The sequence below is a fragment of the Cupriavidus sp. FW306-1B-F12B genome, assembly GCF_058781795.1.
In genome coordinates this window covers 55,872-170,262 of the sequence record NZ_JBYSXC010000013.1, presented here as the reverse complement: position 1 = coordinate 170,262, position 114,391 = coordinate 55,872, and the positions used below count along the sequence as shown (strand labels likewise).

Sequence of the window (114,391 nt, the reverse complement as noted above, 5' to 3'; positions counted from 1 at the left end):
GTCGCGGCGCACGTGGCGCTTGTCGGTCACGCGGGTCAGGCCGCCGGTGCCGGGCAGCACGCCCAGCAGCGGCACCTCGGGCAGGCTTACCGCGGACGAGCGGTCGTCGACCAGCACGATCTCGTCGCACGCCAGCGCCAGTTCATAGCCGCCGCCGGCGGTGGTGCCGTTGCAGGCGGCAATGAACTTCAGCCCCGAGTGCCGGCTGGCATCCTCGATGGCATTGCGGGTCTCGTTGGTGAACTTGCAGAAGTTGACCTTCCACGCATGCGACGACAGCCCCAGCATGAAGATATTGGCGCCCGAGCAGAAGATGCGGTCGCGCGCGCTGGTCAGCACCACGGTGCGCACTTCGGGATGCTCGAAGCGGATGCGCTGCAGCGCGTCGTGCAGTTCGATATCGACGCCGAGGTCGTAGGAATTGAGCTTCAGCGCGTAGCCGGGGCGCAACCCTCCTTCCTCGTCGACGTCCATCGCCAGGGTGGCGACGGGGCCGTCGAAACTCAGTTTCCAGTGGCGGTACTGGTCGGGATGACGCTCGAAGGTGATGGGTGCGTCTGACGGGGCTGACTGGTCAGGGCGCAGTGGGGCGGTTGCCGGCGCGGACATGGCTGTCTCCTGAATGCACTATAGTGCCTTGCGGCTTTTGATGAAATATAGTGCATGGAGGCGGCCGGCGCAATGTCTTTGTCACCCGCGCGGCCGGCGGCGTAGTCAGGCGCCGGCCGCCTGGAGCTGGGCGCGCAACTGCTGCAGCGAGGCGGCGGCGTCCTGGCCACTGGTGTCGATCGAGATATCGGCGCGGTCATAGAGCGGCGCGCGAGCCTGCAGGATGCGGCGCAGGTCGGCCATAGCCTCGCGGTTGCCTTCCATCGGCCGCATGTCGCCCTGGGCTACCACGCGCGCCATGTGCTCCTCCGGCGAGGTGCGCACCCAGATGGTATAGCACTGCGACAGCAGCAGGTTGAAGGTGGCCGGTTCAGAGACCAGGCTGCCCGGCGTGGCCAGCACCAGGCGGTCGTGCTCGCGCAGGGTGCGCTCCAGTGCGCGCATTTCGTAGCGGCGGTAGGCCGCCTGGCCGTAGAGCGAATGGATTTCCGACAGGCTGGCGCCGGCTTCCTGCTCGATCACGGTGTTCAGTTCGACAAAGGGCACGTCCCTGGCCGCTGCCAGCGCGCGGCCCAGGGTCGATTTGCCGGCGCCGCGCAGGCCGATCAGCGCGATGCGGCGGTGTCGCGCATCGCCGGACTCTGCCGGGGCCAGTGCATGGCGGCAGGCTTCACGCACGCGCGCCAGCTCGCCCGCGGGCAACTGCGCCAGCCATTGCACCATCTGCGCAAATTCGGTGGCCTGCTCGCCGTTCAGGCCGTCCACTTCGGCCAGCACCACCGGCAGCGGCACGTCGAGCGCGCGCGCCACCTGGCGCAGCAGCAGCACCGACGCATTGCCGGTGCCGGTTTCCAGGTTGGCCAGGTAGCGCTCGGACACGCCGGCGCCGCGCGCCAGGTCCTTGCGCGACATGCCGCGCGAGGCCCGCAGCGAACGGATGCGCTCGCCCAGCAGCGTCAGGTAGGGGTCGCGCTCGGCGTTGGCGGCTGCGGCGGGCGCATCCCCGGCGGGGCGCGTGTCGGCTTCGGTCTCGTTGGCGGGCAGCGGGGCGGGATCGCGGCGCATGGTGGTGGTTTCGGGTTGGCCGGCAGAAAAAGCAAGGGCGCATTATACGAGCAGCCTTGGTGCGCCAAGTGGCGCGGCAGGCAGTCGCTTCGATAAAGTCTGTCCTATAGTGCATCCCCTCGCTTGCATAATAGTTGATATGAAATAAAATGCATCAACAAGCGGATGCCGGCATGCACGTTGGCGGACATCGGCAAGCAGAACAGCGACTGGACTGACGCTGGCGCGGCGCCCATGGCCCGCGGCGCGACACCAAGGAGTGGAGACAATGACGCCCCCCAATACCGCCGCCGGCATGCCAGCGGCAGCATCGCCCGTGCCGCCGGCTGTTCCACCCGCTACCGATGCCGTGGCGGCACTGCCCACCTGCTACAACGCCGCCGAGGACCTGCTGTCGCGCAATCTCGAGGCCGGGCGCGGGGCCAGGACAGCCTACATCGACGACACCGCCTCGCTGACTTATGCCGAGCTCGATGCCCGTGCCCGCCGCTTTGCCGGCGCGCTGCGCGACGCGGGCTTGCGCCAGGAAGAGCGGCTGCTGCTGTGCGCGCTCGATACCATTGATTTCCCCACGGTATTTCTCGGCTGCCTGCTGGCGGGTGTGGTGCCGGTGGCGGTCAATACCCTGCTGACCGCGGACGATTACGCCTACATGCTTGGCCACAGCGGCGCGCGCGCCGTGGTGGTGTCGGAGCCGCTGCTGCCGGTGATGAAGGCCGCCATCGACAAGAGCGGGCTGGCGCCGATGGTGATCCAGGCGGCGCCGCATGCCGACGGCGCGCCGGCATGCAGCGTGGGCGCGATGCTGGCGCGCACGCGTTCTCCCGCGCAGGCCGTGCGCAGCGGCCCGGACGACATGGCGTTCTGGCTGTATTCGTCGGGCTCGACCGGACGGCCCAAGGGCACCGTGCACACACATGGCAACCTGTTCCATACGGCTGACCTGTATGCGCGCCAGGTGCTGGGCATCCGGGAGGACGACGTGGTGTTCTCGGCCGCCAAGCTGTTCTTTGCCTATGGGCTGGGCAATGCGCTGACTTTTCCGATGTCGGTCGGGGCCACTACCGTGCTGATGTCCGAGCGGCCCACGCCGGCAGCCGTGTTCAGGCGGCTGCGCGAGCAGCGGCCCACAGTGTTCTGCGGCGTGCCCACGCTGTTTGCGGGCATGCTGGCGGCGCCTGAGCTGCCGCCGCGCGCCGAGGTGGCGTTGCGTGTATGCACCTCCGCCGGCGAGGCCCTGCCGCGCGATATCGGCGAACGCTTCCTAGCGCATTTTGGCTGCGACATCCTGGATGGCATCGGCTCCACCGAGATGCTGCATATCTTCCTGTCGAACCGGCCGGGCGAGGTGCGCTACGGCACCACCGGCAAGCCCGTGCCTGGCTACGCGCTGAAGCTGCTGGACGAGCGCGGCGAGCCGTGCGCGCCCGGCGAGATCGGCGACCTCTATATCAAGGGCCCCAGTGCCGCGCTGATGTACTGGTGCAACCGCGACAAGAGCCGCGATACCTTCGTCGGGGAATGGACGCGCAGCGGCGACAAGTACCTGTGCGATGCCGATGGCTACTACACCTATGCCGGCCGCAGCGACGACATGCTCAAGGTCGGCGGCATCTACGTGTCGCCGTTCGAGGTCGAGGCCGCGCTGGCGCAGCACCCGGCCGTGCTGGAGGCGGCGGTGATCGGCGTCACCGATGCCGACGAACTGGTCAAGCCCAAGGCCTTTGTCGTGCTGCGGCCCGGCCAGCAATGGCATGACGGCATGGCGGCGGAACTGCAGGCCTTTATCAAGTCGCGCCTCGCGCCATACAAGTACCCGCGCCAGATCGAATGCGTGCCCGAACTGCCCAAGACCGCGACCGGCAAGATCCAGCGCTTCCGCCTGCGCCAGCGCGAGCAGGCTGCGCGGGAGGCGGCGCAATGAAGCGCCCGCAGCTTCTGGACATTCCTTCTGAACCGATGCAAGACAACAACGTGCCCATGCAAAGCAGCCTGGTGGAAATCCCCTTCGACAAGCGCCGTATCCGGATCGAGTACCAGTGGCTGCGGCCTGAACGCGCGCAGCGCCCGCTGGTGGTGTTCCTGCATGAGGGGCTGGGCTCGGTCAGCATGTGGCGCGATTTCCCGCGCGATTTTTGCGAGGCCGGCGACTATCGCGGCCTGGTGTTCTCGCGCTACGGCTACGGAGGTTCGACGCCGCGGCCGCACGACGAAAAATGGCGTCCCGACTTCATGCATCGCCAGGCACGCGAGGCGCTGCCCGCTTTGTTCGACGCACTCGACATCGGTCCCGGCCGCACGCACGGCATGCCCTGGCTGCTGGGCCACAGCGACGGCGGCTCGATCGCGCTGATCCACGCCGCCAGCTTTCCGCAGGCGGTTGCCGGCATCACCGTGCTGGCGCCGCATATCGTGGTGGAAGACCTGTCGGTGCGCAGCATCGCGGGCACGCGCCAGGCTTACCTGGAAACCGACCTGCGCCAGCGGCTGGCGCGCCATCATGACGACGTCGATTCGGCCTTCTGGGGCTGGAACGATATCTGGCTCGACCCCGGATTCCGCCAGTGGGACCTGCGTCCGCTCCTGTCCGGGCTGCGCTGCCCCGTGCTGGCGGTGCAGGGCGAGGACGACGAATACGGCACCATGGCGCAGATCGAGGGTATCCATCGATATGCCCCCCAGACCACCTTGCTTAAACTCGCGCGATGTGGACATTCGCCACATCGCGACCAAAAAGATCCGTTGACGCTGGCCGCGGTTCGGCATATAAACGCATATACTTCAAACCTAAAATAATTCGGCTTCCCGCCTGTTGCGAAGGGTCCTCACGGTGCATGCGCCGGCGCGGGACACGGCAAGGGCAGGGGTGACCGGCAACGGTTCAGCGAGCCACCGGCTTGACCACCAGGAGACACCATGCGTCGCTTCACCTCGCGCAGGCTTGCGCCTGCCTGCCTTGCCGTCGCCACCGTCTTTGCCATGGCCGGCGCGTCCGCGCAGCCGGCGGCCCCCGCACCCGCTGCGCCGGGGGGCAAGATCAAGGTCGGCTTCATGCTGCCGTACACCGGCACCTACGCGGCCCTGGGTACGGCCATCGAAAACGGCTTCCGCATGTACGTGCAGCAGCAGGGCGGCAAGCTCGGCGGACGCGACATCGAGTATTTCAAGGTCGACGATGAATCCGATCCGGCCAAGGCGCCGGAGAACGCCACCAAGCTGGTCAAGCGCGACCAGGTCGACGTGGTGGTCGGCACGGTGCATTCGGGCGTGCAGATGGGCATCGTCAAGGTGGCCAAGGAGAACAACACGCTGCTGATCATCCCCAATGCCGGCGTGGACGAGGCCACCGGTCCGCTGTGCGGCCCCAATATCTTCCGCACCTCGTTCTCGAACTGGCAGCCGGGCTACGCCATGGGCCAGGTGCTGGGCGAGCGCGGCCTGAAGAAGGTGGTGACGCTGACCTGGAAATACGCCGCCGGCGAACAGTCGGTGAAGGGCTTCAAGGAGGCGTTCGAGGCCAAGGGCGGCAAGGTGGTGAAGGAACTGAACCTGCCGTTCCCCAATGTCGAGTTCCAGGCGCTGATCACCGAAGTGGCGTCGCTCAAGCCTGACGCCGTGTTCGTGTTCTTTGCCGGCGGCGGCGCGGTCAAGTTCGTCAAGGACTGGGCTGCGGCGGGGCTCAAGGACAAGATCCCGCTGTACGGCTCGGGCTTCCTGACCGACGGCACGCTCGAGGCACAGGGCAACGCCGCGCAGGGGCTGGAAACCACGCTGCACTACGCCGATGGCCTGACCAACCCGCGCGACAAGAATTTCCGCCTGGACTACGCCAAGACCTACAAGCTGCAGCCCGACGTGTACGCAGTGCAGGGCTACGATGCCGCCCAGCTGCTGGCGGCCGGCGCCACGGCGGTGAAGGGCGACATGACGCGCAAGGCCGACCTGTACAAAGCCATGGGCGCGGCCAGGATCGACAGCCCGCGCGGCGCCTTCACGCTGTCCAAGGCGCATAACCCGGTGCAGGACTTCTACCTGCGCAAGGTCGACGGGCGCGAGAACAAGGTCAGCTCGGTGGCGGTGAAGGCGCTGGCTGATCCAGCGCGCGGTTGCCGGCTGTAAGGCCATCCCGGCCTGTCGGTTTGCGCCCCTCTCCCGCTTGCCGGAGAGGGGCGGGGGAGAGGGCAGAAGCCCCCACGAAGTGAAGGCCTTCGCATCCCGCAAGCGCCGGACCTCTCCCCAACCCCTCTCCCGCGCGCGGGAGAGGGGAGCCTGCCACCGGCATGTGTGGCGCTGTAGGTAATTTGGTGCATTACCCCGCATGGATATCGTTTCCTTCCTGATCCAGTGCCTGAACAGCGTGCAGTACGGCCTGCTGCTGTTCCTGGTGGCCAGCGGCCTGACGCTGATCTTCGGCATCATGGGCGTGATCAATCTCGCCCACGGCAGCTTCTACATGCTGGGCGCCTACCTGGCCTTCACGCTCGCCGGCCTGACCGGCAACCTGTTCATCGCCATCCCGCTCGGCATCGTGCTGGCGGTGGCATTCGGCTACGTGCTGGAATGGGCCTTCTTCAGCTACCTGTATGAGCGCGACCACCTGCAGCAGGTGCTGATGACCTACGGCCTGATCCTGGTGTTCGAGGAGTTGCGCAGCATCCTGGTCGGCGATGACGTGCACGGCGTGCAGGTGCCTGCGCTGCTGGACGGCGCGTTGGCGATCGGCAACGACATGACCTATCCGGTGTACCGCCTCTTTATCTCCGCGATATGCCTGGTGGTGGCCCTGGCGATGTACTACGTGATCCGGCGCACCCGGCTGGGCATGATGATCCGCGCCGGCGCCACCAACCGCGAGATGGTGCAGTCGCTGGGCATCAACATCACGGTGCTGTACCGCTTCGTGTTCGCGCTGGGCGTGGCGCTGGCGGTGCTGGCCGGCATGATCGCCGCGCCGGTGTCGTCGGTCTATCCGGGCATGGGCGCGCAGGTGCTGATCGTCTGCTTCGTGGTGGTGGTGATCGGCGGCATCGGCTCGGTCAAGGGCGCGCTGGTGGCGTCGCTGCTGCTGGGTTTCGTCGATACCTTCGGCAAGGTGTTCTGGCAGGAGGCGGCCGGCGTGCTGATCTACCTGCTGATGGCGGTGATCCTGCTGTGGAAGCCGCAGGGGCTGTTCAAGGCAGGATGACATGAATCCGACGACATTGCCGGCGCGCCGGCACTCCTCGCGCAACACCACGCTGGCCACCGGGCTGGGTTGGCTGGTGGCGTTCGCGGTGCTGGCGGCACTGCCGCTGCTGCTGACCGCGGACAGCAACAAGTTCTACATCGAGCTGCTCAGCAAGGTGATGATCATGGCGATCTTCGCGCTGTCGCTGCAGCTGCTGATCGGCTACACCGGGCTGGTCAGCCTGGGCCATGCCGCGTACTTCGCCATGGCGGCGTATGCCACCGCAGTACTGGCGCCGCAGGCCGGGCCGGGCAACGGCTGGCTGCTGCTGGCGGGGGCGCTGGCCGCATCCGCGTTGTTGGCGCTGGTGGTTGGGGCGCTGGTGCTGCGCACCCGCGGTGTGTATTTCATCATGGTGACGCTGGCGTTCGCGCAGATGGTGTATTTCGTCTTCCACGACACCAAGATCGCGGGCGGCAGCGATGGCACCTATATCTACTTCCGGCCGGAATTCCCGGTGCCCGGCGAGCACCTGCTGACGGTCAACGACCCCACGCATTTCTACTGGCTGGTCTGGCTCGGGCTGGTGCTGACGGTGGCGGTGCTGGCGCTGGTGCTGCGCTCGCGCTTCGGGCACGCGCTGGTCGGCATCCGCCACAACGAGCAGCGCATGCGCGCGGCCGGCTATGCCACTTACCGCTACCAGCTTGGCGCCTTTGTCGCGGGCGGGATGCTGGCGGGACTGGCTGGGTTTCTGTATGCGATCCAGTTTGGCTTCGTCAATCCGGAGATCGCGTCGTGGCACCAGTCCGGCAACGCCATGCTGATGGTGATCCTGGGCGGCGTGGGCAGCCTGGCCGGCGCGGTGCTGGGCGCGTTCTCGTTCGTGCTGCTGGCCGAGTGGTTCAGTACGCTGACCAAGCACTGGCAGCTGCTGATGGGCGGCTTCATCATCGTCGCGGTGGCGCTGCTGCCGCGCGGGCTGGTCAGCCTGCCGTCGGTGTTGCGGCACGGCCGCCGCGGGCGCCGCAATGGCGATGCCGGCACCGGCACGGATGAGCCCGCGGGCACTGCGGACAGCCGCAGCGAAGGACGCCGCAATACGGAGGCCGCATGACATCGCAAGGAATCCCGATCCTGCAGGCGCAGCAACTGACCCGGCGCTTTGGCGGCCTGACCGCCGTGGCGGGCGTCGACCTGTCGCTGTCTCTGCATGAGATCCATGCCGTGATCGGCACCAACGGCGCGGGCAAGTCCACGCTGATCAATATGCTGTCCGGCGAACTGCCGCCGTCGTCCGGCCGCCTGCGCCTGAAGGGCGAGGACGTCACCGGCTGGTCGCAGCCGCGGCTGGCGCGCCATGGGGTGGGGCGCAGCTACCAGCGCAACAATATCTTCCTGCCGCTGACGGTGCGCGAAAACTGCCGGCTGGCCGCGCAATCGCGCGCGCAGCGTGCGTGGCGGCTGTGGGAAAGCGCCCAGGGCTGCCGCACCAGCGCCACGCTGGCCGACGAGGCGCTGGAGCGGGCCGGCCTGGCGCCGCTGGCGGACCGGCTTGCCAGCGACCTGGCCCATGGCCAGAAGCGGCAGCTGGAGGTGGCAATGTGCCTGGCCACGCAGCCGGTCGCATTGCTGCTGGACGAGCCGCTGGCCGGCATGGGCGCGGAAGAGTCGGCGCGGATGCTGGCGCTGCTGCGCGGCCTGCGCGAGGGCCACGCCATCCTGCTGGTCGAGCATGACATGGACGCGGTGTTCTCGGTTGCCGACCGCATCACCGTGATGGTCAACGGCGCCGTGATTGCCACGGGCAGCCCCGAGGCGATCCGGACCAACCACGAGGTCCAGGTCGCCTACCTGGGCGAGGAAGAGAGCGAGCCCGCATGAACGCACCGATCAATTCGCCGATGATCGAGGCCACCGGCATCAATGCCTGGTATGGCTCAAGCCACGTGCTGCGCGACGTCGACTTCACCGTGGGCGTGGGCGAAACGGTCGGGCTGCTGGGCCGCAACGGCATGGGCAAGAGCACGCTGCTGCGCACGCTGCTGGGCCATGTGCGCCAGCGCCAGGGGCAGATCCGCGTGGCCGGCCGCGACGTCTCGCGCGCGCAGCCGTTCGAGGTGGCGCGCCTGGGCGTGGCCTACGTGCCGGAGGGCCGCGGCATCTTCCCCAGCCTGTCGGTGCGCGAAAACCTGCTGATGGCCGCGCGCAAGGGCTGTAACGGCCGCAACGACTGGGACGAGGCGCGCGTGCTCGACCTGTTCCCGCGCCTGAAGGAACGCCTGTCCCATGGCGGCCAGCAGTTGTCCGGCGGCGAGCAGCAGATGCTGTCCATCGGCCGCGCGCTGATGACCAATCCCGACTGCCTGGTGCTGGACGAGGCCACCGAAGGGCTGGCCCCGCGCATCGTGCGCGAGATCTGGGAGGTCATCGCCACCGTGCGCGGCACCGGCATCGCCTCGGTCGTGGTCGACCGCAATTTCCGCTCGGTGCTGGCGCATGCCGACCGTGCCGTGGTGCTGGAGAAGGGCCGGGTGGTGATGGCCGGCCCCGCGTCGGACCTTGCCGGCAAGCCCGAAGCCCTGGACCGCTACCTGGGTGTTTGAGATGGAAAGCGCCGCATAAGGCGCTTATGTTGTCATGCCGCAACGCCGCTTGCAGGCGCAAGGACACGCTGTTTTGCTCTCCCAGGGCTTGACCATCCGCCGCTTCCCTCCCATCCTTGCGAAGTCACGAAAGCGGCATCCCTGTTTGCCGCAGTGGTCGATAGTCGACAGTTCATCTAGAATTGCGCGCGTTTGTGCAATGCAATAAGAACCGCAAGCAGAACCGGAAACGGGCGCAGCAAGCTGTTGCGCTGGATGGGACCGGGCCGCGGCAGAGCCAACAAACCTGCCGGCGACCTGGTCGAGCAGACCCAATTTCATGACCCAATCCACAACCAGCCATTATTTTGTCGAGAGCCCGAGCACGCGCGCCCTGGTGCTCGGCGCGGTAGGCGTCGTCTTCGGCGACATCGGCACCAGCCCGCTGTATGCCCTCAAGGAGTGCTTCAGCAAGGAGCACGGCATCATGTTCAGCCCGGAGGCCGTGCTGGGCATTATCTCGATGCTGTTCTGGGCCATGATCATCGTGGTCTCGATCAAGTACGTGGTCTTCGTGATGCGGGCCGACAACGACGGCGAAGGCGGCGTGCTGGCGCTGATGGCACTGGTGCTGCGCACCGTGGCACCACGCTCCGGCAAGGCCAGGATGCTGATGATGCTGGGCATCTTCGGCGCCTGCATGTTCTACGGTGACGCGGTCATCACGCCGGCGATCTCGGTACTGTCGGCGGTGGAAGGGCTGGAGATCGCCGCGCCGCAGCTGTCGCAGTTCGTGATACCGATCACACTGGTGATCCTGGCGGCGCTGTTTCTGATCCAGCGCCACGGCACCGCCACCATGGGCAAGCTGTTCGGGCCGATCATGACCGCCTGGTTCCTGGCGCTGGGTGCGCTGGGGATCTACCAGCTGGTGCAGGCGCCTGAAATCCTGAAGGCGGTCAACCCGTACTACGCGGTCACCTTCCTGGTGGAGCATGCGCTGCAGGCCTTTATCGTGCTGGGCTCCGTATTCCTGGTGCTGACCGGGGCGGAGGCGCTGTACGTCGATATGGGCCACTTCGGCGCGCGCCCGATCCGCATCGGCTGGTTCGCGCTGGTGATGCCCTGCCTGATGCTGAACTACTTTGGCCAGGGCGCGATGCTGCTGCACAACCCGGCCGGCGCCGAGAACCCGTTCTACCTGATGGTGCCTGAGCTGCTGCAGATCCCGATGGTGCTGCTGGCCACCTGCGCCACCGTGATCGCCTCGCAGGCGGTGATCTCCGGTGCATTCTCGCTGACCAGCCAGGCGATCCAGCTGGGCTTCCTGCCGCGCATGCGCGTGCGCTACACCTCGGCTGCCGAGATCGGCCAGATCTACCTGCCGGTGATCAACTGGCTGCTGCTGGTGCTGGTGATCGGCGTGGTGATCTCGTTCAAGAAGTCAGAGAACCTGGCCGCCGCCTACGGCATCGCCGTGACCACCACCATGGTCATCACCACCGTCCTGGCCGCGGTGTGCATGCGCAACGTCTGGAAGTGGAACCCCGCGCTGGTCGCGGTGGTCGGGCTGGGCTTCATCCTGGTGGACCTTGCGTTCTTTGCCGCCAACCTGCTCAAGGTTGCCGAAGGCGGCTGGTTCCCGCTGCTGCTGGGCAGCGCCACGTTCTTCCTGCTGATGACCTGGTACAGCGGCCGCAAGCTGCTGCGCGCGCGCAGCCTGGAAGACGGCATCCCGCTCGAACCCTTTATCGCCGGGCTGCTGGCGCACCCGCCGCACCGGGTCGAGGGCACCGCGGTGTTCCTGACCGGCAATACCGAGGCCGTGCCGGTATCGCTGCTGCACAACCTGAAGCACAACCGCGTGCTGCATGAGCGCGTGGTGTTCCTGACCTTCGTCACGCGCGACATCCCCTACGTTGACGACGACCAGCGCCTGAGCTGCAAGGACCTGGGCGGCGGCGTCTTTATCCTGAAGTCCGAATACGGCTTCAAGGAAACGCCCGATGTGCAGAGGGTGCTGGACCTGGCCGACCGCAAGCTTGGCATGCACTTCGAGCTGATGGAGACCTCATTCTTCATCGCGCGCGAATCGGTGATTCCGTCCAAGCTGCCGGGCATGCCGATGTGGCGCGAGAGCCTGTTCGCCTGGATGCACCAGAACGGCGCCAAGCCGTCGGACTTCTTCCAGATTCCGGCCAACCGGGTGGTGGAGCTGGGCACCAAGGTCGAGATCTGAACGCGCGGGCCCCGGCGCCCGCTTCCGTCGAGCCTCAGCAACCCCCGGACGCGCCGCCAGGCGATCCGGGGGTTTTGCTTTTTGCCCGGCTTGCGCCGCCTGCCTGCCATGCGCCACCCGTACCTGCCAGCGTCCGATTTTCCCGCTATCCGCCCCCCTTGAAATCCGCGCGGGACAGCACTAATTATGGATTGCCCAGTCGTCGCGGCAACGCGGCACTGCGTGTTTTCCGTTGGTTTGCAGCGGCCTGGCAGGAGACCAGGTGCACTACATCAGGGTCCTGCGCCTCCCCGCTGCATAGAAGGAGGATCTAACCATGAGTGACTTCTTTTTCGGGACCAACCCGTTCAGTGAATTCGACCGGATGCAACGGCAGATGGCGAATCTCTTCGGCGGGTTTCCAACCAGCCTGCGCTCCGGGCGTTTCGGGGGTTTCCCTCCGCTGAATATCGGCACGACCGATGACTCGATCGAGATCGTGGTGTTCGCACCCGGCATCAAGACGGACCAGCTCGAGGTATCGATCGACAAGGGCCTGCTGACCATCAGCGGCGAGCGAGCCCAGGTGCAGCCGGAAGGCGCAGCCGAGGTGCGGCCCTATGCGCAGGAGCGCTTCTTCGGCAGTTTCCGCCGCGTGATCGAATTGCCGCAGTCGGCCGATCCCGACAAGGTGCAGGCACGCTATGCCAACGGCTGCCTGTCGATCAGCGTAGGCAAGCGCGAAGCGTCGCGTCCGCGCGCGATCACCGTCAGCTAACGTGAGGAGGAAGCCATGAGCGATTCGAACCAGGTCGTCCAGCGCGACCAGAACGCAAGCGGCCAGGGTGACCAGGGCGCTGTCGCGCAACGTCGCGCGGAAACCCAGGCCATGACGCTGGTGCCCGCGGTCGATATCTACGAGACTCCCGCCGGGGTCACGCTGTGGGCGGATCTGCCCGGCGTGCCGCGCGAGAACCTCGAGGTCAACGTGCACGACAGCAGCCTGCGCATCGAAGGCGAAGCCGTCGTGCCGACGCCCGCGAGCCTGCGCGTGCAGCTTGCCGAGATTCGGCAGCCGCGCTATGCGCGCACGTTTACGCTCAGCCCGGATCTCGACGCTTCGCGCATCGAGGCCAACCTGCAGGACGGCGTGCTGAAGCTGACGATCCCGCGCAGGGAAGAGGCGAGGCCGCGGCGGATCGAGGTGTCGGCCGGCTGAGGCTGCGCGCGTGCCTGGTGCTTGGGCACGCTGCGTGAGTGCTCCCTCTCCCGCTTGCGGGAGAGGGAGCACTCACGGTCAGGCAAGTACCTCGGGCTGCGCCACATGTCGAAACTCATCCCTGGCTCACCAACGTCCTTGCCTCCGTCACGTGCGTGCGATACGCCTCGAAGATCCGCCGCAGCGCCGCTTCCATGCTGATCCCGGGCTTCCAGCCCAGTTCTTCGATGGTGTTGCCGATCTTCGGCACGCGGTGCTGCACATCCTGGTAGCCCTTGCCGTAGAAGTCGCCCGAGGAGGTCTCGATGATCTGCGTCTTGCGCGCTTTCTCCGCGTATTCCGGGTAGTCGGCTGCCATCTTCAGCATCATCTCGGCCAGTTCGCGCACCGAGTGGATATTGCCCGGGTTGCCGATGTTGTAGATCTTGCCGCTGGCCACGCCGTTAGGATTCTCGATGATGCGCATCAGCGCGTCGATGCCGTCGGCGATATCGGCAAAGGCGCGCTGCTGGGCGCCGCCGTCGACCAGCTTGATCGGCTCGCCGCGCACGATATGGCCGAGGAACTGCGTCACCACGCGCGACGAGCCTTCCTTCGATTCGAAGATCGAATCCAGCCCCGCGCCGATCCAGTTGAACGGACGGAACAGGGTGTAGTTCAGGCCTTGCTCCATGCCGTAGGCGTGGATCACGCGGTCCATCAGCTGCTTGGAGCAGGCATAGATCCAGCGCGGCTTGTTGATCGGGCCGTAGACCAGCGGCGAGGCCTCGGGGTCGAACTCTTCATCGCTGCACATGCCGTAGACCTCGGAGGTCGACGGGAACACCAGGTGCTTGCCGTACTTGACCGCGGCGCGCACGATCGGCAGGTTGGCCTCGAAGTCCAGCTCGAACACGCGCAGCGGCTGGCGCACGTAGGTGGCCGGGGTGGCGATGGCCACCAGCGGCAGCACCACGTCGCACTTGCGGATGTTGTACTCGATCCACTCCTTGTTGATGGTGATGTCACCCTCGAAGAAGTGCATGCGCGGGTGGTCGACGAGGTCGCCGATGCGGTCGGACGACATGTCCATGCCGTAGACCTCCCAGGGCGTGGTTTCCAGGATGCGGCGCGTCAGGTGATGGCCGATGAAGCCGTTGACGCCGAGGATCAGTACTTTCTTGCCTTGCATTGGATTTGACGAATGGCAGGGGAAATCGGGAGGCGCCGGCGCGGCTAGCGCGCGCCGGCGAGGGGGAAGTTGGCGACGGCCACGCGGCGCCAGTCGCGCGCAACGACATGCATCGGCACGCGCGCGCTCAGTTCAGAGAATGACTGCGGCGAGAGCAGCGCGATGGCACGGGGGCCATGCTGCCAGGCATCGACGAAGGCATCGAGGGTCGGCAGCCACTTCTGCGGCTCTTGTCCGGCGCCGAAAGCGAGCTCGTCGGCCTGCGCCACCATGGTGAGCGGATGGCGCAGGTAGAAGGGCAGCGTATGGTCGAGCATGCCGACGCCGTAGAGCGGCATGCCGGGGCGCAGCACGCGTTCGATCGGCGCCACCATGTCGATGCCCGAGGCGGAGCGGCCGATCGCTTCATGGCCCAGCAAGGCGGTGGAGAACGCCAGCAGCATGCCGAATGCATAGGCCGTGATGCTGGCCAGGCGTCCATGCCGCCGCAGCAGCCACAGCCCGATGGCGGCGCTGCCGAGCACCAGCGCGAATGCCAGCGCCACCCATGCGGCATACGCGCGGTACAGCACGTTGGGGGTGTTGTTGGAATCCAGCGTGGCCACGACCGGGCTTGCCAGCAGGCCGATCGCTCCCACCGCCAGCATGGCGCACAGCTGCCTGCGCCAGGGTTGGTCGCCGGTCCGCGCCAGCGCTGCGCCCGCCAGGATCGCCAGTGCGGGAAACAGCGGCAGGATGTAGCCGGGCAGCTTCGAACCCGACAGGCTGAAGAACACGAAGATCGACACCGCCCACAGCCCTGCCATCAGCGCAGGCTGGAACGGCCTGGACCCACCCGCGCCAACCACGACGGCACGCTGCCCGACCGCGCGGACCATGCCGGGAACCAGCCCGAGCCACGGCAGGAAGCCGCCCACCAGCAGCGGCATGAAGTACCACAGCGCGCCCTTGCGCGCATGCACGGTCGAGGTGTAGCGCTGCCAGTGCTCGTGGATAAAGAAAAAGCGCAGGAATTCCGGATTGCGCCGTGCCACCAGCCAGTACCAAGGCATCGCCACCAGCAGCATCAGGGCGATGCCGGCCGGCGCATGCAGGCGGCGCCACAGCGCGAGGTCGCGCGTCACGAAGGTGTACGCCACCAGCACCAGTCCCGGCAGCGCCAGCCCGACCAGCCCCTTGGTCAGCACCGCCACGCCCATGGCCGCCCAGCACGCCAGCATCCAGCGGCGGCGAGCCGGCGCCGTGGCGTGCGGATGCTGGGCCAGCAGCATGCACGCGAGCACGCAGGCCATGCTGCCGGACAGCGTCATGTCCAGCGTATTGAAGTGCGCGGCGAGGTTCCACATGGGCGCGCTTGCCAGCACCAGTCCGGCCAGCAAGCCCGCACGCGCGCCGAACCAGCGCGCGGCGGCCAGCATCGATATTCCCAGCCCGGCGATGCCGGCCAGCGCCACGCACAGCCGCGCCTGCCAGTCGCCGATGCCGAACAGCGCGTACGACACCGCCGTGGCCCACATATGGAACGGCGGCTTCTCGAAGTACTTCAGCCCGTTGTAGCGGATCGTGACCCAGTCGCCCGTGCTCAGCATTTCGCGGGCGATCTCGGCATAGCGGCCCTCGTCGGGCCCGAGCAGGTGGCGCATGCCCAGCGTGCCGAACCAAAGCAGCGCGAACGCCAGCACCACCAGCCCGAGCGTCACCGCGGGCACGCCCGCCAGCCGCGTGGCATGCCACGGCGCGGCGGGCCGGGCGCTGATGAGCCCGGGCTCGGCGGCGAGGCGGTCGGAACGGTGCATGATGCGCAAACGGCTCGGCGTGAAAGGGGGAGGGTGAGTGATGGTGCGCGTGGCGGCGTGCAGGCGCTTGCCGGCGAGGCCATGTCCACGCTGGCGGCCCGCGCCGCGTTGAACAGCGGGGCGCCTGCAAAGTGAGCGCAGGATAATTCGCGAACCTTAATGGCACATTAAGACGGGGCGCGCACAATACCGTGATACGTCCGGGCCACCCGAGAATATGAGAATCCTTATCGTTGAAGACGACCCGATGCTGGGCGACGGGCTGCGGCGCGGCCTGCAGCTGCTCGACTATGCGGTCGACTGGTTCAGCACCGGTGCCGAAGCCGACCATGCGCTCGGCGTGGTCCACTACGATGCCGTGGTGCTGGACCTGGGCCTGCCTGGGGAAGACGGCATGTCGCTGCTCGCGCGCTGGCGTGCGCGCGGCTGCCGCATCCCGGTGATCGTGCTGACCGCGCGCGATGCGATCGACAGCCGCATCGGCGGCCTTGACGCCGGTGCCGACGACTACCTGGTCAAGCCGGTCGCGCTCGATGAGCTGGCGGCCCGGCTGCGTGCCGTGACCCGCCGCGCCGCGGGCCTGTCGTCGCCAGTGTGGAAGCACGGCGCGCTGGAATTCCACCCGGCCGCGCGCCAGGCGTACTGGCAGGGCAAGCCCCTGGAGCTGACCAGCCGCGAAGCCATGCTGCTGGAGCTGCTGCTGGCGCACCCCAACCGGCTGCTGACGCGCGACTTCCTGCGCGACAAGCTCTATGACTGGCAGGGCGGCATTGAAAGCAACGCGCTGGAAGTCCATATCCACCACCTGCGCCGCAAGATCCATCCCAAGATCGTGCGCACCTTCCGCGGCGCCGGCTACACGCTGGGCGCGGCCGAGGACTGCACATGACGTTGCAGCGCCGGCTCATCCTTGCGGTGCTGATCGCCGCGCCGGTGGTGTGGCTGCTGACCATCGGCATGACCTACGTGCGCGCCCGGCACGAGATCAATGAACTCTATGACACCGACATGGTGCGCATGGCGCTGCAGATGCATTCGGTGGTGCCGCTGGTGGACGTCGCCGCGGCGCCGTCGCGCACCCGGCTGCCAGGGCTGGTCGAGGGTGACCAGGGCGATGCCGGCCTGGGCGATCTTGCCATCGCCGCCTGGCTGCCGGACGGCAAGCCCTTGCATATCGATCCCGAGGGCGACCTGCTGCCGCGTGCGCCCGGTGTGAAGGGCTTTACCGACGTCACCATCGACAGGCAGCCCTGGCGGCTTTACTACCTCGATGATCCCGACACGGGCTGGCGCGTCTGCGTGGGCCAGCAACTGGCCGAGCGCGACGAGCTGATCCTGTCCTATATCGCCGCGCAGGTGCTGCCGTGGGCAGCGGGCCTGCCGGTGCTGATCGGCCTGCTGATCTGGTTCATGCGGCGCGCGCTGGCGCCGGTGCGCGCGTTGTCGACCGATATCGAAGGCCGTGCCCCCGAAGACCGCCGGCCGCTCAGCCTGCAGGCCGTGCCGGGCGAACTGGTGCCGCTAGTGCACGCGATGAACCGCCTGCTGGCGCGCGTGTCGGATTCGATCGAGCATGAACGGCGCCTCACCGCCGATGCGGCCCATGAGATGCGCACGCCGCTGGCCGCGCTGAAGGCGCAGTGGGAAATCGCCGAGCGCTCGGCCGATGACGCCGAGCGCGCGCAGGCACGCGCCAACGTGGCTACCGGCATCGACCGCATCAGCCGGCTGGTGTCGCAGCTGCTGACGCTGAGCCGGCTGGAAGATGCTGCCGGCCTGCCGTCGCGCCAGGCGGTCAACTGGGTTCCGGTAGCGCAGCAGGCGCTGTCCGACTGCCTGGCGCTGGCGCAGCAGAAGCAGGTCGACGTCGAGCTGGAGTGGCCCCCGGAAGGGCAGGCGCCATTGCCGGTGGCGGGGGACACCAACCTGCTGTCGCTGCTGCTGCGCAACCTGCTTGACAACGCCATCCGCTACAGCCCGCCGGGCGCGCTGGTGACCATCGATTTCCGGCCCGACAGCGTCACCGTGCGCGACCAGGGCCCGGGCGTCGCGCCTGACGTGCTGGCGCGGCTGGGCGACCGCTTCTTCCGGAGCGGATCGGGGCAGCGTGAGCAGGGCCACGGCCTCGGCATTTCGATCGCGCAGCGCGTGGCGCGGCTGCATGGGCTGGAGATTGTGTTCGCCAACCGTACCGATGGCGCCGGCAAGGGCCTGGCCGTGCGCATCGCGCACGGCGGCTGAAAACGACGACGCCCCGCACGGTGGCCCGAGCGGGGCGTCCTGCCAATCGGCTTGCGGCTTAACGCTTGAGCCTGGCGAAGGCCGCGGCCATGGCGCCGGCCGGTTCCGCCTCGCGGCGGCCGCCGTTGAAGCCCTTGCCGCCGCCGTTGCGTTGGCCGCCGCGGTCACCACGGTCGCCGCCGGCACGCGCCGCGGCCTGGCCGGGCTCGTCGTCCAGGCGCATCGACAGGCCGATGCGGTTGCGCTTGACGTCGACCTCCATCACCTTGACCTTGACGATCTGGCCGGCCTTGACCACCTCGTGCGCGTCCTTGACGAACTTGCTGGACAGCGCCGAGATGTGGACCAGGCCGTCCTGGTGCACGCCGATATCGACAAACGCGCCGAAGGCCGCCACGTTGGTGACCACGCCTTCCAGCACCATGCCGGGCTGCAGGTCCTTCACGTCTTCCACGCCTTCCTGGAAGGTTGCGGTCTTGAACTCGGGGCGCGGATCGCGGCCCGGCTTTTCCAGCTCGGACAGGATGTCGCGCACGGTCGGCAGGCCGAAGGAGTCGTCGGTGAACTGCGTCGGCGACAGGCCGCGCAGCGCGTCGCGGTTGCCCATCACGTCGCGCAGGCCCTTCTTCACGTGTTCCAGGATGCGCTGCACCACCGGATACGCTTCCGGGTGCACCGAGGAGCGGTCCAGCGGATTGTCGCCGTCGTTGATGCGCAGGAAGCCGGCCGCCTGCTCGAAGGTCTTGTCGCCCAGGCGCGGCACCTTTTTCAGCGCGTCGCGGTTGGGGAAGGCGCCATTGGCGTCGCGGAACTCGACGATATTGCGCGCCAGCACCGTGTTCAGGCCCGACACGCGCGCCAGCAGCGGCGCCGAGGCGGTGTTGACGTCCACGCCCACGGCGTTGACGCAGTCTTCGACCACGGCGTCCAGCGCCCGCGCCAGCTCGCGCTGGTTGACGTCATGCTGGTACTGGCCCACGCCGATCGACTTGGGATCGATCTTGACCAGTTCGGCCAGCGGATCCTGCAGCCGGCGGGCAATCGATACCGCGCCGCGCAGCGACACGTCCAGGTCCGGGAATTCCTTGGCGGCCAGCTCCGACGCCGAATACACCGAAGCGCCGGCCTCGCTGACCACGATCTTGGTCAGCTTCAGCTCGGGCATCTGCTTCATCAGGTCCTGCACCAGCTTGTCGGTTTCGCGGCTGGCGGTGCCGTTGCCGATCGACACCAGCGCCACATTGTGCTGCTTTGCCAGGCGCGCCAGCGTGGCGAGCGAGCCGTTCCAGTCGCGGCGCGGCTCGTGCGGGTAGATGGTGGCGGTGTCCAGCAGCTTGCCGGTGCTGTCTACCACGGCGATCTTGCAGCCGGTGCGGATGCCCGGGTCGACGCCCATCACCGACTTGGGCCCGGCCGGCGCGGCCAGCAGCAGCTCATGCAGGTTGCGGCCGAACACCTTGATGGCTTCGTTCTCTGCGGTTTCGCGCAGCTGTGTCAGCAGTTCGGTTTCCAGGTGGGGCTGCACCTTGACGCGCCAGCACCAGCGGCATACATCGCCCAGCCACTTGTCGGCCGGGCGGCCCAACTGCTGGATGCCGACATGGCGCGCGATCATGCCTTCGCACGGGTGCGGCACCATCGCGTCCTGTTCTTCGCCCAGGCCCAGCTTGACCATCAGCACGCCCGCGTTGCGGCCGCGGAACAGCGCCAGCGCGCGGTGCGACGGCACCGTGCGGATGGTCTCGCTGTAGGCGTAGTAGTCGCGGAACTTCTCTTCCTCGGCGGTTTCCTTGCCTTCCATCACGGTGGAGGACACCACGCCGTTGATCCACAGGTGCTCGCGCAGCTTGCCCAGCAGTTCCGCGGTCTCGCCGAACTGCTCGGACAGGATGTCGCGCGCGCCGTCCAGCGCGGCCTTGACGTCGGGCACGCCGCCGTCGGCGGTGGGGTTGCCGTTGACGTACTTGGCGGCCTCGGCTTGCGGGTCCAGCGTGGGATCGGCCAGCAGCGCCAGCGCCAGCGGCTCCAGCCCGCATTCGCGTGCGATCTGGGCGCGGGTGCGGCGCTTGGGCTTGTAGGGCAGGTAGAGGTCTTCCAGCGTCTGCTTGGTTTCGGCGGCCTCGATGGCGGCTTGCAGCTCGGGCGTCAGCTTGCCTTGTTCCTGGATCGAGGCGAGGATGGCAGCGCGGCGGTCTTCCATGTCGCGCAGGTACAGCAGGCGCTCTTCCAGGTTGCGCAGTTGCGTGTCATCCAGGTTGCCGGTCACTTCCTTGCGGTAGCGGGCGATGAAGGGCACGGTGGCGCCTTCGTCGAGCAGCGCCACGGCCGCGGCCACCTGGCGGGGCTGCACGGACAGTTCAGCCGCGATGAGCGAGACGATCTTTTGCGAGACGGATGCGGGCAGGTTGGACATCGGAGAGCGCGGCGAAAAACGCAGTCAGTCGAAAGCGGGGCATTTTGCCACAAGCGCGCGAGGGATCAGCCAGGGCGCGCAGCGGGTGCGGGGCGGGCGGCGTCCCGCGCACGTCCGTACCGGCCCGGCAGGGCAGGCCGGTGCCCGGCCCGGATGCTAGAATCCGGTCATGATCGTCAAGTCCCGCCCGGCCGCCGCCAAGGCCACCATCCTGGCCATGCCAACCTTCGCCAACGTGCCTGAAACTTCCCTGTTCCGCTTCGGCCGCCTGGCTGCACTGGCCGTGGCTGCATGCGCCGTGCTGATGCCGCTGCGCGAGGCGCGCGCCCAGGCTTCCGCGCCCGCGGCGCCACCCGCCGCCAGCGGCCAGCGCGACTTTGCCGCCGAACGCAAGGCCGTCGAGGATTCGCGCGCCTGGACCAACTACCGCTTTGCCGCCGCCGAGCGCGAGTGCTACGGCAAGTTCTTTGTCAACCACTGCATCAACAGCGCCAAGGAAGTCCAGCGCGAGGAGCTGCAGGTGCTGCGCAAGCGCGAACTGGAGGTAGGCGAGGCCGAACGCGCCTACCGCGCCGCCGAGCGCGACCGCGAACAGGCGCTGCGCAACGCCGAGTTCGAGGCCAGCCAGCCGAAGCGCTCGGCCAGCGAGCAGTCCAGCCGCGAGGCCTTCCAGAAGAAGCAGCAGGAACAGCAGCTGCGCGAGGCGCAGCGCCAGGGCGAGGCGCCGCAGCGTGCCGCCAATGCGCAGGCGTACGAAAAGAAGCAGTCTGACTTCGATGCCCGCATGCAGGAGGCCCAGCAGAAGGGCGCCGAGCAGGCCCGCCAGCGGCAGGAGAATGCCAAGGCATACGAGGCCAAGCAGCGCGACCTCGAACGGCGCCAGAAGGAGCTGGAAGAGCGCCGCGCCAAGGCGAAGGAGCAACAGGGGCAGGCATCGGCGCCGCGCCCGTTCGGCTTTTGAGGTCCGGCACCGTGACTGCGCAGCGGAGGCATAGATGGACAGCAACCTGAATACCCTGGAGCGGCGCATCATGGAGTTGCAGATCGAGCACCGCGACCTGGATTTCCTGATCGACCGGCTTGCCAACGATGCCGTCCATGACGAACTGCAGCTGCGCCGGCTGAAGAAGCGCCGCCTCAAGCTGAAGGACGCCATCACGCTGCTGCAGCTGCAGCTCGAACCCGACGTGCCGGCCTGAGCGCATCCGCGCCAGGCTTGCCGATCGCCGCCGGCGCTGTCCGGCGGCCCATACAAAATTCTCCCCCTGCCTTGTCCGATCTTCCAGATTCTCCTGAGCCGTCCGAAGCCGTCAGCCTGACCGACGCCGGGTCGCCCGCGCCTGCCGCGCCCGCCGACGACGTCGCCAGCCGCGGCGCGGAACTGGCCACCATCTTTGCCGATACCGGCACGCTGGCCCAGGCGATTCCCGGCTACCGGCCGCGCGCCTCGCAGCACAAGATGGCCGAGGCCGTCGCCGACGCGATCGTGCAGAACGATTCCGTCATCGTCGAAGCGGGCACCGGCACCGGCAAGACCTACGCCTACCTGGTGCCGGCGATGCTGTGGGGCGGCAAGGTGATCCTGTCGACCGGCACCAAGAACCTGCAGGACCAGCTCTTCCTGCGCGACATCCCCACCGTGCGCCATGCGCTGAACGTGCCGGTCTCGGTGGCGCTGCTCAAGGGCCGCGCCAACTACGTCTGCCACTACCACCTGGAACGCGCGCAGGCCAACGGCCGCCTGGCGTCGCGCCAGGATGCGGCGTGGCTGCGCGACATCGGCCGCTTCATCAAGGAAACCTCCACCGGCGACAAGGCCGAGCTGGCGTCCGTTCCCGAGAACGCGCCGGTATGGCAGCTGGTGACCTCCACGCGCGACAACTGCCTGGGATCGGAATGCCCGCATTACAAGGAATGCTTTGTGATGCGCGCGCGCAAGGAAGCGCAGCAGGCCGACGTGGTGGTGGTCAACCATCACCTGTTCTTTGCCGACGTGGTGCTGCGCGACACCGGCATGGCGGAACTGCTGCCGGCCGCCAACACCGTGATCTTCGACGAAGCCCACCAGCTGCCCGAGACCGCCACGCTGTTCTTCGGCGAGACGCTGTCCACCAGCCAGCTGCTGGAAATCGCCCGCGATACCGTGGCCGAAGGCCTGTCGCACGCGCGCGATGCGGTGGACTGGGTTGCGCTGGCCGCGCCGCTGGAGCGCGCCGCGCGCGACCTGCGCCTGGCCTTCAGCAAGGACAATGCGCGGCTGGCGCTGGGCCAGATCGAGGCCGACCGCCGTATCGCCGAGCCTTTCAACGAAACGCTCGATGCGCTGGACGAGGCCCTGTCAGACTTCGTCGAGATGCTCGAAAGCCAGGCCGAGCGTGCCGAATCGCTGCAGCAATGCCACCGCCGCGCGCTGGAGCTGGCCAACAAGCTGGCCGCGTGGCGCGCCGATGCCGCGCCCGCGCCGGCACCGCAGCCGACCGAGGGCGAAGGCGAAGCCGCGCCGGCGCTGCCCGCCGGCCCTGAAACCGTGCGCTGGGTCGAGGTGTTCTCGCATACTGTGCAGCTGCACCGCACGCCGCTGTCGATCGCGCCGATCTTCACGCGCCAGCGCGACGGCCAGCCGCGCGCCTGGGTTTTCACCTCGGCGACGCTGTCGGTGAAGGGGAATTTCACCCACTACGCGGCGCAGCTGGGGCTCGACAAGGACCGCTCGCTGACGCTGCCCAGCCCGTTCGATTACGCGAAGCAGGGGCTGCTCTATGTGCCGCGCGATATGCCGCAGCCGCAGTCGCCGCAGTTCACCGACGCGGTGGTGCAGGCGGCATTGCCGCTGATCGAGGCCGCCGGCGGACGCACCTTCCTGCTGTGCACCACGCTGCGCGCGGTGCAGCGTGCCTCGGACCTGCTCTATGACGCGTTTGCCGAGCGCGGCCTGAACCTGCCGCTGCTGGTGCAGGGCCAGGCCAGCCGCACCGAATTGCTGGACCGCTTCCGCGAGCTGGGCAACGCGGTGCTGGTCGGAAGCCAGAGCTTCTGGGAGGGCGTGGATGTGCGCGGCGAGGCGCTGTCGCTGGTGATCATCGACAAGCTGCCGTTCGCGCCGCCCGACGACCCGGTGCTGGCCGCGCGCATGGAAGTGCTGCAGAAGAAGGGCCTGAGCCCGTTTGCCGTGCACCAGCTGCCGCATGCGGTGATCACGCTCAAGCAGGGGGCGGGGCGGTTGATCCGTTCGGAATCGGATCGCGGCGTGCTGGCGATCTTCGATACGCGGCTGGTCGAGAAGCCCTATGGCCGGCAGATCTGGCAAAGCCTGCCGCCGTTCACGCGCACGCGTGAGGCAGCGACGGTGGTGCGGTTCCTGGAGTCGCTGCGCGGTCCCGGCAAGGAGGCCGCGGCAGCGGACTGATCGCTACAGGTGCCGGAAAAAGAAAAACGGGACGTATCCTCCGATACGTCCCGTTTTTTTATGGCCGCTGGCCAGCCGGCGTCAGAACACTTCCCACCAGGACTTGTCCTTGCGGCGCGCGCCGTACTTGATGAAATCGCTGTCCGGGAAATTGCGCTCCATCACGCGTGCGGTGTCGTCGCGCAGGTCCTTCATTCCCATCGCGTCATATGAACGGACCATGATGTACAGCGCTTCTTCGTTGGCCGGGGCGCCGTCGTAGTCCTTCAGCGCCTGCTGGGCGCGGTTGACGGCGGCGAGGTACGCGCCGCGCCGGTAGTAGTAGCGCGCAGCGTGCACTTCGTGCTGGGCCAGCGAGTTGACGATGTACTGCATGCGCAGCGTGGCGTCGGGGGTGTACTTGCTTTCCGGGTAGCGCGTGATCAGCGTATTGAACGCGTCATAGGCGGCGCGCGCGGCCTTGGGGTCGCGCTCGCTCAGGTCCTGGCCCGAGAAGCGGCCCAGCCAGCCCAGGTTGTCGTTGAAGTTGATCAGGCCCTTGAGGTAGTAGGCGTAATCGATATTGGGATGGTTCGGGTGCAGCTGGATGAAGCGGTCCACCGCAGCCAGGGCTGCTGCCGTTTCACCATCCTTGTAGTTGGCGTAGGCGGTATCGATCTGGGCCTGCTGTGCATAGCGCCCAAACGGATAGCGGCCTTCGAGCTTTTCATACAGCTTGACGGCACGCGTGTAGTCGCCGCCATCCAGCGCATCCTTGGCTTCCGAATATAATTTGTTGGCCGACCAGCCTGCGGTCTCGTCGGGTTGGTCCGCCAGCAGGCCGCATGCAGACAGCATGACGCAGCCGCCTGCGAGCAGAACCGCTCCAATTGTCGTGCGCCAGCGCGCGCGTTTCATGCTCTGCAATTGCATGGGCAATCGTATCCCGGATGAAGAAAAATAGCGTCAAGCATTATAGCCCAAGCCCCCAGCCCAACCCCGAAGCAGGAGCTGGCGTGGGAGGACTTCCACCAGAACGGGTGCGCGCAGCCGCGTCCGTGGCCGATTTCGAGGCCCATCCAGAGGAATTTGAAGACCTTGCCGAGGCGCCGCCCGGCGGCGCGCCGGCTGCCGAGCCGGCCGTGACCCTGTCGCTGGAGGTGGACAGCGCCTCGCATGGCGAGCGGCTCGATAAATTGCTCGCGCGTCACTTCAGCGAGTTTTCACGCAGCCGCCTGCAGCAGTGGATCGAAAGCGGCGCGGTGCGCGTCGACGGCCACGTGCGCCGGCCGCGCGACGCGGTGCAGATGGGCAACCGCATCGAGATCCAGCCGCAGGCCGCGCCGGAATCGTCCGCTTTCTCGCCCGAGGACGTGCCGCTGGACGTGGTCTATGAAGACGACACCCTGCTGGTGATCAACAAGCCCGCCGGGCTGGTGGTGCATCCGGCAGCCGGCAACTGGAGCGGCACCGTGCTTAACGGGTTGCTGCACCGCGATCCCGCCGCAGCGTCGCTGCCGCGCGCGGGCATCGTGCACCGGCTCGACAAGGAAACCTCCGGCCTGATGGTGGTGGCGCGCTCGCTCACCGCGCAGACCGACCTGGTGCGCCAGCTGCAGGCGCGCACGGTCAAGCGCACCTATATCGCGCTGGTGTGGGGCCGCACCTATGACGAGGGCACCATCGACGCGCCCATCGGCCGCGACCCGCGCGAGCGCACGCGCATGGCGGTCGTGCATACCGCCAGCGGCAAGCCGTCGCGCACGCATTTCCGCACGCTGGCCACGGTGCCGCTGGGGCGGGGCTTCGTGTCGATGGTGATGTGCAAGCTGGAGACCGGCCGCACACACCAGATCCGCGTGCATTTCGAGTCGATCGGCCACCCGCTAGTGGGCGACCCGGTCTACTTCCGCGCCACGCAGCGCGGGCAGCGCCCGGCAGTCCGCGCACCGCTGCCGGTGCCGTATGAGCGCCAGGCGCTGCATGCGTACCAGCTCGGCCTGGTGCATCCGGCCACCGGCAAGCGCATGTCCTGGACCGCGCAGCCGCCGCAAGACCTGCAGGCGCTGATCGATGCGCTGGATTTTGACAGCGCGCAGGCCGACGAGGAAGAAGAAGGCTGGGACGAAGTCTGGGAAGGCGGCGAGGCCCACTGGGAATACGCCGGTGATGACGAAGACGGTGACGACGATGACGATGAGCGCAGCGCCTGATCGCGCCTGGCTGGTCCCTGACTGGCCCGCGCCGGCGCGTGTGCGCGCGTTGTCATCCACGCGCCAGGGCGGTGTCAGCAAGGGCCCGTACGGGCTTGCCGGCGGTGCCCCGGGCGGCCTGAACCTGGGCACCCACGTTGGCGACGACCCCGCCGACGTGGCGCGCAACCGCGCGCGGCTGGCCGCCTGCCTGCCGTCGATGCCGCAATGGCTGGAGCAGGTGCATGGCTGCGCGGTGGCCACGGTCGACCATGTTGCGGCCCCGGGCGCGCCCGGGGCCCAGGCCGACGCGAGCCTGGCGCTGGCACCCGGCCACGTCTGCGCCGTGATGACGGCGGATTGCCTGCCGGTGCTGCTGTGCGATGCGCAGGGTATGGTGGTGGGCGCGGCGCATGCGGGCTGGCGCGGCCTGTGCAGCGGCGTGATCGAAGCCACGCTGTCACGGATGCAGGCCGCTGCCGGCGCCGCGCGCTGGCTGGCATGGCTGGGGCCGGCCATCGGCCCCGATGCGTTCGAGGTGGGTGCCGAAGTGCGCGATGCCTTCCTGGCCCAGGCACGCGCCGATGAGCAGGCCGCGGTTGCCGCAGCGTTCCGCCCTGGTGCCCCGGGCAAGTACCTTGCCGACATCTATGCGCTGGCGCGCACGCGGCTGGCGCGCGCCGGCTGCACCGAGGTCTACGGTGGCGATGCCTGCACCGTGGCCGACGCCGGTCGCTTCTACTCCTATCGGCGCGACGGCGTGACCGGCCGCATGGCCAGCCTGGTCTGGCTGGCGGACTGAGCCCGCCGCTGCCTCACTCGTCCTGGCCCCTGGCCGCCTGCGCGCGCTCGGCTTCGGCCTTGCGCCGGCGCCGGCCGGGCGTGCCCATGATGTAGAGCACCAGCGCCACCGGTGCCACGCCATATATCAGGAAGGTGGCAACCCCTGCCACCACGTTGTGCTCGGTGATCGCCATCATCAGCGCCACGTAGAGCCAGCCAATGGCCACGATGTACATCAAAAATTCATCCTTCTCGCCTATGCTCTGTGGCCTCGGCAGATGCGAGCGCTGCATACCGTCCGGTAGGTCGGGAAGCGCGCAGCGCCGAGGCGGATTCCCGCATTGACAGCGCGTGCGTTGCAAGGCAACAATGGGCTCAAATGTCTCGGAATCGCTGACGATTCCCAGGTTTCTCCGGCAAGCATAGCGCATGGCGTTGCCATGCGAGGATGTCGCGCTTGCCGGATAAAAGGGGAGCCGCTATCGGAATGGACGCAAGCCACGGCCGCAGCAGGTGCGGTCGAGGGCTTCCCGCCAGTTCCAGGGCAGATGTGCCGGCAGACCCTCCCGCTTTGGGGGAGGCGCAAGCCGGGTCCATTCGGATAGCATCTCCCCATGCAAAGTGCCGGCCAGGGCAATGCCCGGAGCCGGTTCGAATAGTGACGGCAGAGAGACAATCAAATCATGGCGACCGGCAAAGGCGCGGCAGCTTCCACTCAGGAAGGCAAGTCCCAACCATTCAAGTTCACGCCGGGGCCATTCGATCCAGCCACATGGCTGGAATGGTCCCACCAGTGGCAGGGCACTGAAGGCAACGGCCACGCGGCCGCGTCCGGCATTCCGGGCCTGGATGCGCTGGCAGGCGTCAAGATCGCGCCGGCGCAGCTCGGTGATATCCAGCAGCGCTACATGAAGGACTTCTCAGCCCTGTGGCAGGCCATGGCCGAGGGCAAGGCCGAGGCCACCGGTCCGCTGCACGACCGGCGCTTCGCCGGCGACGCATGGCGCACCAACCTCCCATATCGCTTCGCTGCCGCGTTCTATCTGCTCAATGCGCGCGCCTTGACCGAGCTGGCCGATGCCGTCGAGGCCGATGCCAAGACGCGCCAGCGCATCCGCTTCGCGATCTCGCAATGGGTCGATGCGATGTCGCCCGCCAACTTCCTTGCCACCAATCCCGAGGCGCAGCGCCTGCTGATCGAGTCGGGCGGCGAATCGCTGCGTGCCGGCGTGCGCAACATGATGGAAGACCTGACGCGCGGCAAGATCTCGCAGACCGACGAGAGCGCGTTTGAGGTCGGCCGCAATGTCGCGGTGACCGAAGGCGCCGTGGTTTTCGAGAACGAGTACTTCCAGCTGTTGCAGTACAAGCCGCTGACCGACAAGGTGCACGTGCGCCCGCTGCTGATGGTGCCGCCGTGCATCAACAAGTACTACATCCTGGACTTGCAGCCGGAGAGCTCGCTGGTGCGCCATGTGGTGGAGCAGGGACATACGGTGTTCCTGGTGTCGTGGCGCAATCCGGACGCCAGCATGGCCGGCAGCACCTGGGACGACTACATCGAGCACGCGGCCATCCGCGCCATCGAAGTCGCGCGCGACATCAGCGGCCAGGACAAGATCAACGTGCTCGGCTTCTGCGTGGGCGGCACCATTGTCTCGACCGCGCTGGCGGTGCTGGCCGCGCGCGGCGAGCACCCGGCCGCAAGCGTCACGCTGCTGACCACGCTGCTGGACTTTGCCGACACCGGCATCCTCGACGTCTTTGTCGACGAGGGCCATGTGCAGCTGCGCGAGGCCACGCTGGGCGGCGCCGCCGGCGCGCCGTGCGCGCTGCTGCGTGGCCTTGAGCTGGCCAACACCTTCTCGTTCCTGCGCCCGAACGACCTGGTGTGGAACTACGTGGTCGACAACTACCTGAAGGGCAACACGCCGGTGCCGTTCGACCTGCTGTTCTGGAACGGCGACGCCACCAACCTGCCGGGGCCGTGGTACTGCTGGTACCTGCGCCACACCTACCTGCAGAACGAGCTCAAGGTGCCGGGCAAGCTGACTGTGTGCGGCGTGCCGGTGGACCTGGCCAGCATCGACGTGCCGACCTACATCTACGGCTCGCGCGAAGACCATATCGTGCCGTGGACCGCGGCCTATGCCTCGACCGCGCTGCTGGCGAACAAGCTGCGCTTCGTGCTGGGTGCGTCGGGCCATATCGCCGGTGTGATCAACCCGCCGGCCAAGAACAAGCGCAGCCACTGGACCAACGATGCGTTGCCGGAGTCGCCGCAGCAATGGCTGGCCGGCGCCACCGAGCATCACGGCAGCTGGTGGCCGGACTGGACCGCATGGCTGGCCGGGCAGGCCGGCGCGAAACGCGCCGCGCCCGCCAACTATGGCAATGCGCGCTATCGCGCGATCGAACCCGCGCCTGGGCGATACGTCAAAGCCAAGGCATGACGCTTGCATGAGTGCCGGCGTGCGTCATGCACGGCGCCGGCAGGCCTGCAGGTTCCCTCCCGTTTCCATTGAAAGGACTACACAATGACTGACGTTGTCATCGTATCCGCCGCCCGCACCGCGGTCGGCAAGTTTGGCGGCTCGCTGGCCAAGATCCCGGCACCGGAACTGGGTGCCGTGGTCATCAAGGCCGCGCTGGAGCGCGCCGGCGTCAAGCCGGAGCAGGTGAGTGAAGTCATCATGGGCCAGGTGCTGACCGCCGGTTCGGGCCAGAACCCCGCACGCCAGGCCGCGATCAAGGCCGGCCTGCCGGCGATGGTGCCGGCCATGACCATCAACAAGGTGTGCGGCTCGGGCCTGAAGGCCGTGATGCTGGCCGCCAATGCGATCATGGCGGGCGACGCCGAGATCGTGGTGGCCGGCGGCCAGGAAAACATGAGCGCCGCCCCGCACGTGCTGCCGGGCTCGCGCGACGGTTTCCGCATGGGCGATGCCAAGCTGATCGACACCATGATCGTCGACGGCCTGTGGGACGTGTACAACCAGTACCACATGGGCATCACCGCCGAGAACGTGGCCAAGGAATACGGCATCACGCGCGAGGCGCAGGATGAGTTCGCCGTCGGCTCGCAGAACAAGGCCGAAGCCGCGCAGAAGGCCGGCAAGTTTGACGAAGAGATCGTCCCGGTGCTGATCCCGCAGCGCAAGGGCGACCCGGTGGCCTTCAAGACCGACGAGTTCGTGCGCCAGGGCGCCACGCTGGACAGCATGTCCGGCCTCAAGCCCGCCTTCGACAAGGCCGGCACGGTGACCGCGGCCAACGCCTCGGGCCTGAACGACGGCGCCGCCGCGGTGGTGGTGATGTCGGCGGCCAAGGCCAAGGAACTGGGCCTGACCCCGCTGGCCACGATCAAGAGCTATGCCAACGCCGGTGTCGATCCCAAGGTGATGGGCATGGGCCCGGTGCCGGCCTCCAAGCGCGCCCTGTCGCGCGCCGAGTGGACCCCGCAGGACCTGGACCTGATGGAGATCAACGAGGCCTTCGCCGCGCAGGCGCTGGCGGTGCACCAGCAGATGGGCTGGGACACCTCCAAGGTCAACGTGAACGGCGGCGCCATCGCCATCGGCCACCCGATCGGCGCGTCGGGCTGCCGTATCCTGGTGACGCTGCTGCACGAGATGAAGCGCCGTGACGCGAAGAAGGGCCTGGCCTCGCTGTGCATCGGCGGCGGCATGGGCGTGGCGCTGGCAGTCGAGCGCAAATAAGGAAGGGGTTTTCCGGGGCCGCGCGCGGTTGGCGCGGACCCGGCGACGATAACGAAGAGCCAATCAAGGAGTGGACATGACTCAGCGCATTGCGTATGTGACCGGCGGCATGGGTGGTATCGGAACCGCCATTTGCCAGCGACTGGCCAAGGATGGCTTTCGTGTGGTGGCCGGTTGCGGCCCCAACTCGCCGCGCCGCGAAAAGTGGCTGGAGCAGCAGAAGGCCCTGGGCTTCGATTTCATTGCCTCGGAAGGCAATGTGGCTGACTGGGACTCGACCAAGACCGCATTCGACAAGGTCAAGTCCGAGGTCGGCGAGGTCGATGTGCTGATCAACAACGCCGGTATCACCCGCGACGTAGTGTTCCGCAAGATGACCCGCGCCGACTGGGATGCGGTGATCGACACCAACCTGACCTCGCTGTTCAACGTCACCAAGCAGGTGATCGACGGCATGGCCGACCGTGGCTGGGGCCGCATCGTCAACATCTCGTCGGTGAACGGGCAGAAGGGCCAGTTCGGCCAGACCAACTACTCCACCGCCAAGGCCGGCCTGCATGGCTTCACCATGGCGCTGGCGCAGGAAGTGGCGACCAAGGGCGTGACCGTCAACACGGTTTCTCCGGGCTATATCGCCACCGACATGGTCAAGGCGATCCGCCAGGACGTGCTCGACAAGATCGTCGCGACCATTCCGGTCAAGCGCCTGGGCCTGCCGGAAGAGATCGCCTCGATCTGCGCCTGGTTGTCGTCGGAGGAGTCCGGTTTCTCGACCGGCGCCGACTTCTCGCTCAACGGCGGCCTGCATATGGGCTGACCTGCCGGCCTCTGGTTCAACCAGTCGGCAGCCGGCGCTGGCGCCCGCGTATTGCGGTGCAGCCAGCGCGGCGCACAAGGCGGCGGGCGCTTCGTTTCGCCGCCCGTTTCGCGGGCCGTCAAGGCCCGCGAATCGTTTCTGCCAGCGCGGCATTCCTCCCTTTTTGCGCCAATTCACCGGGTTTTCCTTAAGCCCGGTCGCTTTTCTTAGTGCCTTGTTGGGCATAGAATCAGGGCAGCGGCGCAGCCAGCACCATGTTCGTGCAGCGCGGCCCTCGCGGGGGCGAGGTTGCAGGCCGCCACGCGCAGCCATGCGCGAACGGGCCACCAGATGGCCGGCACGACAACAAGCAGATGGCGCGGGCGATACCGATTTGCGCACTGCACCCCATGCGGTGCAGCAGCGCGCAAACAGCGAAGACACAAGGACAGAGCACCGATGGCCACGACCAAAAAAGGCGCAGAGCGACTGATCAAAAAGTATCCGAACCGCAGGCTCTACGACACCCAGACCAGCACCTACATCACCCTGGCCGACGTCAAGCAGCTGGTCATGGATTCAGAGGAATTCAAGGTCGTCGACGCCAAGTCTGGTGACGAACTGACCCGCAGCATCTTGCTGCAGATCATCCTGGAAGAAGAAACGGGCGGCGTGCCGATGTTCTCCAGCGCGATGCTGTCGCAGATCATCCGCTTCTACGGCCATGCCATGCAGGGCATGATGGGCACCTACCTGGAAAAGAACATCCAGGCCTTCATCGACATCCAGAACAAGCTGGCCGAGAACTCCAAGGGCCTGTATTCCGGCGAAACCTTCAGCCCCGACATGTGGTCGCAGTTCATGAACATGCAGGGCCCGATGATGCAGGGCATGATGAGCAACTACATCGAGCAGAGCAAGAACCTGTTCGTGCAGATGCAGGAGCAGATGCAAAGCCAGGCCAAGAATATGTTCGGGACGTTCCCGTTCAACCAGCCGGACAAGAAGTAAGACACCGGCAGCGGCGGGCCCCGGTCCGCCGCATATCCCGCGCGCTGGCTGGCACTCAGCCAGCGCCCGCATCACCTTCCAGATCGTCCCGAACTCCGGATTGCCTTCGCCTGACAGCGAGCGGTAGAGGCTTTCGCGCGAAAGCCCCGTCTCGTGCGCCAGTCGCGTCATGGCGCGCGCGCGTGCCACCACGCCGAGCGCGTAGGCAATGAATCGATCGTCGTCGCCGGCCTCGGCCAGGCAGGCATCCAGGTAGGCGGCGATCTCCTGCTCGTTCCTCAGATGCTCAGTGGAGTCCCAGGGGCGGGTTGGTTCTTTCATGGCTCACTCCAGATCAAGATTGGCCGCCAGATTGTGTGCTCTTTCCAAATCAGCGTGCTGGGTCGACTTGGTCCACGCGCATTTCGCTGATCCCACCGCCAAGGGCTTTAACGTCGCCGGGGTTCCCATTCAGCAAGCGGTCTTGTACCTCGCCGCGTTGCTGAAATTAGATGCGGTAGCCCGGGCCGTGGGCAGACGCAAAGCAGGTAGAATGCGCGGTCTGCGTCCCCCAGGCGCACGCAATCACGCAACTTTCTTCCAGCGGCGGCTCAGTGTGGACTCGCCTTTTGTGCGCGAAACCCCATGCCCTCCGTTATCCAATTTGCTCGTCCGGCCTTTAAGGCCCGGCTCTCCGCTTCGGTGAAGGCTTCGCCATGAGCCGGCTGTTCCTGGCCCCCATGGAAGGGCTTGCCGACTACGTCTTGCGCGACGTGCTGACCGACACCGGCGGCTACGACGGCTGTGTGTCCGAGTTCGTCCGAGTGACGGGTTCGTTGCTTCCAGCCCGCGTCTACGAGCGCGATACGCCCGAAATCCTCGCCGGCGGCTATACCCGCAGCGGCACGCCGATGGTGATCCAGTTGCTCGGCAGCGATCCGGAATGGCTGGCGCGCAATGCGGCCTATGCCGCGACCTTGTCGCCGCATGGCATCGACCTGAACTTCGGCTGTCCCGCCAAGGTCGTCAACCGGCATGGCGGCGGCGCCATGCTGCTGACGAACCCTGAGTTGTTGAACCGGATCGTTGCGTCCGTGCGCGCGGCGGTGCCGGCCCATATCGCCGTGACGGCAAAAATGCGGCTGGGCGTGTCCGATACCTCGCTGGCCATTGATTGCGCCACGGCGCTGGCCGAAGGCGGCGCGGCTTCGCTCGTCGTGCATGCCCGGACGCGGGACCATGGCTACCGGCCGCCGGCCCACTGGGACTGGATCGCGCGCATTGCGGCGGCGGTGGACGTGCCGGTGATTGCCAACGGAGATGTCTGGACCGTCGCCGACTGGGAGCGTTGCCGGGCCGTCAGCGGTTGCGCCGACGTGATGATCGGGCGCGGCGCCGTGTCTGATCCTTTCCTGGCCTTGCGCATTCGCGGGCTGATGGACAGTTCGCCGTCAGACCAGGAGTGGCCGCTGGTGCTGCGCCAGATCGCCACCTACCTGAAAAAGCTGCATGCCCGTATCGCCTCGTGCCATGAGCATGGGCGCGTGAAACTGTGGCTCAGCTATCTCAAGCGGACCTGGCCACAGGCCGCCGAACTGCATGCGGCCATCCGGCGCATGCAGGACTCGCTGGAGATAGAGCGGGTCCTGGAAGGCCTGCCGGGAGCCGCGACCGCGCCGGAATGACGCAGCCTGGGCCACATGTGTGGAGTCAGGCGCCGAGAATTCATGGCAAACGGTTAAAATGCGCGATTGGCTCACCGGCTGCCGGCCTTGTCCCCGCATATTCCGCCGCGCCTGCCCCCACATTCGGATTGCACTGTGAAAAACCCTTCAGAATCAACGACCCAGAAAGACCATAGTCCGCGTGTGGGATTCGTTTCCCTGGGCTGCCCCAAGGCCCTGGTCGACTCCGAGCAGATCATCACCCAGCTGCGCGCCGAGGGCTATGCCATCAGCGGCACCTATGACGGCGCCGACCTGGTCGTGGTCAATACCTGCGGCTTTATCGACGAGGCCGTGCAGGAGAGCCTGGACGCCATCGGCGAGGCCCTGACCGAGAACGGCAAGGTCATCGTCACCGGCTGCCTGGGTGCGAAGAAGGATGCGGCGGGCCACGACATCGTGTCGTCGGTGCACCCCAAGGTGCTGGCCGTGACCGGCCCGCATGCGCTGGGCGAGGTGATGCAGGCGGTGCACACGCACCTGCCCAAGCCGCATGACCCGTTCACCGACCTGGTGCCGGCCGCCGGCATCAAGCTGACGCCCAAGCATTACGCCTACCTGAAGATCTCCGAGGGCTGCAACCACCGTTGCTCGTTCTGCATCATCCCGTCGATGCGCGGCGACCTGGTGTCGCGCCCGGTGGCCGAGGTCATGCTGGAGGCCGAGAACCTGTTCAAGGCCGGCGTCAAGGAATTGCTGGTGATCTCGCAGGACACCAGTGCCTACGGCGTCGACGTCAAGTACCGCACCGGCTTCTGGAACGGCCGCCCGCTCAAGACCCGCATGACCGAACTGGTGGCGGCGCTCGGCGAGCTGGCCGCGCAGTACGGTGCGTGGGTGCGCCTGCACTACGTCTACCCGTACCCGCACGTGGACGAGATCATCCCGCTGATGTCCCAAGGCCATGTGCTGCCGTACCTCGATGTGCCGCTGCAGCACGCGCACCCGGACGTGCTCAAGCGCATGAAGCGCCCGGCCAATGCCGAGAAGACCATGGACCGGATTCGCGCCTGGCGCGAGATCTGCCCTGAGCTGACCATCCGCAGCACCTTTATCGCCGGCTTCCCGGGCGAGACCGAGGCGGAGTTCCAGACCTTGCTCGACTTTATCGCCGAAGCCGAGCTGGACCGCGTCGGCTGCTTCGCCTACTCGCCGGTGGAGGGCGCCACCGCCAACGACCTGCCGGGCGCGCTGCCCGACGAGGTGCGCGAGGAACGCCGCGCCCGCTTCATGGAAGTGGCCGAAGAGGTCTCGGCACGCCGCCTGCAGCGCAAGGTCGGCCAGACCCTGCGCGTGCTGGTGGACGAGGTCAACCAGGATGGCGGCATCGGCCGTTCGTCCGCGGATGCGCCGGAAATCGACGGCCTGGTCTATATCGCGCCGCCGGAACGCCACTCCCAGCGCTATCGCGCCGGCGAGTTCGTCGAGGTGAAGATCACCGGCGCCGATGGCCACGACCTGTGGGGCGAGGTCTGAAACGGGTTGATTAGGTAAAAGTACGCCCGTTCGATTTCGTCCGCGTCCCGCTATACTGTGCGGTGCAACATAACCTCATGGAGACAAAGTCATGACGCGTGAAGTGGTAGTGGTAGGCGGTGTCCGTACCGCGATCGGGACCTTTGGCGGCAGCCTGAAGGATGTGGCGCCGGCGGAGCTGGGTGCACTGGTGGTGCGCGAGGCGCTGGCGCGCGCGCAGGTGTCGGGCGACGATGTCGGCCACGTGGTGTTCGGCAACGTGATCCAGACCGAGCCGCGCGACATGTATCTGGGCCGCGTCGCGGCCGTCAACGGCGGGGTGACGATCAACGCCCCCGCGCTGACCGTGAACCGCCTGTGCGGCTCGGGCCTGCAGGCCATCGTCAGCGCCGCGCAGACCATCCTGCTGGGCGATACCGACGTCGCCATCGGCGGCGGCGCGGAAAGCATGAGCCGCGCCCCGTACCTGGCGCCGGCGGCGCGCTGGGGCGCACGCATGGGCGACGCCGGCCTGGTCGACATGATGCTGGGTGCGCTGCACGATCCCTTCCATCGCATCCACATGGGCGTGACCGCCGAGAATGTCGCCAAGGAATACGACATCTCGCGCGCGCAGCAGGACGAGGCCGCGCTGGAATCGCATCGCCGCGCTTCGGCAGCGATCAAGGCCGGCTACTTCAAGGACCAGATCGTCCCGGTGGTGAGCAAGGGCCGCAAGGGCGACGTTACCTTCGACACCGACGAGCACGTGCGCCATGACGCCACCATCGACGACATGACCAAGCTCAGGCCGGTCTTCGTCAAGGAAAACGGCACGGTCACGGCAGGCAATGCTTCGGGCCTGAACGACGCCGCCGCCGCGGTAGTGATGATGGAGCGCGCCGAAGCCGAGCGCCGCGGCCTGAAGCCGCTGGCCCGCCTGGTGTCGTACGGCCATGCCGGCGTGGACCCGAAGACCATGGGCATTGGCCCGGTGCCGGCGACGAAGATCGCGCTGGAGCGCGCCGGCCTGCAGGTGTCGGACCTGGACGTGATCGAAGCCAACGAAGCTTTTGCCGCACAGGCGTGCGCGGTGACCAAGGCGCTCGGCCTGGATCCGGCCAAGGTCAACCCGAACGGCTCGGGCATCTCGCTGGGCCACCCGATCGGCGCCACCGGTGCCCTGATCACGGTGAAGGCGCTGCATGAACTGAACCGCGTGCAGGGCCGCTACGCGCTGGTGACGATGTGCATCGGCGGCGGGCAGGGCATTGCCGCCATCTTCGAGCGTATCTGAGGTTAGCCTTGCGCCTGGCTTCGCTGACGAAGAACCTCTGGACGCTCGGCCTGACCGCCGTGCTCGCGCTGGCGGGCACGGTGCAGGCAGCGCCGGGCACCGAGCTGTCGACTGGCCCGGTGATCGGCGGGGAAGGCCTGGGCATCAACCAGGCCATTCGCGACGGCGAAGCCCGGCGCGGCGGCACCTCGCTTTCCACTGGTGCGCCAAGACCTCTGGCGCCGCGGCCGGAGTATGCGTCGCTGCCGGTCTATGTCGGCAAGGTCGGCGACCAGCCGGTGCGGTTGCGCCTGGGCCCCAAGCCTGACGAGCGCGACAGCGTGCGCGGAGAATACGCCGGCCGTGGCGCCGGTGTGCGCCTGCTGGCCGGCGAGTGGGAGGACGGCGCTTTCCTGATGGAGGAGTCCGACGACGGCACCCGCGTATCGGGCAACTGGGAAGGCAGCATCGACGCCAGCGGCGCCGTGCGCGGCACCTGGACCGACGCGTTCAACCCGGCCATCGTGCTGCCGTTCTTTATCCGCCCTCTGGGCGTGCTCGTGATCCCCCCGTTCGACATGACACCCAACAGCGGCGTCACCTACGCGCCGCCGCCGCCGAAGTCCTCGATTTCCGGCTGGTAAGCCACTTCCTGGTGCCCGCCGTTGCCATCGCCGGTGGCGCGGCCGGCATTTGCTGGTAAGCTCGGAGGCTCATCGAGTCTCATTCCTGACCGTGCCGCGCTTCTGCCTGGGCGATACCGCCACGGCAGCGCGCCGTGGCCCGCCAGCAGCCAGCAAGGAAACCGCCGTGTCCGATTCGCCATCCGGCAAGCCCGCGTCGCCCGCCCATTACCTGCAAACCGTTGCGGTCCAGCCCGAGCTGGAGATCGCGCCCGGCTTTGCCTCGTTTTCTCCCGCCACGCACCGCGGCTCCACCGTGGTGTTCCGCAACCTGGCCGAACTGCGCGCCCATGGCGACGGTGCCACCACCTACTGGCGCTATGGCCTGCACGCCACGCCGACCAGCGAGGCGCTGTGCCAGCACCTGGCGCTGCTGGAGGGCGCGCGCCACACGCTGCTGCAGCCGTCGGGGCTGGCGGCGATCTCGCTGGTCTACTTCGCGCTGCTCAAGAGCGGCGACGACGTGCTGGTGCCGCACAACGTCTACGGCCCCAACCGCGACCACGGCGAGTGGCTGGCACGCGAATTCGGCGTGGCCGTGCGCTACTACGACCCGATGGACGCTGCTGCGATGGCGGCGATGATCCGGCCGAATACGCGCCTGATCTGGATGGAGTCGCCCGGTTCGGTGACCATGGAAGTGCCCGACAGCGACGCCATCGTCGCCGCGGCCAGGGCGCGAGGCGTGCTGACCGCGATCGACAATACCTGGTCGGCCGGCATCTACTTCCGTCCGTTCGACAAGGGCATCGACATCTCGGTGCAGGCGCTGACCAAGTACCAGTCCGGCGGCAGCGACGTGCTGATGGGCGCGGTGCTGACCTGCGACGATGCGCTGCATGAGCGCCTGAAGCGCACCCGCATGCTGATGGGCTGGGGGGTTTCCGCCGATGACTGCCACCTGGTGCTGCGCGGGCTGCCGAGCCTGCCGGTGCGCCTGGCCGCGCATGACCGTGCGGCCCGCGAAGTGGCGGAGTGGCTGCGCCAGCGGCCCGAGGTTGCGCGCGTGCTGCATCCGGCGCTGCCGGACTGCCCGGGCCACGCCAACTGGCGGCGCGATTTCACCGGTGCCAGCGGGCTCTTTGCCATCATCCTGCGGGCAAGCTATACGCGCCAGCAGGTGGATGCCTTGGTCGAGGCGCTGCAACTGTTTGCGATCGGCTGGTCCTGGGGCGGCGCCCACAGCCTGGCCGTGCCGTACCACGTGCAGGGCATGCGGCCGGCGGGCACATGGCCGCCGGCCGGCTGGCAGGATAGCGGCGAACTGGTGCGGCTTTATATCGGCCTGGAAGACACGCGCGACCTGATCGCCGACCTGCGCCAGGCGCTGGAGGCTACGCTGGCCGCGTAAGCGGCCTCAGGCCGGCTGTCTCAGGGCGAGATTGAGCTGGTCGACGACCTCGGCCCAGTCGGCGTCGTCCAGCAGCTCGTCGCGCAGCAGCGTGGCCTGGGCGGGGGTCCAGAACGGTGCCTCGGCCAGTTCGACATCGTCGGGCAGTGGGGCGTGCGTGCCGATAAAGCTGCGGATGCTGGCTTCGTCGGAGGCCAGGCCGAGTTGGGCGAACAGTTCGGAAAACTGGTGGAAGGTCGATTCCATGGTGGTCGGCTCGATGTTGTTGGCCTGAGATAGTGTAGGGCAGCGGCCGGGCCGGCGCTGCCCGGGAAACAAAAACGGACGCTGCTGCGTCCGTTTTTGCGTGCGGGCGCCATGCGCTCAGGGCGTATCCGTGCTGGGCATGGTCTTGGCGCTCGCGGTGGGCCTGGCGGCCCGGGCTGCCCGGGCTGCCTGCGGCATCGCCCAGACCGACTCCGCCGGCCCGCTGCGCGCGCGGCGCTGCGTGGCGCGGGCCAGGGCGACAAAGCCCGCGGCCAGCGCGATCGCGCCGATATCGAAGCCCGCGATGATCCAGTGCCCGCTGGGGATGCTGTGCAGCAGGTGGTCGCCGGTCAGGAGCGCGTTCGCCAGCGGCACCGTCAGCGAGGCCAGCGCGGCGGCGTAGAGCAATTCCACCGCGGCGCGCACCGGCGGGCGCAGCAGCGCCCAGGCACAGGCCAGGCCAAACACCGTGAAATAGGTGTAGCTCACCGCGCGCTCCGGCCACAGCAGTGCGGCCGGGAAGCACAGCGCCACGCCGATGCAGCAGCCGATGCACACGCCGACCGTGCCCTGCGCCAGCAGCCGGTGCACGCGCGGCTGCTCGGCCTGGCGCAGCTTGCGCCGCGACTCGATCCACAGCAGGTTGCCCGAATAGAACAGGAAGGCGCCGGCCAGCCCGGCCAGCAGGTAGACCAGCCGCACCGGCAACTCGCCGAAGGTGCCGAAATGCAGCGCGTACAGCGCGCTGTAGAGCCCGTGGTTGCTGTCGCGCGTGCCGGCGGTCTGGTTGGCGGTCAGCTGGCCCGCGTTGGGCTCGCCGCTGGCGGCGTGGATGCCGACCGAGCCCAGGTTGCCGAGGGCCTGCGTGCTGGTGCCGCGCACCTCCACCACGGCGTTGGCGTCGCCATGGCGCTGGAAGCGGAACGACTCGGGCGTGAAACGCTCGCCGCCGTGCTCGCGCGCGATCTGCATCAGCGTTGCCGTGGGCATGGTCGGCACCGCGCGGTTGGCCGCGGCCACTTCCGGCACGGCGGTGGTGGCGCGGGGTACCGCCTCGAACAGGCGGCCGTCGAAGGTCAGCGTGTTGAACACCATCATCAGCACCAGCGACAGGCAGAACAGTGCGCCGGTGATGGCAAAGACCAGGTGGAAGGGCAGGCTGAACAGGCCCAGCACGTTGTGGGTGTCCATCCAGAAACGCTTCAGGTTGCGACCGGGGCGCACCGCGAACAGGTCCTTCTTCAGCCGCGGCAGGTGCAGCAGCACGCCCGACACCAGCGCCAGCCCGTACAGCACCGAGATCGCGCCCATGAAATAGATGCCGCCGACCGGGATCCCCAGCGAGTAGTGCAGGCTATTCAGGAACGCCGACAGCTCGCCGATCACGTGGTCGCGCGAGGTGTCGCGCTGCATCGCGGCGTCGCCTGCCAGGCGGGCGTCAGTGGTCATCTGCCACTCGCCGGCCTTGTCCTGCCAGTAGGCCGAGATATTGGGCTCGCCCTCCGAAGGCATGATCACGTATGAGCTGGCCGCGGCCTCGGGGTGGATCGCGACCAGCTTCTGCATGAAGCGGTCGACTGCGGCCGGGTCGGCCTTGGCCTCGACCGGCGCGCTGCCCTTGAGCCGCGACGGCGACTGCCATACATGCAGTTCGTGGTGGAACACGGTGACCGCCCCGGCAAAGAAGGCGATAAACAAGGCCCAGCCGGCCATCAGGCCGACCCAGGTATGCAGCGTCTGGTACAGGCGCAGGGTTGCGGTTTTCATGATGGGCTTTCTCAGGAGGCGGGCAGGACGGCCAGTGCAGCCGGCGCCAGGCCGGCCAGGCGCAACACCCACAGCGCGCCGAAGCAGAGCAGGTTGGCGCCACCCAGCCAGATCCAGGCGGTGCGGCTGGAACGGAACAGCAGGCTGGCGCTGATGATGGCCACCCACACCGGCAGGCAGGCCACCACGGCCGCGACGATGCCGGTCTCCCAGCCGCCCGGCAGCCACAGGATCAACAGCGTGCACAGCGACACCGCCAGCGGCAGCCCGAGCAGCGCGCCGGCCAGCCATTTGGTGCCCATCGCGGATTGGTCTGCGCTCATGCCCGTTGCTCCCGCGCTGCCCGGCGCTTGCGCGCGGCATGGGTGCCGATGAAGGGCCATACCGACAGCGCGCAGGGCACGGTCACCAGGCTGGCGGCAATGGCCACGGGCCAGCCGTCGGTGGTGCTCCACAGCCAGGTGCTGACGATGACCAGGGCCAGGCCCAGCCAGCCCAGCATACGCGGTTGCGTGACCCTGCCGGGCGGCAGCAGGACCTGGTTGGGCGCGGCCAGGTACAGGCACGCAGCCGCAGCCAGGCCAAGAAGGGCAGCCAGAACTTGCATGGGGAAATGTCAGATAAACGAAACATTAATGGTAATGATTCGCATTTGAAGAGGCAAGCGCTAAGTAGACGTTGCGTCTCAGTAGGGATTTATCTGCACTTGGTGGAAGGATTTGCGCTGGCTGTTGCGATTAGTCGCTGGCGCCCCGGCGGACGGGGCCGGCCGGGCGCTTGCCGCCCGGCGCGCATTGCCGCGTTTGCCGCGGCCCGGGATCAGTGCGGGAACAGCGCCAGCAGGCCGTCCAGCCCGACGTGGTTGAACGCGACGCTGGCTTGCGTGCGCACCACCGGCTTGGCCCGGAAGGCCACCGACAGGCCGGCCACGGCCATCATCTTCAGGTCGTTGGAGCCATCACCCATGACAATGGCCTGGTCCGCCGTGGCGCCGATCCGGGCGCAGACTTCCTGCACGGTGCGGGCCTTGACGTCGGCGTTGACGATCTCGCCGACGACATTGCCGGTCAGCTTGCCGTCGATGATCTCCAGCGTATTGGCGCGGGTCACGTCGAGCTGGAGCCGTGCCTTGAGCTTCTCGGTGAAATGCACGAAGCCGCCCGACACCAGCAGCGTGCGCAGGCCCAGCGCCTGCACGGTCTGCAGCATGCGCTCGGCGCCCGGCGACAGCCGCAGGCGCTCTTCATAGACGCGGTCCAGCACGCTGGCGTCCAGCCCCTTGAGCAGGGCCACGCGGCGGCGCAGGCTTTCGTTGAAATCGGTGATCTCGCCGCGCATGGCGGCTTCGGTGATGGCCGAGACCTCGGCCTTGAGGCCGCAGAAGTCCGCGATCTCGTCGATGCACTCGATCGTGATCAGGGTCGAGTCCATGTCCATCGCCACCAGGCGGAAGTCGGACAGCTTGCGCCCCGCGGGCACCACTGCCCAGTCGATCGCGCGCGGGCCGCAGAAATCGTCCAGCGCATCGCGCAGCGCCGGCGTCAGCGGCGCGCATTCCTCGGCGGCGGCCACGGTGTCGCTGCGCAGCACCAGTTCAGAGGCGCGGGCCAGGGTGCGGGCGGTGTCGAGGTCGGCTGGGGAAAGCGGGGCGGTGCTCTGGAGGATCAGGGGCATGGCGGATGAAGATCGGGCGCTTGCCGCGCGGGGCTGCAACGCGGCAAAACCGCTATTGTAGCCCCGCCGCAGCGCCCCGGGCGAGCCGCTCAGCGCTGCGCCATCACCATGTAGTCCACGGTCAGGCTGGACAGGGCGCGCACGCCGTTGATCAGCGCCGGCTCGTCCACATAGAACTCAGGGGAGTGGTTGGAAGGCGCCTTGGTCACATCCTGGCCCTTGGGCGTCACCCCGAGGTTGAAGAACAGCCCCGGGACCTTCTCCTGGTAGAACGAGAAGTCCTCCGACGCGGTCGCCTTGGGCGTGATCATCCAGTTGCCTTCGCCGGCCACGCGCTGCAGCGTGGGCGCCATCTTCTCGGTCAGGGCCGGCTGGTTGATGGTGGCGTTATACAGCTCCACCACGCGGAAGCTGGCCTCGGCGCCGGCGCTGGTGGCGATGGCCTCGGTGGTGCGCTTCATGCGGGCATGGATGTCCTTCTTCATGCCTTCGTCATAGGTGCGCACGGTGCCCATCATCTCGACCTTCTCCGGCACGATGTTCATGCGGTTGCCGCCGTGGATGGTGCCCACGGTGATCACCGACGGCTCCAGCATGGCGTTGACCTGGCGGCTCTGGATGGTCTGCAGGCCCATTACGATCTGCGACGCCACCACGATCGGGTCGATCCCGCCCCACGGCCGCGCGCCGTGGGTCTGGCGGCCCTTGACGTCGATCCAGAACTGGTCGGCCGCCGCCATCGAGGGGCCGCTGCGCCAGCCCAGCTTGCCCGATTCGATGCCGCTGCTCACGTGCAGGCCGAAGATCGCGTCGACCTTGGGATTGTCCAGCACGCCCTCGGACACCATCTGCTTGGCGCCCCAGGTGTTGGAGCCATTGGGTTCGAAGTCGGCCGGGCTTTCCTCGGCCGGCTGGAAGATGAACTTGACCGTGCCGGGCAGCTGGTCCTTCATGCCGGCCAGCACTTCGGCGGTGGCCATCAGGATCGCCACGTGGGTGTCATGGCCGCAGGCGTGCATCACGTCCACTTCCTTGCCCAGGTACTGGCCCTTGGCCTTCGACGCGAACGGCACGTCCACGCGTTCCTTGACCGGCAGCGCATCCATGTCGGCGCGCAGCGCCACCACCGGACCGGGCTTGCCGCCCTTGAGCACGCCGACCACGCCGGTCTTGGCCACGCCCGTCTTCACTTCCATGCCGAGCTTGCGCAGGTGGTCGGCCACCAGCTTGGCGGTGCGCGTCTCGTAGTTGCCCAGTTCCGGATGCTGGTGGATATCGCGGCGCCACGCGATGAGTTGTTTCTCGACGGCCTTGGCGCGGGTTTCGATCTGGGCGTGCAGGGTTTCGGCGCCTTGCGTCTGGGCCTGCGCGGTGTTGCAGAGCAGGCCGGTGGCGAGCGCCAGGGTGGCGAGGGCAAAGCGGGTGGTGGAACGGTATGCGGTTTGACGTGCAGCCATGCAGGATCTCCTTCGTTGTTGTTGGTTTGATGCTGGCAGGACGTTGGCTTCTTGGTGAATGCGGACGTATCGACGAAGTGCAAGCGACAAAGCCGCGCCGACCTTGTCAGTCCGCCACGCGCAGGCTGTCGACTACCTTGTGCAGGAACGCCTCGCAAGCAGCCAGCTGCTCCAGCGCAACAAACTCATCCGGCTTGTGCGCCTGCTGGATATCGCCAGGCCCGCACACCACGGCCGGAATGCCGGCGCGCTGGAACAGGCCGGCCTCGGTGCCATACGCCACCTTGTTGGTGTCGCGGTCGGCAGTCAGCGCGCGCACCAGCTGCGTGATGGCTTCCTGCTCGGCCACGTCCAGCGACGGAGCTGCGGCGATCTTGCTCAGCGTCAGGCCGGCGTCGGCATGCTCGGCGCGCATCTTCGGCAGCAGCACGTCGTTGGCGTAGGCCTGGATGCGGGAGTAGATGGCTTCGGGATCCACGCCGGGCAGGTTGCGGAACTCGAACACGAACTCGCATAGTGCCGGGATGGTGTTCAGCGCGATGCCGCCCTGGATGGTGCCGGTCTGCGCGGTGGTGTAGGGCACGTCGAAGGCCTGGTCGTAGGGGCCGTTGGCCTTGAACTCATCGGCGATGTCGCGGATGAAACAAATCAGGCGCGCGGCGTATTCGATCGCATTGACGCCGCGCGGCGTCAGCGACGAGTGCGCGGCCTGGCCCCTGACGCAGCAACGGTAGGCGTTGATGCCCTTGTGCGCGACGATCACGCGCATGCTGGTGGGTTCGCCGACGATGCAGCCGCCGGGCGTCACGCCGCGGTCGCGCAGTTCGGCCAGCAGGTAGGGTGCGCCCATGCAGCCGATCTCTTCGTCGAAGGACAGCGCGTAGTGTACCGGCTCGCGCAGGCTGGCCTGCAGGATGGCCGGCAGCAGCGACAGGCTGGTGCCGATAAAGCCTTTCATGTCGCAGGTGCCGCGGCCGTAGAGTTTGTCGTCGCGCACCACCGGCTTGAACGGGTCGGTGGTCCAGTCCTGGCCGTCCACCGGCACCACGTCGGTATGGCCAGAGAGCACGATGCCGCCGTTGGTGTTGCCGTCGGCGGCGGGCACGGTGACGAACAGGTTGGCCTTGTCCTGCTGCGGGTTGTAGCTCAGATGCGGCTTCAGCCCCTTGGCCAGGAAATGGTCGCGCACCGACTCGATCAGGCCCAGGTTGGAGTTGCGGCTGGTGGTGTCGTACGCGACCAGCCGCTGGGTCCATTCAAGCGCGCTGCCGCGCGCGGCGGTTTCGGTGACGGGCTGGCGGGAGGAAGCGGCTTGGGCGGGCATGGGGGCGTTATCGCTAACTTGTTAAGGAATCGATGCTACACCCGGCCGCGCGCCGCGTCCATGCAGGACGCTAGGCCAGTTGCCGCAACGTGTGCTTGATGGTCTGCGCGCGGATCGCCACGTCCGGCATCTTGGCCTCGATGCGCAGCTTGTCCTGCCCGGCCAGCTTGATATGGCGGTTCTTCTGCACCAGGTCGATGATGCGCATCGCGTCGATCGGCGGGTTGGGCACGAACTGCACGCTGATGGTGACCTCGCCCGCATCGATCTTGCGCACGCCCAGCGGCGCCGCTGCGATGCGCAGCCGGTGGGTCTCGACCAGCGCCTGCGCCTGCGCCGGCAGCCGGCCGAAGCGGTCGATCAGCTCTTCCTGGATATCGTCCACGCGCTCGGCGGTCTCGCAGTTGGCCAGCCGCTTGTACAGCGACAGCCGCTCGTGCACGTCGGCGCAGTAGTCGTTGGGCAGCAGCGCCGGCGTGCCCAGGTTGATCTCGGTGGTGGCGGCCAGCGGCGCCATCAGGTCGGGCTCCTTGCCCGCCTTGAGCGCCTTGACCGCGGCGTTGAGCATGTCGGTGTAGAGCTGGAAGCCGATCTCGTGGATCTCGCCCGACTGCTTGTCGCCCAGCACCTCGCCCGCGCCGCGGATTTCCAGGTCGTGCATGGCCAGGTAGAAGCCCGAGCCCAGTTCCTCCATCTGCTGGATCGCTTCGAGCCGGCGCTGCGCCTGCTTGGTCAGGCCTTCGACGTCATGCACCAGCAGGTAGGCATAGGCCTGGTGGTGCGAGCGCCCGACCCGGCCACGCAGCTGGTGCAGCTGCGCCAGGCCGAACTTGTCCGAGCGGTGGATCAGGATGGTGTTGGCGGTCGGCACGTCGATGCCGGTCTCGATGATGGTGGTGCACAGCAGGATGTTGTCGCGGCGCGCGACGAAGTCGCGCATCACGCGCTCCAGCTCGCGCTCATGCATCTGGCCGTGCGCGACGGCAATGCGCGCTTCCGGCACCAGCTCGGCCAGCCGCGCGCGCTTGTTCTCGATGGTCTCGACCTCGTTGTGCAGGAAGTAGACCTGGCCGCCGCGCTTGAGCTCGCGCAGGATAGCCTCGCGGATCACGCCGTCTTCCTCGCGCCGCACGAAGGTCTTGATCGCCAGCCGCTTCTGCGGCGCGGTCGCGATCACCGAAAAGTCGCGCAGCCCTTCCAGCGCCATGCCCAGCGTGCGCGGGATCGGCGTGGCGGTCAGGGTCAGCACGTCGACCTCGGCGCGCAGGGTCTTCAGCGCCTCCTTCTGGCGCACGCCGAAGCGGTGTTCTTCGTCGATGATGACCAGCCCCAGGCGCTCGAACCTGACCTGGTCGGACAGGATCTTGTGGGTGCCGATGACGATGTCGACGGTGCCTTCGTTGATCTGCTTGATGGCCGCGTCGATCTCTTTCTTGGTCTTGAAGCGCGACAGCTCGACGATGCGCACCGGCCATTCGGCAAAGCGGTCTGACAGCGTCTGGAAATGCTGCTCGGCCAGCAGCGTGGTCGGTGCCAGCATCGCCACCTGCTTGCCGCCCAGCACCGCGACAAAGGCCGCGCGCAGCGCCACCTCGGTCTTGCCGAAGCCCACGTCGCCGCACACCAGCCGGTCCATCGGCTTGCCCGAGGTCATGTCGGCGATCACCGCGGCAATGGCGGCGGCCTGGTCCGGCGTTTCCTCGAAGCCGAAGCTTTCGGCGAAGGTCTCGTAGTCCTTGGGCGAGAGCGGGAAGGCAAAGCCCTCGCGCGCGGCGCGGCGCGCGTACAGGTTGAGCAGCTCGGCGGCGGTGTCGCGGATCTGCTGGGCTGCCTTGCGCTTGGCCTTGTCCCACTGGCCCGAGCCCAGGTGGTGCAGCGGCGCGGTATCGGGATCGGCGCCGGAATAGCGCGAAATCACATGCAGCTGGTGCACCGGCACGTACAGCTTGCTGCCCTTGTCGTAGTCCAGGTGCAGGAATTCCTCGTCGCCCTGGCCCATGTCGAGCGTGACCAGGCCCTGGTAGCGGCCGATGCCGTGCTCGCTGTGCACCACCGGGTCGCCGATCTTCAGCTCGGCCAGGTCGCGCACCATCGAGTCGACGGCCGAGGCCTGCTCCTGCTTGCGGCGGCCGGTGCGGCGCGCGGTGCCGGCGTACAGCTCGGCCTCGGTGACAAAGGCGATCCGCCCCTGCGGCAGCGCAAAGCCGCTCTGCAGCGGCGCCACCGCGATCGAGAAATGCGCTTCGCCGGCCAGGAACGCGGCAAAGTCGTCCACTGGCTGCGGGCGCAGGCCGCTTTCGGCAAAGAGCTGCAGCAGGGTCTCGCGCCGCCCGGCCGAGTCGGCGCACATCAGCACGCGGGTCTGCTTGTCGAGCAGCAGTGCTTCCAGGTTGACCAGCGGATCATCGGCGCGGCGGTTCACCGCGACGTCGGGCAGGATAGCCGAGAACGCCGCCTGGTCCGCATTGGCTTCGGCCTGCAGCACCAGGCGCGCCATCGGCTTGGCGGCGACGAAGAACTGCTCCTCGGACAGGAACAGGTCCGCGGGCGGCAGCAGCGGGCGCTCGCGGTCGTGGCGCATGAAGTTGTAGCGCTGCGTGGTATCGGCCCAGAAGCGGCGGATGGCCTCGTCGACATTGCCGGCGAATGCGAGCTGCGTATCGGCGGGCAGGTAGTCGAACACGGTCGCGCTGTGCTCGAAGAACAGCGGCAGGTAGTACTCGATGCCGGCCGACGGCACGCCGTTGCCGATGTCCTTGTAGATCGGCGACTTGGTCGGGTCGCCTTCGAACACCTCGCGCCAGCGGCCGCGGAAGGCGGTGCGCGCGGCTTCGTCGAGCGGGAACTCGCGCCCGGGCAGCAGCCGCACTTCGTTGACCGGGTACAGGCTGCGCTGGGTGTCGGGGTCGAAGGCGCGGATGGTCTCGATCTCGTCGCCGAACAGGTCGATCCGGTACGGCAGCGCCGAGCCCATCGGGTACAGGTCGATCAGGCCGCCGCGCACGCTGTATTCGCCGGGGCGCATCACCGCGCTGACGTGCTCGTAGCCGGCCAGCGTGAACTGGGCCTTGAGCGCCGCTTCATCCAGCCGCTCGCCCTGCTTGAAGAAGAAGGTGTAGGCGGCCAGGAACGCGGGCGGCGCCAGCCGGTACAGCGCGGTGGTGGCCGGCACCAGCATCACGTCGCATTGCCCGGTCTGGATGTCGTGCAGCGTGGCCAGGCGCTCTGACACCAGGTCCTGGTGCGGCGAGAAGCTGTCGTAGGGCAGTGTTTCCCAGTCGGGCAGCAGGCGCACGCGCAGTTCGGGCGCGAACCAGGGGATTTCCTCGGCCAGGCGCTGGGCATCGACGGCGTGGGAGCAGACCACGGCCAGCATCGGCGCGCGCTCGCGGTGCTGCCGAGCGTACGCGGCCACAGCCAGCGCATCGGCCGAGCCGCGCAGCCCGGCCACGCTGTGGCGCAGCCCCGGCTTGACCAGCGGCAGGTTGACAAAGGGGAAGGCGGGCTTGGCGTCAGGCATGTGGGCAGCGGGGCGTTCAAAACGACGACACCCCGCCGGCATTGCGGGCGGGGGTCGGAGCAGGGGACCTCAACGGCCCGTGGCGCCTGCCGGGCACGCGTCAATGCGGAATGGCGCGGCATGGCGACGGGCAAGGGCCGTATTATAGAATGCGCACCGGTTGTCCCGCTGGCCATGCTGGCCAGCAGGCGCCCGCGCCTCTTTCACTCAACGCCGATCCTGTGCCCGCTCGCCGCTTTGCCCTGATTCCCTGTGCCGGTACCGGCAGCCGCGCCGGCGGCGCCGTTCCCAAGCAATACCAGACCGTGGCCGGCCGGCCGATGATCTGGTACGCGCTGGCGGCGTTCTCGGCGTGCGACGCCATCAACGCCACCGCGCTGGTGCTGGCGCCCGACGACATGCCGCTGGAATCGCGCTTCGGCGCGGCCGCCTTTGCCGGGCTGCGCTTCGATACCGCCTTTGTCGGCGGCGAGACCCGCCATGCCTCGGTGCTGGCCGGGCTGCACCACCTGGCGCAGCTGGGCGCGACCGACAGCGACTGGGTGCTGGTGCACGATGCCGCGCGCCCGGGCCTGACCCCCGCGATGATCCACGCGCTGGTGCGCGCGGTGGAAAGCGATGGCGACGACGACCCGGACGCCGCCATCGGCGGCATCCTGGCGGTGCCGGTGCCCGACACGCTCAAGCGCGCCCAGGACGACGCCCGCATCGGCGCCACGGTGCCGCGCGAGGGCCTGTGGCAGGCGCAGACGCCGCAGATGTTCCGCCTGGGCGTGCTGCGCCAGGCGCTGCAGGACGCCATGGCGGCCGGCGCGGTGGTGACCGACGAGGCCAGCGCGATCGAGCGTCTGGGGCTGCATCCGCGGCTGGTCAACGGCTCGCTGCGCAATTTCAAGGTGACCTACCCGGAGGACTTCGCACTGGCCGAAGTGCTGCTGGGCAACGATGGCAAAGGAGACTGACCGCATGATGCCTTTCGATATCCGGGTGGGACAGGGCTATGACGTCCACGCGCTGGTGCCCGGCCGCAAGCTGATCCTGGGCGGGGTCGAGATTCCGCACGACCGCGGCCTGCTTGGCCATTCCGATGCGGATGCGCTGCTGCACGCGGTCACCGACGCGCTCTTCGGCGCGGCCGCGCTGGGCGATATCGGCCGCCATTTCCCCGACACCGACGCGCAGTTCGCCGGCGCCGACAGCCGCGTGCTGCTGCGCGAGGCCGCGCGCCGCGTGCGCGAGGCGGGCTATGAAATCGGCAATGTCGATGCCACCGTGATCGCGCAGGCGCCCAAGCTGGCGCCGCATATCGGGGCGATGGTGGCGAACCTGGCGGAGGACCTGGGGATTGCGCGCGGGCGTTGCAACGTCAAGGCCAAGACCAACGAGAAGCTGGGCTTCGAAGGGCGCCAGGAAGGCATCGTGGCGCAGGCCGCAGTGCTGCTCTGGCGCGCCTCGGTGGGCGACGCGCAGGACTGATCAGGGCCGCGCCGCGTCTGGCGCCGTGGCGTTTTCCGGCGGGATCGCGTAGGTATAGTCGATCAGGCGGGCCATTGCGCCGGTGCGCGCACCGGCTTCGGTGCGCTTGGTGAAGCCCATCTGCTGGCACAGCCGGATGGCCGATGCCATTTCCGGCATGGTGCGCACCACCAGCGTTGACGCGCCGATATCGCGCGCGCGCTGGATGCAGATCTGCATCAGCGTGCGGCCCAGGCCCAGGCCGCGCGCCTGCGGGCTGACCGACAGCAGCCGCGCTTCCGGCTGGGTCAGGGTGATGGTGCTGCCGTCCAGTGCCGGCAGCGTGGCGCCCGGATGGCAGAACAGGACGGCCCCCATGATGCCGTGATCGGTTTCCGCCACCCACCACTCCATATCCGGATGGCTGGTCGCCAGCACTGCCTGCATGCCGCGCTGGAACGACGCGCGGCAGTCTTCCATGATGGCCAGCTCATATTGCCCGTAGGCTTGTTGCGTGACGGCGGCGATGTCGCCCCAGTCATGCACCGCCGCGAGGCGGTAGTGGAAGCGGGGGGAAGTCGGCGAAGGCAGGGTCATGGCAGCCTGAAAGTGCGTGTCCTGCCTGGATTGTAGGCCGATCGCCGCACCTGTGCAGCCATGGCGCGGGGCGGTTGCAGGATGGGAACAGCCGGCAACTCCTGATGGGAAGCTGCCGGCTGCTGTGCTACGGCGCCCGTGGCAGGGCACCGCGGAGGGCGCGGGGGCGCGCTGTGGCGGGGCTTATTGCGCGGCGATCACGTTGGCGGCGGCCACGATCACGGCGGCAATGCGGCCGACATCGCGCAGCTGCTGCGCGGTCATGCCCTGTTCATTCTTCAGCAGCTGGTAGTGCGACTTCACGCAGAAGTGGCACTTGCCCACGATCGAGGCGGCCAGCGCGTACATCTCGAAACGGCGCTTGTCCACGCCGCCATGGGTGGCATAGGCGTTCATGCGCAGGCCGGCCGGCTGGGTGGCCAGGTCCGGATCGTCGGCCATTTCGACATACGGGTACCAGGTGTTGTTCATGCCCATCAGCGCGGCAGCGGTCAGCGCGCCGTTGGTTTCCTCGGGCGACAGCACGCCGGCATTGCGGATGGCATCCACCAGCACCTTGCTCTGCGCCGCGAATGCCGCCGCCAGCGCCACGCCGACCGCATCATTGCCTTCCAGCGAGGAGCGCGCGATGGTGCCGTCCACGTTCAGGCGGATGTCCTTGGCGTAATCGGGGATGAGATTCTTAATCGTGCTGAGGAATTCCATTTATTTCTCCTATCGATAGGGGCCCAAAAAACCCGCGCAAGCGGGTTTTGGTGCGGAGGGCAGCGCCCTCCGCGAATCGCCACGGTGTCTGGCGACTGACAGCAAATTACAGCGTGGCGCCACCAACGGCACGGTTGCACGGGCACAGCTCGTCCGTTTGCAGACCGTCCAGGATACGCAGGACTTCTTCCGGGTTGCGGCCCACGTTCAGGTTGTTCACCGACACGTGCTGGATCACGTTGTCCGGGTCGACGATGAAGGTCGCGCGCAGGGCAACGCCGGCAGCGTGGTCACGCACGCCCAGTTGGTCGATCAGCGAACCGGTCACGTCGGCGAATTGCCACTGGTTCAGCTTGTTCAGGTCCTTGTGTTCGCGGCGCCATGCCAGCTTGACGAATTCGTTGTCGGTCGAGCCGCCCAGCACGATCGCGTCGCGGTCGGCGAAGTCGCCGTTCAGCTTGGCGAAGGCAACGATTTCGGTCGGGCAGACGAAGGTGAAGTCCTTCGGGTAGAAGTAGATGATCTTCCACTTGCCTTCGAACGACTTTTCGGTGATGTCTTCGAAAGCCGACTGGCCGTTCTCTTCGTGATTGTTGAAACCCGGCTTGACACCGACGACGTGGAAGGCTTCGAGCTTGTCACCAACGGTCTTCATAGACTATCTCCTGATACGGTTGCAATGAGAGCGGTGCTGCTGCCGCGCGGCTGGCGTGGGCCGGCTACGCGGCTTACCGCGACAAAACGTGATTATGCGTCATCACCAGGTGCCGGGCTAATTGATATTCTCAAAGAGCCCGATAGGCAAGGCATGTGACGCCTGGAGCGAATCCCGGCATGGGAAGCCGCGGCATCGGCCAGGCGGCTTCGATGCGGAAGGGCAAGTATGCCATGCGCGCTGGGCCCGCTTATGGCAAGTTGGTGACGATGGCGGCGAGTTCAACCCGCCGTGTTCAGGCCGGATGCATGACGGGCTCCACTCGTTGCGCCCGGAAGATCACCAGCGTGGCAACCAGTCCGCACAGCGCGGCGAACATCAGCCACAGCCCCGGCGCCGCCTTGTTGCCGGTGGCGTGGATCAGCCAGGTCGAGATTGCCGGGGTGAAGCCGCCGAACAGCGCCGTGGCCAGGCTGTAGGCCAGCGAGAAGCCGGTGGTGCGCACCGCGGGCGGCATGATCTCGGTCAGCGCCACCACCATGGCGCCGTTATAGCTGCCGTACAGGAACGACAGCCACAGCCCCACCATCAGCAGCCGCGAGAACGACGGCTCGGCCACCAGCCATGACACGGCGGGGTACGCGGTCAGCAGCGTCGCCACGGTGAAGAACACCAGCAGTGGCTTGCGTCCGATGCGGTCCGACAGCGCGCCCATCAGCGGCAGCCAGATGAAGTTGGACAGGCCCACGCACATGGTGACGATCAGGTTGTCGGTGTCGTCCAGCTTCAGCACGGTCTTGCCGAAGGTCGGCGTGTATGCGGTGATCATGTAAAACGACACCGTGGTCATCACCACCATCATGCAGCCGGCCAGGATGATGCGCCAGTTGTCCAGCATCGAGCGGTAGATCTCGTCGATGGCGGGGCGGTGCTTGCGCGCCTTGAAGGCCTCGGTCTCTTCCAGCGAACGGCGGATCAGGAACAGGAACGGCACGATCAGGCAGCCCACCAGGAAGGGAATGCGCCAGCCCCATTCATCCATTTGCGCCGGCGCCAGCGTGGCGTGCAGGATCACGCCCAGCAGGCCGGCGAAGATCACCGCCACCTGCTGGCTGCCCGATTGCCACGCGACATAGAAGCCCTTGCGGCCAGGCCTGGCGATTTCCGACAGGTAGACCGAGACGCCGCCCAGCTCAACGCCCGCGGAGAAGCCCTGCAGCAGGCGCCCGGCCAATACCAGCAGCGGCGCGGCCACGCCAATGGTGGCGTAGCCCGGCACGCAGGCAATCAGCAGCGTGCCCATGGCCATCAGCGCCAGCGTCATGATCAGGCCCTTGCGGCGGCCATGGCGGTCGATGTAGGCGCCCAGCACGATCGCACCCAGCGGCCGCATCAGGAAGCCCGCGCCAAAGGTGGCGAGCGAAAGCATCAGCGAGGCGAACTCGTTGCCGCTGGGGAAGAAGGTCCTGGCGATGGCGGCCGCGTAGAAGCCGTACACCATGAAGTCATACATTTCCAGGAAGTTGCCGCTGACGACGCGGAACACGGTGCGGAACCCGTGCTGCCCGGCGGGGGTAGCTGCGGAGGTCTCTGACATGGCTGTCTCTCAGGCACCGCCGGCGGTCCCGGCGGCATGATGGTTCGGAGAAGTCAGCCAGGCGTGCGCGGGTCACGCCGTGTGGGAAGGATTTCGCCGCGCGCCTGATGACGGGCGCCAGTGTGCGCCGCGACCCTGTCATTGCCCTGACGAATGCCTTTCAGAAGGCTATCAAATGCTGTCGAAAACCTGTCAATGCGCCGCGGATGGCGCTCAGGCCGCGCTCAGCTGACGCTCAGGCGCGCCGGAAGCAGGCGCTGACCACCAGCCCCGTGGCCGGGGCGGGGCGGTTGGCCAGCAGCAGCCGGCCACCGTTGCGCTGCATGATGCGGTTGACGATGGACATGCCCAGCCCGGCGCCCTTGGCCTCGCTGCGCGCGGCATCGAGCCGGTAGAAGGGCCGCGTCAGCAGCGACAGCTGGCCGTCGGGCACGCCGTTGCCGTGGTCGGCCACGGTCAGCACGGCTTCCTTGTCGTCCACGCGCGTCGAGATCTCGACCACGGCCATGCCGCTTTGCTCGTCCTTGGCATAGCGGCGCGCGTTCTCGACCAGGTTGTCCAGGATGCGCTGCACTTCCATGCGGTTGGCCACGGCCATCACCGGCTCGTTGGCGCGCACGTGCACGCGCACGTCGTCATGCGCGGCGTAGACGCCCACGGCATCGTGCACCAGCGCCGACAGGTCAACCGGTTCCACGGTTTCCAGCGGCGGGCGCGCGTAGTTGAGGAACTGTCCGATGATGGCGTCCATCTGCTCGATGTCGGCGATCATGGCGTCGCGCGTGGGGGTGTCCATCGGCGACATCTCGGTTTCCAGGCGCAGGCGCGTCAGCGGCGTGCGCAGGTCGTGCGAGATGCCGGCCAGCATCACCACGCGGTCGTCGTCGAGTTGGCGCAGGTCGCGCACCATCTGGTTGAAGCTGTGGTTGGCCAGCGCCACCTCACTGGCGCCGTGCTCGGGCAGCGGCGGCGGGTCGCCGCCGGCACCGATGGCGCGCGCGGCGTTGGCCAGCCGCTTGAGCGGGTAGTTGACACGCGCGGTGATAAAGGCGGCGCCGATGATCGACAGCAGCAGCGCGGCAATACTCCACCACAGCCACTGGATGCCGGGCACGCGCTCGAAGCGCTCGGGGCTGATCGCCACCCAGTAGTCGTCGCCCTCGATCTCGAAGCTGACCCACACGCCGGGTATGTCGTTGACGGTGGTGGCCAGCACCGTGTCCTCGCCCAGGCGGCTGCGGATCTCCTGCTGCACCAGGGCGGTCAGGAACGGGTTGGCGGTGGGCGCGGCGAAGTCGTCGTCCTTCTCGCGCGGATAGACCTTGATGCCTTCGTTCTGCACCAGGTCGAGCAGCAGGAAGCGCCGCCGCGCGGGGTCGGAATAGAGCAGCGCGGCGCGCGTGAGCTTGACCACGCTGACCACCTGCATGGCGATCTGCTGCGCGCGCGGGGCGCGTTCGAACAGCCGGTAGCTCTGGAACCAGATGCCCAGCGAAATCGCCAGCAGCAGGGCGATAAGCATGAAGGTTCGCCAGAACAGCGAACCAAAGAACCGCGTTGCGGTTCTACCGATAACGGTCGCCACGATGGGAACAGCGGCCGTAATCGGTTATTTCACGCCATCGGGGATGAAGACGTAGCCCAGGCCCCACACCGTCTGGATAAAACGGGGGTTGCTGGGGTCCGGCTCGATCAGCTTGCGCAGGCGCGAGATCTGCACGTCCAGGCTGCGGTCGAAGACTTCATATTCACGGCCGCGTGCCATTTCCATCAGCTTCTCGCGCGACAGCGGCTGGCGCGGATGGCGGGCGAACACCTTGAGGACCGAGAACTCGCCGGTGGTCAGCGTGATTTCCTCGTCGTTCTTGGTCAGCGTGCGCGTGGCCAGGTTCAGCACGAAGTCGCCGAAGGCGAAGGTCTCGGGCGTTTCCGACGGGGCGCCGGGCACTTCGGCCGGGCCCTTGCGGCGCAGCACCGCGTGGATGCGCGCAATCAGCTCGCGCGGGTTGAAGGGCTTGGGCAGGTAGTCGTCGGCGCCCATCTCCAGGCCGACGATGCGGTCCACGTCCTCGCCCTTGGCGGTGAGCATGATGATCGGGGTCTGGTCGTTGGCCCCGCGCAGCCGGCGGCAGATCGACAGGCCGTCTTCGCCCGGCATCATCAGGTCCAGCACCAGCAGGTCGAAACGCTCGCGCAGCCAGAGCTTGTTCATCGCGGTGGCGTTTTCCGCCACCAGCACGGTGAAACCCTGTTCGCCCAGATAGCGGCGCAGCAAATCGCGCAGACGCGGGTCATCGTCGACGACAAGAATCTTGTGGCTGGTATTTTCCATGGCGGTATCTTAGCGACTATCGCTTTCGCTCAAAATGGCTTAACAAAACGTTACATACTTTACCCCGGCGTATGGCAGTGTGCACCAATCGTGCGATTACACTGCGCAATCCGTCTTTTTGGGCGCCGTGCGCGGCAGATTTCCACGCATTTGCAACCGACGAACCACTGTCTCGACCAGCCTGCCTTGCTCGCGCTGGCGCGATGCTTGCAGAGGGCGCGGCGCCGGACGGGGTACCGGAATTCCCGGCTTCAGGGCAGTCCATCCAGTCTGTCCAAAGGCTGTTTTTCCCGAAGCCAAGATCGCCATTATCAATGAAAGTGAACCGAACCCGGCACGGGCATCCGCAGCATGGTGTCGCCGGCGCCTGCCTTGCGCTGGCGCTGGCCGTGCTGGCACTGTGCATTCCGGCCGGGACGGTGCAGGCGCAATCGGCCGGCATGGCCAACCTGCTCAAGCGCCACCCGTCGACCCAGGCCAGCGATCCAGGCAACAGCCAGCGCGAGGCGCGGGCCCGTGCCGAGCGCCATCGCGCCGAGCAGCGCGACGCCGAGCGCCGGCGCGGTGACGAACGCGGCGGCTCGCGCCTGTCGCCGGACGAGCGCCGCAAGCTGCGCAAGAACCTCTACGACTTCGGGCGCGATATCTACCAGGGCGGCTGATCCGTTCTTATCGTGCCCCGCCCCCATGGTACGCCAGTGTGGCGCTCAGGCGCGCGGCTGGAAGTGCCGCAGGAAATCCACGAAGACCTCCGCCGCCAGCTGGGCATCCTCCGCCGTGATGGTTTCCAGCGGGTTGTGGCTGATGCCGCCGTTGCCGCAGCGCACGAACAGCATGGCCACGTCGGTGATGCGCTGCATCATCATGGCGTCGTGGCCGGCGCCGGAGGGCAGCTCGAAGGCCTGCAGCCCGCGCTTCTTCAGCACCGCCCCGAACTGGTCCATCAGCCAGCGCGCGCACGGCGCGTTGTTGACCGGCGGCACGCGCTCCACCTGGGCGGCCAGCCCGCGCCGTTCCGCGATCTGGCCGATGCCGGCCACGATGTCGGCGATGGCGGCCTCGCGGATGCCATCCTCGCCGGCGCGAATATCCATCGAGAAGGTGCAGGCCGCCGGGATGACATTGCTCGACCCGTTGGGCACCTGCAGCTGGCCCACCGTTCCGACCAGCGTCGGCGCCGCCGCGCAGCGCTGCTCCACCAGCAGGATCATCTCGGCAGCGCCCGCGGCGGCGTCGCGGCGCATGCCCATCGGCGTGGTGCCGGCATGGCTGGCCAGGCCTTCGACCCGCACCGCAAAGCGGCTGCTGCCCGCGATCTGCGTGACCACGCCCAGCGGCAGGTCGTGGTGCAGCAGCACCGGGCCCTGCTCGATATGCACCTCGACAAAGCCCAGCAGCGACGCCGGATCGACCGCCGCGGCGCGCAGGGCCTGCAAATCGCCCGCGCCGGGCAGGTCCGATGCCGCCAGTGCCTCGCGCAGTGTGATGCCGTCCGCGTCCTGGCGCTCCAGCAGGGCGGGGTCGAAGCGGCCCGCCAGCACACTGCTGGCCAGGAAGCTGGTCTTGAAGCGCAGGCCCTCCTCTTCGGCGAACCCCACCACTTCAAAGTGATAGGGCAGGCGGATGCCGGCCTGGTTGAGCGCGCCGACCACGGCGATCGGCAGCAGGATGCCAAGCCGTCCGTCATAGCGCCCGCCATTGCGCACGGTGTCGAAGTGCGAGCCGGTCATCAGCACGCGCGCGTCGGGCACGGCCGGGTCGGCTGCATAGCGGCCGATGACGTTGCCGATGGCGTCGATCCGCACCTGCATGCCGGCCGCCTCCATCCACTGCGCAAGCCGGGTCTGCGCGGCGCGGTGGGCCGGGGTCAGGTAGGCGCAGGTAAGGCCGCCTTCCATGTCGGAGAAACTGGCGAGCTGGTTGGCGTGGGCAAGGATGGTGTCGCCGAGGGAGGCGGATGTCTGCGTCATGGCGGTACGGCTTGGCGGGTCGGAGAGGAAAGAGAGCAGGACGCTAGCTGTTGCGCACCCAGGTCTTCCAGGCAATCCACAGCTTGCGCAGCGGGGTCAGCGCAATGCGCTGGTTCAGCACCTGGAACTGGCTCGCTTCCAGTTCGTCGAGCAGCGCGTGGTAGATCGCGCCCATCAGCAGGCCGGCGCGCTGGGCGCGGCGGTCCTGCCTGGGCAGCAGCGCCAGTGCCTCATGGTACAGCGCGCGGGCCCGGCCGGCGTGGTACTGCATCAGCGCGACAAAGCGATCGGAATGCTGGCCCTTCAGGATCTCGGATGCAGGCACCTGGAACTGCTGCAGGGTATTGACCGGCAGGTAGATGCGCCCGCGCCGCGCGTCCTCGCCGACGTCGCGCAGGATATTGACCAGTTGCAGCGACTGGCCAAGCTTCTCGGCAAACACCAGGGTCTGCGGGTCGGTATAGCCGAACAGCCGCGCGCTGAGCGTGCCGACCACGCCGGCCACGCAATGGCAGTAGCGGGCCAGGCCGGGCTCGTCCAGGTAGCGGGTCTGGGTCAGGTCCATTTCCATGCCTTCCAGCACTTCGGACATCTCGCCCTGGGGCAGGCCGGCGCTGCGCACATGCGGCTGCAGGGCCTTGGTGGTCGGATGGGTCGGCTCGCCCTCGAACAGGCGGCGCAGCTCGGCGCGCCACCAGTCCAGCTGCTGGTGGGCCAGGCCAGCATCATGGCTGTCGTCGACCACGTCGTCGACTTCGCGGCACCAGGCGTACAGCGCGGTGATGGCGCGGCGGCGCTCGGCCGGCAGGAACAGGAAGCTGTAATAGAAGCTCGAGCCGCTCTGGGCGACTTTCTCTTGGCAATACTGATCGGGCGTCACGCCGGTCTCGGGTCGAAGATGTGGGGGGAAGCGCCAGCGGCGCGGCGGATTGTAGCATCGCGCCGGGCAGGGTATGGTCGCGCATGCCGAAGCCTGTCGGCGCAGTTCACCGGCCCGGAACGGCAACTGAGTCTTCATTCCAGCGGTTTCGTCGCCTGCCGTTTGACGCACCCGGGGTGCGTCGCTATATTACTGACCGGAAAGTTATTTATTGCCGATGCCGGCTGCGCGCGGCCATCCCCGCGCCTCGACGACTTCCCGGGCGCAGGGGATTGCGCTCACCGGCCAGTCTTGTCAGTGGTTCCATCCGACTTGTTGCCTACCGATGCCAGTGCTTTGCCAAGTGCCGGAAGTTGCGGCTGCAGATTCTCCTGTTGTTACGATGCCGCCGCGCCACCTCCGCCGAGGCGTGGCCGTGGCCACACTTTTGACGGCCAGCCTGCTGGCCCTGGCCGGCTGCGGCAAGAAGGCCGAGCCGGCGCCGGAGGTGCGCCCGGTGCGCCTGATGCAGCTGAGCCCGCACAATGGCAAGACCGCCTTCGAGTTCTCCGGCGACGTGCGCCCGCGCGTGGAGTCGCGGCTGGGCTTCCGCGTCGGGGGCAAGATCGCCGCCAGGCTGGTGGATGTGGGCGCGGTGGTCAGCAAGGGCCAGCCGCTGGCGCGCCTGGACCCCACCGACCTGTCGCTGGCCGAGGCCGGCTCGCGCGCCCAGTTCGAGGCCGCGAAGACTGACCGCGACCTGGCCGCCGCCGACCTGAAGCGCTACAACGACCTGTTCGCCAAGGGCTTTATCAGCGCTGCCGAGCAGCACCGGCGCCAGGCCAACTATGACGCCGCCGAATCGCGGCTGCGCCAGGCCCAGGCCGGGCTGCGCAGCCAGTCCAACCAGACCGGCTACGCGGTCCTGCATGCCGATGCCGACGGCGTGGTCACGGCGATCGATGCCGAGGTGGGCCAGGTGGTGACGCCGGGCCAGCCGGTGGTGCGCGTGGCGCAGACGGCAGAGAAGGAAGTCGCGATCGGCCTGCCCGAAGACCAGGTCGACCTGCTGCGCGGCATTACCGACGTGACCATCCATACCTGGGCCGAGCCGCAGCGCACGCTGCCTGGCCGCGTGCGCGAGATTGCCGCGGCGGCCGACCCGGTCACCCGCACCTATGCCACCCGCGTGACGGTGCCGAACCCGCCCGCCGACCTCAAGCTCGGCATGACCGCGGTGGTGACCTTCATGCGCACCGGCGCCACCCCGGCCATCCGGGTGCCGCTGACCGCGCTGCTGCAGGAGCAGGGCCGCAACCAGGTCTGGATCTATGACGCCGCCGCCGGCACGGTCAAGCCGGTGCCGGTGACGCTGGGCGAGGCCATCGGCAACGAGGTGGAGGTGCGCCAGGGCCTGGCCCCGGGCCAGACCATCGTCACCGCCGGGGTGCACCTTTTGCGCGCAGGCCAGAAGGTGCGACCGCTGCAGACGGTCGCGCCTGCGGCAGGGCCTGCATCGGCCCCGGCATCGGCACCGGCCGCCACCCCGAAGCAGGGGTGAGCGGATGGATCATTCCCGCTTCAACCTGTCGCGCTGGGCACTCGAGCACCAGCCGCTGACCCGCTACCTGCTGGTGGTGCTGCTGCTTGGCGGCATGCTGGCGTTCTTCCAGCTGGGCCAGGACGAGGATCCGCCCTTTACCTTCCGCGTGATGGTGGTGCAGGCCTTCTGGCCCGGCGCCACCGCCGAGCAGATCGCCGTCCAGGTGACGGACAAGATCGAGCGCCAGCTGCAGGAAGTGCCCTATGCGGACAAGATCCGCAGCTTCTCCAAGCCGGGCGAGACCACGGTGATCTTCCAGCTCAAGGACACCTCGCCGGCGAAGGAGACCGCGCAGGTCTGGTACACCGTGCGCAAGAAGATCGGCGATATCCAGCAGACGCTGCCCGCGGGCGTGCGCGGGCCGTTCTTCAATGATGAGTTTGGCGACGTGTACGGCACCATCTACGCGCTCTCCGCCGATGGCTTCAACTACAAGGAGCTGCGCGAGTACGCCGACCTGGTGCGCCAGGAACTGCTGCGCGTGCCGTCGGTGGCCAAGGTGTCGCTGATCGGCCTGCAGGACGAGAAGGTTTTCATCGAGTTCAACCAGGCGCGCTTTGCCCAGCTGGGGCTGGATATCAACGCCATCGCCGACCAGATCTCGCAGCAGAACAACCTGACCGGCAGCGGCGTGCTGGTCACCCCGACCGACAACCTGCAGGTGCGCCTGTCGGGCCAGTTCGCCAGCGTGGAAGACCTGGAGAACCTGGTGCTGCGCGGGCCCAACGGCATCGCCAACATCCGCCTGGGCGACATCGCGCACGTCTACCGGGGCTATGTCGACCCGACCCAGACGCGCATGCGCTTCAACGGCAAGGACGTGATCGGGCTGGGCATTTCGATGCAGAAGGGCGGCGACATCATCGAGCTGGGCAAGAACCTGCGCACGGCCTTTGACCAGCTGCGCGGCCAGCTGCCGGTAGGCATCGAGATGGACCAGGTGCAGGACCAGCCGCAAGCCGTCAAGCGCTCGGTCGGCGAGTTCGTGCGCGTGCTGATCGAGGCGGTGGTGATCGTGCTGGCGGTCAGTTTCATTGCGCTGGGCCTGCATACGCGGCCCTTGCGGCTGGACGTGCGTCCCGGGCTGGTGGTGGCGCTGACGATCCCGCTGGTGCTGGCCGTGACCTTCCTGTTCATGCATATCTTCGGCATCGGCCTGCACAAGATCTCGCTCGGGGCCTTGATCGTGGCGCTGGGACTGCTGGTGGACGACGCCATCATCGCGGTCGAGATGATGGTGCGCAAGCTGGAAGAGGGTTTCTCCAAGATGGAGGCGGCCACCTTCGCCTATACCTCCACCGCGATGCCGATGCTGACCGGCACGCTGATCACCGCGGCCGGCTTCCTGCCGGTGGGCCTGGCGCGCTCGACGGTGGGCGAATACACCTTCGCGATCTTTGCGGTGACGGCGCTGGCGCTGGTGCTGTCGTGGCTGGCGGCGGTCTATTTCACGCCCTACCTGGGCTACCTGCTGCTCAAGACCCGCGGCCCCGGCGCGGGCGAGGCCCACGAGGTCTTCGACACGCCGTTCTATGCGCGCTTTCGCCGGCTGGTGGACTGGTGCGTGAGCTGGCGCAAGGTGGTGATCGCGATCACGCTGGTGGCCTTTGCGCTGGGGATCTACGCCTTCAAGTTTGTCGAGAAGCAGTTCTTCCCCGATTCCAGCCGCCCCGAGCTGATGGTGGAACTGTGGATGCCCGAGGGCACCAGCTTTGCCCAGATGGAAACCGAGGCCAAGCGCTTCGAGCAGCTGGTCGGCAAGGACCGCGAGGTCGAGAGCCTGACCACCTTCGTCGGCACCGGCGCGCCGCGTTTCTACCTGCCGCTGGACCAGATCTTCCCGCAGACCAATGTGGCGCAGGTGATCGTGATGCCGGTCAGCACCGAGGTGCGCGATGCGCTGCGCCGCCGCATCATCAAGCTGATGGATGCCGAATTCCCGTACCTGCGGGGCCGCGTCAAGCTGTTGCCCAACGGGCCTCCGGTGGCCTATCCGGTGCAGTTCCGCGTGATCGGGCCGGACGCCGCCGGGGTGCGCCAGCTGGCCGACCAGGTCAAGGCCGAGATGCGCGCCAACCCCAACACCGTCGGGGTCAACGACAACTGGAATGAGAACGTCAAGATGCTGCGCCTGGAGATCGACCAGGACAAGGCGCGCGCACTGGGCGTGACCACCAATGCCATCGCCCGCGTCACGCAGACCGTGCTGAGCGGCGTGCCGGTGGGCCAGTACCGCGACGGCGACAAGCTGATCGACATCCTGATGCGCACCCCGCGCAGTGAGCGCGACGCGATCTCGGACCTGAACAACATGCTGGTGCCGACCAACACCGGGCGCATGGTGCCGCTGACGCAGGTGGCGCGCGTGACGCTGCGCTCGGAACCGGGCGTGGTGTGGCGCGAGAACCGCGACTTCGGCGTGACCGTGCAGTCCGACGTGGTCGACGGCATCCAGGGCCCGACGGTGACCGCGCAGATCAACCCGAAGCTGGACAAGCTGCGCGCGCAGTTGCCGCCAGGCTACCGCATCACCGTGGCCGGCGCGGAAGAAGAGAGCGGCAAGGCTGGCGCTTCGATCGCGGCGCAGCTGCCGCTGTGCATCTTCATCATCTTCACGCTGCTGATGCTTCAGCTGCACAGCTTCTCGCGCGCGGCCATGGTGTTCCTGACCGGCCCGCTGGGCCTGATCGGCGCCGCCGCCACGCTGTTGCTGCTGCGCGCGCCGATGGGGTTTGTGGCGCAGCTGGGCATCACCGCACTGCTGGGCATGATCATCCGCAACTCGGTGATCCTGGTCGACCAGATCGAGCAGGACGTCAGCGCCGGCGTGCCGCAGTGGACCGCCATCGTCGAAGCCGCGGTGCGCCGCTTCCGGCCGATCATCCTGACCGCCGCCGCGGCGGTGCTGGCGATGATCCCGCTGTCGCGCTCGATGTTCTGGGGGCCGATGGCGGTGGCGATCATGGGCGGGCTGATCATTGCCACGGTGCTGACGCTGCTGTTCCTGCCGGCGCTGTATGCGGCGTGGTTCCGCGTCAAGCGGCCGGAGGGCGGGGTGTCGGCGCTGGCGAGTTGAGGCGCGGCGCGGTTCAGGCTGCGGCTTCGCGGAAGCCGCGGGCCGGTCCTGGCGAGACGATGCCGGCATCGACCTCGCCGTCGGCATGCCGCGTGCCCTTTGCGTTACTGGTTCAAGCCTGGTGCGCCATGATCCGCTCCGCCAGAGCGACCAGGCTGCGGTCACTGCCCGCCGGCCCCAGCAGCGAGATGCCGAGCGGTGCGCCGTCGCGGCCGGCCAGCGGCAGGTTCAGCTGCGGGAAGCCGCTCAGCGGCGTCAGGCACAGCGTCTGGGCGGCGAGGTTGCGGTAGGTCTCCAGGGACTCGATCGGTTCGGCGCGCAGCGGCGCGATATCGGGCATGGTCGGCAGCACCAGCACGCCGTCCGGCCCCAGCAGGCGGCCCAGGTGCGCGGTGAAGTCGCGGCGCACGGCACTGGCTTCGTCGAACTGGCTGCGGGTGACGGCCTTCGCGAAGGCGAAGCGTGCCGCGACATCGGCACCCAGCTCCAGTCCGTGTTGCTCGATCAGTTCGCCGTCGCTGTGCCATGCCTCCCAGCCCTGCACGTAGCGGAACGCCCACCACAGCTCGGACAGCGGCCGGTCGGCTACGGTGACTGGCGCGGCGTGGCCCAGCGCGGCTTCGATCCGGGCGGCAGCCGGCGCCAGCGCGTCGCGGGCCTCCGGGGTCGGCTGGCCGAACAGGTCGGTGGCAAACAGCAGCCGCGGCGCGGCCGGCAGCGGCGCCGGGTCCGCCCCGAACAGCACCTCGGCCACGCGCGCGAAGGTGCCGATGTCGCGCGCAAAGAAGCCGCAGGTGTCCAGGCTTTCGGACAGCGGCAGGCAGCGTTCCAGTGAAATGCGCCCGTGCGTGGGCCGGATGCCGAACAGGCCGCAATGGCTGGCCGGCGCGCGCACCGAGCCGCCGGTGTCGGAGCCCAGCGCAAAGTCGCACAAGCCGTTCGATACCGCCGAGGCCGAGCCCGACGACGAGCCGCCGGTGATGCGCTCCGGCGCCGCGCCGTTGACCGGGCGCCCGTAGTGGGCGTTCTGGCCGTTCATGGAGAAGGCCAGCTCGTCGGTGTGGGTCTTGCCGACGAAGGCGGCGCCGGCATCCAGCAGCCGCTGCACCGCCGGCGCGGTCGCGGCCTTGATGCCCGAGCGCGCCAGCACGTGCGGATTGCCGCCGCCGGTCGGATAGCCAGCTACGTCGAACAGGTCCTTCACGGCGAAGCTCAGGCCCCGCAGCGGGCCGCCGGCGGCGTGCGGGACGGTGATCTGTGGGTACGGCATGAAGGCACGGGCAGGATGGGTGGCAAGCGTCATGGGTGGCCTGGAATACGTTGGGGTTCTGGGATGGGGGTCATGCCGCGGTGGCGACCGCGGGCTCGGCGGCCAGCACGCAGCTGACGCGGTGGCCGGTGCCGACGGTGAGCGCCTGCGGCACCTCGGCCAGGCATTGCGGGCGCGCATGCGGGCAGCGTGGCGCGAAGGTGCAGCCCGGCGGCAGCGCGGCCAGGTCGGGCGGGGCGCCGCCGATGGCCTGCAGCCGCTGGCCGCGGTCCATGCCATGCTGGCGGCTTTGCAGCAGGGCGATGGTGTAGGGGTGGCGCGCCGCGCGCAGCAGGGTGCGGATCGGGCCTTCCTCGACAATGCGCCCGCCGTACATCACCGCGACGCGGTCGGCGATCTCCACCGCGGCGCCGATATCGTGGGTGACGAAAACAATGGACAGCCCCAGTTCGCGCTGCAGCTCGCGCAGCAGGATCAGCACCTGGATCTGCACGGTGGCGTCCAGCGCGGTGGTGGGCTCGTCGGCCAGCAGGATCCTGGGCCGCGCCGACAGTGCCAGTGCGATCATGGCGCGCTGGCGCATGCCGCCCGACAGCTCGTGCGGATACGCTGCCAGCCGCCGCTCCGGGCTGGGAATGCGCACGGACTCGAGCGCCTGCAGCGCGCGCGCGCGCGCCTCGGCGGCCGAGACCGTGTCGTGGGTGCGGATGCATTCGACGATCTGCTGGCCCACGGTGTAGACCGGGTCCAGCGCCAGCAGCGGCTCCTGGAACACCATCGCCATGGTGCCGCCGCGCAGCCGGGCCAGCGCGCGCTGGTCGAGCGCCATCACGTCGGCGCCGTCGACGCGGATCTGGCCTGCCATGCGGGTGCGGCGCGGCGGGTGCAGGCGCATCAGCGCGCGCAGCGTGACACTCTTGCCGGAGCCGGATTCGCCGATCAGGGCCACGGCCTCGCCGGCGCCCACGTCGAGCGAGACGCCGTTGACGGCGCGGATGGTCTTGCCGCCGCCGGAGAAGGTGACGTGCAGGTCCCGCACCGAGATCATCGGCGCGCCGGGTGTGCTTTGTGGGGTGGTGGACATGGTGGGCTCCTCAGGGCGCGGCGGCCAGCAGGCAGGCGACCGGATGCCCGGCCACCAGGTCGGTCAGCTGCGGCTCGCGCCGCCCGCACACGTCCTGCGCCATGGCGCAGCGCGGATGGAAACTGCAGCCGGACGGCGGGTTGATCGGGTTGGGCGGGTCGCCCGTCAGCGGCGCGACCGCGGTGCGGCGGTCCGGGTCCATCGACGGCATCGACGCCAGCAGCGCGCGCGTGTATGGGTGCGCCGGGTGCTGATAAAGGGTCTCGGTATCCGCGATCTCCACCACCTTGCCCAGGTACATCACCATCACGCGGTCGCACAGGTAGCGGATCACGTTGAGGTCGTGGCTGATGAAGACGTAGGTCAGGTCGAACTCGGCCTTCAGGTCCAGCAGCAGGTTCAGCACCTGCGCCTCCACCGACTTGTCCAGTGCCGAGACCGCCTCGTCCAGGATCACCAGGCGCGGGCGCAGCGCCAGCGCGCGGGCAATGTTGACGCGCTGGCGCTGCCCGCCCGACAGCTCGTGCGGGTAGCGCCCGGCAAAGCGCACCGGGTCCAGCCCGACGCGCTGCAGCAGGTAGCGGGCGCGCTCGGTGGCTTCGCGCGCCGGCACGCCATGGACGCGTGGCGTGAAGGCGATCGACGCCTCGATGGTCAGGCGCGGGTTCAGCGACGAATAGCTGTCCTGGAACACCATCTGCACCTGGCTGCGGAACTTCTTCATCGGCAGCTGGGCCGAGCCCACGCCCTGCGCGTCGAAGATCAGCTCGCCGCGGTCCTGCTGCGTCAGCTGCATCAGCAGCCGCGCGGTGGTGGACTTGCCGCAGCCGGACTCGCCGACCACGCCCAGGGTCTCGCCCTTGAGCACGTCGAAGCTGACGCCATCGACCGCGCGCACCGACGCGGCGCGCGCGCGCAGGCCGGGCAGGCCGGAGTTGATGGGAAAGTGCTTGACCAGCTGGTGGGCGATCACCAGTGGCTGCGCCGGGCCGCCGACATCGCGGCCGGCCTGTGGCGAAGGGGCCTGCATCAGTGCTGGCATGGTTCAGTCCTTGATTTCCATGGCCGAGCGGATGCCGTCGGCCAGCAGGTTGAACGAGACCGAGGTCAGGAAGATCATGGCGCCGGGCAGGGCGGCAACCCACGGCTGGGTGTAGATGGCCGTGCGCAGCGTGTTGAGCATCAGGCCCCACTCCGGCTCGGGCGGCTTGACGCCCAGGCCCAGGAAGGACAGCCCCGAGGCCAGAATCATCGACACCGAGATCAGGCTGGTGGCATAGACGAAGATCGGCCCGAGCACGTTGTTGAGCACATGGGCGCGCACGATGGTCAGCGACGACGCCCCGGAAGCACGCGCCGCGTCGACAAACTCGCGGTTGCGCACCTGGGTGGTCACGCTTTCGGCCACGCGCACGATCTGCGGGATAAAGACGATGGTCAGCGACAGCAGCGCATTGCCCACGCCCGCCCCCAGCGTGCCTGACAGCGCGATCGCCAGCAGCACCGACGGGAAGGCGTACAGGATGTCGGTGAGCCGCATGATCACGGTGTTGGTCCAGCCGCCGGCATAGCCGGCGACGATGCCGAATGCGCTGCCGATGACAAAGGCAAGCAGCACCGGCGTGATGCCCATGAACAGCGACAGCCGCGCGCCCAGCATCAGCCGCGACAGCATGTCGCGTCCCAGCTCGTCGGTGCCGAGCGGAAAGTGCTCGGTGCCGATCGGCTTGAGGCGCTTGAGGATCGATGTCGCGTACGGATCGGCGGGCATCAGTGCCGGGGCGAACAGCGCCATCAGCACCAGCCCCAGCAGCACCAGCGCGGCCAGCATGGCCAGCCGGTTGCGCAGCAGGCGCCGGCCGACCGTGGTCCAGTAGCCGGGCGAGCGCTGCACCGCGGCGGCGGCCGGTGATTGGTCGAGGGTCATGTCCATGTCGGCCTCCTCAGTTGCGCTGGATGCGCGGGTCGAACAGCGTCTGCAGCGCATCGACCAGCAGGTTGAGCAGCACGAAGAACAACGCCAGCACCAGGATGGTCCCCTGCAGCAGCGGGAAGTCGCGCTGGAAGATGGCGGCGTTGAGCAGGAAGCCCGTGCCGGGCCACGAGAACACGGTCTCGATCAGGATCGAGCCGCCCAGCAGGTAGCCCAGTTGCAGGCCCATTACCGACAGCGCGGTTGGCGCCACGTTCTTGAGCACGTGGCGGAACACGGCCAGGTCGGACAGGCCGCGCGCGCGCAGGCCGACGATGAACTCGTTGGCCAGGATCTCCGCCACCAGCGCGCGCACCGTGCGCGCCACGATGCCCATCGGGATCACAGACATGGTCACCGCCGGCAGCAGCATGTACTGCATGTGCTCCCAGTCCCACGCCCAGTCGCCCGAACCGCCCGGCCCGGCGCCGGTGGCCGGCAGCCAGCCCAGCAGCACCGAGAACGCGATCACCAGCACCATCCCCAGCCAGTAGTGCGGGATGCTGACGCCCAGCACCGACAGCAGCGACGCGGTGCGGTCGGCCACGGAATCGCGCAGGTAGCCGGCGACAAAGCCGAACAGGCAGCCGAAGCTGAAGCCGATCAGCGTGGCCACGGTGGCCAGGCGCAGGGAATTGACCACGGCGGCGCCGACTTCGGCCATCACCGGTCGGCTGGTGGCGATCGAAGTGCCCAGGTCGCCCTGCAGCGCACGGCCCAGCCAGTGCACGAATTGCTCCAGGAAGGGCTTGTCGAAGCCGTAGAGTGCGGTCAGCTGGCGGCGCAGGTCTTCCGAGGCGTCGGGCGGCAGCACCGACACCAGCGGATCGCCGGGGGCGATATGGACCAGCGAGAAGCACAGCAGCGCCACCCCGAGCAGGATGGGAATGGCATAGAGGATGCGGCGGAACAGGTATTGCATGGGAGGATCCGGCAAGTTGGGGCGTGCGTGCGCCGTGCGCGGCACGCGGGGAAGACCGGGCGGGGTTGCCGGGCCGCGCGGGCGGCGGGCTGCCGCGCGGCGTCCGTCGGGCGCGGCCGGGATCAGTCCATCGACATTGTCGCGATATCGATAAACCAGCTCTGCGGCTGCACCACGCCCTTGACCTTCTTCGAAATCGCGCGCGGGCCGACGTCGTGCGCGATCAGCACGAACGGCGACTCCTCGACGATGCGGGCATGCAGCCTGGCCAGCGCCGCGTCGCGCGATTTCTCGTCAAACGCGGTGCGCGCGTTCTCGATCAGCTTGTCAAACTCGGCATTGCCGAAGTAGCCCCAGTTGTTCGAGACCGGCGGCTGGGTCTTGGTGCTGACGAAGCGGACCATGGCAAAGAACGGGTCCATTGCCGCAAAGCTGACGTTGATTGCGTTGGCGCCGTGCGCGCTGGCGTCCTTGGCGCCGACGCGCCAGTTGGTGAAGAGGGTGTTCCACTCGACCACGTCGAAGTCGACGTCGATAAAGCACTCCTTCAGGTTCTGCTGCACGTACTCGTTCATCGGCAGCGGCTGCATCTGGCCGGAGCCCGACGCCGACACCTGCACCTTGACCTTGACCGGTTTGGCGGCCGAGTAGCCGGCCTCCTGCATCAGCTTCTTCGCCGCGGCCGGGTCGTACTTGATATCGAACTTCGGATTGCCCCACCACGGATTGCCGGTCTCGACGATGCCCTTGGCCTCGGCCATGTACCCGCCCAGCAGGGTCTTCAGGCCGCTGCGGTTGACGCACAGGTTGGCGGCCTGGCGCACACGCTTGTCCAGCCATGGCGAGCCGGGCGCGAACGACAGCTGCCACGGCCACATATGCGGCTGCGCGTTGGCATAGACCTGGAAGCCGCGGCTCTTGATCTGGGTGATGGCGTCGGGTGCCGGGGCTTCGATCCAGTCGACCTGGCCCGACAGCAGCGCGGCGGTGCGCGCGTTGGCCTCGGGCATCGGCACCATCACCACCTTGTCGATCTTCGGCACGCGCTTCGCGTCCCAGTATTGCGCATTGCGCACCACTTCCAGGCGCTCGCGCGGCACGAAGCGGCTCATCCTGAACGGCCCGGTGCCGGCGGCGTCGGCGGCAAACGCGACCCAGGCCTGCTTGGAGCGCTCGACCGGATCGGTGACCGAGGCCGGCACCGCGGCGAATTTCTTCTCCCACTGCGTGGGCGAGGCCATGAACAGGTTGGTCAGGTTGTAGGGCAGGAACGAATCCGGCTCGGAGGTGACCAGCTCCACGGTGAGGTCGTCGATCTTCCTGGCCGTGCGCAGCGTCGGCATGCGCGAGGCGGTCACGCCGACCTGGCTGGGATCGAACTGCCTGGCGGTCTTGTCCAGCACTTTGCCGACGTTCCAGACCACGGCATCGGCGTTGAACGGGGTGCCGTCGTGGAACTTGACGCCGGGGCGCAGCTTGAACACCCATCTGGTCTTGTCGGCGGCGTCGACCTTCCATTCGGTGGCCAGGCCCGGGATCAGCAGGCTGGGGCCGTTGCCCCGGGACAGGTCCCACTGGGTGAGGCCGTCGTACATCGGGATACCGGAGAAGCGGTTGCCCTCGAAGCCCTGGTCGGGCTGGCCGAGCGTGCGCGGGATGTCGGCGGCGGTCATGCCGATGCGCAGCACCTTGTCGGCATGGGCGGCACCGGGCAGCGCGAGCAGCGCCAGCACGGCGGCGCTCATGACCGAGGCAGCTGACTTGAGACCTTTCGCGAGAAGGGAGGGATCGTGGTGCACAGGCTTGCTCCTGGGTTGGCTTGAGGGGACGGATGTCTGCAAAGCAAGTCATGTGCCACGGTGGCAGGGCCGGGAATGCGGGCCGAAGTGCCGGCGACGGTGGTCTGCTTCTTGCTGAACCTGCTGCCGTTTCCTCTCCCTCCCCCTACCCGCAACCAGACATGGACCAGCTACACCTTCCCTGCATCAATGGCGCCCGCCTGTGGCAATCGCTGATGGACCTCGCCGCGATCGGCGCCACGCCCAGGGGCGGCGTGTGCCGCATCGCGCTGACCGAAGCCGACCGCAAGGGGCGCGACCTGGTGGTGCAGTGGTGCCGCGAGGCCGGGCTCGAGGTGCGCGTCGACGAGATCGGCAACGTCTTCGCGCGCCGCGCCGGCAGCGACCCCGACGCGCGCGCCGTGGCCACCGGCAGCCATATCGACACCCAGCCCTCGGGCGGCAAGTTCGACGGCAACTTCGGCGTGCTGGCCGGCCTGGAAGTCATGCGCACGCTCGACGACCTGGGCATCGTCACGCGCGCGCCGCTGGAGGTCGCGTTCTGGACCAACGAGGAGGGCACGCGCTTCACGCCGGTGATGATGGGCTCGGGCGTATTTGCCGGAGAGTTCGACGCGGCTTTTGCGCGCGCGCAGACCGATGTGGATGGCGTCAGCGTGGGCGACGCGCTGGCGGCGATCGGCTACCGCGGCGCGCAGCCGGCGGGCGCGGTGCCGGGCGGCATGTTCGCGGCCTACTTCGAGGCGCATATCGAGCAGGGGCCGGTGCTGGAGGCGGCAGGTCTGCCGATCGGCGTGGTCTCGGGCGCGCTGGGCCAGCAGTGGTACGACGTGACCGTGACCGGCATGGACGCGCACGCCGGCCCGACGCCGCTGACGCTGCGCCACGACGCGATGCTGGCGGCCGCGCGCATGGTCGAGGCGGTCAACCAGATCGCGCGCGACGAGGCGCCGCACGGGCGCGGCACGGTCGGCTATCTGCAGGTCACGCCGAACTCGCGCAACGTGATTCCGGGCCGGGTCGATTTTTCGGTCGACTTCCGCAACCTGTCGCAGGCTGGCCTGGACCGCATGCATGCGGCCATGCAGGCGGCGTTCGAGGGCATTGCCGTGGCCGCCGGCGTGGAGGTCGAAATCTGCCAGGTGGTGAAGTTCGAGCCGTGCGTGTTCGCGCCCGAATGCGTTGACAGCGTGCGGCGCGCGGCCACGGCGCTGGGCCTGCCGCATATGGACGTGGTCAGCGGCGCTGGCCACGACGCGGTCTACGTCGCGCGGCGCGCGCCCACAGGCATGATCTTCGTGCCGTGCAAGGACGGCATCAGCCATAACGAGCTGGAAGACGCGCTGCCCGAGCACATCGAGGCGGGCGCCAACGTGCTGCTGCAGGCCATGCTGGCGCACGCGCGCTAGGCGCCCGCGCCAGATCCAGAGGCTAGTTGCAGATCGTGCCGGGAACCGGCTTGCCCGAGGCGGTCAGCCCCTGGCACGCATCGCCGCTCGCCAGGCTGGTATCCGAGGCCGCGGCCGGTGACAGCTTGAGCTTGCCTGCCACGGTGCAGCACCCGCGGGCTGGCGGCGGCGCTGGCGTGCGCTTGGTCGCCGGCAGCGGCGCCGGCCCACCGGCTTCCGCGGTTTCTTCCGCGTCAGGAAAGACGCACTGCCCTTGCTGGCAGATCCGCTCTCCTTTGCACTGCATGTCGTACTGGCATCCGGCAGCATAGGCGAGCGATGACCAGCCAGCGGCCATCGACGCTGCCAACAGCAAGGCAGGGAATTTCATATGCCCTCCGATCAGGGCTGAGGTGAAGATGCCGGAGCGGCTCGGTGCCGCCCCGACACCTTCAGCATAGATCGCGGCAAGGGTCCGCGAAAGGCACTGGCACTCAGGTGTTCTACCACCCCTGCGCGAGTTGGCCGGCCTTCGCCGTGCCGGGCCTCAGTGTGCGATCGAACGCGAGATCGCCCGCGCGCATTCCAGCACCAGCGGCGCCAGCTTTTTCTGCGCCTCGGCCATGCTCCAGCGGCTGGCCGGCGGCGACACGTGCACCGCGCCGACCGCAACGCCCTGGCTGTTGACGATGGGCGCGGCCAGGCCCATGTCGCCGATGAACAGTTCCTCTTCATTGCTGGCGTAGCCCAGCCGGCGGCACGCCGCCACGCGCTCGAAGATCGCATCCACGCCGGTCAGCGTCGAGGGCGTGCGCGCCACGCGCGCCGACTGCTCCAGCATCGCCAGGACCTGCTCGTCGGGCAGCGTGCTGAGGTAGGCCCGGCCGGAGCTGGTGCAATACATCGGGATGCGCATGCCCACCGGCGTCAGCACCGGCATGTGTTTGGCGGTCATCAACTGGGCCACGTAGACCATGTCCAGCCCGACCGGCTCGGTCAGGTTGGCGGTCTCGCCGCTGGCTGCGGCCAGCTGCGACAGGTAGGGGCTGGCCACCGGGATCAGCGCATCAGCCGCCAGGTAGTTGTAGCCGATCTCCATCACCCGCGGCGTCAACCGGAAGCGCCGCGTCTGCGGGTGCTTGTCGACATAGCCCAGCGCTTCCAGGGTATGGATGGTGCGCTGCGCCGAGCTCTTGTTCATGCCGGTCAGCGCGGCCAGTTCCGACAGGGTCAGCGTACGGTGGACGCCGTTGAAGGCGCGCAGGACTTCGAGGCCTTTTTCGAGCGACTGGTTGAACAGCGGGTTGTCGCGGTCGGGCGCGGGTGACGGGACGGGTTTTGACGGCATAGTTGCGTCGCGGGCGAAGGGACCGGGCAGCACCATCCACGGGATGGCTGCACCACGATGAGTGAGTATTGCACCAATATACGTATGTATCGATTATCGATATGATGGCGAAATGATACCGTCACTGGCGCAGGCTGGAAAGTGGCGCGGGGGTGCCTGCCGGAAAAAGCGTGCCGAAGGGGATTGGGAAACGGAAGTTGTCAGCCCGCCACTAGAAGGGCGGGTGGTGCGAGGGAGGGGACTCGAACCCCTACACCATTGCTGGCGTCAGGACCTAAACCTGGTGCGTCTACCAATTTCGCCACCCTCGCGGTCCTTGCGGCGCTGCCCGGGCGGGCGGCCGCGATGCTCGCTGGCTTGCTCCGGACAGGAAAGCAAAAAAGGCGGCTGGAACTGCCCGCCTTTCTTCTGTCCGCGCTGCCGGCCCTGGCGGCCGAACCGTGGTGTCGGCATGGCTTGCGCCTGCAGTGCAACGAGGCTGCGGATTGTAGCGCAAGGCGCGGGGGGAATCCAGCCCTGCCAGGTGCTCCGGTGGCCGCGGCAAGCGGCAGGGATATATTGTCGGCTTTCCAGTGGCCGCACACATGCCGATGACTGCCTTCCCGACCCTGACCCCGCTGCGCTGGCGCCTGCTGTTCTGGGGCTGCGCGGCCGCGGTGCTGGCGCTTTCGCTGATGCCGCCGACGCAGCCCCTGCCGACCACCGGCTGGGACAAGTCCAACCATATGCTGGCGTTCGCGGTGCTGGGCGTGCTGGGCCGGCGCGCCTACAACGGCCGTGGCTGGGCCGTCTTGCTGGGGCTGGTGGCGTACGGCGCGCTGATCGAACTGCTGCAGGGGCAGACCGGCTACCGCGAGGCCGAGTGGCTCGACCTGCTGGCCGACAGCGTCGGCCTGGCCGCGGGCATGGCGCTGGACTGGCTGGTGCGCCGCCTCAGTTCTCCTCGGCTTCGAGCGTGAACTTTGCGCCGTCGTCCTGGCCGAGCAGGTCGGTCAGCACCGGCATGGCCTGCTGCAGCGATTCCTTCAGCCGCCACGGCGGATTGACGATGAACATGCCGCTGCCATGCAGGCCCAGGCCGCCCTCGACCGGATGCCTGACGGTCAGGGTCACGTGCAGCCAGCTCTTGAGCGGCAGGCCCTTGAGCTGCACCGGCAGCTGCGCCGATTCGCGCCGCTGCACCTGCGGGTACCAGACCGCATAGACGCCGGTGGCAAATCGCTCCAGCCCGTCGCGGATGGTCTGCACGGTGCGGGCGTAGTCCTGCTTGTCCTCGTAGGACGGGTCGACCAGCACCAGCGCGCGGCGCGGCGGCGGAGGCAGGATGGCCTTGATGCCGCCGAAGCCGTCGCCGTCGTACAGCATGACGCGGCGCCCGGCGCCGCGGAAGTTGTCGCGCAGCACCTGGATCTCGGTGCTGTGCAGCTCGAACAGCCGCAGCCGGTCGTGCTCGCGCAGCATCTGCCAGGCCAGCCAGGGCGAGCCGGGGTAGTGGCGCAGGTTGCCGTCCGGGTTGAGCGCGCGCACCTGGTCCAGGTATTCGTCCAGCATCGCCGGCAGCTGGGTGCCGCTGGCGGCGGCGCGCCACAGCGGCGCGATCCCGGTTTCGAATTCGGCCTTCTTTTGCGCGTAGGCGTGGTCCAGCGCATAGAGGCCGGCGCCGGCATGGGTGTCGATATACCAGAACGCCTTGTCCTTCTGCGCCAGGTGCTCGAGCAGTTGCACCACGACGGCGTGTTTGAGGACATCGGCATGGTTGCCGGCGTGGAAGGCGTGACGGTAGCTGAGCATGTGGAGCGGGGGCGCCTGGGCGGCGCAAATCAAGGGGCAGGGCGGTGCGGTCTGCGGGAAGGCCGCTATGCTACCATCCGGCGCGAATTACCAAGCCCGCTCCCACGCCCCGGCGAATCCGCCCGGGCATTTTGCTTTTCGCCGAGTTTCCCTGTCCCATGCCGCGCGCATTAGAGCCCGCCGAGCCGATCCTTTCTGCCGAAGGCATCCCGTATTCGCCCCGCTACGACGACGTCTACCACAGCACCGAAGGCGGGCTGGCGCAGGCCGCCCATGTCTTCCTGGGTGGCAACGGCCTGCCGCAGGCGTGGGCCGGTCAGCGCCAGTTCGTCATCGTCGAGACTGGCTTCGGCCTGGGGCTGAATTTCCTGGCTACCTGGCAGGCGTGGCGCGATGATCCCCAGCGCTGCGGCACGCTGCATTTCGTCTCGATCGAAAAGCACCCGTTCACCCGCGAAGGGCTGGCGCAGTTGCACGCCAGGCTGGACGGGCTGCAGCCGCTGGCGCAGGCGCTGCAGGCGCAATGGCCGCTGGCGCTGCCGGGCCTGCACCGCCTGGCCTTCGACGGCGGGCGCGTGGTGCTGACGCTGGCGCTGGGCGATATCGAGCAGATGCTGCCGCGGCTGGCGGCCGGCGCGGATGCCTTCTACCTGGACGGTTTCGCGCCGGCGCGCAATACGGAGATGTGGTCGCCGCAAGTGTTCCGCGGACTGGCGCGGCTGGCCCGGCCAGGCGCCATGCTGGCTACATGGGCGGCCGCGGGCTTTGTGCGGCGCGGGCTCAAGGAGGTGGGTTTCGAAGTCAGCAGGGCGCCCGGCTTTGGCGGCAAGTGGCAAATGACCGTCGCGCGCTTCCGCCCGCAATGGAAAGCGCGCCGCCATGCGCCGCCACTGCCGGCCCAATGGTCCGAGCGCCATGCCATCGTGATCGGCGCCGGCCTGGCCGGCTGCGCCGTGACCGAGCGGCTGGCCGCGCGCGGCTGGCGCGTGACGCTGTTCGATGGCCACGACGGGCCGGCGCGGCAGACCTCGGCGCATCGCGCGGCGGCCATGCATGCGCATGTGTCCGCCGACGACAGCCTGCTGTCGCGGCTGTCGCGCGCTGGCAACCAGTACGCGCTGCGTGCCTGGGCGGAGTTGGCCGAGGCCGGCCATGCGGTCGGCTGGCATGGCTGCGGCGTGCTGCAGATCGGCGAGGACGAAGCCGAGGGCCAGGCCCAGCGCGCCGCGCTGGCGGCGATGCGCTTGCCGGAAGGATTCGTGCGCTGGATGAGCGCTGAAGAGGCGGCAGCGGCCCACCATGCCGGCGTGCCGCGTGGCGGCCTGTGGTTCCCGCAAGGCGGCTGGGTGGCGCCGCCTGACATCTGCGCGGCGCAGCTGGCGCAAGCGGGCGCTGCGGTGACGGCACGTTTCCGCTGCCGGGTTGCTGCAATCGCGCGCGTCGACGGGCAATGGCAGGCGCTCGGGCAGGACGGCGACGTGCTGGCATCGGCGCCGGTGCTGGTACTGGCCAACGCACATGAGGCGCTGCAACTGCTGCCGCAGCAGCACTGGACCATGCGGCGCGTGCGCGGGCAGCTGACCACGCTGGCATCCGCGCAGGTGGATGCGCTCGGCGGCTGGCCGGATTGCGTGGTGACTGGTGCCGGCTACCTGCTGCCGCGCACCGCGGACGGCGCTGGCCGGGTCGGCTCCAGCTACGACGCCGACGAGGGCCCACTGGTGGAGCAGCCGGCGGTCCACGCGGCCAACCTGGCGCGCCTGACCGGCATGCTGCCGCGCCAGGCCGATGCCGTGGCAGCCATCGATCCCGCGACGCTCTCCGGCTATGTCGGCGTGCGCACGGTCACGCACAACCGGCTGCCGCTGGTCGGCCAGGTGCCTGACGAGGCCGCCGCGCTGGCGCAGGCCGCATCGCTGCGCGGCGCGCACTTGCGTGACCTGCCGCGCATGGCCGGGCTCTACGCCGCCCTTGCATATGGCTCGCGCGGCCTCACCTGGGCAGCGCTGGGCGCGGAACTGCTGGCCAGCCAGATCGAGGGCGAGCCGCTGCCGCTGGAGTCGGACCTGGCCGATGCGATGGATCCGGCACGCCTGCTGCTGCGCGCCCTGCGTCACGGGCACACGGGATAGCGCCGCGGGGCCGGCGGGCGGTTCCAGGCCCGTTCCGGGCAAAATCTGCCGGAAGCGAATGAAAACCGTGCGATAATCCCCGTTTTCCGTTTGCGCGGAGCTTCCCGTTCGCCGGTGCGCCGCCCCGGCCGTCCTGTGGTGACGGCGCCGTGGCGGTAAAGCGGGCGGTACATGCGCAAGCGGTAGCACCTACGAACACAACTACATTTTCTGGATTGGATCTACGACCATGTCGAACGTGATTGAGAACCTCGGCAAGCTGGACCGCAAGGTGACCCTGGCCATCCCCAAGGCCGAAGTGGAGAAGGAAAAGCAGGAGCGCCTGGTTCGCCTGTCGAAGACCGTGAAGATGTCGGGCTTCCGTCCGGGCAAGGTGCCGATGAAGATGGTCGAGAAGCAGTACGGCCAGCAGGTCGAGTTCGAAGTGCGCTTCGACAAGGCCGCACGCAAGTTCTTCGACATCACCAAGGAACAGGACGTCAAGGTTGCCGGCCAGCCCAAGTTCGAGATCAAGAACGAAGGCGTGGGCGAGGACGAAGTCGCATTCGACGCCACCTTCGAGGTGTACCCGGAAGTGACCATCGGCGACCTGTCGGCCGCCGAAGTCACCCGCACCGGCACTGAAATCACCGATGCCGAAGTCGACAAGACCATCGACATCCTGCGCAAGCAGCGCGTGCACTACCACGCCCGCGGCGAAGCCGGCGAGCATGGCGACGGCGGTGCCGACGTCACCGCCCAGAACGGCGACCGCGTGACGCTGGACTTCGTCGGCAAGATCGACGGTGAAGAGTTCGCCGGCGGCAAGGCCGAGGACTTCCCGTTCGTGCTGGGCGAAGGCCGCATGCTGCCCGAGTTCGAGCAGGCCGCGCTGGGCCTGAAGGTCGGCGAAAGCAAGACCTTCCCGCTGGCCTTCCCGGAGGACTACCACGGCAAGGAAGTGGCCGGCAAGACCGCCGAGTTCACCGTGACGCTGAAGAAGATCGAGTGGGCGCACCTGCCGGAAGTCAATGATGCCTTCGCCAAGTCGCTGGGCATCGCCGACGGCAGCGTCGAGAAGATGCGCGCCGACATCCGCGAGAACCTCGAGCGCGAAGTGAAGCGCCGCACGCACTCCATGCTCAAGGACCAGGTCATGGAAGCGCTGCTGAAGGCCAGCGAGCTGGACGTGCCCAAGGCCCTGATCGAGCAGGACCAGGAACGCCTGGTGGAAATGGCCCGCCGCGACCTGGAGCAGCGTGGCATGCCCAACGCCAAGGACATGCCGATCCCGGCCGAGATGTTCGCGCAGCAGGCCGAGCGCCGCGTCAAGCTGGGCCTGATCCTGGCCGAGATCGTCAAGGCCAACGGCCTGGAGGCCAAGGCTGACCAGATCAAGGCCGAGATCGAGGATTTCGCCAAGAGCTACGAAGACCCGAAGGAAGTCATGCGCTGGTACTACGGCGACCAGCAGCGCCTGGCCGAAATGGAAGCCTACGTGCTCGAAAACAACGTGGTAAATTTCGTGTGCGGCAAGGCCAAGGTCACCGACAAGAAGGTGTCCTTCGAGGAACTCACCGCCGAAGGCAACCCGCAGCAAGCCTGAGGCCGGAAGTGACCCGCAGCCCCGTGCCACGGCGCGGGGCGGGGCAGCTTCCCGAGTTACCCCGGATTGCCTTGCGATCCGACGAATCCATGGAGAACATGCATGACCCGCAATGATTTGCTTGACCGTCTCGCCACCACGCAGGCTTCGGCACTGGAAACCCAGGGCCTGGGGCTGGTGCCGATGGTCGTCGAGCAGTCCGGCCGGGGCGAGCGCGCCTATGACATCTACTCGCGCCTGCTGAAGGAGCGCGTGGTGTTCATGGTGGGCGAGGTCAACGACCAGACCGCCAACCTGGTGGTGGCCCAGCTGCTGTTCCTCGAGAGCGAGAACCCCGACAAGGACGTGTCGCTGTACATCAACTCGCCGGGCGGTTCCGTATCGGCGGGGCTGGCGATCTACGACACCATGCAGTTCATCAAGCCGGACGTGTCCACGCTGTGCATGGGCATGGCGGCAAGCATGGGCGCGTTCCTGCTGGCGGCTGGCGCCAAGGGCAAGCGTTCGGCGCTGCCCAACTCGCGCATCATGATCCACCAGCCGCTGGGCGGCGCGCGCGGCCAGGCCTCGGACATCGAGATCCAGGCGCGCGAGATCCTGTACCTGCGCGAGCGGCTCAACACTATCCTGTCCGAGGTGACGGGCCAGCCGGTCGAGAAGATTGCGCGCGATACCGATCGCGACAACTTCATGAGCGGCGACCAGGCAGTTGACTACGGCCTGATCGACAAGGTCCTCGCCCGCCGCGGCTGATGCAGCGGGCCGCCGTGGCGCAATCTGCAGCGGCGGCCGGCCAGGCTGGCACGGGCTCAAATGGCGAAGGCTGCACCGGAACGAGGCCCCGTGCCTCGTTTTTTGCTTTTGCCCCACAGCCGGGGGGAACCGCCGGTGGTGCCAATTGTTTTGGCGTATGATGCGTTTGAAGCGTATCGCTGGGAGCCTGTCGCCCCGCGGTGTGCGCCCTGCATAAGTGACTGATTCCTATGGCGGACAAAAAAGGTTCATCCAGCGAAAAGCTTCTGTACTGCTCCTTCTGCGGCAAGAGCCAGCATGAGGTCAAGAAGCTGATTGCCGGCCCGTCGGTGTTCATTTGCGACGAATGCATCGACCTGTGCAATGAGATCATTCGCGACGAGGCCACGGCATCCGAGAAAGACGCCGCCGCGGCCGCGCGCTCGGACCTCCCCACGCCCCACGAGATCCGCGAAAGCCTGGACCAGTATGTGATTGGCCAGGAACAGGCCAAGAAGATCCTGGCCGTGGCGGTCTACAACCACTACAAGCGCCTCAAGCACCTCGGCAAGAAGGACGATGTCGAGCTGTCCAAGAGCAACATCCTGCTGATCGGGCCGACCGGCTCGGGCAAGACGCTGCTCGCGCAGACGCTGGCGCGCCTGCTCAACGTGCCGTTCGTGATCGCCGACGCGACCACGCTGACCGAAGCCGGCTACGTGGGCGAGGACGTCGAGAACATCATCCAGAAGCTGCTGCAGAACTGCAACTACGAAGTCGAGAAGGCGCAGCGCGGCATCGTCTACATCGATGAGATCGACAAGATCTCGCGCAAGTCCGACAACCCGTCGATCACCCGCGACGTGTCGGGCGAGGGCGTGCAGCAGGCACTGCTCAAGCTGATCGAAGGCACCATGGCATCGGTGCCGCCGCAGGGCGGCCGCAAGCATCCGAACCAGGACTTCCTGCAGGTGGACACGACCAACATCCTGTTCATCTGCGGCGGCGCCTTCGATGGCCTGGAGAAGGTCATCATGCAGCGCTCGGACAAGACCGGCATCGGCTTTGCCGCGCAGGTCAAGAGCAAGGAAGAGCGCGACGCCAGCGAGGTGCTGCCGCAGACCGAGCCGGAAGACCTGATCAAGTTCGGCCTGATCCCCGAACTGATCGGCCGCTTGCCGGTGGTCGCCACGCTGTCCAAGCTGGACGAGGCCGCGCTGATGCAGATCCTGGTCGAGCCCAAGAACGCGCTGGTCAAGCAATACCAGAAGCTGCTGGCGATGGAAGGCGTCGAGCTGGAAATCCGCCCGGGTGCGCTGAGCGCCATCGCCCGCAAGGCGATCCGCCGCAAGACCGGGGCCCGCGGCCTGCGTTCGATCCTGGAGCAGTCGCTGATGGACGTCATGTACGACCTGCCCAACTACAAGGGCGTGCAGAAGGTGGTGATCGATGAAAATACGATCAACGGCGATGCACCTCCGCTGCTGATGTACGAAGAGCAGCAGCCCAAGGTGGCGGGGTCCAACTGACGCGAGGGCTGCCAGACGTGGTAAGTGGTCGGGACCACACCGGCAGCCGGGCGAAAAGGCCGTTCGCGTAGAAGCGAGCGGCTTTTTTTGTTTATTTCTACCGACGAGAGGGAGGAAACGCGGGTATGCTGTTTCAGAGGGGCCAGCAAGTGCAGGGAGCGGCATCTGCCTGCCTTGATGAATCGATTGGCACGTATCTTGTAATCGATTCGGGCGGCCCAATTTACGCCTTAAATGACTGACTTGGGGAAAATGATGTCCGGAACACAACTCCTCCCGGCCGAGCCGATTCGCCTCCCACTGTTGCCGCTGCGCGACGTGGTGGTGTTTCCGCACATGGTGATCCCGCTGTTCGTGGGACGCCCGAAGTCCATCAAGGCGCTTGAGACTGCGATGGAGGCGGGCAAGAGCATCATGCTCGTGGCCCAGAAGACGGCGGCCAAGGACGAGCCGACCGCCGACGACCTGTATGAGGTCGGCTGCATCGCCAATATCCTGCAAATGCTGAAACTGCCCGACGGTACCGTGAAGGTGCTGGTCGAGGGTACCCAGCGCGCGAATATCCGCGAGGTGAGCGAGGACGATGCGCACTTTATGTGCGAAGCCGTGCCCGTGCCGCCCGCACCTGGCGAAAGCGCCGAGACCGAGGCCCTGCGCCGCGCGATCGTGTCGCAGTTCGACCAGTACGTGAAGCTCAACAAGAAGATCCCGCCCGAGATCCTGACCTCGCTGTCGGGCATCGACGAGGCAGGCCGCCTGGCGGACACCATCGCCGCGCACCTGCCGATCAAGCTCGAGCAGAAGCAGAAGATCCTGGAGATGGTCAATGTGACCGAGCGCCTGGAAAGCCTGCTGTCGCAGCTCGAGGGCGAGATCGACATCCTCCAGGTTGAAAAGCGCATTCGTGGCCGCGTCAAGCGCCAGATGGAGAAGAGCCAGCGCGAGTACTACCTGAACGAGCAGGTCAAGGCCATCCAGAAGGAACTGGGCGAGGGCGAAGAAGGCGCCGACCTGGAAGAACTCGACAAGCGCATCAAGGCTGCGCGCATGCCGAAGGAAGCCAAGAAGAAGGCCGACGCCGAATTCAAGAAGCTCAAGCTGATGTCGCCGATGTCGGCCGAAGCCACCGTCGTGCGCAATTACATCGACACGCTGGTGAACCTGCCGTGGCGCAAGAAGAGCAAGGTCAACAACGACCTGGCCAACGCCGAGCGCGTGCTGGAAGAGGACCACTACGGTCTGGAGAAGGTCAAGGAACGTATCCTGGAATACCTCGCAGTGCAGCAGCGCGTGGACAAGCTGAAGGCGCCGATCCTGTGCCTGGTCGGCCCCCCCGGCGTGGGCAAGACCTCGCTCGGCCAGTCGGTGGCGCGCGCCACGAACCGCAAGTTCGTGCGCATGGCGCTGGGTGGCGTGCGCGACGAGGCCGAGATCCGCGGCCACCGCCGTACCTACATCGGCTCGATGCCAGGCAAGATCCTGCAGAGCCTGTCCAAGGTCGGCGTGCGCAATCCGCTCTTCCTGCTCGACGAGATCGACAAGATGGGTGCGGACTTCCGCGGCGATCCGTCGTCAGCGCTGCTCGAGGTGCTGGACCCGGAACAGAACCACACATTCCAGGACCACTACATCGAAGTCGACTTCGACCTGTCCGACGTGATGTTCGTGGCGACGTCGAACTCGCTGAACATCCCGCCGCCGCTGCTCGACCGTATGGAAGTGATCCGCCTGTCGGGTTACACCGAGGACGAGAAGGTCAATATCGCCCAGCGCTACCTGCTGCCCAAGCAGATCAAGAACAATGGTCTGAAGGCAGGCGAGATCGAGGTCGCAGAAGATGCGATCCGCGACATCATCCGCTACTACACGCGTGAAGCAGGCGTGCGTTCGCTGGAACGCGAGGTGTCGAAGATCGCTCGCAAGGTGGTCAAGCTGCTGCTGCTGAAGAAGGAGTCGGGCACGATCAAGGTCGATTCCGAGAACCTGGACAAATTCCTCGGTGTGCGCAAGTACGACTTCGGCCTGGCCGGCAAGGAAAACCAGGTTGGCCAGGTGACCGGGCTGGCGTGGACCGAGGTGGGTGGCGACCTGCTGACCATCGAAGCCGCGATCATGCCGGGCAAGGGCAACATCACCCGCACCGGTTCGCTGGGCGACGTGATGAAGGAGTCGGTCGAGGCTGCCCGTTCGGTGGTGCGTTCGCGGGCACGTCGCCTGGGTATCACGGATGAGATGTTCGAGAAGCGCGACATCCACATCCACGTGCCCGAAGGCGCCACGCCCAAGGACGGCCCGTCGGCAGGCGGTGCGATGACCACCGCGCTGGTGTCGGTGCTGACCGGCATTCCGGTGCGTGCGGATGTGGCCATGACCGGCGAGATCACGTTGCGCGGCGAGGTGCTGCCGATCGGCGGCCTCAAGGAGAAGCTGCTGGCGGCCCACCGGGGCGGCATCAAGCTGGTGCTGATCCCCGAGGATAACGTCAAGGACCTGGCCGAGATCCCGGACAACGTCAAGAACGCCATCGAGATCGTGCCGGTGCGCTGGATCGACAAGGTGCTGGAACTGGCGCTCGAGCGCAAGCCCGAGCCGTTGTCGGAAGAAGATGCCAAGCCCGCCGAAGTGGCGGACAAGGCCGCGGCCAAGGTGGAGCGTTTGCATCACTGACACAGCTTTGGCCGCATGAATGAAACGCCGCGGGGCAGCGATGCCCGGCGGCGTTTTTTTGCGTGCGCAGGCCTTGGCAAACCGAAATCACCTGTATTACACTTGCGCCCTCGCAACGCAAACCACGGCAACTGCCGCGAGGTGTGGAGCGATCAGCAAGTTGCAGGCAGCCAGCCTGTGATGGTCGAGCGGGTGCTTAGCTCAGTTGGTAGAGCGGCGCCCTTACAAGGCGTAGGTCGGGGGTTCGAGCCCCTCAGCACCCACCACGCTTGACTAACAAAATCAAGGACTTAGAGCGATCTAAGTCCTTTTTTGTTGGTATTTTCATCTCCCTCGGCCGAGCCGCGCGCTAAATTGCTGTTCCGCCGTTGCTCGGCATGGCGCTCCCGGCCGGAGTTTTCCCGCATCCCACAGATAAGCGCCATTCGCTCCCGATGTTGCGCGCGCTCTGGGCAGTTTTTTCAGGCCTGGCCCGGCACTGCACGTACGATTTCCCCGCATTCCCGCGCGAATGAGCGCATATGGGACGTGCACAGCAGCACGGCCCAGTGTCGTGAGCCTGGCGCGGAACTTGCTGAACTAGTCAGAAAATCGACTGCGGACACCGACATGGACAGCGTGGAAGTGATCGTCGATGCGATGCGCAAGCTCGTTGGCGAAGGTGACGACCTGGCGTGGTGGCAAGGCGCCGTGCGTGCCGCCATCATCTTCGTCGGCACTTGGGCGATGCTGCGGTTGGCCGGCAGGCGGGCCTTCGCGCAAAAGACATCGTTCGACCTGTGCATCATATTGCTGCTGGGCGCGGTGTTGTCGCGCGCCGTGGTCGGCGCCGCTTCGTTCGCGGTGGCGTTTTCCGCCGGGCTGGCATTGGTGCTTCTGCACCGGGTGGTGGGCTGGCTGTCGAGCCGTTCTCCGGCATTCGACCGCGCCACTGGCGGCCACGCGCTGGACCTGCTGCGCGAAGGGGAACTGGACCGGGAGCGCGTGAGCCACGCAATGCTGACCGAGGAAGACCTCAAGGCCAACCTGCGTGCGACGCTTCAGACCGACAGCTTCGACGACCTTACCCGGGTGGTGCTGGAGCGCGACGGCAAGGTGACGTTCGTGAAGGGGCGCGGCGGAGACGGCCGCGTACCCGCAGCACCGGCCACGCCTGCTGTATCGCGCAGCAACGGAGTGTCTGTGCAGGCGTCGGAGGCGCAGCGATGACGCTTGGGGAAAACAGCAGCGACAACGGCAGCATTGCGCGCTATTTGCTGCGCCACCATTTGCATGTGGTCACGGCGGAATCCTGTACCGCGGGGCTGATCGCCTCGCGCATTGCCGAGGTGCCGGGTTGCGGCGATGTCTTGCACTGCGCCATCGTGGCGTATTCGCCCTCGGCCAAGGAACAGTTGCTGCACGTGCCGCCTGAGACCATCAGGCGTCACGGACTGACCAGCGAGGCGGTCTCGCTGGCGATGGCGCTGGGCGCCATGGAGATCACCGGCGCCGACCTCGCGATCGCCAACACCGGCGTCGCCGATGACGGCGGCGATGGCGATATCCCGGCGGGTACGCAGTGCTTTGCCTGGGTGTTCCGCCGCCACGGCCATGCGGCGCGCGATGTGCTGCGGAGCACCGGGGGTATTGCCGCGTTCACGGAAACGCGGCGCTTTCCGGGGACGCGTAACGCCGTACGCGAAGCCGCTGCCGACTGGGCGCTGGCTCGCATTTGCCATTACCACGAACAGGCGCAGCGCGGGCAAGGCCACTGCGGCGCGCGCGCATAAAGCGCCGGAAGGCCCGGACGGCGCGCTGGCAGCCCCGGAAAGAGACCCAGCCTTGGATAGTGCTCTCCCGACTAATGGTGCCGACAAAGCGTTGCGCACGGTATTGCGCGAGGCCGGGTTGCGTTATGTCGATGACAGTATGCCGGGCATCGGGCGCCGCCGTCAGGGCGGCGGCTTTGCCTACATCGACGCCAATGGCAAGCGCGTGGACGATGCCGCCACGCTGGCACGCATCGCTGCGCTGGCGATTCCTCCTGCCTACGAGGAAGTGTGGATCTGTGCGAACCCTGCGGGCCACCTGCAGGCGACCGGGCGCGATGCGCGCGGCCGCAAGCAGTATGTCTACCACCCTGAGTGGAGCGCGCTGCGCGATTCGGACAAATACGCGCGGTTGCCGGCCTTCGGCAGCGTACTGCCCCGCTTGCGGGCGCGCGTCGCGCGCGACCTGCGCCGCAACGGCATGCCGCGCGAAAAAGTGGTCGCGGCGGTGGTGCAACTGCTCGACGCCACGCTTGTGCGCGTGGGCAGTCCGCAATATGCGAGGCAGAACCGCACCTACGGCCTCACCACGCTGCGCCGCCGCCATGTCACCGTGCGCGGCAGCCGTCTGCGTTTCCAGTTCACTGGCAAGAGCGGCATTACCCACGACGTATCGGTCAACGATCCACGCCTGGCCCGCATCGTGCGCAATTGTGCCGACCTGCCAGGCCAGTGCCTGTTCAAGTATCGCGACAGCGACGGCGAGATCCGCGAGGTCGGATCCGCCGACGTCAACGCCTACCTGCAGCAGGCGACCGGCGGCGACTTCACTGCCAAGGACTTCCGCACCTGGGCGGGCAGCGTGCATGCGCTCGCGCTGCTGCGCGCGACCGGCGCGGACGGCGAAGCAGCGCGCAGGAAGTGCGTGGCCGAGGTCATCAAGTCAGTGGCCCAGCGCCTGCGCAACACCGTGGCGGTGTGCCGCAAGTGCTATGTCCATCCGGCGGTGATCGAGGCCTTCATCGACGACGGATTGCAGGACTGCGCGCGCGTCGCCATCGTCAGCCGCCTGCGTGCCGACGAAGCACGGCTGCTGAAGCTGCTTGCAGAACGGGCCAGGACTGCACAGGGCGTCCCGCGGTGAGCCTAGGGCTGGACGTCCGGCCGGAGGATGGCGACTCAGTATGAGAATAGCCCAGCAGCCACAGGGCAGGGCGCTCCGATTCAGCGCTGCGAAGGAATGTTGCCGCCGTCGACGATGACCTCGGTGCCGGTGACGTAGCTGGCCTCGTCCGACAGAAGGAAACGGACCACTCGCCCGATCTCCGCGGGGGTGCCGAGGCGGCCCAGTTGGATGCGGCGCTCGAAGGTGCCTTCGGGCAGGGCATCGATGGCAGGTTGAAGCATCGGTGTGTGGATCTGTCCGGGAGAGACGGCGTTGATGCGGATGCCGTCGCGGCCCAGGCTGTCCGCGAGCGAGCGCACCAGCGAGAGCAGGCCGCCCTTGGAGGCGGAGTAAGCCGGAATCAGGGCGTTGCCCAGCGTGGCATTGATCGACGCGATGCCGACGACTGCCGCGCCGGGTTGCGCGCGCAGCTCAGGCAGCATGGCCTGCACCAGCAGGGCCATGGCGCGCAGGTTGACATCAAGCACGGCGTCCCAGCGCGCCTGTGTGAGGCCGTCGATCCCGCTCTGGTCCACCACGCCGGCGGCATGCACCATGCCGCCCAGCGCCGGCAGGGCGGCGCGGGTACGGACCAGCGCGTCTTCCAGGCCGGCGGGGGCGCGCAGGTCGATGCCGAGCCCGAAGGTGGGCACGTCATAACGTTCGGCGAGCGCCGCGGCGACGGCACGTGCCTTGTCCTCCTGGATATCCCAGATGGCGACCGGCCGGTTTACCGCGGCCAAGGCCGCCGCGCAAGCCTCGCCAATGCCGGACGCGCCGCCGGTCACCACGACCGCACTGGCCGGCGTGTTGAGGGCCACGCGAAAATCGCCGGTGGCAGGGTGTTGGATCGTCACTGGATGTCTCTCCCGGATGTCATGTTGTTGGCGCAGCCGCGGTAGACGCGGCTGATATGCGCATTGTTTCCGGTCACGCCGGATGCGACATAGTCCAAATGGACCAAAACAACCGCGCCCGAGACGATTTTCCGCCATGGCACCCTGCGGCCGGGGCGATGCGTCTGCTCATCGTGCCGTCAGCTCGCTGAGTGGCGTCGGCACGTCGTATTCACCTCAATCGAGCGGAATGATGCTGTGCAGGACGGTTTGCACCAGCGCCGCCTGGCGGGTCACGCCAGTCTTGGAGAACACGGCACGCAAATGCGCGCGCGCGGTATTGCGGCGGATCTCGAGTTCCTGCGCCGCTTCGTCCAGTGACAGGCCCTGGGTCAGCAACAGTACGAGCGACGCCTCCGTCCGGGTGAAATCGAACATATTGCGCAGTAGTTCGGCCGACCCCAGTGCCTTTTGATCGGGGTCGCGGATAAAGACCGCCACCGCGGGCTGGCGCGGACGCTCGGACCACTTCTGCGAGGCGATGGAACGCACCAGCAGTCCCAGCCGGGCGCGGTCGCCCTTGCGCGGCACCGACAGCCCGAGCGGGATGCCGGGCTGCGCCGAGTCTCGCAAGGCGATGGCCTGGCGGACCAGGGCCTGCAGCTTGCGGTTTTCCTGCGCCGAGTCGGCCATCAACTGGCCGTTGCAAACCACCAGACCATCCTTTTCCGCCAGCAGGGCGTCGGCCATGCCATTTGTGGTAAGGACCTGGCCGGTGTCGTCCAGGATCACCGAGCCGATCAGCAAACTGTCGACCGTGCCGGCGTAGAAGCGCCGCTCCGACTCGGTCGTGTTGAGGTTGGCGTGGATACGTACCGCGCGCTCCAGGTGCGGCACGATGCGCCGGCACAGCGCCTTGTCGGCCTCGGCGAAGCGCTCGCTGCCATGTGGGCGGCAGATTCGCAAGCGGCACTCCACACCATGCTCGGCGCGGATGTGGACGGCGGGCGTAGCACCAGGGTCACGTAGTTAGCGGCCAGCAGGTGTCGCAGCGCATCGAGCAGCGACTGCCATGGGATATCAAGCAGCGGGCCGTCGTACACCAGCCCGATCAGATCGCTGATCTCGTCCATGCCGAGTGCAGGGCGGCCAGGTAGCTGTGCGTCGATCCATTGAAGGCTTGTCATCGGTGCTCTCTCAAATCTGCGGCGCAATGCGGTCGGGGCATTGCGCCAGTCCGGCCGTCGGCGACCGGCGATCGGCTGGAAATGGTATTTGCTTCTCCATGCGGTGGTAGTGGGTGTTTTCCCCGGGCACCGGGCCGGGGACGCCTGTCGTGCTTGCCCAAGGCAATGCCAACCGCGGGCGTAGCGGGTGGGCTGCGGGGCTGTCTGCAGGAACTGCTGCGCTTCCATGTCTCCTCCGTGATGGCTGTTTGCCTGACGGACTAGATTCAACCGTTTCTGGAGCGACATGGAGGAGCGTCCGTGCGCGAATCTAGTCTGTTGGGACTATTTCCCTCCGCACGGGACCATGCCCGTGAAGTGGCCCGGCCAGAAGAATAGGGCCATGAGCGCGGGCCATGGCCGAGCGCTTTGCGGCCGAGGGCGCGGAGGTGGTCGTAATAGACCGCGACGCCGGCGCCGCGCAAGCGACGCTCGACATGATCTGCGGCGAGGCGCACGGCATGGCGCGCGGTTGCGACGTCGCGGACAGTGCGGCGGTGGGGCGGCTGCACGAGGAGGTCGCGATGCGCTGGGGGCGGCTCGACATCCTGGTCAACAACGCAGGCATTGGCCAGGTGCCGGGAGACGGCTTCGAGCACTACCAGGTGCGCGCGGCCGAGCGCGGGCGGCAGCTGGCAGCCGGCGAGACGCCCACGGTCTATACCGACATGATCGTCGACCTCAACGATGCCGGCTGGCAGCGCGTGGTGGATGTGAATCTCAACGGCACGTTTTATTGCTCGCGCGAGGCGGTACGGCTGATGACGCACGCGGGGGTGGGCGGCGCCATTGTCAATATCGCCAGCGTCTCGGCGCTGAGCGGCGAAGGGCCTCTCAGCTATTGCGCGTCAAAGGCGGCCGTGCTCGGCCTCACCCGCTGCCTGGCGCGCGACCTGGGCCCGCGTGGCATCCGCGTCAACGCGATCTGCCCGGGGCCCACGCGCACGCCGATGATGCAGTCCATCAGCGAGGAATGGGCGCGCAGCCTGGAGCGCGCGATCCCGCTGGGGCGCATGGCCGAGCCGGAAGAGATCGCGGCGGCGGCACTGTTCCTGGTTAGCGGAGACGGCATGCAGATGACGGGCCAGACGCTGTCCGTCAGCGGCGGCATGGCAATGATTTAACGGCGCAGGCGCGACGGCGACGCGTTCGGGTCGTTGTCCTGCCTCGATGGAAGGATAAAAGGGAGAGCAGCATGCGAGTAACGGGACGTTTGCAGGACAAGGTGGCGCTGATCAGTGGCGCTGGCACGGGGATCGGCGCTGCCACGGCTGCGCGCTTCGCGGCCGAAGGGGCGAGGGTGATGCTGTGCGGGCGGCGTGAGGCGCCGCTGCGCGCCGTGGCCGAGGAGATCCGGTCGCGCGGCGGCGAGGCTGCGTGGATTCAGGCCGATGTCACCAACGAGGCGGACGTGGAGCGGGCGGTGGCGCAGACCGTCGCGCAGTTCGGCGGCCTGCATGTCATGGTCAATAACGCGGTCAACTATACCTGGGGCGTGCTCGACGAGGTCAGCACGCAAGCCTGGCGGCAATGCCTGACCGGTAGCCTGGACGTCGCCTTCTTCGGCACGCGCGCGGCGCTGCGCGTGATGAAGGCGGCCGGCGGCGGCGCCATCGTCAACCTGGGTTCGGTGGCGGGCCTGCTTGGCAGTCCGGGATTGTCGGCCTATGGCGCGGCCAAGGCGGGCGTGCTCAACTTCAGCCGCGCCGTGGCGCTCGAGGGCGCAGCCCACAACGTGCGCGTCAACGTGGTGATTCCCGGTGTGGTCTGGAGCGAGGGCACGCGCGAAGCGCTTGCCAGCGAGGAGGTCGCCCGAGATACCGCACGCGCGGTGCCGCTGGGGCGCGTGGGCGAACCGCACGAGGTGGCCGGCGCCATCCTGTTCCTGGCGTCGGACGAGGCTTCGTATATCACCGGGCAGAGCCTGGTAGTCGATGGCGGCAAGACCTGCCGGCTCGACGTGGGCGCAACCGACTACGTGTCGGAGCCGTCAGCCGAGCGGCGCGCCGCGCCGCAGGCAAGCTGAGCGCACCCCACTGAATGAGCAAGGAGAGGCAAGTGGCATCAGACATGGAATCGATGCAGGCCCGACTCGATCGACTCGAGTCGGTCAACGAAATCCGCATGCTGCCGGCCAAGTATGCGCTGGCGCTCGATATGCGCGACCTCGATGCCTGGACCAGCCTGTTTCCCGAGGACGTGGCGGTGGGCAAGGACCAGGTGGGCCGCGAGCACCTGCGGCGCTGGATAGACGAGACCCTGCGCAACCAGTTCACGGTGACCTCGCATCATATCGGCGGACACATCATCGAGTTCCAGGATGCGGACCATGCGAGCGGCGTGGTGTATTCGAAGAACGAGCATGAGACCGGCCCGGAATGGGTCATCATGCAAATGCTCTACTGGGACGACTACGAGCGCATTGGCGGCTGCTGGTATTTCCGGCGACGGCTGCCATGCTATCTCTACGCGAGCGACCTCAACAAGCCGCCCATCGGCGACAAGAAGATGCGCTGGCCGGGCCGTGAGCCCTATGAGGGTTCCTGGCATGCACTGTGGCCCTCGTGGAAAGCGTTCTGGAACGCCAAGCCGAATGAAGCGCTGCCCGGCGTCGCCGAGCCGGTGCCGCTGGATCGCTTTCTCGAGTCGATGCGTCGCGGTTCGTCACTTCCCAAGGTCCGCACGCGCTGACGCAATGCCGAAACCGATCAAGGGATCATCAAGATGAGCGCCAGCCTGTTCGAGCCACTGCAGCTCGGCGACATTGCACTCGCCAATCGCATCGTGATGGCGCCGATGACGCGCAGCCGCGCCGGCGCGGGCGACCTGCCCACCGGCCTGCACCAGGCGTACTACGCCCAGCGCGCGGGCGCCGGGCTGATTATTGCGGAGGGCACTTACCCTAGCCGGCATGGCAAAGGGTACTGCCGCACGCCGGGCATCGAGACCACCGCGCAGATCGACGCCTGGCGCGACGTGTCAGGCTCCGTGCGCAGCCAGGGCGCGGCGATGGTGCTGCAGCTGATGCACGTCGGGCGCGTGGCGACGCGCCATAACAAGGCGCCAGACGCACAGACGGTGGCGCCGTCGGCGATCCGCGCGCGCGGCACCATCTATGCCGACGGCCACGGGCTGGTCGAGATGGAGGTGCCCCGCGCGCTGGCGGCACATGAAGTCACGGCCGTGATCGACGAGTACCGCCAGGCCGCCGTCAATGCGCTGGCCGCCGGGTTTGACGGCGTCGAGCTGCATTGCAGTAGCGGCTACCTGCCGATGCAATTCCTGCTTTCTTGCACCAATCAGCGCGCGGACGGCTACGGCGGTTCGCTGATGGCGCGGCTGCGCTTCGTCGTGGAGACGCTCGAGGCCATCGCCGGGGCGATCGGGGCGGGGCGCGTGGGTCTGCGTATCTGTCCCGGCAACCCGTATAACGACATGCACGATGACGATCCCACCGCCACGTACAGCGCGCTGCTCGATGCCGTGGCGCCGATCGGGCTGGCCTACCTGCACGTGAGCCGCTCGCCGGATCCTGCGCTCGATGCATTTGCGCTGGCCCGCTGGCGTTTTGGCGGTGCGGTCATCGTCAATGACGGTTTCGACGGCGCGAGCGCCGCGCGTGCAGTGGCCGGCGGCGTCGGCGAGGCGGTTTCGTTCGCCCGCCATTTCATCGCCAATCCCGACCTGCCTGCGCGCCTGCGGCACGGTGCGCCGCTGGCCGCGTTCGACCGCACGCTGCTGTATACGCCGGGAGCGCATGGCTACACCGACTACCCGGCCGCCGCGGAGCTTGCCGCGAGTGGCCAGATCCTTCCCCAGGGAGGCTTGCAACCGTGAGCGACTGCCTCGCACCGATTTCAACCATACCCAATGCCGTGGCACACACGGCGCGGCTGCGCGCGGATGCGGTAGCCATCGAGGAAGACGGCCTGTCCTTGCGCTATGGCGCGCTGCATGAGACGGCGCGAGTCGCAGGGCGTGCGCTGATGGCGCTGGGCGTAGCGCCCGGCGAGCGCGTTGCCATCTGGGCGCCTAACCTGCACGAGTGGATCGTCGCAGCGCTCGGCATCCAGATGGCCGGCGGCGTGCTGGTACCGCTTAACACCCGGCTCAAGGGCGGGGAGGCCGCCGATATTCTCGGGCGTAGCGGTACGCGGGCGCTGATCTGCATCGGCGAATTGCTTGGCGTCGATTATCCCGAGATGCTGTGTGGGCATGCGCTGCCGGCCTTGCGCCACCGCGTCATTCTGCGCGGCGAACGCGAAGGCGCTTTGTCTTGGGAGGCTTTCCTCGCCCGCGCCGAAGACACACCCGAGGCCATGCTTGACGCGCGCATCGCCGCGCTGACACCGGACAGTCCGTCCGACCTGCTTTACACATCCGGCACCACGGGGCGGCCCAAGGGCGTGATCACCACACACGGGCAGAATCTGCGCGCCTTCTCCGACTGGTCGGGCATCGTCGGCCTGCGCCCCGGCGACCGTTACCTGATCATCAATCCCTTCTTCCATGCCTTCGGCTACAAGGCCGGCTGGCTCGCGGCCCTGCTTCGCGGCGCCACCATCCTGCCGCTGGCGCAGTTCGACGCCGAAACCGTGCTCGCTCGCATCGAGCGGTACCGCGTCAGCTTCCTGCCCGGCTCGCCCACGCTCTACCTGAGCTTGCTTGCCCATCCGCGGCTGGATGCATACGACTTGTCATCGCTGCGCGTGGCGGTCACGGGGGCGGCGTCGATCGCGCCAGAGCTGATCCGGCGCATGCGCAAGGTGCTTGGTTTTGACGTGGTGCTCACTGCTTACGGACAGACCGAGTGCTGCGGCCTGGCGACGGTCTGCCGGCTCGGCGACGCGCTGCAGACTATCGCCAACACGAGCGGGCGTGCGCTCGCCGGTGTGGAGATTCGCTGCGTAGACGCTGAAGGAAACGACGTCGCCGCCGGTGAACCGGGCGAAGTGTGGATCCGCGGCTACAACGTCATGCGTGGGTACTTCGACGACGAGGCCGCCACACGCGAGGCCATCGACGACGCGGGGTGGCTGCATACAGGCGACATCGGCAGCGTCGACGCCGACGGAAACCTGTGTATCACCGGCCGGCTCAAGGACATGTTCATCGTGGGCGGCTTCAACTGCTATCCCGCGGAGATCGAGCACCTGATTGGCACGCATCCGGCGGTGGCCCAGGTCGCGGTGGTCGGCGTACCCGATGCGCGCCTGGGCGAGGTTGGCCGCGCCTTCGTGGTGTTGCGCGAAGGCGAGAGCATGAGTGGGGAGGCATTGCTGGAATGGTGCAGAGCCCGCCTGGCAAACTATAAGGTGCCGCGTTCCGTGGCCTTCATGGCGGCCCTGCCGATCAATGCCGCGGGCAAGGTCGTCAAGCACGAGCTGACGGCGCTCCAGGCGCGCATGTGCGCCTGAGCGTGCAGGCGGACTTGGCAGCCGAGGGTACAAGATTGAGTCATCCGGGTATTGCGCAGAAGATGAACACAAGCTATAGTTCGGCCTCTTGCAGCAGGGCACGGTCGGCAAGCGAAGGTTGGTAGGCGTTGTAGGCTTATGATTTGTAAGGAAATTTGTTCCCTTGCAAGGCATCCTCAGCACCCACAACTCTCCATCGCAAGGACATGTGCATTGCCGGCAGCAAGCACCGACACAGGAGTGGTAGTTCAGTCGGTTAGAATACCGGCCTGTCACGCCGGGGGTCGCGGGTTCGAGTCCCGTCCACTCCGCCAGTTTTAAGGAAACGCCCGCATCAGCGGGCGTTTTCATTCATGTTTCCCACCCTGCACAAAGGGTGCGCGCCCAGCGGCTCCTGATAGAATCGTGGAGTTTGTCTTTCGTGCCAATCCACTACCCGAATCCGCATGCTTGATTTCGTACGCAACAACCGGCGCCTGATGCTCTTGCTGCTGCTGGTGCTTGTTTTCCCGTCGTTCGTGTTCTTCGGCGTGGAAAGCTATTCGCGCTTCATGGACAGCTCGCACGATGCCGCCAAGGTCGACGGCCGCGCCATCAGCGTGCAGGAGATCGACAACGTCGTGCGCGACCAGAGCGAACGCGCGCGCCAGGTCCTGGGCGCAAGCTATGACCCGCGCCAGTTCGAAGGCCCGGACGCCCGCAAGGCCGTGCTGGACCAGCTGATCCTGCAACGCGTGATGGCCAGTGCCGTGGCGCGTGAGCACCTGACCGTGTCCGACGCCAAGCTGCTCGAGGAAATCAGCAACCTGCCGGCGATCGCGCAGTTGCCGCGCACCAAGGACGGCAAGGTCGACGACAAGGCCTACCTGCAGCTGCTGCAGTCGCAGGGCATGACGCCCGAGCAGTTCGATGCCCGCATGCGCTTCGAGCTGGCCACGCAGCAGCTGGGCGCATCGGTCGCCGCGACGGCCTTCGTGCCCAAGTCGCTGCTCGATCGCCTGATCGCCGTGCGTGACCAGCAGCGCGATGTGCAGGCGCTGCTGTTCAAGCCGGCCGGCTACACCGCCAAGGTGCAGCCCGATGCAGCCGCGCTGAAGGCCTACTACGACAGCCACCAGCAGGCCTTCTCGGTGCCGGAACAAGCCAAGGTCGAGTACCTGCTGCTGTCGGGCGAGGCCCTGGCCGCGACGCAGGCGGTCACGCCCGAAGAGCTGAAGTCCTACTATGACAGCAATATCGCGCGCTTCCGTATCGACGAGCAGCGCCGCGCCAGCCATATCCTGATCAGCGCGCCGAAGGATGCGCCGGCCGCCCAGCGCCAGGCCGCGAAGGACAAGGCCACCAAGCTGCTGGAGGACCTGCGCAAGCACCCTGACACCTTCGCCGACGTGGCGCGCAAGAACTCGCAGGACCCGGGCTCGGCCGAGAAGGGCGGCGACCTGGGCTTCATGGGCCGCGGCGCGCTGGTCAAGCCGTTCGAGGACGCCATGTATGCGCTCAAGGATGGCCAGGTCAGCGACGTGGTGGAAACCGACTACGGCTACCACATCATCAAGCTGACTGGCGTCAAGCCCGCCGAGACCAAGCCGCTGGAAGCCGTGCGCACGGAACTCGAAGCTGAGCTGCGCAAACAGTTCGCCGACAAGAAGTTTGCCGAGCAGGCCGATGCCTTCGGCAACACCGTCTATGAGCAGGCTGACAGCCTCAAGCCCGCAGCCGACAAGTTCAAGCTGACCATCCAGACCGCCGACAACGTCACGCGCCAGCCGAACCCGGCGCTGGGCGCGCAGAGCCCGCTCAACAACGACAAGCTGCTCAAGGCGCTGTTCAGCGACGACGCGATCAAGAACAAGCGCAACACCGAGGCCGTCCAGGTGGCCCCGAACACGCTGGTGGCCGCGCGCATCGTCGAGTACCGCCCGGCGGCCGTGCGCAAGTTCGAGGAAGTCGAAGCCAAGGTGCGCGAGGGCTATATCGCCCAGCAGGCGGCCGAACTGGCGCGCAAGGACGGCGAGGCCCGGCTTGCCGCGCTGAAGAAGGCAGACAGCGCCGACGGCTTTGGCGCGGTGCAGACCGTGTCGCGCGCCAAGGCCGAGGGCATGGCGCCGAAGGCGGTCGAAGCGGTGCTGCGCGCCGACGCGAACAAGCTGCCTGCGGTGGTGGGTGTCGACCTGGGGGCCGAAGGCTACGCGGTCTACCGTATCACCAAGGTCAGCCAGCCGATGCAGGCCAACCCGGCGCAACGCCAGGCCGAAGCGCAGCAGCTCTCGCAACTGGCCGGCCAGACCGACCTGCAGGCCTTCTATGAAAGCCTGAAGGCCCGCTCCAAGGTCAAGATGCTGACGCCGGTGGGCGCCACGCAGGCGCAAGGCGCCGAGTAAGCGCCAGATCAGCGCCGCTGCAAGCAAGAACCCCTGCCAGACGGCAGGGGTTTTTTATTTATGCTTACTTCGTGCCACGCTTGAGCATCGGCTTGAGCTGCGGCCACACCGTATCGAGCAGCGCCGGCTGTGCCGCGGCGGTCGGGTGGATGCGGTCGGGCTGGAACCAGTCCTGCCGCGCGATGACCTTGTCGAGGAAGAACGGCACCAGCCGCACCTTGTACTCGCCGGCCAGCTTCGGATACAGCGAGACGAACTTCTCGGTGTAGTCCTGCCCGTAGTTGGGCGGGATGCGCATGCCGATCAGCAGCACGCCCGCGCCGGCCTTCTGTGCCGTGCTGACGATGTTGCGCAGGTTGGCCTCGGTGGTCTGCAGCGGCAATCCGCGCAGCGCGTCGTTGGCGCCAAGCTCCACCACCACGATGGCCGGGCGGTGCCGCGACAGCAGCTCCGGCAGCCGCGTCTTGCCGCCGATGGTGGTCTCGCCGCTGATGCTGGCATTGACAACGCTATAATCGAAGCGCTCCTGCCGCAGGCGGTCCTGCAGCAGCGTAACCCAGCCCGCGCCGCGCGCGATGCCGTACTCGGCGGAGAGGCTGTCGCCAAGCACCAGCAGTGCCGGGGCCGCAGCCTGGGCTGAGGCCCCGGCCGATATCGTCAGTGCCATGCCGGTTGCCAGCAGCAGCCGGCGCCATTTGCCTCGGATCCCAATATCCATGTCTTCTTCCATTCTCGCTGTCGAGTCCCTCGGAAAGACCGTTGCCGACACGACCGGTTCGCTGACGATTTTGCACGACGTGACCTTTTCCGTCACGCCGGGCGAAACGCTCGCCATCGTGGGGGCGTCCGGATCGGGCAAGTCGACGCTGCTCGGGCTGCTGGCGGGGCTGGACCTGCCCAGCACGGGCACGGTACGGCTGCAGGGCCAGGACCTGTTCGCGCTGGACGAGGACCAGCGCGCCGCCGTGCGGGGCCGCCATGTCGGCTTTGTGTTCCAGTCGTTCCAGCTGGTCGGCCACCTGACCGCGCTGGAAAACGTGATGCTGCCGCTGGAGCTGCGCGGCGAAACGTCGCAGGTGCGCGAGCGCGCCCTGGACATGCTGCAGCGCGTGGGCCTGGGCGCGCGGCTGGGGCACTATCCGCGCACGCTGTCGGGCGGCGAGCAGCAGCGCGTGGCGCTGGCGCGCGCGTTCGTGGCGCGCCCGGACATCCTGTTTGCCGACGAGCCCACCGGCAGCCTCGATACCGCCACTGGCGAAGCCGTGATCGCGCTGATGTTCGAGCTTAACCGCGATGCCGGCTCAACGCTGGTGCTGGTCACGCATGACCGCTCGGTGGCGGCGCGCTGTGGCCGCATCCTGACCATCGACGCCGGCCGCGTGGCCAGCGATGAATGGATGGGCGCGGAGGTCTAGCTGGCGGCGCCCGCCTTCAGCACCGCGCGGGCGCGCTCGATCAGCGACGTGGTGGAGGCATCGTGCTGGCCGACGGCATTCCCGGTCAGCTCGGCCTCGATCGGTCGGGCCAGGATCTTGCCCAGCTCGACGCCCCACTGGTCGAAGGAATTGATCTTCCAGACCACGCCCTGCACGAAGGTGCGGTGCTCATACAGCGCAATCAGCGCACCCAGCACATGCGGCGTCAGGTTTTCCATCAGCAAGGTGTTGCTGGGGCGATTGCCCTCGAACACCATATGGGCGATGCGGACTTCGTCCTTCAGGCCGGCGGCACGCAGCTCATCGGCGCTGCGCCCGCGCATCAGCGCCTCGGCCTGCGCAAAGCAGTTGGCCAGCAGCTTGGCGTGATGGCCTGCCAGCCGGCGCGGCGGCACCAGCGGCGCGACAAAATCCACCGGCACCACCTGCGAGCCCTGGTGGATCTGCTGGAAGTAGGCATGCTGCCCGTTGGTGCCGGCCGTGCCCCACACCACCGGCGAGGTATGCGTGCGCACGGGCTGCCCGTCAAGCTGCACTGACTTGCCGTTGCTCTCCATCTCCAGCTGCTGCAGGAAGGCGGGAAACAGCTCCAGCGAGGTGGAGTAGGGCGCCATGCAGCTGGTCGGCAAATGCCAGAAATTGCGGTACCAGATGCCCAGCATGCCCAGGATCACCGGCATGTTGCGCTCCAGCGGCGCGGTGCGGAAGTGCTCGTCCATGGCGCGCGCGCCGGCCAGCAGGTCGGCGAAGGCATTGAAGCCTACTGCCAGCGTGATCGACAGGCCGACCGACGACCACAGCGAGAAGCGTCCGCCGATCCAGTCCCAGAACTCGAACATATTGGCCGGGTCGATGCCGAACTCGCGCACCGCTTCGGTATTGGTCGAGACTGCGACGAAATGCTTGGCAAGGTCATGCTCGGCCACGCCGTTGGCGACAAACCAGGCGCGCGCGCTGCGCGCGTTGGCCATGGTTTCCAGCGTGGTGAAGGTCTTGGAGCAGACGATCACCAGTGTCCGTTGCGGGTCTAGCCGCACCAGCGTCTCGGCCAGGTCGGTGCCGTCGACGTTGGAAACAAAGTGCATGCGCGGCGCGGCATTGCCATCGGCATCGGCCAGGTGCGACAGCGCGCGGCACACCATGCGCGGCCCCAGGTCGGAGCCGCCGATGCCGATATTGATGACATCGGTGATGCGCTCGCCGGTGGCACCCTTCCAGGCGCCGCTGCGCACGCGTTCCGAAAAATCGCGCATGCGTACCAGCACCTTCTGGATTGCCGGCATGACCTGCTCGCCGTCGACCTTGTAGCCGGCGCCGGCGGTCGCGCGCAGCGCTACGTGCAGGGCCGCGCGGTCTTCAGTGGTGTTGATATGCTCGCCCGCGAACATCGCGTCGCGGCGTCTGGTCACGCCGGCCTCGGCTGCCAGCTGCACCAGCAGGCGCATGGTTTCGGGCGTGATCCGGTTCTTCGAGTAGTCGAGATAGAGCCCGGCGGCTTCCAGCGAGAATTGCGCGACGCGCTGCGCGCCTTCGCGATCGAACCCGTCGCGCATCTGGGCGTCGCGAAGGGTGTCGTGGTGCCGCAGCAGGGCGTTCCAGGCGTGAAGGTCAGTGGGCATGCAGGACAATCGATGTTGCGCGAGCCGCGTGGCGTTGCCGGCTCACAAGGCAGAGTTGCAAGTATATCGTCAGCGCTGCCGGGATCCGGCCTGGCGGCGGCGTCATATCGTTACCACTTGCAACATACCAGCCTGGGCGCAGGCTAAGTATCGGACATTGTCTGACGGCGCGCGCCGCCGAGCCGGGCCGCGATGGCGCGTAGCACGGGTTCTCCCCCAGCCACGCACAAGCCTCCCAGGCAGATGATGCCGATGCCGATTGCGGTGGTCCAGTCGGGCAACTGGCCGAAGGCCAGGTAGCCGATCACCGTCGCGGACAGGATCTGCAGGTAGAGGAAGGGGCTCAGGAAAGACGCATCCGCGTACTGGAAGGCCCGGATGACGAAATAATGGCCAAGTGATCCGGTGATCCCCGCGGACAACAGCAGTGCACATTGCATCGGCGTAGGCCAGGCGCTGAACCAGAAGAAGGGCACGATCAGCGTGGTCAGGCAGGCGCCGGTTACGCCGCTCTGGATCAGCGTGGTCATCGGTGTGTCGTGCGCGGCAATGCGGCGTGTCAGCATCTGCATCAGCGCGAACACCAGCGCCGACACCAGGCCCAGGCCGACACCGAGCGGACTGAGCTGGCCGCCCGGGCGCACCACCACCAGCATGCCGGCAAAGCCGACCACCACACCGGTCCAGCGCATCCAGCGGGCATGGCGCCCGGGGCGCTCGCCCAGCAACCACGGCGACAATGCCACCACGAACAGCGGCGCGCAGAAATTCAGTGCCGTGGCCTGCGCCAGCGGCATCAGCATCAGCACGCTGAAGAACACCAGCGTCGAGACCAGCATCAGCGCGCCCCGCAGCCACTGCAGCCCAGGCTTCGCCGGCCGCCACTGGCGCCGCCAGCCGGCGGGGCCGAGCAGCAGGAAGATCGCGACCACATGCCCGACATAACGCACCCATGCCACGGCCACCAGCGGCAGTCCTTGCTGCGTCAGGGTCTTGCTGGTGGCATCGAGCAGGCTGAGGATCCATTGCCCGATGACCAGCAGGGCGATGCCGGTGAGCAGGTGGCGACGGTCGGCGGGATCGCGCAGCAGCGCGCCGCGCATCATGCGCGGGTCCCGGCCAGCAACTGGTTGAAGAGGGTGCGCGCGGGCGCGTACAGTTCGCTTGCGGTGACGCCGGCCGGCCCGGTGCCCTGGGCGACAAGGGCATCGGCGGCACGCCCGTGGATCCACACCGCCGCCTGGGCCGCGGCCAGCGGCGCCATGCCTTGCGCCAGCAGCGCCCCCAGCATGCCGGCCAGCACGTCACCGGTGCCGGCGCTGGCAAGTGCGGCATTGCCGGTCGGGTTGAGCGTGCATGGACTGCCGTCAGGCGCCGCGATCACGGTGCCCGATCCCTTCAGCACGACCACGGCCTGCCATTGCGCAGCCAGTGCCGCGGCAGCAGCGGGCCGGTCGCGCTGCACCTCGGCGACGGGAACGCCCATCAGCCGGGCGGCTTCGAGCGGGTGCGGTGTCATCACGCAAGCCGCGCCGCTGGCGGCCAGGGCCCCGGCCAGCGCCGGATCGGCGGCCAGCAGGTTCAGGGCATCGGCATCCAGCACACGCGGCAACGGCGCGGCTTGCAGCAGCCGCGCAAAATGCTTGTGTGCGTTGGCGTCCGTGCCCATGCCAGGACCGATCACCAGCGCCGACATCGCAGCGAGGGCCAGTGCGTCCACGGCATGCAGCATCAGCTCCGGATGCAGCGGATCGAACAGCGGTGCGGGCTGCGCCAGGAAGCCGATATGCACCTTGCCCGCGCCGAGGAACTGCGCGGCCCTGGCGCCCAGCAGCGGCGCGCCGGTCATGCCCAGGTTGCCGCCGATGACCGCCAGCGAGCCATGCGTGCCCTTGTTGCTGGCATGGTGGCGGCGCGGCAGCGCCGTGCTGAACAGCGCCGGGCCGTTTACCAGGCAATGGGGCGCTTCGTCCGGCGGATAGTCAAGGCTGATCGGCGCGATATCGACCTCGCCGGCGCAGTCGCGCCCGTCCAGCGTCAGCAGCCCGGGCTTGGCGGCGATAAAGGTCAGCGTGCGCTGCGCGCGCACTGCCGGCGCGCCCGCGCCGGTGTCGGCGAACAGGCCGCTGGGGATGTCCAGCGCAAACACCGGCAGCGCGCTGCGGTTGATTTGTCCGATCCACCACGCCATGGTGCCGTCGGCGGGGCGGTTCAGGCCGATGCCGAGCAGGCCGTCGACGAGCGCAGCGGTGCCCGCGGGCCAGTCCGCGTCATGCGAGGCAGCCATGCCTGCGACCACGCTGACCGGGACGCCGGCTGCGTGCGCTTGCTGCCATGCCGTCGCGGCGTCGGCGGGCAGGTGCTGCGGGTCCGCCGTCAGCCATACCTGCACTGCACGGCCGGCGCCGTGCAATTGCGTGGCGGCCACCAGCGCATCGCCGCCGTTATTGCCGGGGCCCGCCAGGAACAGCAGCGGGCCGGCGGGTGCATGGCAGGCCAGCCAGCGCGCGGCCGCGGCGCCGGCGCGCGACATCAGCGTAAAGGCGGGAAGTTGCGTGAAGGCGGCGTTCTCGATGCGGCGGATGGCGGCGACGTCGTACAGCGGAACCGGTGCGGAGGCGGCGGCATCGAGTGCAAACCAGCCGTCGCCGCTTGCGGGCGAGGTGGCGGTAGAGGCAGAGGGTGTCATGTCTGGTTATCTTGCCGGCCCCAGGCCGTAGCGGTCGGGCAGCAGGCCCTCCATGTCGATGTCCGGGCCACCATGGGTGCCGGCGCTGGCGGCGATCTGGTCAGCCGCAATCTTGCCCGATCCGCAGCTCATCGCCCAGCCCGTCGAGCCATGGCCGAGGTTGAGGAACAGGCCGGGCACGGCTGTTGGGCCGATCAGCGGCGGCCCGTCCGGCAGCATCGGCCGCGCGCCCGCCCATTGCGTGGCTTCCTGGTAGTTGCCGGCCACCGGGAACCAGTCGCGCGCGACCTTGACCAGGGTGTTCAGGGCGGCCGGCCGCAGATCAAGCGCGCGTGAGCCCAGCTCGGCCGTGCCGGCCACGCGCAGGCGGTTGCCCATGCGCGTGATCGCGACCTTGTAGGACTCATCCATCAGCGCGCCCAGCGGCGCCTGCAGTTCGTCGCGGACCATCACCGTCACCGAGTAGCCCTTGACCGGATACAGCGGCACGCGCAGGCCCAGCGGGCGCAGCAGCGCGGTGCTGTCGGCGCCGGCCGCGACCAGCACGCGGTCGGCGCTCAGCACCTGGCCAAGGCGCTTCTTGTCGGAGTGCTGCAGCTCGACCTGCAGCTTGCCCGCGTTGTCGGGCCTGACGCGCGCCACCTGGGTGTCGAAGCGAAACGACACGCCCGCGGCCTCGGCATGCCGGTGCAGCGCGCGCACGAACATCGGGCAGTTGCCGGATTCGTCTTCAGGCAGGTGCAGCCCGCCGGCCAGCGGCGTGTCGGCAGCCAGGCCCGGTTCGATGCGGCGGCATTCCTGCGCGCTGACCAGTCGGTGCGACACGTTGTTCTCGCGCAGCAGGGCCACGGCGGGCGCGGCCAGGTCGAGGTCGCGCGCGGCGCGGAACAGCTGCAGGTAGCCTTGCGACTGCTCGTAGTCGATCTCCAGCTCGCTGCGCAGCCGGTGCAGGCACCCGCGGCTGTAGAACGCCAGCCGCTGCATGCGCAGCTTGTTGGCGCGGTAGCGCTCCAGCCGGCATTCGCGCAGCCAGCGCGCGATCCAGCGCCACATGGCCGGGTCGGCGGAAGGGCGGAACAGGACCGGCGCCTCGCGCGCAAAGAGCGTGCGCAGGATCTTGCCGGGCATGCCCGGCGCCGCCCATGGCGTGACGTAGCCGGGCGCGATCACGCCGGCATTGCCGAAGCTGGCTTCCTGCGCCGGCGCGGCGCGGCGTTCGAGCACGGTCACGTCGAAACCGGCCTGCCGCAGGTACCAGGCGGAACTGACGCCGATCGCGCCGGCGCCGATGACGATCACATGCATCGGACTGGGACCCTCCATATTGCCGCGCCGGCAGCAAATGGCCGGGCTGGGCCGGCCAATGCTATTTGACTTCCTGCTGCATGACAATGTCCGGCAGCCAGGTGACCACGCCCGGCCAGATCGTGACGATGGCGATCGCCACCACCATCATCATGAAAAAGGGCAGCGAGACCCGTGCGATGTAGTTGCTGTCCTTGCCTGTCATGCTCTGCAGCACGAACAGGTTGAAGCCCACGGGTGGCGTCACCTCGGCGATCTCCACCAGCAGCACGATGAAGATGCCGAACCAGACCAGGTCGAAGCCGGCCGCCTGCACCATCGGCAGCACCGTCGCGGTGGTCAGCGCGATCATCGAGATGCCGTCCAGCGCCGTGCCCAGCACGATGTAGATCACTGTCAGCACGGCAATCAGCGCCCACGGCGACAGGTGCATCGCCGCCACCCATTCCGCCAGCGCGCGCGGGATGCCGGTAAAGCTCATGGTCACCGACAGGAACGAGGTCGCGCCCAGCACGAACATGATCATCGCGGTCAGCCGCGTGGCCGACATCAGGCTGTCCCAGAACGCCGCGCGCGTGAGCGAGCCGCCCGCCCACGCCAGCGCCAGCGAAGCCACCACGCCATAGGCTGCGGCCTCGGTCGCGGTGGAGTAGCCGGTCACCATGATCACGGTGATAAAGGCGATCAGCACGATGCACGGCAGCAGCTGGCGGATCGATGCCAGCCGCGCACGCCAGTTGAAGTGCTCCGACGGCGGGGTCTTGTCCGGGTTGGCCAGCGCCCAGACCACGATGTAGCCGGAGAACAGCAGCATCAGCAGCAGGCCGGGTATGAAGCCCGCCAGGAACACGCGGATGATCGACACGTCCGCCGACACCGCGTACACCACCATCGTGATCGACGGCGGGATCAGGATGCCGAGCGTGCCGGCGCAGGACAGTGAGCCGAGCGTGGTGCGCTCGTCGTAGCCGCGCCGCGTGAGTTCCGGCAGCGCCGACTTGGCGATGGTGGCGCAGGTGGCGGCTGACGACCCCGACACCGAGCCGAAGATGCCGCAGCCCAGGATATTGACGTGCATCAGCCGCCCGGGCAGCCAGCTCAGCCACGGCGACAGCCCGCTGAACATCTGCTCGGACAGCTTGGTGCGGAACAGGATCTCGCCCATCCAGACAAAGAGGGGCAGCGACGCCAGCGTGTAAGAGGCGCTCGACGACCACCATGCGTTGGCCAGGCTGACCAGCGCCTCGCGGTCCGAGAACACCACCAGCCCGACCCATGAGGTGACCGCGATGGCCACGGGGATCCACGCGCCGATCGCCAGGAAGACGATCATCACCAGCAGCAGGATCAGTGCAACCACGACTGTGCTCATCAGACCGTCTCCCCGAAATCGCCGGCGGCGAGCTTTTCTTCATGGGCCACCTGGTAGCGCGGCTTGTGCCCGCGCACCACGCGCAGCCATTCATCGGCGACCGCCAGCAGGAAGCCGACGCAGCCAAGCACCGCGAAGCTCTGCGGAATCCACAGCGGGATCACGATCTGGCCCTGCGAGACATCGCCGATTTCCCAGCTCTGCCACGCAAAGGTGCCCAGTGCCCAGGCCGCGTAGGCGGCAAACGCCAGGCAGATGGTCAGCGAGACCAGCTCCAGCACCCGGCGCCGGCGCGGGCCCACGGCCCCCAGCAGCATCTCGACGCGCACGATGCCGCCATGCTGGAAGGTCTGGCCAAGGATCAGGAAGGCGGACGCCGCGCACAGCCAGGCGACGATGTCATCGCCACCCTTGAAGATCACCGAGGTCTCCCGCGACAGCGACATCAGGATCATGATCACGCAGACGGCGAGGATGCACAGCGCGCCGAGCACGGCAAAGAGGTCAAGCAGGCGGTCGAGCCAGCGCTTGGAGGAGGGGGCAGTTGGCATGATGGACGGCGTCAGGGAGGGAGGGGCTCCCCGCCATGCCAGCCTGCGCGGCAAGGGCGGGGAGTTCATGGAGGCGGGCAGGTCGCCTACTTGCGGTAGGCGTCCAGGATGGCCTTGCCGTCCTCGCCCGCGCCCTTGGCCCAGTCATCCACCATGGTCTGGCCCACCTTCTGCATGTCGGCCTTGAGCTGCGGCGACGGCGGCTGCACCGTCATGCCGTTGCGCGACAGGGTCGCCAGGTACTCCTTGGTCTTTTGCTCCGACACCTGCCAGCCGCGCTTCTCGGCGTCGGCGACGGCCTTGAGCAGCGCCTCCTGGGTCGGCTTGTCCAGTGCCGCGAACGCCTTCTTGCTGACCACCAGCATGTTCTTGGGCAGCCAGGCGTCCACGGTGTAGAAGTACTTCACGCTCTCCCACACCTTGGTGTCGACGCCGGTGGCGCCCGACGACATGAAGGAGTTGACCGTGCCAGTGGCCAGCGCCTGCGCCAGGTCGGCAGCCTGGATGGTCACCGGCTGGGCGCTGACCAGCTCGGCGATGCGCGAGGTGGCCGGGTTGTACGCGCGCCATTTCAGGCCTTTCATGTCCGCGGCCGAATTGATTGGCTTGTTGGCATAGATGCCCTGCGGCGGCCAGGCCACCGCGTACAGCAGCTTCATGCCCTGCTTGTCGAGCACCTTCTCGGTGACCGGGCGCGAGGCCTGCCACAGCTTGTAGGCATCGGCATAGCTGGTGGCCAGGAACGGCACCGCATCGACGCCGAACACCGGATTCTCGTTGGCCAGCAAGGACATCAGGATCTCGCCCATCTGCACCTGGCCGGTCTGCACGCCGCGCTTGATCTCGTTGGCCTTGAGCAGCGAGCCATTGGGGTGCAGCACGATCTTGAGCTTGCCGCCGGTGGCCTTGTCCACGTCGTTGGCCATCTGCTGCAGGTTCTCGGTGTGCAGGTTGCTGGCCGGATAGCCGGTCGGCAGGTCCCACTTGGTATCCGCCTGTGCCGCCACGGCGGCCAGCATCAGGCCGGCCGCAACGATTGCCTTGACTCGCATCTCGATCTCTCCTGGTGTGCGCGCGGGGGCGCGGTGGTACTGCTGGTTGCGTACTACCTGGTGCCGGTCGCGCCCGCATTGGCGGGCACGCCGGCGCAAGATCAACGGCGCGGCGGCAGGGCTCAGTCGTCGCGCTGTGAAGGTTGCACGATGCGTTCCAACGCAAGGGCCGTGCCCAGCAGGTCGGCATCGCGCATCGGGCCGTGCGACAGCATCAGGCCCACGGGCAGCTCGTCCGGCGCGTGGCAGGGCATCGAGATCGAGCAGCCGTCGAGGAAATTGAAGGCCGAGGTATTGCGCAGCAGCAGGGCATTGACGCGGAAGAACTGCGCATCATCGGTGCGCAGCGGCGCAATCTCGGGCGCGACCATCGGCACGGTCGGGCAGACCACGGCGTCGAAGCGGGCCAGGCGCGCTTCCATGCGGGTGATCCAGTCCAGCCGGGCGCGGCCCAGGTCGATATAGTCGGCGGCGCTGACATTGGCGCCGCGGTCGATGCGCGAGGCCACGCGTGGGTCGTACAGGTCGCGCCGGGCGGCCAGCAGGTGGCGGTGGATGGCAAAGGCTTCAGCCGAGCTGAAGCCGCCCTGGGCGTTCAGGCCCGCCAGTTCGCCGAGCTCGGGCAGGTCGACATGCTCCAGCTGCACGCCGGCGGCCGACAGCCGGCCCAGCGCGCGGTCAAAGGCGCGCGCCACCACCGGGTCGAGGTCGTCCAGCAGGACCTGGCGCGGGATCGCCAGCCGCGTCGCGGCGGGGTTGGTGACGCGCGGGATCACTGCGCTGTCCGCGATCACGCTGTCCACGGCAATGCAGTCGCTGACCGTGCGCGCCATCGCGCAGGCGGTGTCGAGCGTGTAGGACAGCGGAAAGGCCCCCGTCAGCGGCACGCGCCGCGCGGTGGGCTTGAAGCCGGTGATGCCGCACAGCGCGGCGGGGATGCGGATGGAGCCGCCGGTGTCGCTGCCAAGCGCCGCGACCGCCAGCCCCAGCGCCACCGAAACGGCCGCACCCGACGACGAGCCGCCCGGGATGCGCGCCACGCCATCGGTGCCGGCCGGGTTGGCCGGCGTGCCGTAGTGGGGATTGATGCCCACGCCCGAGAACGCGAACTCCGTCATGTTGGTGCGCCCGACCAGGGCTGCGCCTGCAGCGCGCAGGCGGGCGACCACGGTGGCGTCCGCCGTGGCCGGCGCGGCATCCTTGCGCACCAGCGAGGCTGCGCTGGTGACTTCGCCGGCCACGTCGTAAAGGTCCTTGACCGAAACCGGCAGCCCCGCCAGCGGATGCAGCGCCTTGCCGGCGCGGCCGGCGGCATCGGCTGCGCGCGCGACCTGGGCCGCGGCCTCGAAGGTGCGGTGCAGGAACACGGCCTCGGCAGCCGGCGCGGCCGCAAGCGCGGCCGCCTGCTCGATGATCTGCGCACGGCTGGTGGCGCCGTCGCGCAGGCGGGTGTTCAGGGTGTCGAGGTCGGGAAGCATGGATGGCATGGGTCTGCAAACGGGGTGCGAGGGCGGGGCGGGCACCGCCATGGTGGCGGCCGCCTGCCGGCACGGGGAAGGGCGCGGTGCACATGCGCAGGGCCAGTCGTGGCCGGCGTCCTCCCTCATGCTTTACCTGTATTTATTAGGTGTTCATGCTCATAATTCGCCAATAAACTGTCAAGCTAAAATTGCCGGGGCGCGCTCCGGGCTTATACCTAGCACGCCAGCGCCGTCCCATCGAAAGGAGTCTCCCGCATGCCACGCAAGCCAGCCGAGAGCGGGCATACCGCCGCCGCCGTGGCCGATGCCCCTGCCGTTGCCGATAAGGCAAGGCCGGCCACCGCGCTGTCGCGCGCGGCCGGGGCCAATATCGTGTCGTCCTCGCACCTGGTGTCGGTGCGCAGCCCCGAGTTGTCCGAGTTCGAGTTCGGGCTGAATACCGCTTACAACGCCTACAGCCGCTGGGTGGTGCGCTGCATGGGGGCGGCGGGGGTGCGCGACCTGACCTTCCTGGACGTGCTGGTGCTGCATCACGTGAACCATCGCGGCCGGCCCAAGCGGCTGGCCGATATCTGCTTCGTGCTGAACGTGGAAGACACCCACCTGGTGACCTACGCATTGAAGAAGCTGCAGGGGCTGGGGCTGGTGAGCGGGGAGCGGGTCGGCAAGGAGGCCACTTATTCGACCACCCCGGCCGGTGCCGAGGCCTGCGCACGCTATCGCGAGATCCGCGAACAATGCCTGACCAGCAACTTCACCGAAGGCAGCGAAGAGAATGCCGAGATCGGGGAGCTCGCCCGGCTGATGCGGGTGCTGACCGGCCTGTACGAGCAGGCCGCGCGCTCGGCGACGTCACTCTGAGCCGTCCATTCGGTAAAAGTGACGCATAAGCATTATCATGATAGGGAGTAACACGGCGCCGTCGTGATGTCGCAGTGCAAAATCCGGGTGCCGGCAAGGTACAATAGCGGTTTCCCGCCAGTCGGCACCCCATGCAGCGGTGCCGGCTAAGCAGCAGCCCCTACCTCACCGCCTCCCGACCGCTACGATCATGGCGCATTTCTCGTGCTTCCCCGGCGCTTTGGCGCTTTCCGCCTTCCGTCAGCAACGCCTGCTCACCGCCCTGCGGCAGATCGACGCCGATATTGAATCGGTGCATGGCCAGTTCCTGCACTTTGTCGACGCACAGACGCCGCTGTCGGCCGAAGAGCAGTCCCGCGTGGCGGCGCTGCTGACCTACGGCGCACCGTTCGCCGATCAGCCCGACGGCGACCGCTTCGTGGTGATCCCGCGCTTCGGCACGATCTCGCCGTGGGCCAGCAAGGCCACCGACATCGCCCATAACTGCGGCCTCACGCATATCCACCGCATCGAGCGTGGCATCGAGATCACCGTGATCTGCAAGAAGGGCCTGCTGCGCGGGCGCAAGTCGCTGGACGCGGACACCCGCGCCGCCGTGGCCGCGCACCTGTTCGACCGCATGACCGAGACCGTGGTCGCCACGCGTGACGAGGCGGCCGGCCTGTTCCAGGAACTGCCGGCCAAGCCGCTGCGCTTTATCGACATCGCCGCCGGCCGCAGCGCGCTGGCCGCGGCCAACGTCGAGATGGGCCTGGCGCTGTCCGAGGACGAGATCGACTACCTGGTCGATGCCTACGGCAAGCTGGGGCGCAACCCGACCGACGTCGAGCTGATGATGTTCGCGCAGGCCAATAGCGAGCACTGCCGCCACAAGATCTTCAACGCCACCTGGACCATCGACGGCGTGCAGCAGGACAAGTCGCTGTTCGCGATGATCCGCAATACGCACCAGCTCAATCCGCAAGGCTCGATCGTGGCCTACTCGGACAACTCGGCGGTGATGGAAGGCGATGTGGCCGAGCGCTGGTTCCCGCGCGGCAACGACCACAAGTACGACCGCCACGAGGCGCTGACGCACACGCTGATGAAGGTGGAGACGCACAACCACCCGACCGCGATCTCGCCGTTCCCGGGCGCTTCCACCGGCGCCGGCGGTGAAATCCGCGACGAAGGCGCGACCGGGCGCGGCGCCAAGCCCAAGGCCGGCCTGACCGGCTTCACGGTGTCCAACCTGATGCTGCCCGACGCCGTCGAATCGTGGGAAAACGACCGCGACGCCGCCCAGCCGGTGGCGCACCGCAACCCCGACGACAAGCCCGGCGTGACCGGCAAGCCCGACCGCATCGCCTCGCCGCTGCAGATCATGATCGACGGCCCGCTGGGTGGCGCCGCGTTCAACAACGAATTCGGCCGCGCCAACCTGGGCGGCTACTTCCGCGTCTACGAGCAGAACGTGGGCGGCACCGTGCGCGGCTACCACAAGCCGATCATGATCGCGGGCGGCATCGGCAATATCGACGCCTCGCACACGCACAAGAACCCGCTGCCGGCCGGCACGCTGCTGATCCAGCTGGGCGGCCCGGGCATGCGCATCGGCATGGGTGGCGGCGCCGCCAGCTCGATGGCGACCGGCACCAATACCGCCGACCTGGACTTCGATTCGGTCCAGCGCGGCAACCCCGAAATGGAGCGCCGCGCGCAGGAAGTGATCAACGCCTGCTGGCAGCTCGGCGATGCCAACCCGATCCTGTCGATCCACGACGTCGGCGCGGGCGGCATCTCCAACGCCTTCCCTGAGCTGGTGGACGGCGCCGACCGCGGCGCGCGCTTCGACCTGCGCCAGGTGCACCTGGAAGAGTCCGGCCTGTCGCCGGCGGAAATCTGGTGCAACGAGTCGCAGGAGCGCTATGTGCTGGCGATCGCGCCGGACAGCTTCCCGCAGTTCCAGGCCATGTGCGAGCGCGAGCGTTCGCCGTTCGCCGTGGTCGGCATCGCCACGGAAGAAAAACAACTGCAGTTGGTCGACGCCGAAGTCGACGCCGCGCTCAAGGAACACTTCGCGGTCAATATGCCGATGGACGTGCTGCTTGGCAAGCCGCCGCGCATGCACCGCGACGTCAAGCGCGTCGAGCAGGCGCTGCCGGCCGTCGACGTGACCGGCATCAGCCTGGAGCAGGCCGTGCGCGACGTGCTGCGCCATCCGACCGTGGCCAACAAGTCGTTCCTGATCAGCATCGGCGACCGTACCGTGGGCGGCATGAACGCGCGCGACCAGATGGTCGGGCCGTGGCAGGTGCCGGTGGCCGACGTGGCCGTGACCACGCTCGACTACAAGGGCAATGCCGGTGAAGCGATGACCATGGGCGAGCGCACCCCGCTGGCCGTGATCGACGCGCCGGCTTCGGGCCGCATGGCGATCGGCGAGGCGCTGACCAACCTGGCCGCCGCGCCGGTCAAGGACCTGGGCAAGGTCAAGCTGTCGGCCAACTGGATGGCGGCCTGCGGCGTGGAAGGCGAGGACGCAAAGCTCTATGACACCGTGCATGCGGTCGGCATGGAACTGTGCCCGGCACTGGGCATCAGCATCCCCGTCGGCAAGGATTCGCTGTCGATGCGCACCAAGTGGCAGGATGAAGGCGTCAACAAGGAAGTGGTGGCGCCCGTGTCCCTGATCATCTCGGCCTTCGCCGCGGTGGACGACGTCAACCGCACGCTGACGCCGCAACTGCGCACCGACGCCGGCGACACCGTGCTGATCGCCGTCGACCTGAGCCGCGGCAAGAATCGCATGGCCGGCAGCATCCTGGCGCAGGTCATGCAGCAGGTCGGTGACAGTGCCCCGGACGTGGACAATGCCGAGGACCTGAAGAACTTCTTCAACGTGATCCAGCGCCTGAACCGCGAAGGCAAGCTGCTGGCCTACCACGATCGTTCCGACGGCGGCTTTATGGCCACGCTGGCCGAAATGGCCTTTGCCGGCCATTGCGGTGTTTCGCTCAACGTCGACATGCTGGCGCTGGATCCGCAGCAGGAACAGGACTACGGCGACGCCAAGAACTGGGCCCAGCAGATCGCCGAGCGCCGCAACGACCAGACCCTGCGCGCGCTGTTCTCGGAAGAGCTGGGTGCCGTGGTGCAAGTGCGCATGCAGGACCGCGACGCGGTGTTCGCGGTGCTGCGCGAGGCGGGCCTGTCGGCGTGCAGCCACGTGGTCGGCAAGCCCAACACCACCGACCAGGTCGAGATCTACCGGGATGCCAAGAAAGTGTTCGGCGCCTCGCGTACGGACCTGCAGCGCAACTGGAGCGAAGTCAGCTGGCGCATCGCGCGACTGCGCGACAACCCGGCCTGCGCGGACAGCGAGTACGATCGCCTGCTGGATGCTGCCGACCCTGGCATCAGCCCGGTGCTGACGTTCGATCCGGCGGAGGACATCGCCGCGCCGTTTGTCGCCACTGGCGCGCGTCCGCGCGTGGCGATCCTGCGCGAGCAGGGCGTCAATTCGCAGATCGAAATGGCGTACAGCATGGACCGCGCCGGCTTCGATGCGCACGACGTGCACATGAGCGACCTGATCGCCGGCCGCGCCAATCTGGCCGACTTCTCCGGCTTTGTCGCATGCGGCGGCTTCAGCTACGGCGACGTGCTGGGCGCGGGCGAGGGCTGGGCCAAGACCATCCTGTTCAACGGGCAGATGGCCGAGCAGTTCGCGGCCTTCTTCAACCGCCAGGACACTTTCGCGCTGGGCGTGTGCAATGGCTGCCAGATGATGAGCAACCTGGCCCCGATCATCCCGGGCGCAGGTGCATGGCCCCAGTTCACGCGCAACCAGTCGGAGCAGTATGAAGCGCGCTACGTGACCGTGGAAGTGCAGTCCTCGCCGTCGATCTTCTTCGCCGGCATGGAAGGCAGCCGCATCCCGATCGTTGTCGCCCACGGCGAAGGGTTTGCCGACTTCTCGCAGCAGGGCAATATCGACCAGGCCCACGTGGCGCTGCGCTTTGTCGACAACTACGGCGCGGTCACGCAGGCCTATCCGCTCAACCCGAATGGCTCGCCCGATGGCATCACCTCGGTGACCACCGTCGATGGCCGTTTCACCGTGCTGATGCCGCACCCGGAGCGTGTATTCCGCGCCGCGACGATGAGCTGGGCGCCGGACGCGTGGAAACAGGTTGCCGATGGTGGCAGCCCGTGGATGCGGATGTTCCGGAATGCGCGGAAGTGGGTGGGGTAAGCATCAGCTGCAGGTTTGCGTCGCCCGCTGTTTTCTCCCTCTCCCGCGTGCGGGAGAGGGAGTACCCAGTTGGTCATCCTTTGTCAGGAACGCACCCAGAGCCACCGGCAGCGCCGGTGGCTTTTTAGTTTTTCGGCGATGCAAGCGGCCAAAGCCCAAATGGCGACGGCCATACCCGACCTGGGCCAGCGCGGAAACGGGCAGCAAGATGCTGGACGCGCTGGTCGGACTGGTGACAGTATCAGGCAGCTCGACGAAACCGGGTGGCGCTACGACCTGCGCCAGTGAAGGCTGGTTCAGCCGGCAAGCGGAGGGAGCAGGCGTGAACTCCACGACGCATACGCATAAGTCAGCATCCGCCCGGCTTCAAAACCAGGGGGCGGCCTGATCTCGCCGCGAGCCTCCTTGTACGCCACCACGGCGTGCAGGATCTTCTCGGGCGCGTAACGGTCACGCAACGGGAGATAGGGGTGGAGCTGGCGCCAGCCGGGGGCGGCGCCATCCAGGGTCGCCCAGGCCAGTGCGCAATAGCACATGCCCCGGGATGAGAGATGCCAGAGTTGCCAGTAGCGGCCAGTCGACTCCACGCGCTGCATCCTTGAATCTTGCAGGACCGGCGGGGGGCGACCGGACCGTGCCTTACTGGATCTTGGCCTTGTCCTTGAGTGACTTCATCATGGCCTGGAACTGCTCGCGCTGCCAGTTCTGGTCCCCCATCAGCATCTGCGTGAGCTGCGGCTTGACCTCTTCGAACGACGGGATCTTGGCGTCGCGCACGTCGACCAGTTCGATGATATGCCAGCCGAACTGGGTCTTGACCGGGGTATCGGTCAGCTGGCCCTTTTTCAGGCCGGTCATGGCAGCCGAGAACTCAGGCACGTAGCTGCTGCTGTTGGCCCAGTCCAGGTCGCCGCCGTTGGCTGCCGAGCCCGGGTCCTTGGACGAGGCCTTGGCCATGTCCTCGAACTTGGCGCCGCCCTTGATCTTGGCGATGATCGCCTTGGCGTCGGCTTCCTTTTCCACCAGGATGTGGCGGGCGTGGTATTCCTTGCCGTTGCCGAACTGCGACTTGATCTTGTCGTACTGCTTGCGCAACTCGGCGTCGCTGGCGCCGTGGG

General features: G+C 67.6%; 95 protein-coding genes, 3 tRNA genes and 1 pseudogene (2 of these 99 only partly in view). 52 read left to right on the top strand and 47 right to left on the bottom strand.

The genetic code is table 11. The features are described 5' to 3' along the window. Positions 1 to 609 carry the 5' portion of a 2,3-epoxybenzoyl-CoA dihydrolase gene (gene boxC / locus AC3WLE_RS21640; protein WP_492357443.1) on the bottom strand. It extends 1,092 nt beyond the left edge of the window, so 609 of the gene's 1,701 nt are visible here — the first part of the coding sequence; its start codon is at positions 607 to 609; its stop codon lies off the left edge, out of view. A 105-nt stretch (positions 610 to 714) separates the two neighbouring features. Next, entirely contained in the window at positions 715 to 1,674 is a 960-nt protein-coding gene (locus AC3WLE_RS21635; protein WP_492320543.1) for a helix-turn-helix transcriptional regulator, read from the bottom strand. 268 nt (positions 1,675 to 1,942) lie between these two features. On the opposite strand from AC3WLE_RS21635, the gene AC3WLE_RS21630 reads away from it, so the two are divergent. From AC3WLE_RS21630 to AC3WLE_RS21585, 10 genes are all read left to right on the top strand, one after another. Beyond that, positions 1,943 to 3,598 carry a benzoate-CoA ligase family protein gene (locus AC3WLE_RS21630; RefSeq protein ID WP_492320544.1) on the top strand — a complete coding sequence of 552 codons (1,656 nt, stop codon included), beginning with the start codon at positions 1,943 to 1,945 and terminating at the stop codon, positions 3,596 to 3,598. A gap of 35 nt (positions 3,599 to 3,633) precedes the next feature. Further along, on the top strand, positions 3,634 to 4,470 hold the full coding sequence (locus AC3WLE_RS21625) for an alpha/beta fold hydrolase (protein ID WP_492353119.1): 837 nt from the start codon (positions 3,634 to 3,636) through the stop codon (positions 4,468 to 4,470). Positions 4,471 to 4,590: 120 nt separating this feature from the next. Then, positions 4,591 to 5,793, top strand: a complete 1,203-nt coding sequence (locus AC3WLE_RS21620) for an ABC transporter substrate-binding protein (protein ID WP_013956428.1) — start codon at positions 4,591 to 4,593, stop codon at positions 5,791 to 5,793. A 199-nt stretch (positions 5,794 to 5,992) separates the two neighbouring features. Then, entirely contained in the window at positions 5,993 to 6,859 is an 867-nt protein-coding gene (locus AC3WLE_RS21615; RefSeq protein WP_018310382.1) for a branched-chain amino acid ABC transporter permease, read from the top strand. 1 nt (position 6,860) lies between these two features. Further along, entirely contained in the window at positions 6,861 to 7,958 is a 1,098-nt protein-coding gene (locus AC3WLE_RS21610; protein ID WP_492320546.1) for a branched-chain amino acid ABC transporter permease, read from the top strand. Beyond that, on the top strand, positions 7,955 to 8,725 hold the full coding sequence (locus AC3WLE_RS21605) for an ABC transporter ATP-binding protein (RefSeq protein WP_492320547.1): 771 nt from the start codon (positions 7,955 to 7,957) through the stop codon (positions 8,723 to 8,725). Before AC3WLE_RS21610 ends, AC3WLE_RS21605 begins: the two co-directional genes overlap by 4 nt. Beyond that, positions 8,722 to 9,447, top strand: coding sequence for an ABC transporter ATP-binding protein (locus AC3WLE_RS21600; protein WP_492320548.1), 726 nt, complete (start codon positions 8,722 to 8,724; stop codon positions 9,445 to 9,447). Before AC3WLE_RS21605 ends, AC3WLE_RS21600 begins: the two co-directional genes overlap by 4 nt. Positions 9,448 to 9,766: 319 nt before the next feature. After that, on the top strand, positions 9,767 to 11,665 hold the full coding sequence (locus AC3WLE_RS21595) for a potassium transporter Kup (protein ID WP_492320549.1): 1,899 nt from the start codon (positions 9,767 to 9,769) through the stop codon (positions 11,663 to 11,665). Positions 11,666 to 11,981: 316 nt separating this feature from the next. Next, positions 11,982 to 12,422: an Hsp20/alpha crystallin family protein gene (locus AC3WLE_RS21590; protein WP_492357444.1), complete on the top strand. Its 441-nt coding sequence runs from the start codon at positions 11,982 to 11,984 to the stop codon at positions 12,420 to 12,422. Positions 12,423 to 12,437: 15 nt separating this feature from the next. Beyond that, positions 12,438 to 12,863, top strand: a complete 426-nt coding sequence (locus tag AC3WLE_RS21585) for an Hsp20/alpha crystallin family protein (RefSeq protein WP_492353116.1) — start codon at positions 12,438 to 12,440, stop codon at positions 12,861 to 12,863. 115 nt (positions 12,864 to 12,978) lie between these two features. Here AC3WLE_RS21585 and AC3WLE_RS21580 read toward each other — a convergent pair whose 3' ends face one another. Next, positions 12,979 to 14,034, bottom strand: coding sequence for a bifunctional UDP-4-keto-pentose/UDP-xylose synthase (locus AC3WLE_RS21580; protein WP_492363591.1), 1,056 nt, complete (start codon positions 14,032 to 14,034; stop codon positions 12,979 to 12,981). A 44-nt stretch (positions 14,035 to 14,078) separates the two neighbouring features. Beyond that, a complete protein-coding gene (locus AC3WLE_RS21575; RefSeq protein ID WP_492356316.1) occupies positions 14,079 to 15,830 on the bottom strand; it encodes a glycosyltransferase family 39 protein in 1,752 nt (583 codons plus the stop codon). 217 nt (positions 15,831 to 16,047) lie between these two features. On the opposite strand from AC3WLE_RS21575, the gene AC3WLE_RS21570 reads away from it, so the two are divergent. Both AC3WLE_RS21570 and AC3WLE_RS21565 read left to right on the top strand, forming a co-directional pair. Continuing rightward, positions 16,048 to 16,719 (top strand): response regulator, encoded by a 672-nt coding sequence (locus AC3WLE_RS21570; protein WP_492321357.1) that lies wholly within the window; start codon positions 16,048 to 16,050, stop codon positions 16,717 to 16,719. Continuing rightward, on the top strand, positions 16,716 to 18,071 hold the full coding sequence (locus AC3WLE_RS21565) for an ATP-binding protein (RefSeq protein ID WP_492321358.1): 1,356 nt from the start codon (positions 16,716 to 16,718) through the stop codon (positions 18,069 to 18,071). Before AC3WLE_RS21570 ends, AC3WLE_RS21565 begins: the two co-directional genes overlap by 4 nt. 58 nt (positions 18,072 to 18,129) lie before the next feature. Here AC3WLE_RS21565 and AC3WLE_RS21560 read toward each other — a convergent pair whose 3' ends face one another. Then, the gene (locus AC3WLE_RS21560; RefSeq protein WP_492321359.1) at positions 18,130 to 20,484 is read right to left on the bottom strand and encodes a Tex family protein; all 2,355 of its coding nucleotides are present in this window, start codon (positions 20,482 to 20,484) and stop codon (positions 18,130 to 18,132) included. A gap of 169 nt (positions 20,485 to 20,653) precedes the next feature. Between AC3WLE_RS21560 and AC3WLE_RS21555 the strand changes: the two genes are divergently transcribed. From AC3WLE_RS21555 to yoaA, 3 genes are all read left to right on the top strand, one after another. Then, positions 20,654 to 21,445, top strand: a complete 792-nt coding sequence (locus AC3WLE_RS21555) for a hypothetical protein (protein WP_492321360.1) — start codon at positions 20,654 to 20,656, stop codon at positions 21,443 to 21,445. A gap of 34 nt (positions 21,446 to 21,479) precedes the next feature. Continuing rightward, entirely contained in the window at positions 21,480 to 21,683 is a 204-nt protein-coding gene (locus tag AC3WLE_RS21550; RefSeq protein WP_010810139.1) for a DUF465 domain-containing protein, read from the top strand. Between the two features lie 71 nt (positions 21,684 to 21,754). Continuing rightward, on the top strand, positions 21,755 to 23,890 hold the full coding sequence (gene yoaA, locus AC3WLE_RS21545) for a DNA repair helicase YoaA (protein ID WP_492321361.1): 2,136 nt from the start codon (positions 21,755 to 21,757) through the stop codon (positions 23,888 to 23,890). Between the two features lie 81 nt (positions 23,891 to 23,971). Here yoaA and AC3WLE_RS21540 read toward each other — a convergent pair whose 3' ends face one another. Continuing rightward, complete coding sequence (locus tag AC3WLE_RS21540; RefSeq protein WP_011615082.1) at positions 23,972 to 24,802, bottom strand: outer membrane protein assembly factor BamD; 831 nt, start codon at positions 24,800 to 24,802, stop codon at positions 23,972 to 23,974. A 17-nt stretch (positions 24,803 to 24,819) separates the two neighbouring features. Between AC3WLE_RS21540 and AC3WLE_RS21535 the strand changes: the two genes are divergently transcribed. Beyond that, positions 24,820 to 26,082, top strand: a complete 1,263-nt coding sequence (locus AC3WLE_RS21535) for an RluA family pseudouridine synthase (RefSeq protein ID WP_492351933.1) — start codon at positions 24,820 to 24,822, stop codon at positions 26,080 to 26,082. Continuing rightward, a complete protein-coding gene (pgeF, locus tag AC3WLE_RS21530) occupies positions 26,066 to 26,863 on the top strand; it encodes a peptidoglycan editing factor PgeF (protein ID WP_492356318.1) in 798 nt (265 codons plus the stop codon). Before AC3WLE_RS21535 ends, pgeF begins: the two co-directional genes overlap by 17 nt. A 13-nt stretch (positions 26,864 to 26,876) precedes the next feature. Here pgeF and AC3WLE_RS21525 read toward each other — a convergent pair whose 3' ends face one another. Next, on the bottom strand, positions 26,877 to 27,080 hold the full coding sequence (locus AC3WLE_RS21525) for a hypothetical protein (RefSeq protein WP_492321363.1): 204 nt from the start codon (positions 27,078 to 27,080) through the stop codon (positions 26,877 to 26,879). Positions 27,081 to 27,527: 447 nt separating this feature from the next. Between AC3WLE_RS21525 and AC3WLE_RS21520 the strand changes: the two genes are divergently transcribed. From AC3WLE_RS21520 to phaR, 4 genes are all read left to right on the top strand, one after another. Continuing rightward, complete coding sequence (locus AC3WLE_RS21520) at positions 27,528 to 29,297, top strand: class I poly(R)-hydroxyalkanoic acid synthase (protein ID WP_492321364.1); 1,770 nt, start codon at positions 27,528 to 27,530, stop codon at positions 29,295 to 29,297. Between the two features lie 84 nt (positions 29,298 to 29,381). Then, entirely contained in the window at positions 29,382 to 30,563 is a 1,182-nt protein-coding gene (locus AC3WLE_RS21515; RefSeq protein ID WP_492321365.1) for an acetyl-CoA C-acetyltransferase, read from the top strand. 76 nt (positions 30,564 to 30,639) lie between these two features. Further along, positions 30,640 to 31,380, top strand: coding sequence for a 3-ketoacyl-ACP reductase (locus AC3WLE_RS21510; RefSeq protein WP_010810131.1), 741 nt, complete (start codon positions 30,640 to 30,642; stop codon positions 31,378 to 31,380). 438 nt (positions 31,381 to 31,818) lie between these two features. Beyond that, positions 31,819 to 32,370, top strand: a complete 552-nt coding sequence (gene phaR / locus AC3WLE_RS21505) for a polyhydroxyalkanoate synthesis repressor PhaR (RefSeq protein WP_010810130.1) — start codon at positions 31,819 to 31,821, stop codon at positions 32,368 to 32,370. Between the two features lie 60 nt (positions 32,371 to 32,430). Here the strand turns inward: phaR and AC3WLE_RS21500 are convergent. Next, a pseudogene (locus tag AC3WLE_RS21500) lies at positions 32,431 to 32,691 on the bottom strand (addiction module antidote protein); the annotation flags it as partial. 374 nt (positions 32,692 to 33,065) lie between these two features. Between AC3WLE_RS21500 and AC3WLE_RS21495 the strand changes: the two are divergent. The 5 genes from AC3WLE_RS21495 to AC3WLE_RS21475 all read left to right on the top strand — a co-directional run bounded on the left by AC3WLE_RS21495 (position 33,066) and on the right by AC3WLE_RS21475 (position 38,838). Beyond that, positions 33,066 to 34,034 carry a tRNA dihydrouridine synthase gene (locus AC3WLE_RS21495; protein ID WP_492321367.1) on the top strand — a complete coding sequence of 323 codons (969 nt, stop codon included), beginning with the start codon at positions 33,066 to 33,068 and terminating at the stop codon, positions 34,032 to 34,034. 135 nt (positions 34,035 to 34,169) lie between these two features. Then, positions 34,170 to 35,549, top strand: coding sequence for a 30S ribosomal protein S12 methylthiotransferase RimO (gene rimO, locus AC3WLE_RS21490; RefSeq protein WP_492356315.1), 1,380 nt, complete (start codon positions 34,170 to 34,172; stop codon positions 35,547 to 35,549). A 91-nt stretch (positions 35,550 to 35,640) separates the two neighbouring features. Then, positions 35,641 to 36,825 (top strand): beta-ketothiolase BktB, encoded by a 1,185-nt coding sequence (gene bktB / locus AC3WLE_RS21485; protein ID WP_492321369.1) that lies wholly within the window; start codon positions 35,641 to 35,643, stop codon positions 36,823 to 36,825. A gap of 8 nt (positions 36,826 to 36,833) precedes the next feature. Next, on the top strand, positions 36,834 to 37,448 hold the full coding sequence (locus AC3WLE_RS21480; RefSeq protein WP_492356314.1) for a hypothetical protein: 615 nt from the start codon (positions 36,834 to 36,836) through the stop codon (positions 37,446 to 37,448). 166 nt (positions 37,449 to 37,614) lie between these two features. Next, a complete protein-coding gene (locus AC3WLE_RS21475) occupies positions 37,615 to 38,838 on the top strand; it encodes a cystathionine beta-lyase (RefSeq protein ID WP_492321371.1) in 1,224 nt (407 codons plus the stop codon). Positions 38,839 to 38,844: 6 nt separating this feature from the next. On the opposite strand, the gene AC3WLE_RS21470 is transcribed toward AC3WLE_RS21475, so the two are convergent. The 8 genes from AC3WLE_RS21470 to mfd all read right to left on the bottom strand — a co-directional run bounded on the left by AC3WLE_RS21470 (position 38,845) and on the right by mfd (position 48,826). Beyond that, positions 38,845 to 39,084 carry a DUF2789 domain-containing protein gene (locus tag AC3WLE_RS21470; RefSeq protein WP_010810122.1) on the bottom strand — a complete coding sequence of 80 codons (240 nt, stop codon included), beginning with the start codon at positions 39,082 to 39,084 and terminating at the stop codon, positions 38,845 to 38,847. A gap of 117 nt (positions 39,085 to 39,201) precedes the next feature. Then, positions 39,202 to 40,851, bottom strand: a complete 1,650-nt coding sequence (locus tag AC3WLE_RS21465) for a PepSY-associated TM helix domain-containing protein (protein WP_492351937.1) — start codon at positions 40,849 to 40,851, stop codon at positions 39,202 to 39,204. Between the two features lie 11 nt (positions 40,852 to 40,862). Continuing rightward, complete coding sequence (locus AC3WLE_RS21460; protein ID WP_492356313.1) at positions 40,863 to 41,174, bottom strand: hypothetical protein; 312 nt, start codon at positions 41,172 to 41,174, stop codon at positions 40,863 to 40,865. Further along, positions 41,171 to 41,458, bottom strand: coding sequence for a hypothetical protein (locus tag AC3WLE_RS21455; protein WP_492321374.1), 288 nt, complete (start codon positions 41,456 to 41,458; stop codon positions 41,171 to 41,173). Before AC3WLE_RS21455 ends, AC3WLE_RS21460 begins: the two co-directional genes overlap by 4 nt. 212 nt (positions 41,459 to 41,670) lie before the next feature. Then, the gene (serB, locus tag AC3WLE_RS21450; protein WP_492351938.1) at positions 41,671 to 42,525 is read right to left on the bottom strand and encodes a phosphoserine phosphatase SerB; all 855 of its coding nucleotides are present in this window, start codon (positions 42,523 to 42,525) and stop codon (positions 41,671 to 41,673) included. Positions 42,526 to 42,614: 89 nt separating this feature from the next. Then, on the bottom strand, positions 42,615 to 43,982 hold the full coding sequence (locus tag AC3WLE_RS21445; protein WP_492356312.1) for an amidohydrolase: 1,368 nt from the start codon (positions 43,980 to 43,982) through the stop codon (positions 42,615 to 42,617). A 106-nt stretch (positions 43,983 to 44,088) separates the two neighbouring features. Continuing rightward, positions 44,089 to 45,306: an acetylornithine deacetylase gene (gene argE, locus AC3WLE_RS21440; RefSeq protein WP_492321377.1), complete on the bottom strand. Its 1,218-nt coding sequence runs from the start codon at positions 45,304 to 45,306 to the stop codon at positions 44,089 to 44,091. A 70-nt stretch (positions 45,307 to 45,376) separates the two neighbouring features. Continuing rightward, complete coding sequence (mfd, locus tag AC3WLE_RS21435; RefSeq protein ID WP_492356311.1) at positions 45,377 to 48,826, bottom strand: transcription-repair coupling factor; 3,450 nt, start codon at positions 48,824 to 48,826, stop codon at positions 45,377 to 45,379. A gap of 149 nt (positions 48,827 to 48,975) precedes the next feature. Here mfd and ispD point away from each other — a divergent pair, with 149 nt between their 5' ends. Together ispD and ispF are read left to right on the top strand one after the other, a co-directional pair. Beyond that, positions 48,976 to 49,788, top strand: coding sequence for a 2-C-methyl-D-erythritol 4-phosphate cytidylyltransferase (gene ispD / locus AC3WLE_RS21430; protein ID WP_492321379.1), 813 nt, complete (start codon positions 48,976 to 48,978; stop codon positions 49,786 to 49,788). A 4-nt stretch (positions 49,789 to 49,792) separates the two neighbouring features. Then, positions 49,793 to 50,302, top strand: a complete 510-nt coding sequence (gene ispF / locus AC3WLE_RS21425) for a 2-C-methyl-D-erythritol 2,4-cyclodiphosphate synthase (protein WP_010810113.1) — start codon at positions 49,793 to 49,795, stop codon at positions 50,300 to 50,302. Here the strand turns inward: ispF and AC3WLE_RS21420 are convergent, their stop codons facing one another. The 6 genes from AC3WLE_RS21420 to ompR form a co-directional block, all read right to left on the bottom strand. Then, a complete protein-coding gene (locus AC3WLE_RS21420; RefSeq protein WP_010810112.1) occupies positions 50,303 to 50,878 on the bottom strand; it encodes a GNAT family N-acetyltransferase in 576 nt (191 codons plus the stop codon). It lies immediately after the preceding gene. Positions 50,879 to 51,061: 183 nt separating this feature from the next. After that, complete coding sequence (locus AC3WLE_RS21415) at positions 51,062 to 51,583, bottom strand: carboxymuconolactone decarboxylase family protein (protein WP_018004462.1); 522 nt, start codon at positions 51,581 to 51,583, stop codon at positions 51,062 to 51,064. A gap of 106 nt (positions 51,584 to 51,689) precedes the next feature. Continuing rightward, on the bottom strand, positions 51,690 to 52,238 hold the full coding sequence (locus AC3WLE_RS21410) for a peroxiredoxin (RefSeq protein ID WP_010810110.1): 549 nt from the start codon (positions 52,236 to 52,238) through the stop codon (positions 51,690 to 51,692). Between the two features lie 295 nt (positions 52,239 to 52,533). Further along, on the bottom strand, positions 52,534 to 53,835 hold the full coding sequence (locus tag AC3WLE_RS21405; protein WP_492356310.1) for an MFS transporter: 1,302 nt from the start codon (positions 53,833 to 53,835) through the stop codon (positions 52,534 to 52,536). 235 nt (positions 53,836 to 54,070) lie between these two features. After that, a complete protein-coding gene (locus AC3WLE_RS21400) occupies positions 54,071 to 55,420 on the bottom strand; it encodes an ATP-binding protein (RefSeq protein WP_492321382.1) in 1,350 nt (449 codons plus the stop codon). Between the two features lie 24 nt (positions 55,421 to 55,444). Continuing rightward, positions 55,445 to 56,167 carry an osmolarity response regulator transcription factor OmpR gene (ompR, locus tag AC3WLE_RS21395; RefSeq protein WP_010810107.1) on the bottom strand — a complete coding sequence of 241 codons (723 nt, stop codon included), beginning with the start codon at positions 56,165 to 56,167 and terminating at the stop codon, positions 55,445 to 55,447. A 314-nt stretch (positions 56,168 to 56,481) separates the two neighbouring features. On the opposite strand from ompR, the gene AC3WLE_RS21390 reads away from it, so the two are divergent. Further along, positions 56,482 to 56,829, top strand: a complete 348-nt coding sequence (locus AC3WLE_RS21390) for a hypothetical protein (protein WP_492321383.1) — start codon at positions 56,482 to 56,484, stop codon at positions 56,827 to 56,829. A 45-nt stretch (positions 56,830 to 56,874) separates the two neighbouring features. Here the strand turns inward: AC3WLE_RS21390 and AC3WLE_RS21385 are convergent, their stop codons facing one another. Next, positions 56,875 to 58,137 (bottom strand): Zn-dependent hydrolase, encoded by a 1,263-nt coding sequence (locus tag AC3WLE_RS21385; protein WP_492321384.1) that lies wholly within the window; start codon positions 58,135 to 58,137, stop codon positions 56,875 to 56,877. Positions 58,138 to 58,180: 43 nt separating this feature from the next. Continuing rightward, positions 58,181 to 59,017, bottom strand: coding sequence for a presqualene diphosphate synthase HpnD (gene hpnD, locus AC3WLE_RS21380; RefSeq protein ID WP_492321385.1), 837 nt, complete (start codon positions 59,015 to 59,017; stop codon positions 58,181 to 58,183). Positions 59,018 to 59,399: 382 nt separating this feature from the next. Here hpnD and AC3WLE_RS21375 point away from each other — a divergent pair, with 382 nt between their 5' ends. Together AC3WLE_RS21375 and AC3WLE_RS21370 are read left to right on the top strand one after the other, a co-directional pair. Further along, positions 59,400 to 60,557, top strand: a complete 1,158-nt coding sequence (locus AC3WLE_RS21375; protein WP_492321386.1) for an efflux RND transporter periplasmic adaptor subunit — start codon at positions 59,400 to 59,402, stop codon at positions 60,555 to 60,557. A 4-nt stretch (positions 60,558 to 60,561) separates the two neighbouring features. Next, a complete protein-coding gene (locus AC3WLE_RS21370) occupies positions 60,562 to 63,675 on the top strand; it encodes an efflux RND transporter permease subunit (RefSeq protein WP_492356309.1) in 3,114 nt (1,037 codons plus the stop codon). 112 nt (positions 63,676 to 63,787) lie between these two features. Here AC3WLE_RS21370 and AC3WLE_RS21365 read toward each other — a convergent pair whose 3' ends face one another. The 6 genes from AC3WLE_RS21365 to AC3WLE_RS21340 form a co-directional block, all read right to left on the bottom strand. After that, positions 63,788 to 64,978, bottom strand: a complete 1,191-nt coding sequence (locus AC3WLE_RS21365) for an amidase (protein WP_492356308.1) — start codon at positions 64,976 to 64,978, stop codon at positions 63,788 to 63,790. 37 nt (positions 64,979 to 65,015) lie between these two features. Continuing rightward, positions 65,016 to 66,029, bottom strand: a complete 1,014-nt coding sequence (locus AC3WLE_RS21360; RefSeq protein ID WP_492321389.1) for an ABC transporter ATP-binding protein — start codon at positions 66,027 to 66,029, stop codon at positions 65,016 to 65,018. A gap of 10 nt (positions 66,030 to 66,039) precedes the next feature. Continuing rightward, a complete protein-coding gene (locus AC3WLE_RS21355; RefSeq protein ID WP_492321390.1) occupies positions 66,040 to 67,071 on the bottom strand; it encodes an ABC transporter ATP-binding protein in 1,032 nt (343 codons plus the stop codon). 3 nt (positions 67,072 to 67,074) lie between these two features. Further along, on the bottom strand, positions 67,075 to 67,962 hold the full coding sequence (locus AC3WLE_RS21350) for an ABC transporter permease (RefSeq protein ID WP_492356307.1): 888 nt from the start codon (positions 67,960 to 67,962) through the stop codon (positions 67,075 to 67,077). 10 nt (positions 67,963 to 67,972) lie between these two features. Continuing rightward, positions 67,973 to 68,923, bottom strand: a complete 951-nt coding sequence (locus AC3WLE_RS21345; RefSeq protein WP_492321392.1) for an ABC transporter permease — start codon at positions 68,921 to 68,923, stop codon at positions 67,973 to 67,975. Between the two features lie 122 nt (positions 68,924 to 69,045). Continuing rightward, positions 69,046 to 70,668 (bottom strand): ABC transporter substrate-binding protein, encoded by a 1,623-nt coding sequence (locus tag AC3WLE_RS21340; RefSeq protein ID WP_492356306.1) that lies wholly within the window; start codon positions 70,666 to 70,668, stop codon positions 69,046 to 69,048. A gap of 215 nt (positions 70,669 to 70,883) precedes the next feature. On the opposite strand from AC3WLE_RS21340, the gene AC3WLE_RS21335 reads away from it, so the two are divergent. Beyond that, the gene (locus tag AC3WLE_RS21335) at positions 70,884 to 72,131 is read left to right on the top strand and encodes a Zn-dependent hydrolase (protein WP_492356305.1); all 1,248 of its coding nucleotides are present in this window, start codon (positions 70,884 to 70,886) and stop codon (positions 72,129 to 72,131) included. A 22-nt stretch (positions 72,132 to 72,153) separates the two neighbouring features. On the opposite strand, the gene AC3WLE_RS21330 is transcribed toward AC3WLE_RS21335, so the two are convergent. The 3 genes from AC3WLE_RS21330 to AC3WLE_RS21320 form a co-directional block, all read right to left on the bottom strand. Next, entirely contained in the window at positions 72,154 to 72,501 is a 348-nt protein-coding gene (locus AC3WLE_RS21330; RefSeq protein WP_011615103.1) for a hypothetical protein, read from the bottom strand. 156 nt (positions 72,502 to 72,657) lie between these two features. Next, on the bottom strand, positions 72,658 to 73,458 hold the full coding sequence (locus tag AC3WLE_RS21325; RefSeq protein ID WP_492321395.1) for an IclR family transcriptional regulator: 801 nt from the start codon (positions 73,456 to 73,458) through the stop codon (positions 72,658 to 72,660). A gap of 224 nt (positions 73,459 to 73,682) precedes the next feature. Next, positions 73,683 to 73,769 (bottom strand) — tRNA-Leu (locus AC3WLE_RS21320). A 273-nt stretch (positions 73,770 to 74,042) separates the two neighbouring features. Here AC3WLE_RS21320 and AC3WLE_RS21315 point away from each other — a divergent pair. Further along, the gene (locus AC3WLE_RS21315) at positions 74,043 to 74,417 is read left to right on the top strand and encodes a VanZ family protein (RefSeq protein WP_492321396.1); all 375 of its coding nucleotides are present in this window, start codon (positions 74,043 to 74,045) and stop codon (positions 74,415 to 74,417) included. Here AC3WLE_RS21315 and AC3WLE_RS21310 read toward each other — a convergent pair. After that, on the bottom strand, positions 74,392 to 75,249 hold the full coding sequence (locus tag AC3WLE_RS21310; protein WP_492321397.1) for a 23S rRNA (adenine(2030)-N(6))-methyltransferase RlmJ: 858 nt from the start codon (positions 75,247 to 75,249) through the stop codon (positions 74,392 to 74,394). The genes AC3WLE_RS21315 and AC3WLE_RS21310 overlap by 26 nt on opposite strands. A gap of 158 nt (positions 75,250 to 75,407) precedes the next feature. On the opposite strand from AC3WLE_RS21310, the gene mnmC reads away from it, so the two are divergent. The 9 genes from mnmC (at position 75,408) to AC3WLE_RS21265 (ending at position 86,789) form a co-directional block, all read left to right on the top strand. Continuing rightward, a complete protein-coding gene (gene mnmC, locus AC3WLE_RS21305) occupies positions 75,408 to 77,381 on the top strand; it encodes a bifunctional tRNA (5-methylaminomethyl-2-thiouridine)(34)-methyltransferase MnmC2/FAD-dependent 5-carboxymethylaminomethyl-2-thiouridine(34) oxidoreductase MnmC1 (protein WP_492356304.1) in 1,974 nt (657 codons plus the stop codon). 229 nt (positions 77,382 to 77,610) lie between these two features. Beyond that, entirely contained in the window at positions 77,611 to 78,966 is a 1,356-nt protein-coding gene (gene tig / locus AC3WLE_RS21300; RefSeq protein ID WP_492351949.1) for a trigger factor, read from the top strand. A 102-nt stretch (positions 78,967 to 79,068) separates the two neighbouring features. Beyond that, positions 79,069 to 79,719: an ATP-dependent Clp endopeptidase proteolytic subunit ClpP gene (gene clpP / locus AC3WLE_RS21295; protein WP_011615108.1), complete on the top strand. Its 651-nt coding sequence runs from the start codon at positions 79,069 to 79,071 to the stop codon at positions 79,717 to 79,719. A 230-nt stretch (positions 79,720 to 79,949) separates the two neighbouring features. After that, entirely contained in the window at positions 79,950 to 81,227 is a 1,278-nt protein-coding gene (gene clpX / locus AC3WLE_RS21290) for an ATP-dependent Clp protease ATP-binding subunit ClpX (protein ID WP_010810087.1), read from the top strand. 255 nt (positions 81,228 to 81,482) lie between these two features. Continuing rightward, entirely contained in the window at positions 81,483 to 83,894 is a 2,412-nt protein-coding gene (lon, locus tag AC3WLE_RS21285; protein WP_492321400.1) for an endopeptidase La, read from the top strand. A gap of 190 nt (positions 83,895 to 84,084) precedes the next feature. Continuing rightward, positions 84,085 to 84,160: transfer RNA gene (locus AC3WLE_RS21280), tRNA-Val, on the top strand. 343 nt (positions 84,161 to 84,503) lie between these two features. Beyond that, positions 84,504 to 85,103, top strand: coding sequence for a DUF421 domain-containing protein (locus AC3WLE_RS21275; protein WP_492321401.1), 600 nt, complete (start codon positions 84,504 to 84,506; stop codon positions 85,101 to 85,103). After that, positions 85,100 to 85,666: a CinA family protein gene (locus AC3WLE_RS21270; RefSeq protein ID WP_492321402.1), complete on the top strand. Its 567-nt coding sequence runs from the start codon at positions 85,100 to 85,102 to the stop codon at positions 85,664 to 85,666. The genes AC3WLE_RS21275 and AC3WLE_RS21270 overlap by 4 nt, the downstream gene beginning before the upstream one ends. A 52-nt stretch (positions 85,667 to 85,718) precedes the next feature. Further along, entirely contained in the window at positions 85,719 to 86,789 is a 1,071-nt protein-coding gene (locus tag AC3WLE_RS21265) for a DNA topoisomerase IB (protein WP_492351950.1), read from the top strand. An 80-nt stretch (positions 86,790 to 86,869) separates the two neighbouring features. Here the strand turns inward: AC3WLE_RS21265 and AC3WLE_RS21260 are convergent, their stop codons facing one another. Continuing rightward, complete coding sequence (locus AC3WLE_RS21260; RefSeq protein WP_492356303.1) at positions 86,870 to 87,667, bottom strand: SDR family NAD(P)-dependent oxidoreductase; 798 nt, start codon at positions 87,665 to 87,667, stop codon at positions 86,870 to 86,872. 216 nt (positions 87,668 to 87,883) lie between these two features. After that, positions 87,884 to 88,612, bottom strand: coding sequence for a helix-turn-helix transcriptional regulator (locus tag AC3WLE_RS21255; protein ID WP_492356302.1), 729 nt, complete (start codon positions 88,610 to 88,612; stop codon positions 87,884 to 87,886). Between the two features lie 616 nt (positions 88,613 to 89,228). On the opposite strand from AC3WLE_RS21255, the gene AC3WLE_RS21250 reads away from it, so the two are divergent. From AC3WLE_RS21250 to AC3WLE_RS21220, 7 genes are all read left to right on the top strand, one after another. Then, entirely contained in the window at positions 89,229 to 89,996 is a 768-nt protein-coding gene (locus tag AC3WLE_RS21250; protein ID WP_492351952.1) for an SDR family NAD(P)-dependent oxidoreductase, read from the top strand. Between the two features lie 71 nt (positions 89,997 to 90,067). Continuing rightward, positions 90,068 to 90,898, top strand: coding sequence for an SDR family NAD(P)-dependent oxidoreductase (locus AC3WLE_RS21245; protein ID WP_492351953.1), 831 nt, complete (start codon positions 90,068 to 90,070; stop codon positions 90,896 to 90,898). Positions 90,899 to 90,930: 32 nt separating this feature from the next. Beyond that, positions 90,931 to 91,563 carry a nuclear transport factor 2 family protein gene (locus AC3WLE_RS21240; RefSeq protein ID WP_492351954.1) on the top strand — a complete coding sequence of 211 codons (633 nt, stop codon included), beginning with the start codon at positions 90,931 to 90,933 and terminating at the stop codon, positions 91,561 to 91,563. 33 nt (positions 91,564 to 91,596) lie between these two features. Further along, complete coding sequence (locus AC3WLE_RS21235) at positions 91,597 to 92,709, top strand: alkene reductase (RefSeq protein ID WP_492351955.1); 1,113 nt, start codon at positions 91,597 to 91,599, stop codon at positions 92,707 to 92,709. Beyond that, on the top strand, positions 92,706 to 94,289 hold the full coding sequence (locus AC3WLE_RS21230) for a FadD3 family acyl-CoA ligase (protein WP_492356301.1): 1,584 nt from the start codon (positions 92,706 to 92,708) through the stop codon (positions 94,287 to 94,289). The genes AC3WLE_RS21235 and AC3WLE_RS21230 overlap by 4 nt, the downstream gene beginning before the upstream one ends. 237 nt (positions 94,290 to 94,526) lie before the next feature. Next, a tRNA-Asp gene (locus AC3WLE_RS21225) sits at positions 94,527 to 94,603 on the top strand. A 132-nt stretch (positions 94,604 to 94,735) separates the two neighbouring features. Next, positions 94,736 to 96,670 carry a SurA N-terminal domain-containing protein gene (locus AC3WLE_RS21220; protein ID WP_492320143.1) on the top strand — a complete coding sequence of 645 codons (1,935 nt, stop codon included), beginning with the start codon at positions 94,736 to 94,738 and terminating at the stop codon, positions 96,668 to 96,670. A gap of 64 nt (positions 96,671 to 96,734) precedes the next feature. On the opposite strand, the gene AC3WLE_RS21215 is transcribed toward AC3WLE_RS21220, so the two are convergent. After that, positions 96,735 to 97,388 carry an arylesterase gene (locus AC3WLE_RS21215; protein ID WP_492320144.1) on the bottom strand — a complete coding sequence of 218 codons (654 nt, stop codon included), beginning with the start codon at positions 97,386 to 97,388 and terminating at the stop codon, positions 96,735 to 96,737. Here AC3WLE_RS21215 and AC3WLE_RS21210 point away from each other — a divergent pair. After that, entirely contained in the window at positions 97,387 to 98,085 is a 699-nt protein-coding gene (locus tag AC3WLE_RS21210; RefSeq protein WP_340526528.1) for an ABC transporter ATP-binding protein, read from the top strand. The genes AC3WLE_RS21215 and AC3WLE_RS21210 overlap by 2 nt on opposite strands. On the opposite strand, the gene pgi is transcribed toward AC3WLE_RS21210, so the two are convergent. From pgi to AC3WLE_RS21170, 8 genes are all read right to left on the bottom strand, one after another. Next, on the bottom strand, positions 98,082 to 99,725 hold the full coding sequence (gene pgi / locus AC3WLE_RS21205; protein WP_492320145.1) for a glucose-6-phosphate isomerase: 1,644 nt from the start codon (positions 99,723 to 99,725) through the stop codon (positions 98,082 to 98,084). The genes AC3WLE_RS21210 and pgi overlap by 4 nt on opposite strands. Positions 99,726 to 99,868: 143 nt before the next feature. Beyond that, the gene (locus tag AC3WLE_RS21200) at positions 99,869 to 100,831 is read right to left on the bottom strand and encodes a DMT family transporter (RefSeq protein ID WP_492351959.1); all 963 of its coding nucleotides are present in this window, start codon (positions 100,829 to 100,831) and stop codon (positions 99,869 to 99,871) included. Continuing rightward, positions 100,828 to 102,414, bottom strand: a complete 1,587-nt coding sequence (locus tag AC3WLE_RS21195; protein ID WP_492356300.1) for an NAD(P)H-hydrate dehydratase — start codon at positions 102,412 to 102,414, stop codon at positions 100,828 to 100,830. Before AC3WLE_RS21195 ends, AC3WLE_RS21200 begins: the two co-directional genes overlap by 4 nt. A 6-nt stretch (positions 102,415 to 102,420) precedes the next feature. Then, a complete protein-coding gene (locus AC3WLE_RS21190) occupies positions 102,421 to 103,719 on the bottom strand; it encodes a D-amino acid dehydrogenase (protein WP_492320262.1) in 1,299 nt (432 codons plus the stop codon). A gap of 61 nt (positions 103,720 to 103,780) precedes the next feature. Then, positions 103,781 to 105,091 carry a TRAP transporter large permease gene (locus tag AC3WLE_RS21185; protein ID WP_010810067.1) on the bottom strand — a complete coding sequence of 437 codons (1,311 nt, stop codon included), beginning with the start codon at positions 105,089 to 105,091 and terminating at the stop codon, positions 103,781 to 103,783. Continuing rightward, positions 105,091 to 105,642, bottom strand: a complete 552-nt coding sequence (locus tag AC3WLE_RS21180) for a TRAP transporter small permease subunit (protein WP_492351961.1) — start codon at positions 105,640 to 105,642, stop codon at positions 105,091 to 105,093. Before AC3WLE_RS21180 ends, AC3WLE_RS21185 begins: the two co-directional genes overlap by 1 nt. 86 nt (positions 105,643 to 105,728) lie before the next feature. Further along, positions 105,729 to 106,694 carry a TRAP transporter substrate-binding protein gene (locus AC3WLE_RS21175; protein WP_492320149.1) on the bottom strand — a complete coding sequence of 322 codons (966 nt, stop codon included), beginning with the start codon at positions 106,692 to 106,694 and terminating at the stop codon, positions 105,729 to 105,731. Positions 106,695 to 106,816: 122 nt separating this feature from the next. After that, positions 106,817 to 108,181 (bottom strand): amidase, encoded by a 1,365-nt coding sequence (locus AC3WLE_RS21170; protein WP_492320150.1) that lies wholly within the window; start codon positions 108,179 to 108,181, stop codon positions 106,817 to 106,819. A gap of 249 nt (positions 108,182 to 108,430) precedes the next feature. On the opposite strand from AC3WLE_RS21170, the gene AC3WLE_RS21165 reads away from it, so the two are divergent. Both AC3WLE_RS21165 and purL read left to right on the top strand, forming a co-directional pair. Continuing rightward, a complete protein-coding gene (locus AC3WLE_RS21165) occupies positions 108,431 to 109,036 on the top strand; it encodes a winged helix DNA-binding protein (protein WP_492320151.1) in 606 nt (201 codons plus the stop codon). A 190-nt stretch (positions 109,037 to 109,226) separates the two neighbouring features. Beyond that, on the top strand, positions 109,227 to 113,273 hold the full coding sequence (gene purL, locus AC3WLE_RS21160) for a phosphoribosylformylglycinamidine synthase (RefSeq protein ID WP_492320152.1): 4,047 nt from the start codon (positions 109,227 to 109,229) through the stop codon (positions 113,271 to 113,273). Positions 113,274 to 113,569: 296 nt separating this feature from the next. Here the strand turns inward: purL and AC3WLE_RS21155 are convergent, their stop codons facing one another. Both AC3WLE_RS21155 and AC3WLE_RS21150 read right to left on the bottom strand, forming a co-directional pair. Continuing rightward, on the bottom strand, positions 113,570 to 113,869 hold the full coding sequence (locus AC3WLE_RS21155; protein WP_492320153.1) for a hypothetical protein: 300 nt from the start codon (positions 113,867 to 113,869) through the stop codon (positions 113,570 to 113,572). A 43-nt stretch (positions 113,870 to 113,912) separates the two neighbouring features. Then, positions 113,913 to 114,391 carry the 3' portion of a peptidylprolyl isomerase gene (locus tag AC3WLE_RS21150; protein ID WP_010810058.1) on the bottom strand. Its footprint extends 316 nt past the window's final position, so the window shows 479 of its 795 coding nt (coding positions 317-795); its start codon lies off the right edge, out of view; the stop codon is at positions 113,913 to 113,915.

Bases quoted from the DNA above. Each gene is read 5' to 3' on its own strand.
- tig (WP_492351949.1), top strand. From the start codon at position 77,611: ATGTCGAACGTGATTGAGAACCTCGGCAAGCTGGACCGCAAGGTGACC.
- AC3WLE_RS21250 (WP_492351952.1), top strand. From the start codon at position 89,229: ATGGCCGAGCGCTTTGCGGCCGAGGGCGCGGAGGTGGTCGTAATAGAC.
- AC3WLE_RS21580 (WP_492363591.1), bottom strand. From the start codon at position 14,034: ATGCAAGGCAAGAAAGTACTGATCCTCGGCGTCAACGGCTTCATCGGC.
- AC3WLE_RS21270 (WP_492321402.1), top strand. From the start codon at position 85,100: ATGACGCTTGGGGAAAACAGCAGCGACAACGGCAGCATTGCGCGCTAT.
- AC3WLE_RS21550 (WP_010810139.1), top strand. From the start codon at position 21,480: ATGGACAGCAACCTGAATACCCTGGAGCGGCGCATCATGGAGTTGCAG.
- pgi (WP_492320145.1), bottom strand. From the start codon at position 99,725: ATGCCCACTGACCTTCACGCCTGGAACGCCCTGCTGCGGCACCACGAC.
- AC3WLE_RS21330 (WP_011615103.1), bottom strand. From the start codon at position 72,501: ATGAAATTCCCTGCCTTGCTGTTGGCAGCGTCGATGGCCGCTGGCTGG.
- AC3WLE_RS21540 (WP_011615082.1), bottom strand. From the start codon at position 24,802: ATGCAATTGCAGAGCATGAAACGCGCGCGCTGGCGCACGACAATTGGA.
- AC3WLE_RS21610 (WP_492320546.1), top strand. From the start codon at position 6,861: ATGAATCCGACGACATTGCCGGCGCGCCGGCACTCCTCGCGCAACACC.
- phaR (WP_010810130.1), top strand. From the start codon at position 31,819: ATGGCCACGACCAAAAAAGGCGCAGAGCGACTGATCAAAAAGTATCCG.
- AC3WLE_RS21535 (WP_492351933.1), top strand. From the start codon at position 24,820: ATGAAGAAAAATAGCGTCAAGCATTATAGCCCAAGCCCCCAGCCCAAC.
- AC3WLE_RS21215 (WP_492320144.1), bottom strand. From the start codon at position 97,388: ATGGATATTGGGATCCGAGGCAAATGGCGCCGGCTGCTGCTGGCAACC.
- AC3WLE_RS21630 (WP_492320544.1), top strand. From the start codon at position 1,943: ATGACGCCCCCCAATACCGCCGCCGGCATGCCAGCGGCAGCATCGCCC.
- AC3WLE_RS21595 (WP_492320549.1), top strand. From the start codon at position 9,767: ATGACCCAATCCACAACCAGCCATTATTTTGTCGAGAGCCCGAGCACG.
- AC3WLE_RS21560 (WP_492321359.1), bottom strand. From the start codon at position 20,484: ATGTCCAACCTGCCCGCATCCGTCTCGCAAAAGATCGTCTCGCTCATC.
- AC3WLE_RS21445 (WP_492356312.1), bottom strand. From the start codon at position 43,982: ATGGCTGCACGTCAAACCGCATACCGTTCCACCACCCGCTTTGCCCTC.
- AC3WLE_RS21235 (WP_492351955.1), top strand. From the start codon at position 91,597: ATGAGCGCCAGCCTGTTCGAGCCACTGCAGCTCGGCGACATTGCACTC.
- AC3WLE_RS21355 (WP_492321390.1), bottom strand. From the start codon at position 67,071: ATGCCAGCACTGATGCAGGCCCCTTCGCCACAGGCCGGCCGCGATGTC.
- AC3WLE_RS21315 (WP_492321396.1), top strand. From the start codon at position 74,043: ATGCCGATGACTGCCTTCCCGACCCTGACCCCGCTGCGCTGGCGCCTG.
- AC3WLE_RS21420 (WP_010810112.1), bottom strand. From the start codon at position 50,878: ATGACCCTGCCTTCGCCGACTTCCCCCCGCTTCCACTACCGCCTCGCG.
- AC3WLE_RS21565 (WP_492321358.1), top strand. From the start codon at position 16,716: ATGACGTTGCAGCGCCGGCTCATCCTTGCGGTGCTGATCGCCGCGCCG.
- AC3WLE_RS21370 (WP_492356309.1), top strand. From the start codon at position 60,562: ATGGATCATTCCCGCTTCAACCTGTCGCGCTGGGCACTCGAGCACCAG.
- argE (WP_492321377.1), bottom strand. From the start codon at position 45,306: ATGCCCGCCCAAGCCGCTTCCTCCCGCCAGCCCGTCACCGAAACCGCC.
- AC3WLE_RS21570 (WP_492321357.1), top strand. From the start codon at position 16,048: ATGAGAATCCTTATCGTTGAAGACGACCCGATGCTGGGCGACGGGCTG.
- AC3WLE_RS21170 (WP_492320150.1), bottom strand. From the start codon at position 108,181: ATGCCATCCATGCTTCCCGACCTCGACACCCTGAACACCCGCCTGCGC.
- serB (WP_492351938.1), bottom strand. From the start codon at position 42,525: ATGCCCCTGATCCTCCAGAGCACCGCCCCGCTTTCCCCAGCCGACCTC.
- AC3WLE_RS21585 (WP_492353116.1), top strand. From the start codon at position 12,438: ATGAGCGATTCGAACCAGGTCGTCCAGCGCGACCAGAACGCAAGCGGC.
- AC3WLE_RS21200 (WP_492351959.1), bottom strand. From the start codon at position 100,831: ATGATGCGCGGCGCGCTGCTGCGCGATCCCGCCGACCGTCGCCACCTG.
- AC3WLE_RS21340 (WP_492356306.1), bottom strand. From the start codon at position 70,668: ATGAGCGCCGCCGTGCTGGCGCTGCTCGCGCTGCCCGGTGCCGCCCAT.
- AC3WLE_RS21455 (WP_492321374.1), bottom strand. From the start codon at position 41,458: ATGCAAGTTCTGGCTGCCCTTCTTGGCCTGGCTGCGGCTGCGTGCCTG.
- AC3WLE_RS21520 (WP_492321364.1), top strand. From the start codon at position 27,528: ATGGCGACCGGCAAAGGCGCGGCAGCTTCCACTCAGGAAGGCAAGTCC.
- AC3WLE_RS21465 (WP_492351937.1), bottom strand. From the start codon at position 40,851: ATGAAAACCGCAACCCTGCGCCTGTACCAGACGCTGCATACCTGGGTC.
- AC3WLE_RS21625 (WP_492353119.1), top strand. From the start codon at position 3,634: ATGCAAGACAACAACGTGCCCATGCAAAGCAGCCTGGTGGAAATCCCC.
- AC3WLE_RS21605 (WP_492320547.1), top strand. From the start codon at position 7,955: ATGACATCGCAAGGAATCCCGATCCTGCAGGCGCAGCAACTGACCCGG.
- AC3WLE_RS21390 (WP_492321383.1), top strand. From the start codon at position 56,482: ATGAAAGTGAACCGAACCCGGCACGGGCATCCGCAGCATGGTGTCGCC.
- AC3WLE_RS21195 (WP_492356300.1), bottom strand. From the start codon at position 102,414: ATGACACCCTCTGCCTCTACCGCCACCTCGCCCGCAAGCGGCGACGGC.
- AC3WLE_RS21180 (WP_492351961.1), bottom strand. From the start codon at position 105,642: ATGCCAACTGCCCCCTCCTCCAAGCGCTGGCTCGACCGCCTGCTTGAC.
- AC3WLE_RS21185 (WP_010810067.1), bottom strand. From the start codon at position 105,091: ATGAGCACAGTCGTGGTTGCACTGATCCTGCTGCTGGTGATGATCGTC.
- clpX (WP_010810087.1), top strand. From the start codon at position 79,950: ATGGCGGACAAAAAAGGTTCATCCAGCGAAAAGCTTCTGTACTGCTCC.
- AC3WLE_RS21375 (WP_492321386.1), top strand. From the start codon at position 59,400: ATGCCGCCGCGCCACCTCCGCCGAGGCGTGGCCGTGGCCACACTTTTG.
- AC3WLE_RS21275 (WP_492321401.1), top strand. From the start codon at position 84,504: ATGGACAGCGTGGAAGTGATCGTCGATGCGATGCGCAAGCTCGTTGGC.
- AC3WLE_RS21615 (WP_018310382.1), top strand. From the start codon at position 5,993: ATGGATATCGTTTCCTTCCTGATCCAGTGCCTGAACAGCGTGCAGTAC.
- mfd (WP_492356311.1), bottom strand. From the start codon at position 48,826: ATGCCTGACGCCAAGCCCGCCTTCCCCTTTGTCAACCTGCCGCTGGTC.
- AC3WLE_RS21190 (WP_492320262.1), bottom strand. From the start codon at position 103,719: ATGCATGTGATCGTCATCGGCGCCGGCGCGATCGGCGTCAGTTCCGCC.
- AC3WLE_RS21175 (WP_492320149.1), bottom strand. From the start codon at position 106,694: ATGCGAGTCAAGGCAATCGTTGCGGCCGGCCTGATGCTGGCCGCCGTG.
- ispD (WP_492321379.1), top strand. From the start codon at position 48,976: ATGCGCACCGGTTGTCCCGCTGGCCATGCTGGCCAGCAGGCGCCCGCG.
- AC3WLE_RS21555 (WP_492321360.1), top strand. From the start codon at position 20,654: ATGATCGTCAAGTCCCGCCCGGCCGCCGCCAAGGCCACCATCCTGGCC.
- lon (WP_492321400.1), top strand. From the start codon at position 81,483: ATGTCCGGAACACAACTCCTCCCGGCCGAGCCGATTCGCCTCCCACTG.
- AC3WLE_RS21350 (WP_492356307.1), bottom strand. From the start codon at position 67,962: ATGGACATGACCCTCGACCAATCACCGGCCGCCGCCGCGGTGCAGCGC.
- AC3WLE_RS21365 (WP_492356308.1), bottom strand. From the start codon at position 64,978: ATGACGCTTGCCACCCATCCTGCCCGTGCCTTCATGCCGTACCCACAG.
- AC3WLE_RS21590 (WP_492357444.1), top strand. From the start codon at position 11,982: ATGAGTGACTTCTTTTTCGGGACCAACCCGTTCAGTGAATTCGACCGG.
- AC3WLE_RS21210 (WP_340526528.1), top strand. From the start codon at position 97,387: ATGTCTTCTTCCATTCTCGCTGTCGAGTCCCTCGGAAAGACCGTTGCC.
- AC3WLE_RS21495 (WP_492321367.1), top strand. From the start codon at position 33,066: ATGAGCCGGCTGTTCCTGGCCCCCATGGAAGGGCTTGCCGACTACGTC.
- AC3WLE_RS21510 (WP_010810131.1), top strand. From the start codon at position 30,640: ATGACTCAGCGCATTGCGTATGTGACCGGCGGCATGGGTGGTATCGGA.
- AC3WLE_RS21470 (WP_010810122.1), bottom strand. From the start codon at position 39,084: ATGGAATCGACCTTCCACCAGTTTTCCGAACTGTTCGCCCAACTCGGC.
- AC3WLE_RS21310 (WP_492321397.1), bottom strand. From the start codon at position 75,249: ATGCTCAGCTACCGTCACGCCTTCCACGCCGGCAACCATGCCGATGTC.
- AC3WLE_RS21335 (WP_492356305.1), top strand. From the start codon at position 70,884: ATGGACCAGCTACACCTTCCCTGCATCAATGGCGCCCGCCTGTGGCAA.
- bktB (WP_492321369.1), top strand. From the start codon at position 35,641: ATGACGCGTGAAGTGGTAGTGGTAGGCGGTGTCCGTACCGCGATCGGG.
- ispF (WP_010810113.1), top strand. From the start codon at position 49,793: ATGATGCCTTTCGATATCCGGGTGGGACAGGGCTATGACGTCCACGCG.
- AC3WLE_RS21410 (WP_010810110.1), bottom strand. From the start codon at position 52,238: ATGAAGACCGTTGGTGACAAGCTCGAAGCCTTCCACGTCGTCGGTGTC.
- AC3WLE_RS21415 (WP_018004462.1), bottom strand. From the start codon at position 51,583: ATGGAATTCCTCAGCACGATTAAGAATCTCATCCCCGATTACGCCAAG.
- AC3WLE_RS21245 (WP_492351953.1), top strand. From the start codon at position 90,068: ATGCGAGTAACGGGACGTTTGCAGGACAAGGTGGCGCTGATCAGTGGC.
- AC3WLE_RS21165 (WP_492320151.1), top strand. From the start codon at position 108,431: ATGCCACGCAAGCCAGCCGAGAGCGGGCATACCGCCGCCGCCGTGGCC.
- purL (WP_492320152.1), top strand. From the start codon at position 109,227: ATGGCGCATTTCTCGTGCTTCCCCGGCGCTTTGGCGCTTTCCGCCTTC.
- AC3WLE_RS21600 (WP_492320548.1), top strand. From the start codon at position 8,722: ATGAACGCACCGATCAATTCGCCGATGATCGAGGCCACCGGCATCAAT.
- AC3WLE_RS21345 (WP_492321392.1), bottom strand. From the start codon at position 68,923: ATGCAATACCTGTTCCGCCGCATCCTCTATGCCATTCCCATCCTGCTC.
- pgeF (WP_492356318.1), top strand. From the start codon at position 26,066: ATGAGCGCAGCGCCTGATCGCGCCTGGCTGGTCCCTGACTGGCCCGCG.
- AC3WLE_RS21635 (WP_492320543.1), bottom strand. From the start codon at position 1,674: ATGCGCCGCGATCCCGCCCCGCTGCCCGCCAACGAGACCGAAGCCGAC.
- AC3WLE_RS21575 (WP_492356316.1), bottom strand. From the start codon at position 15,830: ATGCACCGTTCCGACCGCCTCGCCGCCGAGCCCGGGCTCATCAGCGCC.
- AC3WLE_RS21360 (WP_492321389.1), bottom strand. From the start codon at position 66,029: ATGTCCACCACCCCACAAAGCACACCCGGCGCGCCGATGATCTCGGTG.
- AC3WLE_RS21460 (WP_492356313.1), bottom strand. From the start codon at position 41,174: ATGAGCGCAGACCAATCCGCGATGGGCACCAAATGGCTGGCCGGCGCG.
- AC3WLE_RS21155 (WP_492320153.1), bottom strand. From the start codon at position 113,869: ATGCAGCGCGTGGAGTCGACTGGCCGCTACTGGCAACTCTGGCATCTC.
- clpP (WP_011615108.1), top strand. From the start codon at position 79,069: ATGACCCGCAATGATTTGCTTGACCGTCTCGCCACCACGCAGGCTTCG.
- AC3WLE_RS21620 (WP_013956428.1), top strand. From the start codon at position 4,591: ATGCGTCGCTTCACCTCGCGCAGGCTTGCGCCTGCCTGCCTTGCCGTC.
- AC3WLE_RS21405 (WP_492356310.1), bottom strand. From the start codon at position 53,835: ATGTCAGAGACCTCCGCAGCTACCCCCGCCGGGCAGCACGGGTTCCGC.
- mnmC (WP_492356304.1), top strand. From the start codon at position 75,408: ATGCCGCGCGCATTAGAGCCCGCCGAGCCGATCCTTTCTGCCGAAGGC.
- AC3WLE_RS21325 (WP_492321395.1), bottom strand. From the start codon at position 73,458: ATGCCGTCAAAACCCGTCCCGTCACCCGCGCCCGACCGCGACAACCCG.
- AC3WLE_RS21515 (WP_492321365.1), top strand. From the start codon at position 29,382: ATGACTGACGTTGTCATCGTATCCGCCGCCCGCACCGCGGTCGGCAAG.
- AC3WLE_RS21525 (WP_492321363.1), bottom strand. From the start codon at position 27,080: ATGTACATCGTGGCCATTGGCTGGCTCTACGTGGCGCTGATGATGGCG.
- AC3WLE_RS21385 (WP_492321384.1), bottom strand. From the start codon at position 58,137: ATGACGCAGACATCCGCCTCCCTCGGCGACACCATCCTTGCCCACGCC.
- ompR (WP_010810107.1), bottom strand. From the start codon at position 56,167: ATGGAAAATACCAGCCACAAGATTCTTGTCGTCGACGATGACCCGCGT.
- AC3WLE_RS21220 (WP_492320143.1), top strand. From the start codon at position 94,736: ATGCTTGATTTCGTACGCAACAACCGGCGCCTGATGCTCTTGCTGCTG.